Genomic DNA, 114,128 nt, shown 5'->3' on the forward strand with positions numbered 1-114,128 from the left:
GTAATCGTCCCGTTCGCCAGCACCGTGTCGTCCGCCGCGGCGCGAACGGAGACGTCGACGGTCGTGTTCGCCTCGATCGGCGGCTCGAGTTCGAGCGTCTCGTCGGTGACGGTCGTGTTCGCCTCGAACACCTCGCTGTCGACCCGCTGGCCGTCGTACTCGGCCGAAATGACGTACGGAACGGACGCGCTCGCCGCGTCGACCGCGAGCGTCTCGCCGTCGCCCGTCTGGTTGTCGACCGAGAGCGAACCCTCGGGCCCTTCGGTCTCCTCGTCAGCGACGGTGTACGCGATCGTCTCGTTCGCGAGCGTCGCACTGTCGGCTGCTGCGACGACCGCCACCTCGAGCGTCGCGTTTTCGGTGAGCGGTGGCTCCAGCTCGATCGTCTCGTTTTCGACCGTCTCATCGGCCACGATCGGCTCGGTCGCCGCGAGCTGCGTGTCGTTCTCGTGCGTGACGGTGAGCGCGTAGTCGACGGTCGCGTTCGCCTCGTCGACCGTCAGACTCGAGCCGTTCCCCGTCTGGTTCGACACCGACAGCGACGCGTTGGGTCCCTCGTCCGGTCCGGTCGGCTCGTCGGGTCCAGCCGCGACGGTGTACTCGATCGTCTCGTCTGCGAGCGTCGAACCGTCTTCGCTGACGACAGAAACGGCGACTGTCGCGTTCTCGGAGAGCGGCGGCTCGAGCTCGAGCGAGAGGTTCGTCACCGGCTCGCCGGCCGCGAACGTCTCGCTCTCGACCGTCTCGCCGTCGTAGGTCGCGGTCACCGCGTACGGCACGGACGCGTTCGCCTCATCGACCGTCAGACTCGAGCCGTTCCCGGTCTGGTCGGCCACTGACAGCGATCCGGTGGGCTCGTCGGGTGCCTCCGCGACCGTCACGAACGCACCGCCGAGGGCCGGCGCACCGGCACCGGTGACGTACGGCGGATCCGTTTCGCCGTCGGAACCGACGTAGTCGAACGCCTCGTTCCCGTTCGTGTCGTGGTGGGCGACCGCCACGACCGCTCCGCTCTCCGACAGCGGCTCGTCGAGTTCGATCGTGACGTTCTCGTGGGTTCCGGCCTCGAGGTAGCTCGAGACCCCGATCACGCTGTCGGGATCGGTGTCGACGGCGACACCCTCGTAGACGGCCACGAAGCCGCCCTCGGAGAGGGAAACCTCCTCGATCGTGACCCGCTGGCCGCCGGACGTCTGATCGGCGAAGTCGATAGTGGCCGTCCCCTCGAGCCGGTCGACCGTCTCGATCCGCTGGACGACGGTGACCTCGACGCGCTGGCTGATGACCGTTACGTCGTCGGTTCCTTCCTGAACCGCGAAGGCGGTCGCGTCGGCGGCGGTCTCGGCGGTCACCCGCTGGAGCTGCGTAACGCTGATCCGCTGGGTCTGGACGGCATCGGCGGTCTCCGTGGTGGCGAGTCGCGCCGCCGTCTGTATCTGCTCGACCGTCGCCGTCTGCACCTGCGTCAGCGCGCCGCTCGCCCCGCCGCGCGCGAGATACTGGACCTGCGTAATCTCGACCAGTTGCGTCTGGGTCACCGCGCCCTCGCCCGCACCGAAGGCGGCGGCCTGTATCTGTTCGACGGTCACCGACTGCTGCTGGACCGCGGACGTGATCGCGCCTTCCGCGGCCCCGACCGCGGCGTACTGGATCTGCGTGATCGAGACGACCTGGCGCTGGACCAGCACGCCGCTTGCGCTCCCGGTGGCCGCGGCGTGGATCTGCCGGACGGTCGCCTCCTGACTCTGAGAGATCGCGCCTTTCGCCGCGCCGAACGAGGCCTCCTGTATCTGCGTGATCGAGATGCGCTGATACTGCTCGATGCGGACCGACTGGACCTGCTTCAGCGAGCCCCGGCTCGCGCCGCGGGCCGCAGCCTGTGTCTGTCGGACCGACACCCGCTGTTTCTGAACAAGTGCCCCCTTCGCCGCCCCGGCGGCGGCCTTCTGAACCTGCTTGATCGTTACCCGCTGGCGCTGTTCGACCGCGATGCGCTGTTCCTGGCGCACGTCGACTCGCTGTGCTTGACTGACGTTCGCGCGCGTCGCCCCGTCGATCGCCCCGGCGGCGGCTCCCGCAGCCGCGTGCTGGACGTGCTCTATGGTCACCCGCTGGCGCTGTTCGACTGTGATCGACTGATACTGCGTCAGAACCCCGTAAGCCGATCCCTGGGCGGCTTCCTGAATCGTCGGCACCTTGCCGACGTCTTTCGCGCCCGCTTCCTTCGCGGCACCCGCCGCCGCGCCCCTGGTCGCGACCTGGATCTGTTCGCCAGTCACGCGCTGGCTCTGTGCGAGCCCGCCGTGGGCCGCGCCCCAGGTCGCGCTCTGCAACTGGGTCACGTTCGCCGACTGGGACTGCGAGAGTCCACCGCCCGTCGCCCCCGCGACCGCGTGCTGGATCTGAGTGACGTTGACCGACTGTTTCTGGATCAACGCGCCGTGGACGGCCCCCGCCGTCGCCGCCTGCACCTGTTCGGCCTCGACGGTCTGGTACTGGGTCGCCGCCGCGCGTGCGCCCTCGAGCGCCGCCGCTCGCTGTTCCTGCGTCACGTTGATTCCCTGGGTCTGGACGAGTTCGACGCCCTCCGCGACGCCGGCCTCGACGGCGGTCTCGTTGGTTTCTTGTGCGGTCTGCTCTGCTCCGCCGTCGGCCGCCGTCTCTTGGTCGAACGTCACCAGTTCGAACTCGGCGTCTGCGGCGGCTTGTGAGCCGTTCTGTGCGATGGCTCCCTCGAGTGCGGCCGTTTCGTCGGCCGCCTCGGCAGTCGTCTCGCCGCCGGCGACTCGCCCGGCGCTACCACCGAGCAGCGGCAGCGCGACGGCGCTTCCGACCAGCGCGGCCGCCAGCAGGACGACGGCCGCGGTCGTTCGACGCCCCCTCATCTGCCGATCCCTCCTGCAACAGCGTCTGCGAACGCCGTTTCGCTCCTCCACCGATCTCCCCCCGATTTCGCTTCGTCTCGCCCCTGAACGCCGGCCGCTGGACTACCGGTACCCATTTTCCCATCACGGGGCCAAACGATCGCATAAGACCGCCGGTCGTTTCGGTTAGCGGACCGAGACAATTCGGTATTACCGCGGCCCATTGGTCGACCGGCTGTCGCAGACGACCGATCGACACCCGTGTGTACCGTCTCCGACGGGTCGGGACTCGAGCGAAACCGTCACCGAAACTGAGAGGAAGCGTTCTGTTTCGTCTCGGCCTCGAGCGAGAACGGAGCCGAAGCCCGTCGAAGCGACATGTCGTTTCACTTACTTTATATCTCGGAAACCGAAGTTTTGATCCCGGTTTACGGGAGAGCGAGAGTATGGCAACAGAAGAGAGTTCGATCGATCGCGTAGACGACGTCGTCGTCCGACAGTTCGCTCGAGCGGCAGTCCTCGCGGCGCTGATCGGTGCGTCAGTGCTGGTCACGATCCCGGTTCCCATCGCCGGCGCACCGCCGATCACGCTGCAGGTGCTGTTCGTCTTCCTGGCCGGGCTCGTTCTGGGTCCCGTCTGGGGGGCCGCGTCGCTCGTCCTGTATCTCGTGGCGGGCGGAGTCGGCGTTCCGGTGTTCGCCGGTATGAACAGCGGACTCGGCGTCCTGATCGGGTACTCCGGCGGCTACCTGTGGTCGTACCCGGTCGCCGCGGCGCTGATCGGCGCCATCGTCCACCGTGGGACGACGCTGCGCGATCTACGCGACGTATCGCTCCCGGTCATCGTCAGTGCACTCGTCGTGGCCACGCTCGTCATCTACAGCATGGGTGCGGCGTACATGGCCTGGGTTCTCGATATGGGGGCGTGGGAAGCCGTCACTGCCGGCGTGCTCCCGTTCATCCCGGGCGAGATCCTCAAGATGGCCGCCGCGGTCGCCATCGTCCGATCCGGTCGTATCACACCGGTGCGATCGTGACGACGGGACGATGATCGAGTTTCGGTCGGTCTCACACGCGTTCGACGACGTTCCCGTCCTCGAGGACGTCTCGCTGTCGATCGACGACGGCGAATTCGTCCTGCTAGCCGGGGCAAACGGCAGCGGGAAGACCACGCTGCTGCGCCACTGCAACGGCCTCCTCGAGCCCGATTCCGGTGACGTGTTCGTCGACGGAACGCCGGTCGCCGAGGACCTGATCGCCGCCCGCTCGAACGTCGGCATGGTCTTCCAGCACCCGCGCGATCAGTTCGTCGCCGCGACCGTCGGTGCGGACGTCGCCTTCGGCCCCGAAAACCTCGGACTGGCACGCGAGGAGATCGACCGCCGCGTCGCGGCCGCGCTCGAGGCGGTCAACATGGTCGGTCGGGACGACGAGCGGATCGACGCCCTTTCGGGTGGTGAACAGTCCCGCGTCGCCATCGCGGGCGCGCTCGCGATGGAGCCGACCCACCTCGTCCTCGACGAACCGTTCACCGGACTGGACGACCCCGCGCGCCGGTCGGTCCTCGAACGCCTCGAGGCGCTGGCGGCCGACGGAACGGGCGTCCTGCTCGCGACGCACGACCTACGGGACGTGCTGGGGCTGGCCGACCGGGTGATCGCCATGCGCGATGGCCGCGTCGCCGTCGACGGCCCGCCCGCGGACGCACTGGACGCACTCGGGGGGCTCGAGGTGCGAGTGCCCGACGCCACACGATGCTGACCTACGAACCCGGCGAGAGCCTCGCCCACCGGCTCGATCCGCGGTCCAAGCTGGCGGTCCAGATGGGCTTCGCCGCCACCGCGCTGGCGCATCCGACGCCGCGTGCACTCCTCGCGCTCTCGGGCCTCGCGGTTGTCGCGATGGCTGTGGCGCGGGTATCTTTCCGTCGGACCCTCGTCGCGTACCGGGTCGCCCTGTTCGTCCTCGCGATCGCACCGCTGCTCGCCGGCATCACGCTCGGGGCGCCCTGGTTCGATCGGTCGGCTGCCGTCGCCTCCGGGCTGGCGAGCTACCGGGTGCTGCTCATCCTCCTCGTCAGCGCCGCCTACGTTCGATCGACCCCGGTGCGGGACTCTCGAGCGGCGATTCAGCGGACGATCCCCGGCAAGCCGGGGCAGCTCCTCGGCGTCGGAGTCGGGCTCGTCTTCCGCTTTCTTCCCGTGCTCCGCGGCGATTTACGGACGATCCGCGACGCGATGGCCGCCCGATTGGGCACCGAACGCGGCGCCGTCGACCGCGCCAGCACGATAGGGATCCTCGGGATCACGCGCACGTTCGATCGGGCCGATCGGCTCTCGCTCGCGCTCCAGGCGCGGTGTTTCGCGTGGAATCCCACGCTCCCGTCGCTCTCGTTTTCCCGCATCGACTATCCCGTTCTCGCCCTCGCCGTCGCCCTCGCGCTCTCCGCGTTCTACTAGTCGGTCTCGAACTCGACCGTCTCGATCTCTGCGATCTGATTTTCGATCGACTCCTCGACTGGTTCGACGCGCTCGACGTCCCCGATCTCGCTGACGATTTCGATGGCAGCCGGAATCGCCCGGAAGTCGACGATTTGCGCGCCGGATCGCTCCTCTTCTGCTCGATCGTGACGGCGGCTCTCGACTGCCTCGAGTCGCGCGATACCCTCCCCGTCGACCGCGAAGCGGAACTGCGGCGCACCGTAGGTGACCCGCTTTTTGCCCACGTTCGTCTCGTGGGTCGTTTCGTAGCTCAGTCGGAGGTCGACGTGCTCGAGTCGGCCCGCGTGATCGTACGACGCCGACACGTCGTCGACCGTCACTGTCAGTTCCCGCGAGGTCATGTCACCTACACGATCCGGTGCGGTTAAAATAGTTAGCACGTCACGAACACCGATCCGCTAGTCGGGATCGGTTACGACGCCGGTCCAAATTTATTTGGGGCCACTGCTATGCCCACCGAGTGCTTTCGAACGAGTACGGCAGGAAGCCATATCATCACCTGCGCCATACACGCACGGTCCTGCCGTCGTACCCCCCACTTCCCCTTTCGTGCCGGCTCCGACTGTCTTCAGCCGTTGCCATCCGCCGAATCACTTCGTATCAGCGGTTCGAACCCGTTTCTGTAGCGATCTCAGTTCGTATCGCTCTCAGCGATCGATCGACCAGCATGGGGTCCCGCTTCGTCCGATTTGCTATCGTACTATGTAGTTTATGTCGCCTCGGGGGCGACGAACCTGCACCGATGGCTGCCCGACGGAAAGCGACCGAAACCGCTCGAAAGCACCGCTCTGGACGGTGTGTGGCCGATCTCTCGCCAGAAGAGGACACGCCAGTAATCGCCCGTGGTCTGGCCTTCGATGGAGGACTGCGAAAGCGCCGGGGTTCGGTCAGTCAGAGCGGTCTGCCTCCGAACCCTCGGGGACCGTCTATCGGAACGGTCTGCCTTCTCTGGCGTACGCGGCCGCGGACTGATAGAGGTTGGTCGACATCAGGCTCGCCTCGGCCGCTGCGCGTTCCTCGTACAGTTCGGCGGCCGCTTCTCGGACGGTTTCGTCCGCCGGAGCGGCCTCCAACGCGTAATCGACGAGATGCGTCGCCCGGCGATAGTCCCCGTCCGAGATCAGTTCCTCGGCGCGCTCGAGCAACGCGTCCGGACCACCAGCCAGCGCCGCGATCTCCTCGGCCTGGCCATCGCGGGTGGCGGGCTTCAGGTCGCTCGGTCGCCCGTTCCACCAGCCGCCGTAGCGTCGGATCAGGTTCCGGACGATGAACTCGCTCTCGTCGTAGATCTCCTCGAGCCAGGGCGACTCCGTGTCGGGCGCGTCGACCGCGTGAACGATGTCAGTGTGGGGCGGCGAGCCGTCGTTGAGCGCCTCGATCGTCTGATCGACGATCGACTCCAAGTAGGCGGCCGTCTCCTCGAGGCGCGTCCGAATCGCCGCGGAATCGTCGACGACGGCGCTCCCGTGTCCGGGGCAGAGGTGGGTCGGCTCGAGGACAGCGATCTCGCGCAGCGTTTCGGCCCACTCCTCCGGATACCGCTGGACCTTCTGGGGGTTGCCGGCGTTCGGCGACATCGAGATGAAGAAGTCGCCGGTACAGACGACGTCCCGATCGGGGCAGTACACCCAACTGTGATCGTCGGTCTCCCCGCGGCCGTGGCGGATCTCGAAGGCCGTGTCGCCGACCTCGATCGTGAGTTCGTCGTCGTAGAACGTGTCCGGTGTGAGATCCGGCGCCCGGAAGTTCGTATCCTCCTCGTACCACTCGTCGGCCGCCGAAACGGCACCGCCGAACTGTCGGGCGTTGATCGCCTCGTTGTGGCCGGTGGTCCGCTCGTATCGCGCCCAGCGTTCGGGCATCGCCTCGTGGGCGATGATCCGCGGCCGGTCCTGGTCGTCGGTGAGGAAGTGTCGTAACCCGTGGACGTGGTCGGCGTGTCCGTGCGTGAATATCGCCGTGTGGACCGGCCGGTCGGTGAACTCGCGGAGCGAATCGTTCAGTTTCGGACCGAGTTCGCCGAGTCCCGAGTCGACCAGCACGAGGCCGTCGGCGGTCTCGAACGCGGTTACGGCGCTGAATTGCGAGATGAAGTACGTGCGCTCGGTTATCTCGGTCGGCTCGTCGACCCAGCCGATATCGCGGTAATCCGTGGCATCATCGGACATAGCTCAGCACTACTGACGTATCGTCAAATAGCTTCGGTGTGAGTTGACGTATCGCGGAAAGGGCTCGTCGCTCCCGTGGTGTGCTCGTTCATCGCCTCCGTCACCACTCGAGCGCGGTCGTCGCTCCCGGATTTGCTCGTAGCGACCGACAGCGGTGGAGGGATCTGAACCGCGATCGCAGCGAAGCTGCTCCCTGATTCAAATCCGCCACGGCTTGCTTCGCTCCTCACGTGGTGTTCGTCGCAGAAGACAAGCCGGTGGAGGGATTTGAACCCTCGACCTAATCCTTACGAAGGATTCGCTCTGCCAGTCTGAGCTACACCGGCACTTCGCGTTTATTCGTAGGACCGATACCAGCCATAAGGGTTGCGAATCGATCCAGTCGTGGGATGGGATTACGCGCCTCGAGACGGTCCGCGGATCACCGCTCGAGTCGCACGTCCAGACAGACGTTCAGCTCGTGGGGCGCGTAGGATCGAACGGTGTGGCGGGTTTCGACGGTGACCTCGTATTCCGGCTCGGCGGCCGCGCGGATCGCACGCTCGCCCGGGCCGAAGGGGTCGTCCTCGTGCTGGATGTCGTAGTAGTGGATGACGCAGTCGTCCCCGGCCAACGTGACGGCCGACTCGAGGAACTCGTCGGCGCTGTGGGGGAGGTTCATCACGATGCGGTCGGCCCAGCCGTCGTAGTCGGCGGCCACGTCGCGCACGTCGCCACAGATCGCGGTCACGCTGTCCGCGACCCCGTTTCGTCGAGCGTTCTCGCGCAGGTAGTCGATGGCCTCGGCGTTGATGTCGACGCCGACGCAGTCCGCGCCGCGTTTCGCGAACGGGACGACGAACGGGCCGACCCCGGCGAACATGTCGAACGCGCGTTCGTCGGCCGCGACCTGCTGAGCGACGCGATGGCGCTCGGTCGCGAGCCGCGGCGAGAAGTAGACGGTCGCGAGATCCAGCAGAAACTCGCAGCCGTACTCGCGGTGGACGACCTCCGTGTCCTCGCCGGCGAGCAACTCCCAGTCGCGCACGCGCGTCTCGCCTTTGACCTTCGAGGCCTTGTTCAGCACCGTCTCCACGGGGAGATCCGACTCGAGAACGGCGTCGGCGATCTCGCGCGCGCGATCGGGGTCGTCTTCGTCGACGAGCGCGGCTCTGCCGAGCCGTTCGTAGGAGGGCTCGAACGGGAGGAGATCCGCGGGGGTCGTCTGCGTCTCGCGTTCGTCGACCGTGCGGCTGACGATCGCGGCGTCCTCGAGCGCCGCTCGGGCCGCGTCGGCGTCGGATACCGGGATGTAGAGCCAGCCGTCCTCGACCGCGATCTCGTACGCGTCGTCGATCAGGTCCGCCTCGGCGAGCCTCGTGCGCGTCGCTTCCCCGGCCTCGCGCGCGACGCGGACGCACGGCACTTCCATACGCGAACTGGCCGGTGGGCCGCCGTAACGCTGACGTTTTCGCTGGCGTGCTCGAGGCCGAACATCGTGAATAAACCGTAAGATGATATATCGAATCTGCCTGATGGAGACGACGCCGTCGCCGACGGTCTTCGATAGACGGGGCGGATGGTCGGTTCTCGAGCGGACTGAGACGACGCTCACGGGGTCGCGCTGCGTAGACAGTACGGATTCAACGGAACGAGGGAGGGGTTGCCCCGTCGATCAGTCGTCGCTGATACGACCTCGAGCACGATCGGCTGTCGTTCGAACGCCGAGTACTCGCCATCGACGGATCCCGGTGGGGAGAGCCTGCGCGCCCGGGACAAACACGATGACCCTCGGTGAGGTACGTTTCGCATGACAGACGACGGCGAATCGACCGCGTCCGTTCCGTTACAGCGCCGCGGCACGATCGACTACATGCGAATGGCCGGGAAGCGAAGCGACGTTCACGGACTCGTCGAGTGTGACGTGACCAATGTCAGACGGCGCATCGATGAACGAACGGAGAACACGGGGGTACGACTGTCGTTCACAGCGTTTCTCGTGCATTGTCTGGCTCAAGCTCTCGACGATCACCCGCACGTCCACGCATACACCGACTGGCGGGGACGCAGCGTCCGGTTCGACGACGTGGACGTGAACGTGCTGATCGAACGGGAACTCGAGGGAACCCGCATCGCCGTTCCGCACGTCATCAGAGCGGCGAATCGGCGGTCTCTCCTGTCGATTCACGACGAGATTCGAACCGCCCAGACGGATCCGGACGAGGGCAGACAAACGCGAGCGAGTTCCGTCGGCCTTCGACTCCCCGGATTCCTTCGGCGGCAGCTGTGGCGACTGCCGCAGGTGTTTCCCCGGCGCTGGAAGCGCATGGCGGGCACCGTCGCTATCACCTCCGTCGGAATGTTTGGGACGGGCGGCGGCTGGGGAATCAGCCCGACGAACTACACGCTTCAGCTGACGGTCGGCGGGATCGATCGGAAACCGGGACTCGTCGACGGTGAGATCGAGCCTCGAGACTACCTCTGCCTCACGGTGACGTTCGATCACGATGTCGTCGACGGAGCCCCCGCAGCGCGGTTCGTCCAGCAGTTGACGGAACTCGTCGAAGGAGCACACGGGCTGGAGTGAACGGTAGTGAGTGCGTCTCTCAGCCCGTTCGATAGTCTGCCCGTCGATGGACGTATCTTCCCGGTCGTCCTCGAGCCGCCCGATTCAAGTCTTCGGTAGCGTTTACTCCAGAAAGTATCAACGGTTAGCCAGTTTATATACTGCCGGCTCGTTGCCCGGATGCAGCATGGACGAATACACGCTCGAGGTTCCGGACATGACGTGCGAAGGCTATGAAATAGTGATCACCGGCGCGGTACGGCCGATCGAGGGCGTCGGCACGGTCGACGCCGACGCGGCTGTCGGGCGGGTGACGATCCACGGGGATCCGTCGGCGAAAGCCGAGGCTCGTGACGAAATCGAGCGAGCGGGGTACGACGTGCTCGAATAGTGACGGTCGGTTTCCCCCTATCGAGCAGTCGAAATTCGACGGTTGCTCCGATCCAACTGCTCTTGCCGATTCGTCGTCCGGGGTCGCGGGTGATCGTTCGATGAGCGTCTCGCTCCGATCCAGGCTCGAGGGCGCGACGGACGGGCTGTCGGTCGATCTCGACCGGACGACCGCCGTCGTCGCCGCGATGCTCGGCATCGACGCGGTCTGGTGGCTGCTGCTGTACGGCGGCCACGTCCCGATGCCGGGGATGCGGTGGCTGATGATGACTGCCGAAATCCCGATGCCCGCGCCCGGCGCGATGGAGCGTGCGGTCTTCCACGTCGGGACGCTCGAGGCGGTCGTCGGCTACGCCGTCATGTGGGGCGTGATGATGTGGGCGATGATGCAGCCGGCGATGACGCGGTTCACTCGTGAGTACACCGCTGCGTATCGGGGGTCGGCTGCCGGCGCGGCGCGGGCACTGGTCGCTTTCCTCGGCGGGTACTACGTCGTCTGGCTGGCCTCGGCCTGCGTGCCGTTGCTGTACGACGTCGTGCTGCCGGGGGGTATCTACGGGCTCACCCGCGAGCACACTCCGTTCGTCATCGGCGGCGTCCTCCTACTGACGGGAATCTACCAGCTCTCGCGGTTCAAGCGGTCGCGCCTGCGGACGTGCTGTGCCGCCGTCGAACCCCACTCGGACGGCGCGCTGGGGGCGATTCGAATCGGGGTACACCACGGCGTCCAGTGCGTCCTCACGTGTTTCGGCGTCTTCTTCCTCGCGATGATCTTCTTCGGCGAGATGAACCTCGTCTGGATGGTCGCACTGACGGCCGTCGTAACGATCGAGCGCCTCCCGACCTGGGGCGAAGAACTGGCAGTCGGAACCGGTGTCCTCTCGCTCGTCGCGGGTCTTCTCGTGCTCCTGATGCGACCTGACCTTCCGATTGCGTTCGCGCTCTGAGACGCCAGGTCCGGCGACGCCCCTCGTCGGGAGCGTTTTCCGTTCGACGCGTATACTATCGGCCGGCAATGAGCGAGCGAACGCGACTCACGACCGTCGAGACGGTCCACGAGGATCGGTCGTGGCTGTTCACCTTCGAAGACGAGTACGGCGAGGAAGACGAAGCCATCCTCGTTCCCTGCGACGACGGCGTCGAAGCGTGGATCAACCGCTGTACGCACGAGGCCCAGCGGTTCGATACGGGCCGCGGCGCGGCGATGCGCGACGGACAGATCATCTGTCCGAAACACGGCTCGATGTTCGACACCTGTTCCGGTTACTGCGACAACGGCGAGGCGGCCGATACGACGCTTCCCGCTGTCGACGTCGCCGTCACCGACGGCGTCGTCTATCTCACCGACGACGATGCGACGTTCCTCCACGAGGGTGGGACCGACGAGGGAGACGATGACGACGGTCCCACATCGACCTCCCACATCGGGTTCTGATCGCGCTTCGATGTGCCATCCACGGGCATCTCGAAAGCGTATTCCCCCCGCTGGGAGTACGACCGCCCATGCTCACCTTCATCGGCCTCGGCCTCTACGACGAGCGGTCGATCACCGTCGAGGGCCGCGACGCCCTGCGGGCGGCTGACCGCGTCTACGCCGAATTCTACACCAGCAGGCTGATCGGGACGACGATCGAGGATCTCGAGTCCGCCCACGACATCGACATCGACGTCCGGGATCGAGCAGGCGTCGAACAGCACCCCGAGGACATGCTCGAGGCGGCCGCAAGCGAGGACGTGGCCTTCCTGACGGCGGGCGATACGATGATCTCGACGACCCACGTCGACCTCCGCTTGCGGGCCCACGACCGCGGGATCGAGACGCGAGTGATCCACGGCGTCACGGCCCAGACGGCGACCAGTTCCCTGACCGGGCTCCAGAACTACCGGTTCGGGAAAGCGACCACGCTGCCGTTTCCCTACGCCCACGGAGCCGACGGCCTCCCCGCGAGCGTGACCGAGACGATCGACGCGAACCGCGCCGACGGGCTTCACACGGTCGTCTATCTGGATATCAAGGTCGGACAGGGCCCGACCAGCAGTCAGAACGCGGAGCGTTCTGACGACAAAGCCGAACGTGAGGAGTACATGACCGCCGACGCGGGTGCCGAACTCCTCGCCGAGGCGTATCCCGACCTCGTGGGCGTCGTCGTCGCCCGCGCCGGAAGCCCGGACCCGCTCGTCGAGGCCGGGACGATGTCGGAACTCGCGGAGCGAGAGTTCGGCGACCCCCTCCATCTGCTCGTCGTGCCGGGCGAGTGTCACCTGCTCGAGGCCGACGCGCTGGTCGAACTCGCGGGCGCCGACCGGGAGGCGCTCGATATCGCGTAACTACTCGAGAGCCGTCTCGAGGCAGTCCGTTCCGACGGTTCGGCGTTCGTCCAGTCGAACCGGCCGTCGGGCCCGTCAGTCGTCCGCAGCGACGCCGTCGGGGGACCGCCGCCCGGAGCGGCGGCGGAGCGTCCCGCCGATGAGGGCGGCGACCGCGGCACAGGCGGCGACGAAGACGAACAGCGCCGTCGACGTCGATCGCGTCAGGATGAGGCCGGCCAGCGACGACCCGAGTGCACCGACGCCGAAGATCGCCGTGTAGGAGTAGCCGAAGGAGAGCCCCCTCGCGCCGGCCGGGGTGTACGCCGAGATCGCCTCCTGATTGATCGGCGCGATCGTGAAGGCGAGAAAGCCGAGCAGCCCGGCGACGACCAGCAGCGGCGCGAGCCCCGCGTTCGCCGCCGGAACGAACGCGAGCGCGATCGCCGAAAGCGCCGCGTAACCGCCGAGCAGGGCGGTCTCGATCTGGACGCGATCGGCGACGAGCCCCCCAACGTACTGGCCGAGGCCGCCGACGAGCAGCAGTCCGGAGTAGACGTACTGACTCGGCTCGAACGACCGCCCTGCCAGCGCCACCGGCTCGAACAGCGGCAGCCCCGCCAGAATATCGGGCAAGAACGTGAACGTCCCCCGGTAGTACAGTCCGTAGAGGATGCCGGTCGCGAACACCAGCGCGAACCCGCCGGTGAAGAGCAGCCGCGAACTGGCGACGAACGCCGCGAGGCTCTCGGGCTGCTCTCTGCGGGCTTCGTCGCCCGCATCGCGAGCGTCGGCGCCGGCGGTTTCGTCGAACTCGAGGCGCGCGCCGACGACCGCCGCCGCGAGGACCGGCACGAGGAGCAGGGCGGCGACGGTCCGCCAGCCGACGAACGCGAGCAGGATCGCCGCGAGCAGCGGGCCGGTCGCGACGCCGACGTTGCCCGCCGCGCCGTGGTACGCGAAGGCGGCCCCCCGCTCTTTCGCGCCGCGACTGAGCAGGGCCAGTCCGGCCGGGTGGTAGAGGCTCGCCGCTGCACCCCACAGCAACAGCCCGACCGCGAGCACCGCGAGCGTCGGCGCGACACTGATCAGCGCGAACGAGCCGGCCATCCCGAGCAGGCAGGCTACCACGAGTCGCTTCGACCCCACCCGATCGGCGAGCAGGCCGCTCGGCAGCGCGCCGATCCCCACCAGCGCGTAGCTCGCGCCGACGACCGCACCGAGAAACGCCGGCGTCGTCGAAAACGCCTCGAGCCAGACGACGACGAAGATCGGGATCACCAGCTCGTAGGTGTGAAAGGTCGCGTGGCCGAGCATGGCGAACGCGGTTATCGCCCTGTCGTTTCGGTCCATTCGAAAACGGTTGATGCGTCGATTGCGGTCTGCGAGTCGCTACAGCCGGTCGATGACCGCTTCAGTCATGTCCTCGGTCGAGGCGTCACCGCCCAGATCGGGCGTGCGCGGTCCGTCTTCGAGCGTCGCCTCGACGGCCGCGTTGACGTCGTCGGCCTGCTCGTCGTAGCCGAGGTACTCGAGCAGCATGGCGGCCGAGATGATCGTCGCGGCCGGGTTCGCGACGCCCTCGCCGGCGATGTCGGGCGCGGTGCCGTGGACGGGCTCGAACAGCGCGCGGTCGGGGCCGATGTTGGCCGAGGGGAGCAGGCCGAGCCCGCCGACGAGGCCGGCGGCCAGATCCGAGAGCACGTCGCCCGCGAGGTTCGGACAGACGATCACGTCGAACTGCTCGGGGTCGAGACAGACTCGCGTCGCGAAGGCGTCCATCAGCACCTGATCGGTCTCGACGCCGTGGTCGTCGGCGACGCGCTTGACCGTATCGCGGAAGAGGCCGTCCGTCTCGCGCATGACGTTTGCCTTGTGGACGATCGAGAAGCCGTCGTGTTCGTCCCCGGCGACGTAGTCGCAGGCGAACTCCGCGAGGCGTTCGGAGGCTGATTCGGTGACGACCCGCGTCAGCGTCGAGACGTCCTCGGTCAGCCGATCCTCGTGGCCCGCATAGACGCCCTCGGTGTTCTCGCGGAGGAAAACCAGGTCCGTCTCGGGGCGGACGGCGTCGATCCCCGGGTACGCCTTCGCCGGCCGGACGTTGACGAACGAGTCGACAGCCTCTCGGAGCGGCAGGATCACGTCCGCGGCCGAGTCGCCGGCCGCGCCGAACAGCGTCGCGTCGGCCGACGCCGCGAGGTCGTACGTTTCCTGGGGGAGCGCCTCGCCCGTCTCTGCTTCGACCGCGTCGCCTGCCTCGCCCTCGACGAACTCGAAGTCGATGTCCAGCGACTCGAGGACATCGATGGCGGCCGGCGTCACTTCCTGCCCGATCCCGTCGCCCGGGATGACGGCGATTTCGTGAGTCATGCCCGAACATCGACGGGGGGCCGAAAAGAGCGTATCGATACCGGTAGCGGCGATCGGCCGAGGACATCGTCGAAGCGCGTCCTCGAGACCGGCGTCTGGCGAACGCGATTCGTCGTCGCTTCGGTCGGTTCCGCGCGGACGTCCTCGCGTTCGAGGGCTAGTACCGGGATACTCGACCCCCGATTCGAGGCCCCGCCGTCTTTTCCGTCGTTACACGCAATCGGACAGTGTCCCACGAGAAGAAACGATGACGGCGAGTCCGTCTTCGGTTTCGGCTCGGCGACGAGGGACGCATCCTCTCGGAGTGCGTCGCCGAGAATCTCCGGATCTGCGGCGAAACTACCGGGCGAGGAGTGGCGTGAGTGTCGCGGTGGGTCAGCGGCGAGCGGACAGGCTGTCAGGGGCTGCCGACGCCGCTCGAGAACCCGACCGCATCGGCGATCGCGTGGCGCTTGAGCAGGACGAAGCCGACGGCGACCAGCGCGAACCCGCCGACCGTCAGCGCGCCGATCGACTCGTCGAGCAGGACGACGCTGGCGACCGTCGCCACGATCGGCACTAGATACCCGATCAGCGCCGCCTCGAACGCGCCGTGTTTCTCGAGGACCCGGAAGTAGATCGTGAACGCGACCGCGGTGGCGAAGACGCCGAGATAGAGCAGGGCGGCCAGCGAGACGGGGCCGACGACGTCGGCGCTGGGAAACTCGCCCGCAGCGAGGCTGACGGTGTGCAAGACGAGGCCGCCGACGAGCATCGACCAGCCGACCAGTGGCAGCTGCTCGAGGGTCGGCCCGGCCCGCTGGATCAGGACGCCGCCGAGCGAGACGCTACAGACCTGCCCGACGATGAGCAGTCGCGCGGCGGTGTCGCCGGCCAACAGGTTCCCCGGATCGGGCTGGACGATGAGGCCGACGCCCAGGAAGCCGGCCGCGGCGCCGACGGCACCGAGCCCCGAAAGCCGCTCGCCCAGCAGCGGGATCGCCCAGAGCGCGGTGATGATTGGGACGAGTCCCTGCAAGATCGCGGCGACGCCGCTCGGCACCGTCTGCTGGCCGAGAAAGAGCAGGCCGTTACCGCCGATCAGAAAGACGCCGCCACCCGCGACGGCCGCCAGATCGTTCCGCGCCGTCGGTCGCCACCGCTCGACCCGGACGACGGCCGCGGTCAGCAACAGGACCGCGGCGATGTCGTAGCGAGCGGCGGCAAAGAGCAACGGCGGGAGCGACTCGAGGCCGATCGAGATCGCGGGGAACGAGAAGCCCCAGAGAACGGCGAGTAACAGGAAAAGCGGTACGTCAAGAGAACGAGACATATCCGTCATTCGGGACAATCTCGGAAGTATCTCGCGATGCCGGTTCGAGCCTGCCGCTTCCGGTGTGATAGCACTGGGCGAGTTGGGGCTCGAGTCGGCTCCCTCGCTCGAGCAGTCGGTGTCGGAACGAACGAGTGCGATAGCCAGGAAAACGAGTCGCGAGCGACTGGGGACGCCGTTATTCGGCGTCGGGAATCGCCGCGGCGTCGACGTAGGGCAGTTCCCGCGCCTTTTCTCGAACAGCGCCGGCGTTGGACTTCATCAGCGCCGTCGTGTCCCAGACGCCCTCGACTAAGGCCTTTCGCTGGGCGTCGTCGACGGTGACGTCGATCGTCCGATCGCCGTAGGTGACTTCCTCTGCCTCGACGTCGATCTCGATCTCACCGTCGGGGTTCGCGTCGACCCAGTCCTGCAGATCCTGGATCGTCTCGCTGTCGGCGGTCACGGTCGGAATGCCGAGCGCCAGGCAGTTACCCGCGAAGATTTCGGCGAAGCTCTCGCCGATGATCGCGTCGATTCCCCAGCGCATCAGCGCCTGAGGCGCGTGTTCGCGCGAGGAGCCACAGCCGAAGTTCGAGTTGACGACCATCACCGACGAGTCCTGGAACCGCTCCTCGTTGAACGGATGGTCCTTCTGGTTGTCGTCGTCGTCGAACCGCAGGTCGAAGAACGCGAACTCGCCGAGGCCGTCGAAGGTGACGACCTTCATGAATCGCGCGGGGATGATCTGGTCCGTGTCGATGTCGTTGCCGCGGATCGGGACGCCCGAGCCAGAGACGTAGTCGACTTCGGGGATTTCGACCTCGTCACTGCCACTCATGCCAGATTCACCTCCTTCAGGTCGCGCACGTCAGAGACCTCGCCGGTGATCGCCGCCGCAGCGACCATTCGGGGACTCATCAGGACGGTCCGGCCGTCCTTCGAGCCCTGCCGGCCGACGAAGTTCCGGTTCGAGGAGGAGGCGCAGGCCTCGTCGCCCTCGAGTTGGTCTTCGTTCATGCCGAGACACATCGAACAGCCGGCGTTGCGCCACTCGAAACCGGCTTCCTCGAAGATGTCTTTCAGGCCTTCTTCCTCGGCGGCCCGCTGGACGCGCTGGCTGCCGGGGACGACCATCGCGCGCACGTCGTCGTCGACTTGCCGGCCCTCGACGATCCGGGCGGCGCGTCGCAGGTCCGGCAAGCGGGCGTTCGTACAGGAGCCGAGGAAGGCGACGTCGATGTCGTAGCCCTCCATCGTGTCGCCGGGCTCGACGCGCATGTGTTCCTGCGCGCGCCGGGCCGTGTCCTGTTTGTCCGCCGGCAGATCCTCAGGTGCTGGAATCGGCTCCGTGACGCCGACGCCCTGACCGGGCGTGGTGCCCCACGTGACGACCGGCTCGAGTTCGTTCGCGTCGATGTGGACGACGTCGTCGTACTCGGCGTCCGCGTCGGATCGAATGGACTCCCAGTACGGCTTGAGTTCGTCGAACTTGGAGGGGTTGTCCTGGAAGTAGTCCGTTTCCTGGAGCCACTCGTAGGTGGTCTCGTCGGGGTTGACGTAGCCCGCGCGGGCGCCGCCCTCGATGGACATGTTACAGATAGACATCCGACCCTCCATGCCCAGATTCTCGATGGCCTCGCCGGCGTACTCGTAGACGTAGCCGACGCCGCCCTCGGTGCCGAGCCGGCGGATGATCTCGAGAATGATGTCCTTCGCTTCGACGCCCTCGCCGAGCTCGCCGTCGACCTGGATCTTGCGGACCTTCTGTTTCTCCATGGCGACGGTGCCCGTCGCGAGCACGTCGCGGATCTGGGAGGTCCCGATGCCGAACGCGAGCGCGCCGAAGGCACCGTGGGTCGAGGTATGCGAGTCGCCGCAGACGATCGTCTTGCCGGGCTGGGTCAGCCCCTGCTCCGGGCCGATGACGTGGACGATCCCCTGATCGCCCGTCGTCGGATCCGAAAAGTCGATGCCGGCCTCGCGGACGTTCTCCTCGAGTTCGGACATCATCTCCTCGGCCGTGTCCTCGGCGTAGGGCCGGGACTGGTCGGCCGTCGGAACGATGTGGTCGACCGTCGCGTGGGTCAGTTCCGGGAAGGCGACCTCGAGGTCGCGCTCGCGGAGCATCCCGAACGCCTGCGGGCTGGTCACCTCGTGAATGAGGTGGAGGCCGACGAACAGCTGATCCTGTCCCGTCGGCAGCGTCGTTACCTTGTGGCGATCCCAGACCTTGTCGTACAGCGTGCCCTCGCTCATTCCTCGTCCTCTACGGCGGTGTTGTCGTGCCGCTCGTGTTCGGTCCCGCGCTCGAAGACGCGGTTCGCGTCGTCGGCCTCGTTCGGCGGCGTGTGATCGACGTCCGCCATCGTGTCGGTCGGTTCGTCGTCTGTGCGTCCGTTCGAATCGGTCGCGGTCCGTTCGCTACGGTCCGTTCCCCCGTCGGCTGCGACGGTCGGGCCGCGATCGAACAGTCGGCCAGCCGTCTCCCCGGTGTGGGGATTGGTGTGGCTGACGTCGGCCATCGTGTCTGTCGTATCGTTGTCGCTCATTGTCGTTGTCGGTCTCAGTCGTCCGCCTGAACCTGGACGGACTCGTCTTCGTTCTCGCTCTCCTCGTCTTCCGCCCACGCGAACAGGTCGCGCAGTCGCGCGCCGACCTGCTCGATCTCGTGGTTCTTCTCGGCCTCCCGAAGCTGGTTGTAACTCGGGCGACCGGCCTGGTTCTCGAGGATCCACTCGCGGGTGAACTCGCCGTTCTGGATCTCCTCGAGCGTCTCCTCCATGTTCTCGCGGACGGTCTCGTCGACGATGCGGTCGCCGCGCGAGAGGCCGCCGTACTCGGCCGTGTCGGAGACGGAATCCCACATCTCGGCGTGGCCGCCCTCGTACATCAGGTCGACGATCAGTTTGAGCTCGTTGAGACACTCGAAGTAGGCGATCTCCGGCGAGTAGCCCGCGTCGACGAGCGTCTCGTAGCCGTGTTTGACCAGCGAGGTGACGCCGCCACAGAGGACGGCTTGCTCGCCGAAGAGGTCGGACTCGACCTCTTCCTGGAACGTCGTCTCGATGACGCCAGCGCGGGTACAGCCGATCCCCTTCGCGTACGCGAGGGCGCGTTCCTCGGCGTCACCCGTCGCGTCCTGGTAGACCGCCAGCAGTCCGGGGGTCCCCTCGTCGTTCTCGTAGTTCCGGCGGACGAGGTGGCCCGGGCTCTTCGGCGCGACCATCGTCACGTCGACGCCCTCCGGGGGCTCGATCTGGTTGTAGTGGATGTTCAGCCCGTGGGCGAACTGCAGCGTGTCGCCCGCCTCGAGGTTGGGCTCGATGGCGTTCTCGTAGACGTCAGCCTGGACGGTGTCGGGCACGAGTACGGAGACGTAGGATGCCTGTGCAACCGCGTCGGCGGGCGTCTCGACGGTCAGCCCGTCGGCCTCGGCGGCGTCTCGCGAGGACGAACTCTCGCGCAGGCCGACGATCACGTCGACCCCGCTCTCCGAAAGGTTCAGCGCGTGGGCGTGGCCCTGGCTCCCGTAGCCGAGCACGGCCACGGTCTCGTCGTCGAGCGTCGATACGTCAGCGTCGTCGTCGTAGTAGATGTCGGTGGTGAATTCGTCAGTCATCGTCAGCTGTCTCTGTGTATGTTTCCTGGTTCGCCCCGTCGGCGGGCTGTGCGGCTTCGGGCGCTGCGGTCTGGTCGGTCCCTCGGGCCAGCGCCGTCGTCCCGGTCCGTGAAATCTCTCGAATGCCGAACTGACTGAAGGTGTCGATCGCGGCCTCGATCTTCTGGCGCGCGCCCGTCACCTCGATCGTCGCCGTCTCCGGGCTCGAGTCGACGGTCTCCCCGTCGTACATGTCCGCGACGGCGGCGACCTCGGCGGGCCGGTCGGCGTTGACCTTGATCAAGGCGAGTTCCCGACGCATCGCGTCGGGCTCGAGTTCGCGCACGGAGATGACCGGCACGAGTTTGCGCAGCTGTTTCTCGACCTGGTCGATACCGGGATCGGGCTCCTCGACGACGATCGTGATCCGTGCGAGGTCCTCGTCCTCGGTCGGGCCGACGGTCAGGCTCTCGATGTTGAACTGCCGCCGGGAGAACAGCCCGGAGACGTCCGAGAGGACGCCGGGCTCGTGTTCGACCAGCGCCGAGATGACGGTGCGCCGGGGTTCGTGGGTGGCTTCGACCTCGGGGTCGATGCGGATGCCCTGTTTGTTGCGTCGACCCCGCGGGGTCGGTCGCTCCTCCGGAGCCGGGCCCTCGAGTCCGCGTTTCATAGCTGATCCTCCGTCAGTGCGAACTGGCCGTTGTCGCCGCCGCTTGGCACCATCGGGTAGACGTTGGCGTCGGGATCGATGTGGACGTCGATCACCGACGGGCCGTCGTAGGAGACCGCTTCCTCGATCGTCTCCGCGACGTCGTCGTAGTCGTCGATCCGGAAGCCCTTCGCGCCGAAGGCCTCGGCGAGCTTGTCGAACTCGGGCATCCAGTGGTAGTCCGAGGCGGAGTGACGGCCCTCGAAGAAGGCGTCCTGCCACTGTCGGACCATGCCGATGTACTCGTTGTTGAGCACGGCGACCGTGATGTCCAGGTTCTCCCGGACGGCGACCGACAGGCCCTGCAGCGTCATCAGGAACGAGCCGTCGCCGTCGATGCAGACGACCTCCTGATCGTCGTCGGCCGCGAGTCGGGCGCCGATCGCCGACGGCAGTCCGTACCCCATCGCGCCGAGGCCGTGGCTCGAGACCCAGGTGCGGGGCTCGGTGTAGGTCCAGTACTGGCAGGCCCACATCTGGTGTTGGCCGACGCCGGTGGTGACGATCGCGCGGTCGCTCGTGGCCTCGTCTAGCGCCTCGACGACGAACTCCGGCTGGACCGGCTCGTCCTCGGGGGCCTCGTAGGCCATCGAATAGTCGGACTTCCACTGCTGGCACTGGGCGCGCCACTTCTTGGCTTCCGGCGAGGAGTCGACGGCGTCGGCCAGCTGTTCGACGACCGTTTCCGCGTCGCCGACCAGCGGGTAGTCCGCGTGGATGTTCTTCGAGATCTCCGCGGGATCGATATCGACGTGGATGAGCTCCGCGTCGGGCGCGAAGGTCTCGATGCCGCCGGTCAGGCGGTCGTCGAACCGGGTGCCGATCCCGATCAGCGTGTCACAGTGCGTGATCGCCATGTTGGCGTAGCCGGTGCCGTGCATCCCGGCCATCTCGAGCGAGAGTTCGTGATCCTCGGGGAAGGCGCCGAGGCCGGGCATCGTGGTGATGACCGGGATCTCGTGTTCGATGGCGAACTCGCGGCAGGCTTCGCTTGCTTCGCCCTTGATGACGCCGCCGCCCAGCAGCATGACGGGCTTGTTCGAGTTCTCGATGCGCTCGGCCGCGGCGTCGACGATCTCGGGGTCGGCCCGCTCCTGCACGTGGTAGGTATCGGGCACTTCCGGCGCGTCGGGTTCGCGGTCGGTCTCGCCTTTGGTGATGTCCTTGGGGAGGTCGACCAGCGTCGGCCCCGGTCGTCCCTCGCGGGCGAGCGCGAACGCCTCGCTGACGTCGCTGCCGACGCGGTCCGGGTCGCTCGAGAAGGTGTTGTCCTTCGTGATCGGCGTCGTGACGCCGGTGGTGTCGGTCTCCTGGAACGCGTCGTTGCCGACGAACTCCGTCGGGACCTGGCCGGTCAGGGCGACCATCGGGTCCGAGTCCATGTCGGCGTCCGCGATGCCGGTGACGAGGTTGGTCGCGCCGGGCCCCGAGGTCGCCAGACAGACGCCCGGCTCGCCCGAGACGATGCCGTAGGCGTCGGCCGCGTGGGCCGCGCCCTGCTCGTGGGCCATCGTCACGTGGTAGATGTCCGAGTCGTAGAGCGCGTCGTAGACGGGCATGATCGCCCCGCCCTGCACGCCGAAGGCGTACTCGACGCCCGCGTTCTCGAGGGCACGGACGACTGCCTCGGCACCCGACGTGACGGGTTCGGTCGTCGTCTCGGTCTCGGCCGCCGATTCCGTCTCGGTGGCCGCGTCGGGCGCGGCGCTATCCGTGATCTGGTCGTCGTCCTGTTCGTCGTCCGGTGTAATCTTTGCTGCGCGTTCGCTCATCGATTGCCTCCTGCCGGTGTGCGGCGATCGGGTGGTGTAGGGTGGTGTGTCATCTGCTGGATTGCTGATCGCTCGGAGAACGATACGGATTCCGGTCCGAAGCTACGAGGTACTGAAGATGGGGCTAGAACGCCCCTACAATACGAATCGGAGCGAGCGCGCCGTTGCCGACCGTGCGAACGCGAGCCGACAGAGGAGCGCTGACCGTCATTACTGATAACGTAGCTCCCCCGAGGGTCATAATGCTTACGAGTCCAGTCGTTCGAGCGCGACAGCAGGGGCTCGCGGCCGGTGGCAAACGGGGAGGACATTCCTCAGGCGCGCACCTCCTCGTGCTCCTGCTGGCGTTCGACGCCAGCCTCTTCGGCGAAGCGCTCGAGGACGTCGACCGTCACGCGGCGCTTCTCGGCCCCGTAGTCTTTGACGCGGCGGGTGACCGCTTTGACCTGCTCGTCGGTGGGTTCGAACCCGCGCTCGACGAGTCGCTCCCGGACCGAGTGGGTACCGGTGTGCTTGCCCATGACGAGCTTGCGCTCGGCGCCGACCATCTCCGGGGTCATGACGCCCGGTTCGAAGGTGTCGGAGTTCTCGATGACGCCGGCGGCGTGGATGCCGCTCTCGTGGGAGAAGGCGTTGTCGCCGACGATGGGCTTGTTGCCCGGCGTCGCCATCCCGCTCTTCTCTTCGACGATCTCCGACAGTTCGGTGATGCGCGTCGTGTCGATCCCCGTATCGGTCTGGTAGAGGGACTCGACGGCCATCACGTACTCCTCGTAGGCGGCGTTGCCGGCCCGCTCCCCGATGGAGTTGACCGACACCTGGGCCTGGGACGCGCCGGCTTCGATGCCGGCCAGCGCGTTGGCGGTGGCCAGCCCGAAGTCGTCGTGGGTGTGGACGTCGATCCGCGCGTCGGTGCGGGCACAGACCTTCTCGATCATGGCCTTGAACCGGGTCGGCGTGGCGACGCCACAGGTGTCCGGAATGTTGATCCAGTCGGTACCGGCCTCGGAGACCGCCTCGATGACCTCCATCAGGTATTCCTCGTCAGTTCGGGTCGCATCCATCGGCGAGAACATGCAGGTCACGCCCGCCTCTTTGATGCGCTCGACCGACTCGACTGCGCGTTCGACGACCTCCTCCCGGGTGGCGTGCATCGAATCCTCGATCTGGACGTCGCTGGTGGACACGAACGTGTGCACCATCTCGACGCCGGAATCGAGCGCCGCTTCGATGTCCTGATCGACGACGCGGGCTAGGCCGGCGGTCGTCGAACTGGTGGACGAAGCGATATCACGAACGGCCTCGAACTCGGCGTCCGAGTTAACGGGGAACCCGGCCTCGATGACGTGGGTTCCCATCTCGTCCAGAACGGACGCGATCTGGCGTTTATCGTCGTAGGAGAACGAAGTGCCGGGCGACTGCTCGCCGTCCCGGAGGGTCGTATCGAAGACACGTGCTGACTCTATTTCGTCAGTGGAATCTAACGTGCCCTGGAAGAACTCGACCCCCCTGACTGTTGTCAGAGGATGGGCTGTCTTGTGAAGACATTGTATCTGAATCCGAGGTGCGACGAGATATATAAAGCTAACGCTGTCTTCACCGCAGACCGGATTACGAGACTATCACGATCGTTCGTGGGTGTCGGAAAACCGCATGAGGGAAGCGCCCTATTAGTCAGGTATACGTCCTAATACAGTATTGATCAACGACCCCGTCTACGGTAGTCTCCCGGCAGCGATAGCGCTATTGCCCCCAGTTTGGCCCTCGTTCGGTCGCTCGAGCGCTGGCGCGCGCTCCGCGGTGGTCGTTCGGTCGGTATCGGCGTTTCAAACGCGACTTAACCTCCAATCCGTCCACTCGAATTCGAAAAACGAGTCGGATGGTCGCTTATCGCGCCCCGATCTCGAGGGTCGCAACCGCGACGGCTGTGTGCGGAATCGACTCGAGATGCACGAAACGCGGGGCGGGTCTCGACGCATTCGCACGTGTCAGGATTTTATGCCAGGTCGTGATAGGACGGCGCGCATGACGACCGATGAGATCACAGAGCTGCTGACCGGAGCGTACATCGACGAATTCGAGACCGTGATGAACTACCAGACGAACGCAATCGTACTGGACGGGATCCACGCCGAGGAGGTCAAAGAGAGCCTCGAGGAGGACATCCAGGAGGAGCTCGATCACGCGCGGATACTCGGTGAGCGGCTGAAGCAACTCGACGAATCGCCGCCGGGATCGGAGTCGTTCGAGGCCAACCAGCACAGCCTCCAGCCGCCCGAGGACACCACCGACGTTCAGTCGGTCATCGAGGGCGTCCTCGAGGCCGAGGAGGACGCCATCGATACCTACCGGTCGCTGATCGAGGCCGCGACCGAGGCGAACGATCCCGTCACGGAGGACGTTGCAGTGACGATCCTCGCAGACGAGGAGGCCCACCGCACGGAGTTCCGGGGCTTCAAGAAGGAGTTCCCGATGGACTGATCGCCCCGTGTCGGCAGTGCTCACGAAACGCACGTTCAGTCTCCGCGAGCGAACGCAGTGAGCGAGCGGGCCGACGACCGATGTGAAGAGCGCGGCGCGTAGCGCCGCGGATAGGTGAACGGCGAAGCCGTGAGCCGAACGACGCGTAGCGAGCCGAAACGGAGGGAGGAGTGCTTTTGATCGACCTCTTACCGAGCGAACGACCGGCGGGAGTGAACGCAGCGTAAAAGGTCGATGGCGAACGTTTTTCTAATCCCGGTTCGAGCCACCCCGTATGAGCGATTTCGACCTCGACCTTCGGGCCGTCGAGGAACACATCGACGACGAACTCGAGCTCGAGGGCAGCATCGTCCTCGGCGTTCTCGACGGGGAGACGCCGGCCGAAGAGTGGCTCGAGGCGATCTCGAAGGGGAACGTGCTCGTCCTGAACGTCGACGGCGACGTCAACGAACTGGCCTCGGGCTTCGCGCGCGATATCAAAGAGTCGGGCGGCAACCTCGTCCACTTCCGAGGCTTCCTGCTCGTGACGCCGCCGGGCGTCGACGTGAGCACCGAACGGCTGTAGGCCGACGGGTGACCGCGAGGGGATGCTCATCGTTCCCTCCGATAGACCGGCGAGCGGAGGCCGACGCCGCGAGCCCGGAGGAACCACCCCAGTTCGATCGCTCCCCAGAGTAGACCCGTACAGAGCGCGACGATCACCGGCCCGATGTCGGACGGCCCCAGCCACGTCGGGCTGGCGTGAATCAGCGCGTTGACGATGCGGGACGGGACGAGATCCCGGACGCCGTCGACGAGCGGCTCGAAGAGGCCGAGGTCGATGTCTCGGCCACCCGGATCGTCCGCGCTGCTCGTCCGTGACTCGAGGCCGAGCGCGGCCGCGCTTCGCCCGCCGGCGCTCTCGTCGCCGGTCTCGAGCCGTTCGGCGTCGTAGGGATGTTTGAATCGGGCCTGCCAGACGATCGCGCCGGAGTCGTTCACCTCGAGCACGCGCTCGCCGCCGGTGTCGGTGACGAGCGTGTTGCCGCCGGGCAGTCGGTCGGCGTCGCGGGGCCACTGCAGCCGCGCGTCGGACCAGGTCCAGGTCCGGTTCCACGCGCCGTTTTCGCGCTGGAACTCCTGGACGCGTCCGTTTTCCGAGTCTGCGACGACGACGGCGGGCCCGCCACGCGTTCCAGAAATATAGTCCGGGTTGTGCTGCTCGTTCAGGATCGAGTAGTCGTCCTCCGCGCCGAGCGTCCGGTTGCCGAGCATACCGGTTTCGGGGTCGATGAAGACGACCTGATCCTGATTCCGGAGACTTACCATGACCCGACCCTCCATTCGCCCCGTCTCGATGTACTCCACGTCGTTGAGATGGACCCAGTTGCCGGGGTAGGAGCCGCCGCCGGAGACGGGGAACTCGCTCTGGGCGTCCCAGGTCCACTCGATCATCTCGGTTTCCGTGTCGACCACGAACACCTGATCGGCGGCGATGTCGGCGACGACGAAGTGACGGTCGTCGATCCGATCGGCGTCGTGCCACTCCCCGGCGGTTTCCCGGTAGACGTACTGGCTATAGACCTGCGTCACCTCGCCCGTCGAGAGGTTCGCCCGCTCGATAACGTTCCGTGCACAGGGCGGATCCTGACACCGGGGACTCTTCGCGTACAGCGTGTCCGTCGCGGCGTACTCGACGGTCATCGACGCGTTCGCCACGGGATCGACGTCGTAGTACTTCGTGTGGGTGTCGTTGGAATAGATGCGGCTCCCGTTCGGCGCGTACGCGACGATATTCCCGATTCGCCCCGACTGCGTGACGACCGTGTGGTTCTCGGCCGGCGGGACGGTGCGGACGGTGCCCGTGTTCTCGGCCGCGGAGTCGGCAACCGCGCTGTAGACGATCCCCGCACCGCTCACGACGAGTATAGTCAGAAACAAGATACGCACTCGCCGTCGCGTTATCCGCACTGCTCTCGACCCGGGTATCACACGTGCCATCTCGCAGTTGCCGTCTCTCCACTCGGACGATAATAGGGTTTCAGGGTACCCTCTCTCCACGAATACTGTCTCGTCGTCCCGTCGGTCGGAGCCGACGGCTGCCGTCCGGCGGGACTCGAGACGGAAACGGGGCTTCGCGATTCGCCGCCGATCGGCCGCGTCTACGGCGACGTAAACGTCAGGAAGTGGCCGTCCGGGTCGCGAACGACGACCTCGTCGTCCGTCTCCCGGTCGACGGCTCGCACGCGATCGGCTACCGCCTCGAGCGCGGCCGCCGGCGCGTCGGTCTCGAAGCCGAGGTCGACGTGGACGCCGCCGCGGGCGTCGGCGATGCCGAGATGGGGCTCCCAGAGCTCGAGGGCCATTGGCCCGTGGAGTCGCACCCGCTTGCGGTCGTCGCCCTCGTCGACGGTCTCGAAGCCCAGATCCTCGTAGAAAGACTGCGCGCGATCGAGGTCCTCGACCTCGAGCACCACCTCGAAGATTCCGTCGATCCCCGGCCCGGCTACGTTCTGCTGACCGAGTTCGACGCAGTTGCCGTCGGGGTCGTAGAGGTACAGCGACCGCGCGGGGCCGAACTGCGCCTCCTCGAGGTCGTAATCCTCGGCGAGTCGAGCCCACCAGTCGTCGTACTCGGCCTCGGGGATCGAGAACGCGTAGTGCGTGTGGAGCCCCCCGCGGGGAAAGCCGACGGGGCGGCGGAGGACCAGATCGGTGTCGCCCGCCGCGAAGACGAGTTCGTCGTCCCCGCGCTCGCGGACGGTCAGTCCCAGCCGCTCTTCGTAAAATTCCGCCGCCGGCTCGAGGTACTTGGCCTCGAGTGCCAGCCAGGAAAGCCCTGCCAACATACGCGGCCCTACGTCGGGTAGGGGCAAAGAAGCGTCGCCGTCGGTCGTCACAGGGGCGACACCCCTGCAGCAAACCGACGGAGTTCCGGATCCGTACTCCGACACAACGGCCGTTCGGTGAGGCGGGGTTTACCTACGTTTATGCCCTGAGAAGCCATAGCACATCGATATGAGCTTCCGCGCCGACGAGCGAGCGACCGACTTCCGGGAGATCGACCGGTTCGACGGCGGCGTCGGCTGGATCGCCCATCCCGACGAACGGATGCAACGCGCCAGCCACGCCCTCGCGGTCGACGGCGAGGTCTGGGTGATCGACCCCGTCGACGCCGACGGGCTCGACGACCTGTTCGCCGAGTTCGGCGACGTGGCCGGCGTCGTCGTCACGCTCGACCGGCACAAGCGCGACGCCGCGGCAATCGCCGACCGCCACGACGTCCCCGTCTACCTCCCCGAATTCTTCGAGGGCGTCACTGAAGAGATCGACGCCGCGGTCGCCCGGTTCGACGACGAACTCTCGGACACCGGGATTCGGTCCCTGAAAGTGGTCGACAACCGCTTCTGGCAGGAGGTCGCCCTCTACAATCCCGCCGACGGCACCCTCATGGTCCCCGAGGCGGTCGGGACCGTCGACTACTTCCTGGCCGGCGACGAGGTCCTCGGCGTCCATCCGGCGCTGCGACTGACGCCGCCACAGACGGCGCTGCGCGAGGTCGCCCCCGAACGCGTCCTCGTCGGCCACGGTGCCGGCGTGATGGACGACGCCGCGCGCACCCTCGAGGACGCACTCGCGCGCTCCCGGCGGGGCGCACCCAGACTCTACGCGTCGACCGCGCTCGACATGCTCCCGATCTAACGGGGGCACTGCCCCGGAACCGACGCGGTGGCATCCCGCGCACGTGGCATAGATTGAACTACCGTGCGCCCGAAGCAGTCGTGTGGTCTACGTAACCCGCGGGCTCGTCGACGTCCTGCTGGATCTGGCCAGCGACGCCGATCCGTCGCCCCTGACGACCGGCGTTTCCGTCACCGCCGCGAGCGAACTCGAGGACGCGAGCGAACTGCCGCCCGAGACCCCGGTCTTTACCGACTTTTTCCTGCCGAATTCCGACAACCCGGTCAACGCCGTCTTCGGCGTCGACCTCTCGACGCCCGCCCGCCAGGCCCAGGGCCGGTTCGTCTCCCATCCGGTCGGCGAACTCGAGGTGACGCGACGGGACGATCTGGCCCAGATCATCTTCGTCGCCGTCCCACCGTGGGAGGACGACGAGCGGTCGTTCGCCGCCTTCGACCGCAGCGGCGAGCGCCAGCCCCTCGAGATCGTCGACGCCACACCGCCGGGGCAGTCGTTGACGGACTGAGCACGTCGGCTCGCGCTCAAGGTACAGCCGACGCTTGCCATCGTCGTGTCGCGTCTGGCTCGGCCGAAAAAACCTCGAGTCGGGCGTCAGCCCCCGGAGGACACCGGGAACTCGTCGTCGCCGATAATTCGGTCGATGATGCCTCCCGGGCTCCGATCACGCCCGTCGTCGTTGCGGTCGTTGGACGGGAAATTCGGAATGTGAGGCACGTGTGTCGACCCTCCACATGGAGCTAACTGGCTCGAGACTCAAAAGCGCTGGCCTCACGTTTCTCGACGATCCAGCCGGGCAAGCGACCCATCGATCGACGCTGTCGGTACGTGAAGCCGGTGCTGTGTCACTCGAGGTAGCCCAGCCCTCGGAGCTGTTCGGTGATCTCCTCGAACTCCGCTTCGGTGAGCTCACCCTCCTTCTGGTGCTGGATGACGATACTGCGCAGGAGGAACCGGACGAGATCGCTGGTGCTCTGGAAGCTCGTCCCCTCGATCGTCTCCTCGACGCGGTCGGCGAGATCTTTCGGGATCGACACCGTGGTGTATTCGGTCATACGCCATACTCCGTCGCGGCCCCCAAAGGCGTGTCGACGGACGGCGGTCATCCGGGGTCGTCGTCCGCCGTTCACCCCTATATCCGTTGGCGATACCCGTCCCCTCGTCGTTCGTCTCCGCAGGCGTTTTTATATTTGACTGCGTACCGAAGGGCACAGGCATGGGAGTCCGGCCACCATCGAGCGGAGACGACGAGGAACCCGACAGTATCGAGTTCGGCATCGCCGCCGTCGACGCCCAGCTCAGAAAATCCGACCTCTCCTTTCCGGCCACGAAAGACGAGGTGAAGGGAGAACTCGGCCACGAGCGCATCCCCTACGACGTTCACGGCAACACCGTCGCGTTGGGCGAGATGCTCGACCGCGTCCCGACGGCCCGGTTCGACTCCCGGCAGGAACTACTGAACCAGCTCCACCAGCCGTTCGAGGAGTACCGACGGAACCGCTCGAGCGGCGTCGTCGCGCAAGTCCGCTCGCTACTGCCGTTCTGACCTGCTCTCGATTCCGCGTTCGCTGCCGCTCGGCCGTCGTTCTGTTAGCACGACCGTATCCAACAGCGTATCGACTCGCGTCAGCCGAGGGCACCCGAATCGCGAGGCTCGACCGCGCTACTTGTCGCGCGCCTCACGCGCGATCCGCTCGAGCCGCTGTCGCTGCTCGCGGTGGAGGGTAACGAGCATATCCGAGAGGACGCCGAACATGAGCAACTGGACACCCAGTAGGATGGCAGCGGCCGAGGCAACCGCCATCACCTCGTGGCTCTGCGTGTACTGGACCCACTCCCAGAGGACGTAGATCGCGATGAGGGTGCCCGAGATAATTCCGGCGACGCCGAGGCTGCCGAAGTAAAAGAGGGGGTTGTTGGTCTTGGCCAGCGAGTACAGCGCCAGCAGGATCGTCCCGCCGTCTTTGATCGGGTGGAGGTTGGTCTCGGACTCGTCGGGGCGCGCGCGGTAGCTGATCGGGACGACCGTCGTCTCGACCCCGTGTTTGACGCACTCGACGGCCAGCTCGGTCTCGATCGTGAAGCCGTCGGAGTCGAGCGAGAGCCGCTCGAACGAGTCGACGGTAAACGCCCGGTAGCCCGAGAGGATGTCCTCGTAGTTGGCCCCGTGGACGAAGCCGAACGCGCGGTTGATCATCCGGTTGCCGAAGCCGTTCAGCGCGCGCATCGCGTCGTCGTCCATGTCCGCGAAGCGGTTGCCGATCACGTGCTCGTAGCCCCGCTCGAGTGGCTCGATCATCTTGTCCGCGTCGGCCGGGTCGTAGGTGCCGTCGCCGTCGAGCATCAGGACGTACGGCACCGTCACGTACTCGAGGGCCTCGCGGACGGCCTGGCCCTTGCCCTCGCCCGACTGGACGAACACCTCCGCGCCGTGCTCGCGAGCGATCTCGCGGGTGTCGTCCGTCGAGTCGCCGTCGACGACGACGACGTTCGTGTACCCCTCGTCGTAGAAGCCCTCGATCACGTCGCCGATCGTGGCCGCCTCGTCGAGCGTCGGGATGAGCACGCAGACCTCGTCCGGCGTGATCTCGTCGCTCTCCTCGCTGACGGCGACCGTCTCGCCGCCGTCCGAGAGGACGCTCGAGTCCGCACGAACCGCATCGTCTTCCATCGGGACGTACTCCCCCGCCGACCCGCAAAAGGCTACTGATCGGCACTCTCGGAATGGAGAGATTACAATTCTCCGTGATCGATACGATCGCCGTCAGACATACGTATCCCCTATACGTACGAGGGACACGATGGACGATTTCGGTTCGTGGGCCGACTCGGGCCTGCAGGAGGCCGTTGACGAGTACCGCGAGGAGTTCCACAGGGAGTTCGAGACGCGCATCGAGAACCGGCCTTGATCGACAATCGGTACGCGTGCGTCCTATCGATCGCCACGAGCCACTCGAACGTCCCCTTTCTCGATCGACCGATTCACCAGGTCAACCCTTCGTAGACCTCGAGGGCGTCCGCGTCGACGTCGATCCGCCGCCCGTCGACGACGACTCGCCGGGCCATCCCGGTAAACGAGAGGTCGCCGAACTCGGGCCAGTCGGTCGCGACGACGGCCCCGTCCGCACCCGCGAGCGCGTCCTCGGCCGAGTCGGCGTACTCGATCTCCGGATAGTCGGGTCGGACGTTCTCGACCGCGACCGGATCGTAGGCGACGACCGTCGCGCCGCGTGCGCGGAGGTGGTCGATCACGTCCAGCGCGCGCGACTTGCGCACGTCGTCGGTGCCGGGCTTGAACGAGAGCCCGAGGACCGCGATACGGGCCCCCTCGAGGGCGACGTGATCAGCGAGCAACTCGACCAGCCGCCGGGGCTGGTCGTCGTTGACGTCGACGACCGCGTCGAGTAACTCGGGCTCGTATCCTTGCTCGCGCGCGCCGGCCCGCAGGGCGTTGACGTCCTTCGGGAAACAGGAGCCGCCCCAGCCCAGCCCCGAGCGCATGAAGCGGTCGGAGATCCGGTCGTCGAGACCGACCGCCTCGAGGACCTCGTAGGCGTCCGCGTCGTACTCCGTCGCGATGTTACCCAGTTCGTTGACCAGCGAGACCTTGGCCGCGAGGAAGGCATTGTTCGCGTACTTGATGAGCTCGGCCTCGCGGATGTCGGTCTCGACGAGAGCCGTCTCGTCTCGTTCTAAGATGGGGGCGTACAGTTCGCGCAGGGTCGCGGCCGCCTCGTCGCTCGCCGTGCCGAGGACGACCTTGTCCGGCTCGAGGAAGTCCTGTACCGCGGTCCCCATCCGGAGGAACTCGGGGTTCATCGCGACCTCGATCCCCTCGCCGATCGGGGTGCCCGATTCGGCCGCGAGGATCGGCGCGACCACGTCTTCGGTTGTTCCGGGGAGGACCGTACTCTTGACGACCACGAGGTGGTCGTCGGCTTTGTCCGCGAGCGCGCGGCCGAGTGACTCCGCGCCGGCGCGCATGATCGCGAGGTCGAGACTGCCGTCCTCGGTCTGGGGCGTGGGGAGACAGAGAAACGTGACGTCGGTGTCGCGGATTTCGTCGTAGTCCGTCGTCGCACGGAGGGCGGTGCCCGCGTGGGCAGCGATGCGTTCCTCGAGGCCCGACTCGTGGATCGGCGCCTCGCCGGCGTTGATGCTGTCGACGATGTCCTCATCGATTTCGACGTTGATGACGGTGTGGCCGAGGTCGGCGAGACAGGCGGCGATCGTGGTGCCGACGTAGCCGCTGCCGACGATGGAGACGGTCATGCACCTCGCATGGGTGGGGGTGCGTTAGTCGCTTTTGGATTTCGCGAGGGCGGACGCGGCGTCGGCCGCCGCTGGTTTGGCGGTCCAGCTCCGCGCGCCCGGCGTGCCGCAGGCGGCACAGACGACCGCGTCGGTGCCTGTGTCTCGCTCGCTGACGAGGTGCCCTTCGTCGCAGAAGCTGCACGCCGTCCCCTCGAGGCGAGCCAACAGAGTCGCGGACTGATCGCGGTGGGCAGGCATCGTCCGGACGAGCGTAGCCGTCCGTCTTAATCATTCGGGCGAGCACGACGTTCCGGCCGCCGGTACGGTTACTTCGTCGGATAGGTAGCGACCTCGCGTTCGCGCTGTAGGGGGACACACACTCGTAGTTCCGCTGGATGCGCTCGCGAGCCGGCACCAGCGGCGGGCGCTGTAGCGCCAACCGGGACGCCACCCGGAGTACGACTCGCTGTGCTAGATCGGCCCTCGTTGCGGGTCGTTGACGCGGTGAGTGTACTCGCTGCCGTTTCGGATTGATCGGTCGGCCGTCGGACCCGGGGCTACCGCCGTCGCGCTGATCGGCTGCCCAAAAGAACGAGTAACTGTGTCGGCGCTGGCCACGACTTGGACCCGGACGGGAGATGTTTTCCACGGTCCCTACGGCCGTGCCGGCGTGACCCGGGTTCGCGAATCGCGGTCACCCGCGATCCGGTACTTGGCCTTCACACGCCGCTGCCATGGCAGCGACGTTTCGGACCGCTGCGGTCCTCCTTCGGGGCGTTCATCTCGCGTCCCTCTTACAGGACCTTTGATTGTGTCCCGAGCCGCTATCAGGCCGTTCAATTGAACGGACCGACGACGGTCGTCCGATGTATCCTCGTGGCCGCGCCACAGTATGTGGTACGGTACCACACAACATAAACATTTTCTCACGATCGATGGAACGATGACGGCGGCCCGGCCGTGGGGCGGCTCTCTGTGGGGCGAGCGGGCGTGTCCCGTCCGAACCGGCCCGATTCCACGGCCTGACGGCCCGACGCGAAACTCCGAGGGCAGTCGGGCTCCAGGTGGCGGTCGGGCGTTATCTCGTCAGCGGGCGACGAGGAGCCTATCGCCGGCGGTCGTCAACCGCCGCGATGGACCAGTGATCAGCCAATGCCCCCAAGTGAAATCGATCGTCCGAGACGCGGTCGTGAGCGCCGCGCCGAGTACCTCCCTGGCCGACATCGCACAGCTGATGGCCGACGAAACCGTCGGCAGCGTCGTGATCGTCGACGGCGAGCGCCCGCAGGGGATCGTCACGGACCGCGATATCGCGCTCGCGACGGCCGCACACGGAACCGACCCCGAGTCGGCGACCGCGGCGGACGTCATGAGCGACGATATCGTGACGGTCGACGCCGACAGCGGGATCTTCGAGGTGCTCCGCGCGATGACCGAGGCGAACGTCCGCCGGATTCCGGCGACCGACGCGGACGGCGATCTCGCCGGGATCGTCACCTTCGACGACTTCGTCGTCTTGCTCGGCCGCGAACTCAAGTTGCTCGGTGAGGTCGTCGAGGCCGAAATCCCGCTCTACGAGCACACGTGAACTACCCTACCCTACTCGCTCGCTTGCGCTCGCTCCGTGAGGGTGGGGCTTCCTGCTTCGATGACGCGCTTTGCAGGAACCGAAGTGGTTCCCATAGGGAGCGCAGTCTCCACAAGCGGTGATTCGGAGCGTCCCGCTCCTAACTGCTTGATACCGCGAGAAAGAATGTTCCACGCTGCGTTCCAGTCCCTGTCCGCCGTGAAACCGCACGACGGACACGAGTGTTCGCGGACCCACAATGGCTTGTCGGTTGAGACACCGCACGCCGCACACTCTTTGGTCGTTCCGGCTGGATCGACCGCGGCAAAATGCGTGCCTTCGCGTTCGCACTTGTACTCGAGCATTCGGAGGAACGTTCCCCACGCCGCTCCGGCACGGTTCCGAGAGTTGCCGTCAAGTTCGACCAATCCCTTCGCATTGAGATCTTCGACCGCCACGAGGTCATACTCTCGAGCGTAGTACGCCGAGAGTTTGTGAAGGAAATCGCGGCGCTTGTTCTTCAGATCGGCGTGGCATTCGGCCACGCGACGGCGTTGTTTCTCGTAGTTGCTCGACCCATGCTCTTTGCGTGAAAGCTTCCGTTGCTCTCGCTCGAGTCGGTCGCGTTCGTCCGAGAGGTCGGCCGATTCGATCGCGTGGCCGTCGGTGTCGTGGGCGTACTTCAGAATACCCACGTCGATCCCGACGACGGTCTTCGGACGGTCGGGCTTCTCCGGTGGCTCTCGGTCAACTTCGACACCGAACGTAGCGAACCACTCGCCCGTCGGTTCCTTCTTGAGCGTGACCTGCTTGAGTGCGGCGTTGTCGGGGAGTTCTCGATGGAGCCGGATCGGTATGTCCGCGAGTTTCGAGAGTGACAGTACAGTCTGACCGCCCTTCTTGTCGAGCTTGAAGCCAGACTGATTGTACGTGAAACTGCGGAACTCGCGCGGTGGCTTCCACTTGAGCATCCCGACGCCGTAGCCGTTCTGCCTGAGCGCAGAAAGGCTACTGAGATTGTTAAACAACCGTTCGACGACGGTTTGGAGAACTTTCGAGTACACGTCCGAGAGTCCGTCCCACCACGTCTTGAGGTCGGGTAGCTCCGATCGAAGTGTGGTCATGGACGGCAGTTCGCCGTGGTTCTCTCGGTACTCGTTGAGGCGGTAGCGGGTATGGTTGTACAGTTGCCTACAGATATCCCGATGTCGGTCCAACTCCTCGCGGTGGGCGTTGGACGGCTCGAGACGATACTTGTAGGCGTAGTACATCAGCTCTCGCGTTCCTCAATGAGTTCGTCGAGTTGACCACGGACGAACGACGAGAGGTTCAGGTGGTTCTCCTCAACCCACTCGGCTTGGTCCTCTCGAATGGTGATATTCTTCCGTCTCACGACATACGCATTATGCGCATGGGTGCGCATAAGTCCTGCAGAACGTGGGCCTGCCGTAGTAGAGTGTATGAAAACGAGCGGCGCTGTATCCCCTCCCTGCTTGCTTCGCTCGCTGAGGAAGGGGGCTTAGCACCTCGATTCAGCTAACCCCGCGTCACCCGCTGGGGAGCAGAACGGCTTCAGAAAGTGAAGACGTGATCGGCGGCGACCTCGGTGAGGACGGTCGCTGCCCCCGCGAACGTCGTGGTGACCGCGTCGTCGATCGCTGCTTCGCCTAGTCGAGCATGTAGACGGACCCGTTCGGTCGGTGACCACCGACAGGCCATCCACCGGTCGGCCGGCCACGCTACGCGCACAGACCTACCCCCGCTCGTGGCCGACGCGTGGCGATCTACGCGCGGGCGAGTACGGTCGCCGATCAGGACTCTGCGATGAGTATATCGTCGCCCTCGTCGGCGTCCCGCTCGACGGCGTCGATCGCGTCGTCGACCTCTGCCTGGGTCGCTTCGGTCGGCGACACCTCCGGGTCGGCTCGCTCGTCCGCCATATGACCCCCGTTCGTGTGCAGCCAAGAAAAAGATTCCTCTTTGAACAGTCCAATCAAATTTTATAATTTGTGCAGAATATATCGACTGGTTATCGGTGACAGTGTGCCCACAGCTTTCGGCTGGGCGGGGGTTCTCAGGTGTCGCTCCCTCCAGTCGCCCGACGGTCTTCCCGGCCACACGCCAGTCGGACCATCCTCCTCGAGGGCCGATTTGATGTCCCACATCTCATAACCGTGCGAATGGCTCTCACTGTTCGGGAATCGAACTCGTAGCTAAGAGCGACTGGGGCGTACCTACCTCATGAAGGAGGAAGTAATCCACGAACTCCGAGACGGCGACTCCGCCACGGTCGAAGTGGCGCGAGCCGTCGCGGCGGCCGAGGATACGCCTCTCGAGGACCTCCCACCGCTCTATGAGACGATCGAGGCCGACGCGCTCGATGCTCTCATCGAGCGCGGGGAAGATATCATGGTCCGCTTCGTGTACGAAGGCTTCGACGTCCTCGTGACACCGACTGAAGTCCGTCTCGGCGCCCGGTGACGGTCATTGCGCCCCGTGGGGGTAGTCGGCACCGGCGGGTGTCCGCCGCCGGCCGTGTCCCACGCCCCCCGCCACGTGTCGCACGAGTTTGGCTGCGATTGCCGTCACTTGCTCGGGCGGTGGCGCTGTCACCTTCGCGAAGGGTATCCTGGCCGCGGACCATCGTGCGTTGGCGCGAGGGCTTTTGCTACGTGTGTCGTCCACTGTGCACGCGTTATAGCCCCAGGCTCGCCCACGGCCGCCTGTGCGCGAGCGCAGCCGGGTCGCCGATGCCATCGAGGCGAAACCGGCCGGGTGAGCGGTGCGACCGCATGAGGGACTGAAGAGAACCTAATGTATTAATAGAAGACGGACGGTCACCAAGACAGATATGAGAGCGGAGTCCCCTCTCCTCCCGATCCCGCCGTTCGGCTGTACTATGCGTCACCTGCGTCCGATCAGACTCTCGCTGTCGCCGGCTCGACCGCGCGGCTCCCCGTCGCCCGCGTATGGCCCGACCGAGATGCGCGAGGGCCCGCGATGATCGTCCCGGCGCTGATCGTCGCCGGGGCAGTCGTCATGGGCGGGTCGCTCCTCTACACGCGGACCCTGTTGGGGCGCCTCGAGGAGACCGCCTATCGGCGCCGGTGGCAGGGCCTCTTCGGCCTGATGGCGCTGTTTTTCGTGGGTTACGTCGCTGCCTTCTGGGTGACGGTGAACGGGTATACGGCGATATTCCGGCTTCTCACGGGGTTCGTCTTCCTCTTCGGGGCGGTGTTCGTCGTACTGGTGGTCAACACCGGACTCCGGACGATCGACGAGCTGCAGACCAAGCGGGCATCGCTGCAGACGAAAATGGAGGAAGCAGAGGAGGCGCGGCGCGAGGCCGTTCGACTCCGCGAGGCGGCCGACGAAACCAACCGACAGCTGGTGCAGACGGCCGACGAGTACGCGGCCGTGATGCGGGCGTGTGCCGCCGGTGATCTGACCCAACGGATGGATCCTGAGAACGCGATCGACGCGATGGAGGCGATCGCGCTCGCGTTCAACGAGATGATCGCCGACCTCGAGTCGACCACCGCGTACCTCACGCAGTTCGCGACGGACGTCGCGACCGCCTCCGGGGACGTCACGGCGAGCGCCGACGAGGTTCGGACGGCCTCCGCGCAGGTGACGACGTCGATTCAGGACATCTCCGACGGCGCAGAACGCCAGCACGCGCACCTCGAGTCGGTCGACGCCGAGATGAGCGGGCTCTCGAGCACGATCGAAGAGATCGCCTCCGCGTCGACCCAGGTGGCGGACATCGCCGCGCGCACTGCTAAAACGAGTACGAGGGGGCGTGACGCCGCCCAGACCGCGCTCGACGGATTGGACGACATCGACGCCGAGTCCGACCGGGCCGTTGCGGAAATCGAGGCCCTCCAGGCCGAGATCGACCGGATCGACGAGCTGGTCGAGTCCATCTCGCGGGTCGCCGATCAGACGAACATGCTCGCGCTCAACGCCAGTATCGAAGCGTCCCGGTCGGCCGACGCCGGCGGCGGGGGCTTCAGTACGGTCGCCGACGAGGTCAAGGACCTCGCTGCAGAGACCAAAGCTGCCGCTGCTGACATCGATGACCTCATCGCGGCGATCAAATCTCAGACCGACCGGACGGTCGAGACGGTCCGGGCGACCAGCGCAGAGGTCGGCAGCCACCGTGAGGGGGTCGAGACCGCTGCGGCCGCACTCGAGGAAATCGCCACCTATGCCCAGGAGACGAACGACGGCGTTCAGGAAATCTCGACCACGACCGAACATCAAGCCGCCGCGACCCAGCAGGTCGTCGCCATGGTCGACGAGGCGACTGCCATCTCGGAGGAGACCGTCGCGGAAGCCGAAACCGTCGCCGCCGCGGCCGAAGCGCAGACGAGCGCGCTCTCGGAGGTCTCGGGCGCTATCACGGGGCTGGCCGACCAGGCGTCGCACCTCGCCGCAGCTCTCGACACGTTCGAGACCGATGCGGCCGGCCGGCCGCCGGCGGTCCCCGCCAGCGAAGGGGCCGGCGATGCCGCCGCGCCTCCGGCGACGGGGCTCCTCGAGGATTCGTCGGGCCACCGCGCTGAGCGCGACTGAGGCGTGCCCGTCACTCCCGCGTCGGGCGGGCTGGGACCTATAGTAGCCATTGAAAATCACTGCACACCCGATCGCACGAGGGCTGTGCGATCGGTGTGTAAATCGGTTCAGTTGTTACTGTCGCTTCCCAGAAGGGATCGGCGACTGGCGTGAGAAGCAAACAATTGTCTAGTTCTAGATCACAAACGAGGACGTTCACAAAGCATTTGCCGGGTGGATGATCAGCACATCCTGATAGTAACGTATGCCAGTATTTGACGCTCTGCTGACTTTCATCGGGCGATCACCGACGGCCCGCCGGTCGTCGGTCCACCACGAGTGTCGCCGCTGTGGCACCACGCTCTCGCACGACCGCTCTGCCTGCCCGACGTGTGGCTCGAGCGAGATCGCGACCATCCCGCTCTAGGTGCGCGCTTGTTGGCCCGGACGGCCGGGCGACCGCAGCGAGCCAGGATGTGTTCGCTCGGCGCCAGCCGCCACGGGCGGGGCTTCGCGAGCAGGTCGTGTGTCCGTGTGGAAGCGATGGTGAGAGGTGCTAGACTACTAGGTTCAGGCCCGCAACGTGTCGCGCAGGGGTGGCTGCCCACGCCGTGGGCGGCGGTCGCAGGCGCGGTAGCTCACACTCCGACCGCGAGTACGAGCACCACCACGCCCGCGAGACCGACCCCGGTTTCGGGACGCCGACCGAGGGTATGGGTACGCCCGGCACCTCACCGATCACGACCGACGTGCGGAGAACGGACCGCTTGCGAGCGGTTTAGGCAGCGGATTACTACCCGGGATCGCGGCGATGATCTGCGTACGGAAGGGTCGCTCAGCGGCAGAGCACCGTGGTCCCATCGGGAACTGCGGCGGCACTTGTGCCTCGTGGCGTTCGAATCCCACCCCTTCCGCTTTCTGTGGCCGATCGCGTAGTGATCCCTGGCTCCGTGGTCCGAGCCACGCCTCTGGTCGGCTCCCGGTCGCGGCCAGTGGCCGCGGCCTGATCTTCGTCGCAATCGGCGGCCAGTCGGCCAGCTGGCGGCGAGCAGGTAGACAACCGGGAGTACACGGGCGGCCATACGCCACAGAGGCAAGTGGGCGGACGAGCGCAGACGAACGGGCTCACCGTCACAGGACAGCCGGCACCGATGGGGGAGGCCGCGTGCCGGCAGGTGCCTATGACCTGCGAGCGCGCTCCGCGCTCCCATCCAGCGGTCTGACTACGTACTCGGGGGATATCACGCACAGACGGACGTGACTGCGGGCTCCCGGGCACCGCCCAAAACCAGGCCGGCCACCAGCAACAGGCAACTCGCAGCGACTCTCGACAGGGGGAGTCCCCGACACGGGCCCTGCGGTGGGACACTACCACAGAGTGGGGGCCGGTGCCCACGGCGATCGCGAGCACATGGCGCGCCTGTCGCCCGGCGATACCGGCGGCGCGCCGTGTGGCGGCTGCCGGGTACAGGGATGCGACCACCTCCGCCCCAGCGGGGCGGTAGCAGTCCGCGGCCACGCGCGACGCAGACGCCACCCCGGCCAGTCGATTGCCGCCGGCCGCGGCGACTGCAAGCAGGGCTGTTCGTCCCTCCAGTACGTTCAGAGCCCTAACTCGCCGCCGGGTGATGGCAGCCAGCACCGCGGCATCCCTCCCTATGGCACCTGCAATCGTCCACTTCCTCGTCGGGGCCACGCTCCTGCTCGTGCTCGCGATCCTCGTCGGCCTCCGCTCGCCACTGCCCGTCTGGGGGCCGCTGTGGCTCGTCGCGATCGGCGGGCTCTGGGGGCTCGGGCCGGACTTCCACCACTTCGAGCCGCTGGTCGGCGGCCCGGTCCACGCGCTGTACGACGCCCCCTGGGCCGACTGCTGGGCGTTGCATTACACGCTCGATCGCCCGCTCGTCCGCGCGAACACTATCCGGCGAGCGTCGCCGGCGCGATCGCCCGCTTTCTCGGCGCCGTCGGCGCGTTCACGCTGGCCGTCTGGCTGGGGGCCCGGCCGGCTGGGCCCGCCCCGGTCGTCCACCGGCTGGCAGGCGCCCTCGCGGGGCTCGTGGTCGTGGGCCTCGTGACCGCGACGGCGGGACACCTCCTCGCCTAGACGGCCGGTCCGAGTGAGCAGTAGTGAGCTCGCGTCGTGGCCCTAGAGACGCGATGGGTGGGGGAGCCGGGGAGCCCGCCTCGGTGTGAGACTAGGTATGCCGCTGGCGGCCGACCACCCGGAGGCGGCGGCCAGTCGCCCGTCGGTTGGCTTGCCTCCGGGCTTGCTATCCCTTACCGGTGCAGCGTCGGAGTGTAATTGGCGTTCGCGACTCCCATACCGCGGTTCTCAGTGGCTCGAGCGCCAGCGTCCGGTTCACGACGGCGCCTATCCACGGCAGCATTTTGATATTACAGGTCGTGTTACTCCGTATGAGTCAGACGACCCGAATCACCGAGAAGGGCCAGGCGACGATTCCGAAGGCGTTGCGCGAGAAATACGACCTCGAGCCCGGCGACGAAGTGCTCTGGCTCGATACGGACGAGGGGATCGTCGTCAAAAAGCGAACGCGCACCGGCGGACGCGGTCTGCTCGTCCCCGACGAGACGCCGACCGAGACGCGCGCGGCAATCGGGCGCGAACTCGCTAAGCGACTGCGGACGCGCCGCGACCACGACTACTAGGCGGAGTAAGCGTAGCCACCTATCTTTAGACAGCGAGAGAGTCCCGGCGTTTACGCCGGGGAGGATGTCACACGGCCGATACGGTGGCACTGCTCGTCTATCTCGTCGACGGGCATCCTGAGCGAGTCGATCGGGTATTCGCCGAAGCCAGCGAGACAGTCATCCAGGCTCCGAGTACGGCACTGGCGGAGGTCCTCTACGCGGTCTCGCGGGACAAGGACGTTCGTGGCATCCAGTTGACCGGCACGCCCGACGCCGTGCGGCAGGCACTGCTCACGAATAGGCCGGTGTCGTTGGCTCCCGTCGGCGACGCGGAACTCAGCGTCTACGCACAGCTCGTCGACGACTACAGCCCCCACGACGGTCTAATCGTCGCAAGCCACCGCGCGCGGGAGACCGACGCCGTGCTCACGACCGACAGCGTCATTCGCGAGATGGACATCCCCACGATCTGGGAGTGAGCGGTGGCCTACTGAACGGGTGACGCGACTGTCGACCAGTGTGCTCATGTCCGCCGGCCACAAGCCGGCCCGGTGAGCCTGTATCGGAGGGTGCCCCTGGCGACACGTGTGGGCTTGGCTGGCCGTTTTGCGCCGGCCCCCACTCGCGATCGGCTGACTGCCGGGTCGGTGCGCGGTCTGTGGTCCGGCACTGGCCCGGCAGGGGTGGCCGCTGGCGCTGGGCCCTTAACCACAGCGCGGGAAAGCGATCACTGAGCCGCCGCCAGCGAGCCCGTCGCCTGCTGGGTGGATGGCCTCGCCGGTTACATAGGTGGGTCCGCTGACTGCGCAACGGAGCGGTCGTGCCGGGGGCACGCCTTGTCTCAGTGATCGTCATAGAGCGTGAGCATGCGCCACGCGATGCCCCATATCGTGAACTGTCATCCCGCCTGGGATGTCTCGCGGTCGCAGCCACGGACAGCCGACCGGCGACTCGGCCTACCTGGGGTGCAGTGGCGCGGCCAGCGGTCCCCTGACTGTCAGTATTATGACCTCGTGTGGGGAAGTATCAGGGGAAATGAAGGGGATTCGCTGTCCGAACTGCACGGAACACGCCGGCAGAGAGACCGGTGGTGAGTTGCTCGGGCCCGAAGTGAACCGGAGCTTTGAATGTCGCAATTGTGACCATCAATGGAACGTGGTGATCTGAGAACACGACGTCGGAATCGGCAGGAGCGGGCCTGTCCGGACCAGCTGGTGGGGCGCCTCGTCCGGACCCAGCGACCGCGCTTCTAGTAAACAGGCCACAGATACAGCCGACCCCTTATCCCGCGCGGCGGCCGATCCCGACCTGCGCCGCTTCGGCGCCGTATCCAGACTCGTGTCTGGCATCCGGGCTCGCACCCCGATATCACTGCCCGCTAGTGCGACACTGCCGGTGGCGCGGCGACCGCGCGCGTCATGCCCTCTATCGGTCGTTTTGACAGCCCTGGCGAGATCTCCGTCGGTCATCGCATGGCGGTACGCCTCGAGCAGTGAGATAATAAAAGAGCACCCGCATAGCGTCACCACGGTTGACTGCTGCTGCTGCCGACGCAAGACCGACGAGGGGCGGCCGCACTTCGAAATGTCCGTTCTCGAGAACGGCGAGCGCCGACCGACCCACTCTGCGCCGGTGCGATGGTGTGTCACGACCCGTGGCGCCGTCTCGACGCGTCTCGGCACGCCGTGGACTGACGCACAGATCGGCGATCTCAATCGGTTGGCGCGTTTCTGACTGACCGCTCCCCGGCTGTGGGGGACGATGCATGGCGCGACGGGGGTGCGTCGGGTGTCGCGTCCCGCCAGTGGACAGGTGGCTCATCGCGGCCCAGGAGGTGGCCGTGTGCGGCCACGTCGATCCCCGCGGGCATCCGCCGATCGACTTCGCGGAGGAGATCCTGGAGGAACGGCCAGACGTCGTCTCGCCGCAGGATGTCGAACCGCGGCTCGCGGTGACACGAGCCGACGACGTCGCGCACCGCCCGGCGGATCGACGGCCGATCGACGACTTGCGACTCGTCCGTGAAGAGGCTCAGCAGGTAGGTGAGCTCGCCTTTCAGGTAGTGACAGCCGATCCCGGTGTCGTAGTCGGAGTCGATCTCGTCGGCGCGCCCGGTCGCCAGCCGCCAGTAGTAGCGCGGGAAGTCGGCCCCCATCTGCACGTTCGCCGCCAGCGAGGTCCACATGCGCGGGTTGATCTCCGTGAGGTAGAACTCGCCCGTCTCCGGGTGGCGCATGTACTCGATACAGGCGAGGCCGTGCCACTCGAGTTCGCCGAGGAGGTCGTGGGCGGCGGCTTCGAGTTCGGGCTCGGCGACGGACCGCCGATAGACGCCGCCCCCGCCGGTATAGGACGGCGCCCGGCGCTGCTCGTGTTGAAAGGTGGCGACCGGCTCGCCGTGGTCGTAGAGGGCCCCGACCATGTACTCGTCGTCGATCGGGACGAACTCCTGGACGATCGGCTCGTGCCCGAAGGCGTCACGGAGCGCCTCCGTATCGGGATCGGCCCCCGGCGGCAGATGTTCGACCGTCTTCGGGCGGGCAACATCGCCCGTCACCTCGCCGTCGGCGAGCTCGTCGGTGACGAGGTTGTAGCGCGATTTGACGATCGCCGGCTCGTCGCGCGGCGTGGCCGCCGCGAGGGGTTCGGTCTGCGGCACCGCCACCCCCGCTGCCTCGGCGGCGTCGGCGAGGCGGACGCGATCGGTGACGCGCTCGAGCGTCTCGACGGCGGGCCAGGGCGTCGCGATGTGGTCGGCGAACGCCTCGCGATACTGGGCGAGGACGTGGATGTCCGCTTCCCGACACGGGATGATCGTCCGCACGTCCGGGCGCCGGGCGAGTGCGAGCAGGGCGTCCGCGTACCGCTCGAGGTCCGTCTCGGGGTCCGGCACCACCACCGCCTCGTCGCAGGAGTTCGACGAGAACGTCTTCGCCGTTCGGTCGGCGGCGATGACGATGGTGTGTACGCCGGCGTCGGCTAACGACCGGACACAGCTGTCGGAACTGGGTACGGGCACTGCTGGGACGACGACCGCCTCCGCGTCGGCTGTGGATGGACACATGAACAGGAGTGTAGGGACTGGGCAGCGACCCAGACACGCGGGCCGTCGCCGACGCGCGCCGTAGTAATAGAGGTGCTAGCGCCCGTAGTGGGCCAGTACAGACAGTCAGGAAGTGAGACGGGTCCGCCACGAGTGACCGAGGTTGCCCGCGGCGGGGAGCAGCGAGACCGCTGGGCGCCCGCCGACTCAGACGGCCAGCGTTCGGCGCTGGACGCAGTTCGGACACCAGTCGTCGCCGTTTGTGCGTGCGTACAGTCGTTCGCCGCAGTCCGGACAGCGCCCCTCGGGATAGTGAACCATACCGTATTGGAGACAAAAGGTCTACTATAGATGTTGCGCTCTCTGCGCGATCGACGAAGAGAGGGTGACGATCCTACCCAGTTCGCTCCCATCTACTGGAGAATTTGTCGAAACTACACGTGATGGCGTGCCGGTTAGCGCGTCACGGTCGCGGTGATGTTACCGGTGGCCGTTTTGGCCTCCAGTTCGTGGCTGCCGTATAGCGGCACGACCCAGAGTCTGCCGTCGGCACCGGTCTGCCCGACTTCGACGCCGTCAAGCGTGATGGTGGCGTCCACGGGTTCGCCGGTCGCGTTCTCGGTGACGGTGATCTCGATCGGGCCGACTGCCGGCGTTCGGTTCATCGTCATTTCGAACTCGTCATCATCGTCGTTCCAGCCCGGCCCGAGTTTGGTTGCGGGGAGCGACGGCGCGCTGAGCTCCTGGACCTCGCGGTAGACCTCGCCGGTGCCGGCATCGAGATAGACTTCCGTCCGGCCCTGATCGTGGACGAACTCTGTCCAGTAGTGATCGGGACTGTTATCTTGGAAGTACGGTTTGCCGTGTTCCTCCGTCCAGGGGTAGAGTTGTAGCGTGTGATCGAACGCCTCTCGATCCTCGAACTGGTCAGGTGCGGTTTGATCGCGGTTATCGAAGCGCGTCGTCTCGACGAGATATTGATCGCCTTCGATCAGCGAGAGACTGTACCCGGTCTGTGAGGTCGAGACGGCGATCTCCACATGTAGCTGGTTGCTCGGTGCCGTAGCGAGACCGCTCAGCCGTGTACGAGGAGCTGTTCGATGCGACTCGAAGATTTTTTTCGTGGTTCGGACAGACGACAGCGAATAGCCTGGGACCTGCACCGCTCGGTCCTTTAAATAATTGAGCTGCTCTACAAGGACCCCTGCTTCGTTGTAGTTCCGTAACAGCGTCTGCAGGAGTTGGGCCGTCGAGAGGTCTCCGGCGGCATGGGCGCGCACTGCCTGGCTTTCGCGCTGCTCGAGTGTGGCGGCCCGTTGCCGGAGGCGGTCGTACGCTGCTTGGATCATCGCGGCCCGTTCGTCAGCAGTGGCGCTGGCGAACTCGTGGTCGACGATGGCATACTGGTCCTGGTCGACCCGGAGTTCGCTGTCAGCGTTTGCGAGTGCCAGGCCGAGATCGGAGCGGTACGCGGTGTACTCGCTGCGCACCTCGCCGGTGACCTGCAGGCGGTTCGTCGTGTTGGCGACCTCGGCTTGCATCGGACGGGTGACGATGGTGGGCTGTACTGGTTCTGCGACATCTTGTTGGAGACCTGCGTTGGCTCCGTCGGCCGTCTCGCCAGCTGGCACCGCGGCCACGCCGGTCATCGCCGGCAGCGAGAGGACGAGAAGGAGCGCGAGGAGGGCAGGGGTCGCCTTGGTCATCGCACCACCGTACTCACTCCTGATATAAAAAACGGACCGTCTGACGATGTACCCGTATAACGCGCCGGTAATAGTATCTTACCGTAAGACTGTCACCCTCGACAGAAAGAGCAGCACGCCGCCTACGGCTGTCCGCCAGCCTTGTCGTTATACCACTGTGAGTTAACTGGCTTATACGGTACTCTACAAGAGAGTGTCGTTCCGAAGAGGGAGCCGAGCGAGAGCAATGATCACGGCGTCTCGGGTGCCGGCGATCAGTCGTTCGTGACTGGGAACAGTCGAAGGTGGCAGTGACCTACGTGCGCATCAACGCTTCACTCGGTCCGGCCGCGTCGGTAGGCTGATCGACGTGATAGCTCGTCACTGTCCCGGCGTGGACTAGCGCGCTTACAGAAATGCCGGGCTATCGATGTGAGTGGGGCGTCGCCCACATCTTGTCCCTTCGTGTCGTACCGCTTCCACAGCATTGCCGAGTACCAAGCCATGGCGTTCGGTGGCCGGTCGAACGCCACGGTACTACCGGTGACGAGCTCCGTCGGCGGCCTGGCCGGCCGATCGGTATCGGGACATCGATCGGCTCGCTTCCGGTTTACTCTCGGACCGACCCAACCCGGGCCGACGGGCAGGCCCGCTCGCCGCCATGTCGCTCGGCGGCGCCACGGCCGGCACGGCCGATCGCTCGCCCGCCCCGCCAGCGTCGGCGACCGTCACCGCCCCTATCTTTTGTACGGGGTGGCGTCGAACGAGCATCTAATGCCGATCACTCCGACGCAGGCCGTGCTGGCGGGGACGGTCCTCGTCGCGCTGGGGGTCGTCTGGTATACGGCGGGGCGGGGGCGCTGGCGAGCGCTCGCCGCGGACCGCTTCGTCGCCGGCGTGCCGTGGGGCACTGGCGTTACAGTCGCGATTGTCGTCGCGTTCTACGTGGTGGTCCAGAGCGACGTCCAGCACGTGACCGACCCGGTGACGCTGCCGTTCATCTCGTGGTCGTACTTCTACCCACTGGGGCTGGTCACGGCGGGGATCGCCCACGGCTCGCTCGACCACCTCGCAGCCAATATGGCCGGCACGCTCGCGTTCGCGCCGCTCGTCGAGTACGCGTGGGGGCACTACCCGCCGGCGGCGCGCACCAGCGATGGCGGCTCGGGCCCACGGGCGCCCGACGGCGCTGGCGGTAGGGGGCTCGCCCGGCCGCTGGCACGCGCGGTGCTCGTGTTTCCGAGCGCCCTGCTCGGGGCCGCGGTCCTGACGTCGGTCTTCGCGATCGGCGCCGGCCTGGGCTTTTCCGGCGCCGTATTCGCGATCGTCGGCGTCGCCGTCGTGACGTATCCGCTGCCGGCGCTCGTCGCGTCGATCGCCGCGAGCGCGATGCAGACGCTGTCTCTGGCGCTGCGCGAGCCGATCGTCCGGGAGACGGTGGCGCCGGCGGCGCCCGGCCCGCCAGCGTGGGCGGGCATCGGCTTCCAGGCCCACCTGCTCGGGTTTCTGGTGGGCGTGCTCTGCGGGGTGGTGCTGGTGCGGCGGCGGGGCCGCCGACCGGCGACCGCGCGCCTGTTCTTCGCGACGCTCGCGCTCGGCCTGGTGCAGGCGCTCTGGCTCCTTGTCTGGATCGGCGACGACGTGTTCGTCCTCTACCGCGGCGCCGGCGTCGTCCTCGTCGTCGGCCTGGCGCTGTTGGTCACCGTGGCGATCACGGGCAGTACGCGGCCGCTGCCGCGGCCGCTCTCGGTCTTTCCCGCCGCACCGACGCGCCGCCAGCTCGCGATCGGCTGGCTCGCCCTGCTCGCGATCGCGCTCGTGGCGGCCACCGTCGTGGCGGTCACCGGTGGGGCGACGCCACTCGGCCTGACGCTCGGACTGCTGCTCGGTGGCGGCCTCGTGCTCGCCCTCCCGGCGCTCCCGGCGGTCGTCCCCGATCTCATCTACGCGGGCCCACTGACGTATCGGGGGGTCGCGATCGTGCTGCTGGTCGGCCTGACGGTGCTGGTCGCGCTCCCGAGCGTCCCGCTCAATCTGGTCGTCGTCGAGGCCGACGCCGTCCCGGGTGACGGCGGCGTCGCCGTCGGGGACTATACGGTGACCTACGCGGAGAACGCGACGCCCGGCCACCAACTCATCACCGAGCCGGAGCCCGACGCCGTCGATGCGGAGGCCGTCCCCCTCGAGAGCCGCCAGAGCGGGCTGCTCGTCGTCAACGAGGAGCGCGAGATCTGGACCGTCGTGGAACGCACAGCGGTCCTCGCACACGAGGGGAACGCGACGGTCGAAGTCGGCGGCCTTGACTGGCGCGAGTCGGTCCACGCGAACCGCACCGGCTGGGACGTCGTCGGGAACGGGAGCGCCTACGTCGTCGATCTCACCGTCAACGGCGAGACGACGCGCGCGTTCGTGTCGGCGCCCGTCCAGTCGAGCGCGACGATCGACGGGCGGGCGATCGCGGTCGCGCCGACCGCCGACGCGTTCGTGCTCCGCGTCCTGACTGACGGCGCCGTGCTCGGTGAGGCCGCCATTCCTGACGTGAACGAGACGACGACGGTCGGTGCCGTCGACTTTGTGACGGAGGTCGTCGAGCGCGACGAGAGCCCCGGGAACAACGACGACCGCGTGCGAGTGGTTGCGTCGGTTGACGACACCGAGATCCCCGTCGCACAACGGGAAACGTACGCCGACGCGACGGCGTGAGCGCCCGCCGACGGGTCGGTACCGTCGCCAGTCATCATGAACGCGAGTGCGTCGAGACGCTGGGCGAGCCGCCATCCTGACACGTGGCTGTCGACTCGGACTCAGACGCGCGGGGGAGAACCACCAGCAGGACGGCGAGCATGAGACACGGAACGGCCCCCAGTCGGTGGGGTGCCGCCAGCCCGAGGTGGGCGACGACGAACGCAGTGGCGGTCACGATCGGGCGTCGGGGGCGCCCAGCGTGCGGTCAGCCGTGAGGCGACCGGCCGGGATCTGCATCCCTCGCGCCCGTCGCCGCCGACTGGCCGGGTGCTGGCACTCGCGGGGTGCAGTCGCGTACCCTGCCACCGGCGGAGCGACGGTCGGGCCGGGCCAGTTACTGGACGAACTCGCCGCCGCAGTCGTACTGCTGGAACATGATTTCGCTGGTGGGTTCGGTCTCGTTGTACGGCTGCGAGGGCTGGCGCACGTAGTAGAGCTCGAGCTCCTCGAGTTCGGTGTCGTGGGTGCGGTTCCACCGCTCACAGAGGTAGTGGCTCAGATACGACCGGTGGTTCTCGTTGTCGGCGTACCGGACGTTCGAGAGATACTTGCGCCAGCGAGCGGTTGGGTAGACGGCGTTCCCGCTCGGTGGGGGTTCCCAGCTGACCTCAGAGCCGTACAGGGCATCGACCTCCGAGCCGTTGGCGAGCGTGCCCGGGACGACGTACCAGCCGTCGACCTGGCGCGGCTCGGGGGCGAACATGCGCCAGCTCTGGGTGGTCTGGGTCGCCTCCAGCACCTCGTCTCCGGGCTCGGGCACCTGCGTGTAGCCCACCGCCTGGGCGTTCGAGAGGACCATCAGGACCAGAAACAGCGCCGGCAGCGCCGTCGTGAACAGCGTCCGCCCGTAGGCGAGCCCGGCGGCCAGGCGTTTACGGAGCGCGGATCCGCCGGTGCGGCGCACCGCAAGCGTAGGCCCCGTGGGCACGGCGGCGGCGAGGCGCTCGCCCCAGTGGCGGAGCGGGGCCGCGAGCCCGACGCGGGCCGCCAGTGCGGTGGCGCGGTCCCAGACGGCCGGCGGGTAGAACGGGAGAAAGGCGGCGACGACGATCAGCGGGAAGAGGCCGATCCGCATCGTCAGCAGCATGCCGAGGTGCATGCCGACGAACGCCGACGCGAGGAGGGCGCGCGGGGTGCCGGTGAGGAGGAGCAACAGCGGCGCACAGATGACCAGCGTGATCCACACATACGTCATGGCCGAGAGGAGGCTGTGATAGTCGGCGAGCACGTTGCCAAGCAGGATCGTGAACTGATAGTCGAGGCTGAAGACGTAGACGACCGCCTCGCCGTTCAGCCACAGCTCGCCCTCCGTCTTGTGAAAGGCGTTCGTGATATACATCGCCGTCACCTGGCACAGCAGCGCCATCGTGCCGATGGTCGCGACGGTCGCACGGGCCTGGCGCTGCCGGGGTGCATCGAGCGCCCACCGCTCGCCCAGCGGGAGGAACATCCCCCAGAAGAGCAGCATACTAAAAAGGACGTCTCCACCGTTGAGCACCATTGGATTGCGAAACTGTAGGGAAAGGAGCAAGAGCCACGAGACGATCGTCGCCAGCCGGGTGTGGTAGCCGACGAGCAGCGCGACGGCGACCGCTGCGGCGACGGCGAACAGGAGCCCGATCGCCCACGGCTCGCCGGAGATTGCATGTAGTGAGAAGACGGTCCCATAATCCGCGAACAGGGCCGCACGTGGGAGAACGCCCGCGTCCGTATAGAACGCCTCGAGGTTCCGGGCGCGAAGCGCAAGGTCGGCGAAGAGCAGTAAGCCGAGCGCGATCCGAAACACCGCGAGCGCGCGGGTATCCACGGTGACTCGCCGAGTGAGCGCCGCGCCGAGCCAGTCGAGACCGGCTGCCAGGCGGTCGTTCGACGGGAGGGAGGGGCGTCGTTGACTCATCGGGTGGGCTAGATATCATCGGACTCGCCAGCCGTTCGTCATAAGCTTAGTGGTTGGAGGGCGGCCGCGGCCGGCGGAGACCGTCTGCGGAGGGACGTCAGGTTCGCGTGCCCTCCTGGTGTGGCCCCGAGGGAGTCGATAGCCGAGACACGCATCGCTCCTGTCGCGTCTCCCTCATTGCGCGACGGCTGCTTCCGGTCGTCCTCGTCCGGCGTCGGTCGTTGCACCCCGCCGGCCACGACGCCTCTCCTCGCGAGAGAGCCCGTAGACGACCGGAGTAGCCGTCGGTCCTAACGAGGCGGGTAGCGGTGCAATCGATCGACCGATATCCCGCACGTAGGCCACCCCCCACCTGCGACAGTCGCCTCGAGTCCCGGGCTGACGATGGCGCCCGCTGAACGCGTGCTAACGCTTATACTTACTCCGTTTGAGTGTCACCTATGCCCGCCGAACGATCACAGCCATCCCTAAAGGACGACGCCATCACGACCGTCCAACTGACGCTGGCGGTATTCCTGGGCCTCGCATTGATCGGGTGGTGGCACGTGATTGTCCGCTCCTATTACGAACAGGGCCCGACTACGTACCATCCGGAGATGGTGCCAGTCCTGCTCGGGGGCGTGGTGGTGCTCTACCTCCTTGCCGTCCTGTATGAGTAGGGAACTTTGTCGCTGCCTGCCAGGCTAGCCAGACACGGCCACTGGGAACGGAGGGCTACCGCCCCCCTCTCCGGGTCCGCTTCGGTCCGTCGATGGCACGACGGCTGGAGGTGGCGACGCAAGCCGGGCTGTCGCACTGGTCGGAGGACTGGGCTCACGAGCGGCGCGTTTCTCTCTAGAGGGCGAACGAACGCGGTTCCGGCGATGAGGAACCCGACCGCAGCCAGCGTCGTGGCTCTGCCGACGAGATATCCAGCCGTCGCTGACCCGATCAGCAGGAGACAGAGTTCGATCACCGTCTTGCCAAAGCCGGCCAGTCCCATACCGCGTTCATTCTTCGACGCCAATATAATATTGCATGCCGGTTTCTCTCGGTCGTCGACCACCTCGACCGCCGGGTCGTGCCGGCTCGGCGGTGTATCGTCGCGGACGATGACGCCGGGCGGACCGTTGATGCGACGCGTTCACGATCGTCCGCGAGGTAACTGAAGCCGTACGTGCGCGCAGTTGCGCACGCGGCGGCGGCGATCGCTGTAGCGCCGCCCACGCTCCTGAGAAGGCCAGCGTCTCGCCACCGGAGCCGGACAGCCACCGCTGTGTCAGTCGGAATCGGCTGGCGCAGAGCGGATGGTGAGCACGGGGACCTCCGAGAGCCGGACCACTTTCTCGGTGACGCTACCGAGGAGATACCGGCCGAGGCCGGTTCGACCGTGGGTCCCCAGCACGATGAGATCGATATCGTGGCTCTCGCTGTACGCGAGGATTTCCTCGTGGGGGGTGCCCGACGTGACGTCGGTGATTGCCGTGGCCCCCTTCGCCTCGGCGCGGTCGGCCACCTCGGCGACAGTCCGTTCTCCCGTCGCCCGCATCGCCTCGAGCGCGTCTTGAATGCCGCCTTCGTCGTTGTGGATCGGCTGGACCACGTAGAGGAGGTGCACGGTCGCGCCCTGTTCGACCGCTAGATCGATGCCGGTCGCCGCTGCCTCGTTCGCCGTCGTGCTGCCGTCCGTCGGGATGAGAATGCGCTCGAACATGTGTGAACCTCTGTCGAGGATCCATATAGTCCCTGACCCTGTGTCTCACGCGTGTGGAAGCAGCGCGTTGCTCGCCCCATTGGGGTAGTGGGGCAGCCAGGTCATCGCTGCAGCAGTCGCCCAACTGTCTTCGACCGACTGCCGTGCACGGCGGCGCTGACTGTGCGCGACCGACCACGCTCCGTGCCCACGTGTTGCTCGGCGTGGCGGTGCGAATGGTCGAATCGGGCGACTGCTCTGTACGGCGAGTAGCACGACGCCGTCACCATCGCCGGGCGCTGGTGGACGGCACAGCGCGCCGGTCACACTGGGAGGTCGCGCGGCGTCCAGTCAGTCGCCGAACGAAGCGAACACGCCAAGGACACGCTAGCTACTGCTGTCGGGCGTAGCGTTCGATAAAAGAAAACCGCGAACGTTGTGGGCCGGCCGAAGGCCGGTGGTTTTACGAGTTAGTCCTGACGGCGCAGGGCCAGCATGGCCGCGCCGAGGAGGGCGACGAGAGCGACGCCGACACCGAAGCCGGGCGTGCCGGAGGAGCCGTCGGTATCGCCATCGTCACCGTCCGAGCTGCTGGAGTCCGAGCTGCTGGAGTCCGAGCTGCTGGAGTCCGAGCTGCTGGAGTCCGAGCTGTCGTCGCCGGTTTCGTTACCGGCCTTCTCAACGGTGACGGTACCGGAGTCGGAGGCACCGCCAGCCGTGACTTCCCACGAGATGTCGCCCGTGGCGCTCGTGTCGAGCGTGTAGCTCTTGGTCCACTCGCCACCGGCTGCGATCGTGACGTTGCCCTTCTCGGAGACGTCCTCGCCGTTGATGAGGACGACGGGGTCGACGGACGCCTCAGCGTCACCGTTGTTGGTGACGGTCACGTCGAGCGTGGCGTCGGCGCCCTTCTCGACGGTCGAGGGGGCGTCGCCGGAGACGTCGATCGTACTCTCGGGCTGGTCGCCAGCCTTGGTGAGGGTGACACCCGTGAGTTCATCGTTGACGTTGCTGTCAACGGTGTCCTCGGCGTAGAGGCTGAAGGTGACACCGGGTTCTTCTTCGCTGAGGTCGAACTCAGCGGCGAACTGGTGGTTCCCGTCCTCGCCGGCGGTAACGACTGCTTCAGCGACCTGGACGAAGCCGCCCTGGTCGTTCGGCGAGTCGGCCTCGGCGCTGAGTTCCGTCCCGGGGGCGACCGTGGTCGTTCCGGTTGCGGTTGCGTCCTCAGCGGCCGGGAGCGAACTGATGTCGTCCCATTCGACCTCGCGGTCTTCAATGGTCAGTTCGGACTGCTTCGTGATTACTTCGCTTTCTTTGGAGACGTAGGCGTTCTCCTGCGTGACGTTGAAGGTGAAGTCGTAGGTCTGACCTGCTTTCAGGCTCGTGGATGCATCGTCGATCACGAAGATGAGGTCACCGCTGTACTCATCGACAGTGATGCCGGTGAGCGCGAGCTGGTTGGTCGCAGACGTGCTCGTGTTCCAAGACGTGGGCTGACCGATCGGCCCAGCACTCTGCTCGCTAATTTCCACGTAGACACCCTCAGCATCGAGTGCTGCGGAGAGGCCGTTAGTGTCAGCATTGTTCGCGATGTCCTCAACGAGACCCTCCGCGCCGAAGTCGTCGACCTTCACGGCGAGGTGGTCCTCTTCAGCGATCGTACTCGTCTGCGTGATCGTGGCGTCCTCGAAGTCCTCGAGGGATTTCAGGGTAGCGTCAGCCGGTGCGGTGTGAGTCGTCACATCACCGATCTCCGTCCGCTCTTGGACGGCCAGACGGCCACGGTCGTGTTCGTCTTGGACGTCATACGACATCTCATTGGCGCTGCTACCGGTTGCGTTCAGGCCCTGCCCGATCGACAGGTCCCAGGTGTACACCGGGAACGCGGCATTGCTACCGAGCTTCGTCGAGACATCGGAGTCACTGAGCGTTGCGGCATCAGTGTCGTTGAGACTCCACGGGGAGCCCGATGCGTCGTGGGTGTCGAACTGAAGGATGAGTTCGTCGTTCTGGATGTCCGTGAGGTTAACGTACGAGTCGTAGCCATCCGCCTTGTCACCGAGGGTGATCACAGCCGAATCGCCACCGGAGACGTCGACGGTGATGTTGGCGACTTCACCCTGTGCAGGCGAGTCGACATCGACGAAGCTGTAGTCGATGCGCTGGTCGGTCACGGTGATCGACGCGTTATCGGACGCGGCGGAGTCCGTCACGTCGAAGGTGAGGTTGTACGTGCCAGCTTCAACATCTGCGTTGTTGAAGTCGGCGGTCAACTCGGCCGATCCATCCGTGACGCCGGAGACGTTCAGCGCAAGGGTGCCATCGTTCGTCTCACTGTTCACACCGGAGAAGACCTTTCCGAGCTGCTCTGCATCAAGGTTCTTCGCGGTGACGTTCACCCACTGGTCTTCGCGTTCGGACTCGAAGTCAACCGTCACTTGACCGTTCGTGCTGACGGAGTCACGCGCGAAGTCAACGTTGAGGTTCTCGGAGTTGACCCAGAACTCAACGTTGTTCCACACGTTGTCGGAGGACTTGATGTGGTAGGCTTCGCCAACTTCGAAGTTGTTTGACGTGATGTCAAAGGTGGCTTCGCCGTTTTCGACTCGGACAGTCGTGACCTGGGCAGGGTCGCTGCTACTGGACAGGCCCTTGTAGATTTCGAACCCAGAACCGTTGATGTAACCGGATCCGTTCGAGCCGGCAGCGGAGCTGTCACCGACGGTGACTTCCTGGCCGATCCAGAGGTCGTCGCCGTTGAGACTGGTTGACGTCGTATACTGTACATCGCTGGTCGCATTTGTTGGCTGCTTTGCCGCTGCCCCGCCTGCGAAGGCTGCGGACATGGCGACAACAGATAGGACCATCAGCGCGGCTAGGACGACTGCACGTCCCTTTTCGCGGTAGGTCGTTTCGCTTGTCATGTGTTATGTGTTAGTATCGGATTTCGCTTGGTTAGCATGCAATTCATCTGGAGCGTGAGCCGACCGCCAGCGTAGACCTCTCGAGCTGACGGAACTCTCACACCGGGTAGGGGTGTTAGTGATATCTTACTACGCCCGGCATAAGTTTTGTGTTCTATTGGTCGAGGATCCTATGAATTAAATAGGTCTTCAACTGCCGTTTCGGCCCGCACATCGACCATTTCGCCGATAGCTATCTGCGTTCTATACGGTCGCTAAAGAATAGGATAAGAAAGCAGAAAACCGGTACTAAGATAATGATAAGACGATTTTACCACCGACGGCTCTCGCTGGTACTGCGTTCTGATCGAGAAAGGCGCTATCTGTTTGGACGACGATTGTCGGAATATCTGGTATTGCACAGTATCGACGCCCCCATTGGGGAGAGCGGACCGACAAGAGGCGTGCGTCTCTTTCGCGGACCAAGCGACAGCGCGCGTATCTCACGTGCCAGAACTAACCACGAAGCAGACAGAGAACGTGCTAGTACGCCGGTACGTCCAGATTGGAGAGGGAGACTACTGAGACTCTCACGCCGTTATTCTAAGACTTCGAGCGAGGGGGCTCGACTCACCCGCCAGCCGGCCACCGCCGCCGCCAGCGTCCCGATCCCGATGGCGATACCGAGCGCACTCCCGTAGATCCAAGGTGCGGTTTGCACGAGGCTGTCGAACCCGACCACAGCCGCGGCGAGCCGATTCAAACCGGCGACGGCCGGCGGCGTCAGGAGGAGTCCGACCCCGCCGCCGAGGAGCCCGATGAGCAGTCCCTGGCCGATGACCGTCAGCAACAGAAGTGGTGGGGCGACTCCCTGCGCGGTGAGGGCGGCGAACGTCGGGCGCTGTTGGTAGATCACCAGGGAGAGCAGCGAGAACGTCAGCGCCACCCCTGCTCCGATCGCGAGGACGATGAGCGTGCCCGCCGCTGCTAGGAGAATAACTTGCTCCTGTAACACGGCCGCTAGCTGCTCCTGATTCGAGCGGATCTCGTAGTCGGGGTATTCTGCCTCCAACTCCTGCTGGACTGTCTCGACGTCGGTACCGTCCGAAGTCGTGATCGTGATGAACGTTGCCGGTGCCGTCTGGGTCTGTCCCGTGATCTCGTGGAGTTCGCTGAGCGGGAGCGTCACTGTGGGGGTCCCGAGCATCCGTTCGAACGTTGGTGAGATGCCGACGACCGTGAACTCGTTGTCGCGAGCGGCCGCCAGCGTCCCACCGATATGGATCGTATCGCCGACGGAGACGTCGAGAGACTGGGCCGTTTCTTGATCGATCAGCACCTCGCGGGTCATCTCGCCCTCGTAGGTCCCGTTGGCGTAGTGGGGATCACCCTGAATCCCACGCCCGTCGGTCACCTGGACGGCCGACCCGCTACCCGGGACGCCCGTTGCGACGAACGTCTGAAACTCACCTTGGTCGGACGGACTCACGTACACCGTCTCGAAGGCCAACGGTGAGGCCAAAGCCACGCCATCGCGGGCTTCCATCTCGGCGGCCATCGTTCGCGAGTGCGACAGCGTGTTGGTGAACCCTCCACCGCCGGCCGCTGTGAGACGGGTTTCGCCGGACGTCACCCAGAGATCGCGGTCGGCCGTCTGGAACCGTTGCTCGCCCGTCTCGAGCACGCCGATACCGGTTCCGGCGAGGAGCGTGATCGCTAGCACGGCGAGTGCCACTCCGATGATCGCGAAGCCGAGATGGAGTTTCTGGTGACGGAACTGCGCCCCAGTGAGCCGCCCGGCGGTCCGGAGTCGGGCGAGCTGTCTGTGTGGCCACTCACGACGTCGCGGACTCACGTTGGCACACCCCCTGTCATGCGGCGTGTGATGACGAGGAGGAGCGGCAACGAGAGCAGGCCGATCACCAGGCCGACCCCGGTGCCGTAGGGGATGAACCACAGATGGGAGACCGCGATCGGCTCGGTCGTGAGCGTTCGCATCGCAACCGTATTGATGAGCCGGATCCCCACCAGGCCGCCGACGGACCCGAGTACGCCGCCGAGGCCGGTCAGCACGAGCGTCTGTGTCCCGACGAGGCAAAGCTGACTCCGGACGGATATCCCCATCGCGGAGAGGAGCGCCAACTGCTGGCGGTCCACGACGAGTTCGAGCCCCGACGTCGTGACGACGAACAGCGTCCCGATGGTCAGCGCCACGACGACGGCGGTCAGCGCGAGCGCCAGCGACAGCGCTGAGTCGCGCGTGCTACTCACTGTCATCGCCCCGCGCGACTGCACGGTCGACTGCGGGTAGAGCCCCGCGATATCGTCCTTGACGGCCGGCGTGGCCGTGCTCACGACGAACTGGTCCGCTTGATCGTACTGTGCGGCACCCGTCACGCGTTGGAGTTCGCTCAACTGGACGAGCGCCGTCGGAACCGTGCCGCCCGTCGTCGAGTGGGTCTCGATACGCGTGACAGTGAACGAGCTGTTGCCGGCGATTGTCACAGACTCATCGGCGGTGACGCCGAACAGGTCAGCCGCCCCGTCCGACAGCACGACTTCGCCGGTCCACGTCCCGTTGTACGCGCCGGCGGCATAGTACGGGTCGTGTGGTGTGAGGGCGGCGGTCTCGAGCCCGGTCACTTGACCGAGCTCGGGTGAGCTGATGACGCCGACGACGAGCACGTATTCGGTACTGTCGTTCGCTTCGACCGGGAGTACCTGTGCTAACACCGGTGTCGCGGCGTCGACACCGTCAAGCTCGGTGATCCGTGCGTTCGTCTCGTGGACGGCGCCAAACTGGGGATCGTCGGTCGCGACCAGCGGCGAGCTGGGGCTGTCCGTGTCGGGGACGACCCAGTAATCGATCTCCTCGTCGGCGACGGTCGTACTCGTCGCGAGGCCGACACCGAGTCCAGTGACCATCACCAACAACGCGATCGCGACGGCCACGCCACCGCAACTGAAGCGGACGCGTTGTTGGGCCGTGGCGGTCGCCCGTGACGCCGTGCGCCGGATCCCGACGGCGATGAATCCGAGCCACCGCGTCAGTCGCTGTCGGAGTCTCATTCTGGGGTCGGCCCCTGTGGCCGGTCGACGATCGCGCCGTCACGGAGCCAGAGCAGCCGATCACAGCACTCGAGCGTCGCTCGGTCGTGGGAGGCAAGCACGACGGTCCGGTTCTCCGCGACGCGTTCGAACTCGCGGAGCACCGTGCGCCCGGCGGCCGTATCCAGTTCACCAGTCGGCTCGTCGGCGATCACGAGCGCGGGATCCGTGGCGAGGGCGCGCGCGATCGCGACGCGCTGTTGTTCCCCGCCGCTGAGTTCGCCCGGACGATGGGTGAGCCGGTCGCCGAGGTCGACCCGTTCGAGCAACGTCGTCGCCCGGCGGCGCCGTTCGCGCTTGGGCACGCCGCGTTCGACCAGCGGCAGAGCCACGTTCGCCTGCGCGGAGAGTGCATCGAGCAAGTGAAAGTGTTGAAAGACGATCCCGACGTGATCGAGTCGGTGGCGGGTGCGTTCACGACGGGACAGCGTGGCGAGATCGGTCCCCTGAAACGAGACGGTGCCGGCCGTCGGTCGTTCTAACCCCGCTAAGAGATGCAACAGCGTCGATTTCCCGCTTCCGCTCGGTCCCGCGAGGCCGACGAGTTCGCCTTCTGTGATCGCGAGCGACACTGAGTCGACCGCCCGGACAGTGGGCGGCTCCGACCGGCCGAGGGCGCGCCCGATCGCTCCCGGCCGGGAGCCTCTGGTATACGTCTTGGTCACGTCGGTCGCCGTGACGACGGTAGGAGAGGCAGTCGTTTCCGTGGACGAAGCGGCGGACCCGGCCATGGTCCGGGAAGGTGGCTACGAACAATTAACTATTTGGTCTGCTCGACAGTCATCGAGTTCGAAACATCCTCGGGGCGAGTAGCGGGTGCACGGGGACTCCTCACTCCCGTTGCTTACTGTGCTAATACCGTCGCTCGAGCGTTCAGGTACTCGATATGGTACTCGGTAATCAAACCCGGTCGAGACGGCAGTCCGCGTTAGTCCTGTTTGCGAGCCAAGACGAGGGCCGCCGACAGGAGGGCCACGAGGGCTACGGACGTGCCAAAGCCGGGGATGGGGAGGAATCCGCCATCGCCATCACCCTTGCCATCGGGGTCGTCAGTGCCGCCGGTGTCGTCCGTGCCGTCACCGTCGCCGGTGCCATCTCCACTGCCCGGATCCGTGCCTTTCTCGACGACCAGAGTTTCCGTTACCGTGTTGGTCACCGCAATCTTGTTCTCGACGGTGAGCTCGACGGTGTACTCGCCTGGTTCGTCGAACCTGGTCGTGACGGTCTCGCCGGTGTAGGATTCGCCGTTGATCGTCCACTCGTAGGAGATGATGTCCCACTTCGAATCGGTCGACTCCGCGCCGGAGATCGTCACATATTCGCCGGCGGTCGGTTGCGCGGGATCGAACGTGATGATCGGCATGGGCTTATCGCCTTTGTCGGGTTCGTCATCGCCCGGCGGCGACGGGCCCGGCCCGATCGGACCGATCCCACCACCACCTTTCTGCTCGTCTTTGAACGAGAGGGTGCCGGTGGCCGTCTGCAGTTGGTCACCATCCTCGCCGACAGCGATGTGGACGTAGCGGTAGGAGGCGTCCGCGTCCCAGTCTTCGCGCGTCCCGACATCTATCGAGGTGTTGCTCTCGTTGGTCACCAGCGCGGTCATGGACGCGTTCAGGACGATTCCCTCGGATGCGCTCTCGTTGACCGTCGCGTTGAGCGTGTCGATGAGCGTCTCGTTAACCGTCCCGTTGTCCTCGAGCCGCATCACGCCGTGGAGATCGCTGATGCCCGGCTCGAGGGAGACGTTCTCCATCGAGAGGTTCTCGTCCGGGCTCGCCGTGAGGTTGAGTCTCGTAATCGGGTCGAGGAACGCGTCTTCGTCGTAGAGGACGATGCCGTGCCCGATCGAGTCCCCATCGATCGTGGTGTTCACCTCGAACGTGACGTTGTTCCCGAGATCGTCACTGTCGAGGTCACTGTCCGTCGGTTCGACCGTTGACGCGGCATCCTGCACATGGAAGCTCTCGAGGCCGACGATCGTCGCATTGCCGTCGACGGTCAGATTGCCGTTTTCGACATCGAGACCGTTGCCGTCCTCGATCGTCGCGAGCATCGCGACGTGCTGCCCAGTGGTGGTCGGTTCATACGGGATCTCTGCAGCGAGTGTTCCGTCCCCTGCCAACGTGGTTGTCGACACGTTCCGGAACGTGGTGTTTTCGTTGAGCGACGAGAGGTCGTTCGTGAACAGTGCCGCTCCGCCGAAGACATCGGCGATCGAACTCGAGTTCGGCTCGGCGACGATGACCCTGACATCATCGCCAGCATATCGACTCGTGTTTGCCCCCGTTACGTTGTCGAACCCGAGGGGCACGGTACTCCCCGTGTCGAATACGCCCACTGTCTCTCGGTTTGCCGGCACGTCAGTGCCGTCCGGTCCTCTCACGAAGATATCGTGAAGCTCGACTGCCGTGCTCGCATCAGTGTAATTGGCACGGAACGGTAACAGCGATCGTTCCCAGATCGAGACGTTTTGGATCCCGGTCTCGTACTCCTGGGCAGCGGTTTCGTCCGTCTGCACGCTTGCTGTGGTCGAGGTCGCACCGACTACCCCGATCATCGGTGCCACCAGCAGAACGAGAACCATTCCGACAGTGACAGTCGTTTTAAACATGTTCATGTGACTGTATCCTGATTAGTTATTTCTTTCTATTGATTAGGTTTGGTCCCGCCGGAGCAGCCGATATCTCGCCCGCGGTCGAACCATCGCGATCGGATTCAAGCGCTAGCTCGGCGAATAGTTGTATGCGGCTTGATGTGTGTTCTGTCTGCCGTGTCCTCTTTTCCAAGCGGTCGGCTGAGCGGTCGCAACACCGATACGTTCACGTGACTGTCTCGGGAAGAGAGAGATAGAATCCGGTGGAACCCCACATCCAGCGGGACACGATTGACCTCACCTATGAGACCACGCTCTCCGACTCGGACTCGTCGAGACCGACTGACGGGCCTCGTCACCGTCGCTTTTGTCGTCTTCGCTAGTATGGTTGTTGCGATGCCCGCGGCTAGTAGTGCTAGTACCGCTGACTCGACCATTTCGGTCCCGGGTGCGATCGATACACCGACGCAGACCGTCACGGTCGACGGCTCCGAATACGAGGTCTCCTCGCTCGCACGCAGCGATCACGGATCCACGCTTTCGGTCGACGTCTCGACGCCCTCGAGTACTGACTTCGACGTCTACCTCTATAACACTGACCAGCAGGTCGAACTCTCCGAGGACGGTACGGGTTCTCAACGCGTCGCGTTTGACACGTCGGCCATCGAGCCGGGTTCGTACGCACTCGGACTCTACATCGACGGAAATTATGTTGATTATCTGCCGGTCGTCGTCGGCGGCTATGACGTGACCACCGCTCACCCGACATCGGTCGACGCGACCGACAGCGCCGTCGATATCGACGTCACGATCACGGCCACCGCCGCGGCGAGCGAGCCCGCCGGCGCCGAAGTCGCCGTCTGGAACGGTGACACCGTCGTCCGTGAACCCGCAACCCACCGCGAGGGCACGACGTACCGCGCCACCATCTCCACGGCTGATCTCACTGCGGGCGAGACGTACGCGGTGTACGCCGTCGCGCAGGGCACCGAACAGGTCGAGGGCGAACCGGAGGCGCTGGGCGTCAGCGACCGCAGCACCCTCGAGGTAACGGCCAGTGGAGATAACGAAGGCGGTGACGGCACGGATGGCGACGATGACGGCACGGGCGGCGACGATGACGGGTCGGATGATGACTCAACCGGGAGCGATGCCGGCAACGAGACCATTGTTGGCAACGAAAGCGACAGTGAGGGAAACGAGACTGCTGGCAACGAAAGTGATAGTGATGGGAACGAGACCGACCGCTCGGTCGGTGCCGACAACGACTCCGATTCGACGGCGCGTGGCGAGAACGCGTCGGACGGCTCCGTACTCCAACCGTCGGCACCCGATTCCGAGGAAGGCGCTGCTGACGACGCATCCGACGCCGTGCCGAGCGGCGCCGTGCCGGGGCTCGCGTGCGTCGTGTTGCTCGGCGGCCTCGCGCGCAGAGTAACACGAGAGTGACATGCTCTTCGGACAGCCGGTCAGACGAGGTGGACCCCGCGATCGGCGGCTGACAAGTAATACCAGTGCGCGCGTGTCCACAGTCTCCCAGCGTCTCGACCGTGGTCGCTCCGCGCAAAGCGCTGCCTCTCCCATCCGCAGGTTTGTTCTCGGGGCAAGCGCCACAGGAGCGACAGCGGCCCGGCACTGGCGGCGGCGACCAATGCCCCGGTCCGATGGGGGCGCTTGCGGCTGTCTTGGCCGAGCGCGCCGGCTACCTGGCCATGACGTCGTCCGGCTCGAAGCCGCCCCTGCATCCAGCCGCCGGCACGGGACCGGGGAGGGAAGTCGGAGTCGGCCGCGGGAGCGGCGCAGAGTCCTGATTCGGGTGGCCCAGAGATCTCGAGAACTCGTTTGCTATAGTTTCAATCGGCCGATACCATTATTACCCGAGCATGCCAACCACTGAGTGGCGAGAGGAGGGATGGATCCGGGTGGCGACCCCTACCCGTTTGCTCCGAGACAGTCCTTGTTGCAGTCGAAATCGGAAGTCCGTGACGCCAATAGCCTGATTATCGCCTCCGATCTCGGTCCGGCCACTGACACACCTGGACAGGGCTTCCCAACACCGGCGCTGTCGGCGGTTTTTGACGAACGGCGCTGCGATTCCAGGAGAGTAACGGCCGGTGCGTCACGGCTCGTCACAGTCGGAGCGGTGGGCTGTGTGTGGCCGACGTTTGCATGCGGATCGAGTCACAGTCGGGGCGAGGCGCGCTTTGCCGATATGCCACTACGACGGCGACTCCCGATCGCAGGGGCACAGACGCCGACCACTGCGCCGACTGCCAGCGTCGCCGCCAACGGCGCGCTCGAGCCGGCGGGACAGCGGCGACCGCGATTTATTGTGGCCTAGGGATTCGTGAGTGCGTTGCCAGAGGGGGGCGCCCTCCGTCGAGAAAAACCGAAATCTGGTTGGATGCCGATTCGTCAGTGCTGCCGGCGGAGCGATAGCATCGCGAACGCGAGGAGCGCGATGAGGGCGACGTTCACACCGAAGCCAGGGATGGCGCTCCCTCCGCTGTCGGAGCCGTCTCCCGTTCCGTCAGAGCCGTCGCCAGTTCCATCGGAGTCGTCTCCCGTTCCGTCAGTGTCATCGCCCTTCGGATCTTGTTTCGCCTCGACGGTGACCGTTTCCGTCGCGGTGTCGTTCTCAGCGAAATCGTTCGTGACGGTGAGCTCGACGTCGTAGAGCCCTGCCGAGTCGAACGAGGTGGTGACGGTTTTCCCGGTGTAGGTCTCACCGTCGATCACCCATTCGTAGGCGATGATTTCACGTTCTTCGTCGGTCGACTTCGCCGCCGAGAAGGTGATCTCCTCGCCGACCGTCGCTGGGTCGGGATCGATGGAGATCACCGCCGTCGGCTTGGGGAGAGCGTCCCCAGTATCGTCGTCGTCACCGCCACCTGGCAGACTGCCACCGCCACCTGGCAGATTCCCACCACCGCCGGAGCTGACCTCGACCGAGAGGTCAACGCGTTCCGACGCGCCGGAAGTCCAGGTAAGCGTCTGTTCGTCGGAACGCTCGACGTTGGCGACGGAGACCGTGAACTCGTCACCTTCGTCGAGGCCGCCGACGTTGACGCTGTAGGTGCCGTTTTCGGTGGTGTCGTTGGCGATGACCGTGCCACTCGCGTCGGTGATCTCAACGAGGGCACCGTCAACGGGATTGCCACTGCTGTCTACGACATCTCCGTAGACGCTATGTGGCGGCGCTGGTGGGCCACCGTCTTGAGCGACGGCACCACCGGCAGCGATCACGCTCGTGACCATGAGCACCGCTGCTACGACCACGAGCAGTCTTGCCGGTTTGTCTGAGATTCTATTATTCATATTAGTAAATAATATGTATGGCTAGCCGATCCTACGACTCTGTCAGAATCGGTTCGCGAACCAGATCGGACGGAGCGTGGGTGTAGACCGTGTCGTCCGTGACGAAGACCCAGTACGAGTCACCAGCGCTGAGAGAGTCGACGAGTTCGTACTCGTAGCCCGCGGACTGCCCGTAGACCACGTGGACATCCTCGCTGATCGAGCTCAGTGCGTGGTATACCGGCTGGGGTTCAGTCTGGTAGTGGCCGACCAGGTTCCAGCCTTCGTCGAGTTGCTGCTGGTTCATCAGCGCACCATCAACGTCACCAGTGCTGCTTGCAGGCAGGTTGTGGACGTTGATGTCCAGCGTATCGGCCTTCTTCATCTCGATGATGTACCCCTGGCCACCTTCGAGCGAGGTGAAGTCGCTTTCAGGGTCGTCAGGGTCATACTTCTCCCAGCTCTCGCCAGTGTAGGACCAGATGACGTCGACGTTGCTGGTGTCGACCTCACTGAGGTCCTGTCCACCGGAGATCGCCGGCACGGACACGAAGTTCGTGCCCTTGTTCAGGTCGAGCTTCATCGTGTGGACCGTCACGGGCGTCGTCTGCCCGGCGCTCGAGTCGTTGGTGATCTCCTGGAAGGAGTCTCCAGTGACGGTGACGTTCGGTTCGTCACCCGTCTGGAGCGGCTCGGCGAGGTCCACAACGACGATCCCGCTCTCGCCGTCACTGTACCATTGGTCAACGTGCTCGACGCTGGCGCCTTCGACCGTGACTGCGTCACTATCGACTGCATTCGCATCAATCGGCTCATCGAAGATGACACCAACACGATCGTTGCCCCACTGATCGACTATCGCATCAACGGCCGACGGAGCTGCCGTGTCGACCTCTGTAGTGGCGTACTCCCACGCAGCACCATCGTTCCCAGCGAGATCGGTTGCGGTGAGAAGGTTGGCGTTGTACTGGCCGTCTCGCGGTGCCGTGTAGTTGGCCGTGTAGACGTAGCCGCCGTCAGAGGACTGCAGTTCGAAGTCCTCTGCCGTCAGCGTCTCGGCGATCTCGCTTTCCATGGCGAGGTCGTTCTCGGTGTCGACGCTGACGTCGATCGCGTCGAGTTCTTCGTTGGAGGTGACGGTGTAGGTAATCGTCTCACCGTCAGTGGTTGCCTCCAGATCGACGTCCGGAGCCATCCAGTCTTCGAGCGTGCGGTTCATCGCCGGGGCAACGCTCTCGTTGGCGTCGTAGACCGCGTCCGCGGCGATCCCGAGTTCATCGGTGCCGAGATCGTTTGCGGTGACCGTCGCGTTGAGCGTCACGACGGCCGACGTGGCTCCGGCCGTATGGTCGACGCTTTCGATCCCGCTGGCGCCGCCGTCGTTCGCGTTGGTGTAGACGAAGTCGTCAGCGTCCAGCGCCTGACCGGAGGCGTTCACGACGCCTTCGGAGAACTCGACGGTGACGTTCGCGTTGTTCGCCGACGCATCGAGCCCGGCGAGGTGCGGGTTGTCGTTGTCGTTCAGCTGGGTAGCCGTCCCCTCTGCGGGGTTGCCAGCCGCGTCGGTCGCGGTGGTCGCCGCGATCGTCGCATCACTCGTGTTGATTTCGTTGAATGAGACGGCAGAATAGAGGTCAACACGGTAGGTGTTGTCCTCGTGCTCGACCTGGTCAACGTACTGAATAGTTGCGTCGACGCCGTTCAGATCGAAGTCGTTGGCACCGAGGTACGACATCTCCTCGTCGAACGTGACGTAGATGTCGTCTGTGCCGGCGTTCGCCTGTACGGACTCGACCGAGGGGGACACGGTGTCCTTCTCGACCGTTGTCGTTGCCGTGTCGACGTTTCCACCCTTGTCCGTCACCGTAACGGTAACGGTGATAGTGTCACTGTCATTAAGGTCACTGACGTTTAGGTCGGTGACCGTCGCGGCGTGTTGCTGATTGCTGACGCTGCCGGACGTTTCAGTCGCGCTGTCAGAGACCGTTGCCTCGACGTCGACGACTTCGTTATCGAGGTCGACAGCAACGCTGTAGGTGTCTTCAGTAGCCTGGTTGATCGTCGTTGCAGTGACGTCGGCAGGCGTGACCGTCGGGGCCGTAGTGTCCTGCAGCGCGACCGTCACACCACTGTCGACGTAGCGTGGGTCGTGATCCGCGGTGTCCGGAATCTCTCCCGAACGTGCGTTGATCAGGTCAGTCCCGAGGTCAGCCGCGGAGACTGGGGTGTCCAGCGTGAGGATTGCCGTCGACGCACCTTTCTCGTGGACCACCCTGTCGATCGCGGCTGCGCCATCGCCGCTGACATCCTGGTAGGCGAGGTCAGTGCGGTCGAGTTGGACACCAATGGGTTCGGTGAAGCTGACCGTCACCGTGTCTTCGCCAGCGTTCGCTTCGACGCTGTCGATCTGCGGCGCGTCAGCGTTCACGTCGAGGGTGCCTGCAGACTCAAAGCCGTCATACGTCCATGCAACGCTATCCTCTGCAATGAGATAGACGTTATATTCGGCGTTGTCGTCGATATCTGCGTTACTCAGGTCGAACGTCTGAGTGAGATCAGTACCCGAGTTGTGATCAACCTGCTGAGTGATCCACCCCTCAGGAGTGTAATCGGTGTTGACCTCGTCAAGGATGAGTGTCAGTTCTGTCGCGTTGGTGGCATCGGCGTAGTCGTACGTGACGTCGACCGTGTCACTCGGCGCGACATCGTCAGTCGCATTCAGACTTACGCCAGTCACCTCTGGCCACCTGTCGTCAACGACAACGGGTGCGCCAGCAGTCGTGGTGCTGTTGGTGTTCCCGGCTGCGTCCTCGGCCTCGATTGTCACCGAGTACGCGCCGTCGGCGAGTTCATAGGGCGTCGTCTCGGCCTGCTCGTCGAGATCGAGGGTCACCGACTTCGACGCGCTGCTGATATACCCCTCGTCGTCGATGACGTAGGTGTACGACTGCCCAGCAGCGCGGTAGGTCTGGCCCTCGAGGGTGACGGTGACCGTCTGCGTGTTGTCCTCGATGTACTCGTAGACGATATCGAGGTTGTCTTCGGATTTCACCGTCACGTCCGCCACGTCTCGGAGGTCGAGGGTGACGTTTGCTGGCGTAGCGGCGTCTCGTTCGAACGTGATCGTGTCACTGTTCGTGTTGCCAGCCGTGTCCGTGACATCGAGCGTGACCGTGTAGGTGTTAACGCCAAACTCGGAGATGTCGTACGAGGTGCTGCCCGTGACGTCGATCGTTGTCTCTCCCGTGACCCACGCAGAGCCGTTGTAGTACTCGGTCCCGTTGTTCCGCGAGATCGTCAGCGTGGCTGCGTCGACGCTGGTGTCATCAGTGGCGGTGTACTCGATCGTACTGGCGTTCGTGAGCGCACCGTCATTTGGCGCGTCGATCGTCGCTGTTGGCGCGGTGTCGTCGATCTGGAAGGAGTCAGTCCCGTCTGACGCCGCGTACGTTTGCCCTTCGTCAACAGCGACAGTGACCGTGGTATTATCTGCGAAGGCCACTCCGAGCTCGGTTAAGGCGATCTCAGCAGTGATGTTCCCTGACGTGTTGTCGAGATCGTCACTGCCGTTGTCCGCAATAGTGGTGGTCGCCGTCGCACCACTTGCGTTAGTGAACTGGAACGTCGCGTTTCCAGCGGTACTCTCATTGATCTCCGTCGATACTGTCACCGTTCCATCGGACTGGACAGAGTCCTCCTGAACGCTGAAATTACTCGCTGTCGCGGCTGCTCCCCCGGCAAACGCCACGGCCCCTCCGAAAACGGAGAGAACCACGGCGAGTGCCAGGAATACAGCACGAATCTGCTCTCGTGTGTCTGTCATAGTTGTTGGTATGAGCTCTGTCCGATGGCAGGGTCTGTTCTGCTCCCGGTATCTACCATCGGTACATCCTGCCGGTTGATACCCTCACCATATAATATTGACGGCTGATGATACGTCTTTTCTGAGTGTAAGTATAGATATTTTATATATAATGGACATGCTAACTATTCTCACTTCGGTTTCTGGCCTCCACCCGTTGCGCACTGCTTCCCGGAGAATCGCTCGCCTACCACCGACGCAGTCAGCAGCCAGCTACCACGCGAGGCAGCGTCGCTCGGCTTTACGCGGCCAGAACTACCGTCACCGCTGATTGTGGAACGGATGCGCCCCCGTCCAGAACCCGGCGGCTTTCGGCTGCCGGTGGGCTCCCGTCTTCGAGGAGGGGGTTCCCAGGGGCTCCGTGATCGGATGGGGGAGAGACGGCCGCACGCACGCCGCTTGGAACGCGACGGCGGAGGGGACTGTCCTGGCCGGCCGATTGGCGTGATGGGAACGGCCTCGGCCCTGGCGCTCGAATCTACATATCAACTGACGAAAAGGCGACCGACCCCCAGCGTGGGTGGTCGGGCGAGCCGCACTCGGTGATCTCGAGTGTGTCACCCACAGTGGGGGGCCGACATCAGACTCGAGGAGGCGGTCAGACACGCTCGGCGGAACCGGGATGTGTGTCGGTGGAGTGGCTGGAACCACGCGGTCACTGCGACAGCGATCTCTCGATCGGCGAGTACCAGTGCCGGTGATGGCCCAGTTTCGCAGAAAAATGCAGTGTGGAAACGCCGACAGCGGTCGGCGTGAGCCCCCCAGCCGTCAGGTGGTGTGCCAACCGGGGTGGGATCCGGGATCGGGCGGCAATATGGCTATTGACATCACGGTAGGCTCGATCCCGGTTGCAGCGAGGAGTGTCTCTTGAGGCGGATACTGGTGGGTCGCCGCTGACCCTCCCCCTCGCCGAATAGCCGTTTTTATCGCACATTAATAGTATTTATGGCCAGTATGTATCCTAGGTAGGTTCCAATAGTAATTCTCGGCGCCGTGTCGGTCTCCACGATCCCCTGCGCTCGTTTGCGGAACTGTTCGGGTAGTCAATCGGACAGCTCTGTTCGAAGACCGGCCATGTTCGGAGTTTCAGTAGTGACTACCGGCGGTCGGGCACGAGCAGGCGGTAGAATTAGTCTCGGTTCGACAGTTCTTGTGCGATGAGCGAGTCGAAATCGACAGCGGCCTCGCCGTATCGGTCCTGGAGATCAACGGCTACCCGGCCTTTCTCAGTGATTTGGTAGAGGCCGCTATTCGGAGCAGGGCCGACGGAGCGGATGAGTCCGTAATCCGCTAGTACTGGTAAACGTGTATTGATGTACGACCGATTTTTGTCAATCTCATAGGCAATATTGACAGCATTGTTTCGCTCACCACCGGAGAGCACCTCCAAAATTTGAAAATCTGTCGGGCGCGTTAGCTTCATAGTCGCTAGTACGATACGACCATTATGGTTCTTTCCAAACTTGATATTTGAAGAACAATAGCGTGAACCGAGCGTCGCAGACGGTGATCGCTGGCAGCTAGTTCCGCTCGTTCGACTGCGCGGGTAAATTCTCGAGTGCCGCTTCCAGGTCTTCGATTATTCGTTCGTGGTCTCTGATCGCCTCTTCGATCGTCGTCCGAAGTTCCGTCTCTGCGGTCTCTCGTTCCAGGTGCTGTATTAGTAAATACCGCTCAAGCGCCTGGCCGGATCGCGTATGGGCGTCGAGCAGATTCTTCGTTATCTCCCAGGCGTTCTCTACCGCTGCCCCGCTTTCGTTTTGTGTTTTATAAATGCCCGTTTCCTCTCCCCCCTCCTTTTGATCCATGAAAAGAAATTCACCCGTAGCATACATTATATCTTCTGGCCTTTCCCGCAGCAAGCCGCCTCAAGGGGCGACGTGAATATTGTGGCAGCATATATACTTCTGGTAGCCACCAACAGCAGACCCATTATTTCGAAACAGGTAGTGTTTCATTTTACGTATTCGAGTCGTCCAGACTAGCTACGAGCGCGCGCAGTCGAACAGCGAGCGGATGGCGCGTTTCGCTGGTCGAACGCCGGGCTAGGAGCGGTGCGGTTCGTCTCGCCGAACGAACACCGCGGTGGCGACCCTGCCAATGCCCGTACAAGTGTCTTGTGACCACCGCTGAGGCAGCCGGTCGCTGCGCATCCGACCAGCAGTACAAGATACCCGGCCGCTGTCGTGAGAAACCCGGGCAGTCCCACGGCCTGAAAGTCGCCTCTCGAGATTCTACTAGTGGAGGCTAGTCGGACGCGCCACTCAGAGACGATTCGCTTCTTGGTCTCATCTCCCTAGATAGTACTAGCAAGGAAATGGCCACGGTGCTAGGGAGGGTTCGGGGTGTCGGGCCTGGCAGGATTGGGTGATGTCGCTACCAGCACCACCGCGGAAGCGACGGTCCATTCTCGATTTTACGTCGCAACCGGCGCCTGGAGAGATCACTCTACGCTGCAAGTTTTTGATAATAACTAAAAGCTATTGCCAATATAGCCAACACAACAGCAGATGGATGACCGTTATCAGTCCGGTGTTGAGGAGTTCGTTCTCGACGCAGATCCCGGATCGCATGAGCACGTCTGACGACCGCTTCGCCGTCGCCGCGCCCACGGAGCGCGTCGTCGCCGACAAGGGCGCAGTAGATCCGCTCGCCGACCCGGACGACATTCACGCGCGAGACCCATGAGAGCGCACTTGCGACGCTCCTCTCCGGCGTCCCCGATGGCGGTCTCGATTGACGGCCTGCCGGGGACCGGCAAGACGCTGCCGACGCGGTGGATCTGCTAGAGTTCGCCGCCCGCCAGGACGATATTGCGGTGGAGCACGTGAATCTGAAGGAGTGCCGGACGCTCTTTAGCGCGGCCAACGAGTTCTGCTTCGAACTCACGGGCGAGAAAAAGGGTGCCTACGAAGATTTGGACGGCGTCTTCACCGGGATCTGGACGGCGCTCGCCGACTACCCCGACTGGACCGTGTTGCTGTTGGACGAGATCGATCACGTCCAGCACGACACCAACTATGAGCCCACCAAGTTCGTCTACCGGCTGCTGCGCGGCGAGGGGAACGCGCCCGCGGGATCGATCGCTCGGTCTGGCTCATCAGTAACGACCCCCTCGCGATCGATCTCCGACTGGACAGCCGCGTCGCACGCGCGATGACCGACGAGGCGGTGGTCGTCCCCCAGACGGGCTCGCGGAGTGGCACGACTGCTGGGGCATGCTCACACTGTTGCAGGATCGATTCGGCGCACAATGCCATCGAAGTCGTTGTCGAAACTCATGACGCCATCGAGATCGTGACGCCGACAGAGCGCGACGGACGTTGCATCGGTGAAACTCAGCGCGTGATCGTCATACTGGTCGAAGATGTCGACGGCATCGGCGAACACGGCTGCTGACACGCGGAGCATCTCATATGTCTGTGGATATGATTCGATACCGCGGAGTTTCTCGCCGAGGTGCTGCGCTGGTGCGAACGACCCGCTTCGCTTCAGCGTCAGTGTCACAGCTTCATCGTAGAGATAGTCGCTCACGTAGGGCTGGCCGAAGGTCCCGCTGTAGACCGCCTCGAGCGCGTCGCTCGCAGTGGCATGTCGAGACGCGTCACGATCGTGATCCGCGTACAGCACGCCCGTGTCGATGAGGACCGTCATCCGTACAGCACGTCGTCGATATCGTCTTCAGCAGTCTCGACGCCGGACTGAAAGCGATTGCGACGCATGGCCTCCTTCTCGGCGTCCGAGAGCGGAACCGTCGTCTCCCGGAACGAGTCAATAATGTCGGCGCGCGATTCGTAGGCGTCATCGATGAGGCGCGTGAGGAGGTCCTGTTGGGTGACGCTCACCTCCGTCCGAAGCCGGATCTCCGCCTGGAGCTCCTCGAGTCGTGATTTTGCGTCCTCGTCAACTTTGACCGCCGTTGCCATACGGGCTAGTTACGGGTGAAACCTGGTAACCCTTTCTACCGAGTGACGATGGCGGGCAGCCGCGGACCAGCGGACTGCAGCAACTGAACAGAGCCGCCTATTGGCTGGCAACCACCGGCTCGCATTCGCTGTGAACGTCACCGATGCCCTCCTCGATCGTCAATCGCGGCCGATTGCCACCGAACCGGTCCAGAAGAGATCCTCTCAAATCGGGCTGCGGTGGTCTTCACGCCGTCACGAGGAAGATTCTCGATTATACTAGATATGGTTGTATGAAAGCGTAGTTGGCGTAGCGTGGGAGCCGATACGTTCATTGCTGACACGCGACTACCACGACCACTCCCGATCGTATGAGTAAGTACGACGACCTCTTCGACGCGACCGCGCCCACGGAGCGCGTCTTCGCCAACAAGGGCGCGCTGGATCCACTGGCCAACCCGGACACAATCCACGCCCGCGAGGCCCAGGAACGCGAGCTCGCGACCATCCTGAACGGCGTCCACGACGGCTACCTCCCGCCGACGGTCTCGCTCTACGGCCCGCCGGGGACGGGTAAAACGCTTACGGCGCGTCGGATTTGCGACGAATTCGCGGCCCGCCATGAGGGGGTCGCCGTCGAGTACGTCAATCTGAAGGAGTGTCGGACGCTGTTTAGTGCCGCCAACGAGATCCTCTACGAACTGGCCGGCGAGCGGAAGGGCGCCTACGCCGGCCTCGATGGGGTGTTCGCGGGGATCTGGACGGCCCTCGCGGACTACCCCGACTGGACGATCCTCCTCCTCGACGAAATCGACCACGTCCAGCACGACACGAACTACGAGCCGAACGACTTCTTCTACCGGCTGCTCCGCGGCGAGGGGAAACTTGCGCGGGGGATCGATCTGTCGGTCTGGCTCCTCAGCAACGAACTCCTCGAGGTCGACCTCCGGCTGGACAGCCGCGTCGAAAGCGCGATGAGCGACGAACAGGTTTTCTTCCCGCCGTACGACGCCGCCGACCTCGAGGCGGTGCTCGCCCCCCGGCTCAAGCGAGCATTTCGCGACGAGGCTGTGCCGGACGACGTGTGCGCCTACGGCGTCCGGGAGGCCGCCCGGCGCTGGGGTGACGCCCGGAAGGCGCTCACCCTGTTTCGCCAGGCCGGCGAGACCGCCACCGAGCGCGGGCTCACCCAGCTGACCACCGACTGTCTCGACGTCAATCTCGATGCGACTGAGCGGGAGGCAATGCACGCCAAACTACTCGCACTGCCCGAAAACCACTTCGTCGTCCTGATCGGCATCACGGGCTGGGATCAGGGCACGGAGATCAAACAGCCCGTGACGACCGCCGAGGTCCACGAACTCGTCCAGGGCGATGACCTCCCGGCAGGGTTGCAGCTCGGCGAGCGTGCGATTCGCGAGGTCATTACCGATCTCGAAACGATGGGCCTGGTCACGACCTGGATCGACTCCCGCGGGGCCGAGGGCCGCGTCAAGCAGATCGAGACGACGTTTGATCCCCACTGGGTGCGCGCGGCGATCGAACCGTATGCATCGGAATCGACGTATCTTGCCTCCCTAGACACGGGTTGAACACCAGCGACCGGCGTCGCGGTGGAACACCTATTGTCCTACACCGCATATGTCACCGTGGCACACGAGCAGTCGCCTCTGAGTATGACATCAGAACAAACTCGGCGGACGCAAATCTGGGAGCGCTACGTCCTACGGGGGGAGCCACGCGAGACAGTCGTGGCGGAGGTCGCAGCCGATCTCGACGTCGACGAGGCAACGATCCGCGAGGACCTCGATTCGATACGGACGTGGCTGCCGGACCTCGACGAGTTCCGTGATATCGGCGGCATTGCCCTCGTTGTGGAACTCCGTGCCAACCGCCAACAACTGCACCAACTCGCGGATGAGGCACGGGACGACGAAGATATCACTGAAGAACGGAAGATCCGACAGGAAATCAACCGCTCGATCAACGTCGAACGACAGCTTCACGACACACTGCCAAAGACGAAAGCGACTGGGATGGAAGAGTTCATGAAAGATCCGTTCTAACGGCGGTGTCGGTGTACGCCGTGTAGCAGCTGAGCCAATGGATCCTGGCAAGGCTCGACTGCACTCAGTGTAACTCGTGCGAGCTTTCACTCCGATTTACGGCTGTGAGGAGACGTCCCAAGCGGGCGATCACACCGTTCGGTCTTCGACACAGTGCCGGGTGGCAGCAGGGGTGCCGAGGACCAGCGCGCGCCGAGCCGGTCGGCCGGGCGGGTCTGCCGCCGAGACGGCGACCACGGCGCCCCCCTCGAGTCGGTCACCGACTGCTTGTGGCGCGGTGTGCGCAGCTCGGGCGGGCGGACCTCGGTGTCGCCAGGGGAAGCCCATCCGAGCCGCTGTCCCAGGACTGTGTGCCGCGATGTGCTGATGGAAATCGCGACGCCGTAAGCCACGGGCTGCCACCCTCAGGAACCGGCCACCGTGCCTGGCACTTCGCCCGCACAGTGTTGATTACGGCTGGTCGGGGGCCGTCGCCGGCAGACAGGCGTCGCTGCAGTAGTGGTACTCGAACACGTCGGCGCCGTCGCGGATCCGCCACGTCAGCTGGCGGTCGCGCGCGCCGATCGTGGCCTCGCAGGCGTGGCAGGTCGTCGCCTCTTGGAGCCGGTGGTGCGCCGAGGGCGAGGCCGGCTCGCTGTACTGGTACTCCATAGGCGGACGCCACCGCCCACCGACAAATATGGTCTGGTGATTTTCATCGATTGTTATATTATCACGCCAGACCGATCGCCGGCGGGACTGAGCCGTGGGGGCGGCCTCGCACTCGGCAACCCACCGCTCGACCAGCAGGGCGTCCGCGCCGAACTCGACGGGCTCACGGCCCCCAGCGAGGCGTCCCGCGGGTCGCGTGGCCCCCACGACGCCACGGCGAGCGCCACCCCCGCCGCGCTTGCAGCGAGTGAGGTTGGCTACAGGGGCTACGCCGCCGCTGGGGAAACGGGGGCATCGGTGACGCAGCCGGCCGACGCCTGCGACGTCCGAATACTCGAGACGCTGGACGCGGTGGCGCAAGACCGCTGGAACGGTGTGGTCGCCCACGCCCCGCAGGGGAGCGTCTTCCACCGCTACGAGTGGCTCCACGCGATCGAGACCGGGCTCGGCGCCACCCCCCGCCATCTGCTGGTGACCAAAGACGGCAACCCCATCGGCCTCCTCCCGCACTTCGTTCGGGCCCTGCCAGTGGTCCCCTTCCGGCGGCTCCAGTCGCTGTATCCGGGCTTCGGGGGCCCGGCGATCACGACGGACGCCGCGGCGGTTCTGTCGCGTATGACGGCCACGGTGCCGGCGTGCTGTTCCGGGCGGACGATCGTCCACGAGATCCGGGCGTGCAACACCGACTATCTCCGCTACAGCACACTCTTGCGCGCCCAGGGGTATCGGCTCGCCCGGCTGACCGGCCGGTTCCAGCTGCGGCTCGAGCAGGGGTATGCCCGGATTTGGGACGGGATGAGCACCACCCGCCGCAAGGAGATCCGGCGGGGCCGAGAGCGGGACGCCGACATCGTTGAAGAACCGATTACACGGGCGACGTTGCGGCGCTTCTACCAGGCCTACACCCGCCACATGGCCCAGGTCGGCGGCGATCCCTATCCGTTCGCGTTCTTCGCGGCGCTCCAGGCGATGGCCGACCGGCTCCTGGTGCTCACGCTCCGCATCGACGGCGACTATGCGGGTGGCTTTCTGGAACTTTTGGACGACGATCAGGACACGGTCCACGGGCTGTTCGCGGCGGTCCCCGAGGACGACCGCGACGCCCATGCCTCGGCACTCCTCTACGACCACGTCACCTGCTGGGCGATCGACCACGGCTACGCGACGTACGATTTCGGGGGGAGACGGACGACGTCCGGCGGGGGACGTTCCGCTTTAAGGAGAGTTTCGGGGGCCAGCTCGTCGCGAACTGCTACTGGGAACGCGGCCTGAGCCGGGTGTGGCCGCTGGTGCGCGCGGCCCGGGCGCGGTATCGGCGCCAGACGGCGTGACGGCGATCGCTCGCGACAGACCCGCGCGCGCGGTCTGACCGATGGGGGGCCACCCCTGCAGCGCCTAGTACTAGGCACGAGAATTCTAGCTGCCCGCGATGACAAGAACGTGATAGACATGCGCGAGCGTCGCGTTGCCATCACGTGGCGCACCTCAGAGCGCCATCCGAGAGTCAAGCGGCCTCCTGGCATCCGTGATCGTGGGCCCCACCCCGATTGCCATCCCACGGGAAGAGCGGAGGGGGCTGCCGGCCCTTGGCGGTGGGTGCTTGAGACGCGACTGGACGGCAGGGACCACTCTTGCCGCGTGGTGAGTCGTGTCGCCCCGCACCGTGCTGCACAAGCGGGACCGAGCGTTGCCATCGGGACACGGACCCGACGTGCGACGTGCGCCCTCGCCACCGGCGGTCAGGCGTCGGCGGCGCGTGACGCGCCGAGGTAGGCCCAGATACGCAGCCCGATGAAGACCAGCAGCGCCGTCACGATCAGGCGAAGTTCCGGGTGGGTCCCTGGCTGGCGGTAGAGTTCGAGGAGGCGCACCCAGGGGGCGACGCTGTCGCCCGTATACCGGGGCGCGGCGAGCAGCGGCCAGCCCAGGTAGGTCAGCTCAGCGGAAGCGCCCACACGCAGAGGGGCGAGACTATCGCCGACCAGATGCGACAGATAGCCGATCGCGAACGCCGCCGGGGTGACGGCATACAGGCGTGCGCCCCAGCGGTGCGCAGGATACCGGCGGTGGAGCGCGTGGACGCCCCATGTGACGCAGCCGGCGATGAGGACGGCACTCAGCAGCGAGTGGGCGGCCGACCGGCCGCTTGCGAGGATGCCGTAATACGCCAGTGGTTTATCGACGAGGTCGGGGAACTGACTCCCGACCGCCAGCGGGAGCAGTGCCCAGCGCGCCGGCAACGACCGGCGCGTCAGGGCCGCGTACGCGACGTAGCAGAGATATGCAAAGGCGAGATGGCCGAGCGGAAACACACCGTAGGGTGCGTTATGGGCCCTGATAAAGTCGCATAGTTCGAGGTCGCGGATCGCGATCTCAGTCTTCGCGAGGATCCTCGACAAATTCGTAGAGTCCTCGGGAGACGCGTTTGATCCAGCCGGCATCGCGGAGACTCCGGAGGGAGAACTCAACGTTGCCTTTCTCGAGGTCGGTCTCGTCGATTAACCATCGAGGATTTGCCCGGCCCCATGGATCGTTGCTGTCACGCCCTTGTTTCAGCACGTCCAAGACGAGTTCGTCGTTCTCAGTCGGTTCATATCGCTCATTGACCATATCTTCGGTCGTACTACACGTCCGTCTCCCATAGTAGAATATCCTTCGTAACCCACATTCTTCTACGGTTTGTAATCCACTTTGCTTTACAAAGCTATATGGTGCTGGCTGGTGAAGTTTCTCTTAGAGAAGGGCGGAGAGTCACGGAAAGACAGTGGCTCGGTGCTGGCACACCGAACCGCGCTTCTCGAGGGTGAGAAGCAGTGATAACTACGAATTCGACCAGCAAAAACTATTCCGTAGACGAACTGTGCGATCACGATTGGTGTAACGACCCGACGGGGAATCGACTCCCATATTTCGCGTATGTCACCGCAACGTGCCACCGGGAGGCGAGGCTCGATGCCCAGTGACGACGCCTGTCGGCATGGATCGACAACGAACAGCACCCACGACGATGAGCCCACGGTCATCGCAACTCCGGAGGCGGTGTTGACCGGCCATCCCGTTGGGCCACGCTCGAACGGCGCCGTCTGCATCAGCTGTGGGGAGGCGCTGCACGAGACAGACATCGTGTTCGCGTACGCGTATCGCTGTGCCGAGGCAGCGGACTGGATCGTCTCCCGGCTGTACTGTCTCGAGTGTGCGCCTGGGAGGGTCCGATCGCCGACACTTGGCGTGACGGAGGTGCTTGTCGGGGGTCGCCTCGGGACGATCACGTTACCGACGGCGCGGACCCACCGCCAGTGTCTCACGGAACTGCAGAGCAGAGCGGTCAGTCCACCGACGGACGGGTGTGGGCCATAACACTATAGCTATGAAGCGCACCAACACGTTCGAGGTCCACCCCCGTTCCGACCAGGACCGGGAGATTCTGTTCGAACTGTTGGACGCGTCAGCTCCACTCTGGAACGAAGTCACCTACGAGCGTCGTCAGCAATTCTTTGACGGACACTCAGTCTGGGACACCGCAGACTATCGTGAACGCTACAAGAGCAACCTCGGGTCTGCAACCGCCCAGCAAGTCCTCCGCAAGAACAAGTCCGCATGGAAGTCGTTCTTCTCGTTAAACGAGACATACCACGACGGCGACCGCGATGAAAGGCCTAGTCCGCCAGGGTACTGGGGGAACGAAGATGACGGTCGCGATCTGCGAACGTACATCCGCAACGACCAGTACACGCTTGAGTGGGGTGCCCGCTCTCGTCTCGAAATCCCCATCGGAAGAGACCTCAAAGACGAGTACGGCCTTGGAGACTACGAGCGGTTGCGGCTCGAGGTTGCTGGCGACCCGAACTGGGAGGGCACTGCTGGGCGGTTGGAACTGGTGTACGATGGGGTGAGCGACACGCTCAGAGCACGTCAACCCGTTACTGTCGATGAGTCTCAACGGGATTCACCACTGGCCGAGGAATCGGCCGCTCTGGACATCGGCGCAAACAATCTCGTCGCCTGCACCACCACGACCGACCAGCAGTATCTGTACGAGGGGCGTGACCTGTTCGAGCGTTTCCGTGAAACGACGATGGACATCGCGTCCTACCAGTCGAAGCTAGATGACCAGCGACGGTCAACTGCTCGGATTGCCCGGCTCTATCGGAAGCGAACAGCTCGCCGCAACCACGCACAGGATGCGTTAGTCCGTGACCTCGTCGAACATCTTCATACCGACGGGGTTTCGACCGTGTACGTTGGCGCTCTTGGAGACGTCTTGTCGACGCACTGGAGCGCCGAGGTGAACGAGAAGACGCATCACTTCTGGGCATTCTCTCGGTTCATCGACCGGATAGCATGTGTTTGCGAAGAGTACGAGATTGACGTTGTCGTGACGTCTGAGACGTGGACAACTCAAGAGTGTCCGGAGTGTAGTGAACGAGACCGCACGCACCGAGATGGAGACTACTACCGGTGTGATGCGTGTGGCTTCGAGGGACACGCCGACCTTGCAGCATCGCGCGTGTTCCTCGCCCGTGAGACTGGTGATGAAGGTGGGCCGATGGCGCGGCCCGTGCGCCTCGAGTGGGATAATCACGAGTGGCGGCCGACCACAACCGCCCCGACGTTCCGTCGGACAAACACCAAAGAGGATCGCACAGACCGGAGTACCCATGATGTGGGGAACGTTGCCTCCGTGGATGCAGGCTTGGCCTGACAGCCCACCGGAGGAATCCCACGGCTGAAGCCGTGGGTGGACGTCAAGGCTGGGCTTGATGAGTTAGCGTACGTACTCAGTGATCAAGATCGAGCCGATGCGACGCTTGACCGGCTGCTGGACACGAAGCTGGTCGATCTTGCTAGCTCGACTATTCCCGGCTTCGTGACGGCGAGAAATACCTCTTATGCTCGTTACGCCGGACGTCCCGTGGTCGGCCTATCCGGCGACGACCGACATAGACGATCGACCACGGCCAGGTCGACGGTTATACGGGCGATCGTCCGGTCGAAACGGCGACGAACACGATCACACGGGCCGGGACCCGTTTAAAGTATGGATTCGGGAACTCTGCGTAATACCCGTCGACCCCTCTATAGCAGACGGGGTCCCCAAGAAGGAGCCAACGAAGACCACAGCGGATTCACCCTGTACCTGAGCTTCAATAGCCTCTGGTGGAACCTCTCAGAGTCAATAAAGTAGACCGAGCTAGTAGTAAAAATAGTCCGCCAACGGAGGGATGTCCGCCATAAGTTTCTAATATTAAACACTTCACACGAACACTCAAGTGCTGAGATCGGTCTCGTTGAATTTAATGTTCCAGGCTCGCGCAGCTGCGATGTCCCAACAGGGACAAGCGGCTCAGCCGGTCAGCGTATTTGGGATAGTCGGATGTGTCGTAATTCGGTCGGTCATCACAAGTGTTTACGTGCTTGCTGACACTCGGTGATTGGGACGCTTATATCAGAAGCCCGTTACGTCTACCGGACGGCCAGTTATGCCGATTTCGTCAGGTGTCGGGCCGGGACGAGATCGCGATGACCCGCCCGACAAGGCGACGGAGTAGCGCCAGCCCCGGATAGCCGTCTTGTCGCCAATAGATGAGCGCAAGCGCGGCGAAGCTGACCTGCACGAGGAAGTACGGCTCACCCAGCGACTCTTGGAGGAGGCCGAGAACGGTGGGCGCGCCGCTGGAATCGTAAGGTTCGACGGCGAGCACGGGCCAAAGCAGGAAGTGGGATTCGGTCCCGCCCCACAGTGAGGGGAGCGCATCGACTAAGGAATGTGAGAACGCGCTAATTACGAATGCAATGCCGGCCTCACCGTGGTCGGCGCGGCGGGCAACGAATGTGATCGCGAGCACTAGCGGGAGCACGACTACCAGGGAGTGGGTGAGAGTTCGGCCCGTCGGCAATATGCCCAGATATCACCTCAGCGGTTTGTCGATCAGGTCTGGGAACTGTGTCCCGAGCAGGAGGGTTAGGGCGGGTACGTGAGCGGGTGGGCGCTCGTGATGCACCCGGGTCGCGAGCGTATACACGAGATAGCCGATCGCCGCGTGTCCAAAGGGCCACATCTGGCTGGGTACAAACCACTACGAGCACTATAGCGTTCCTGATTAGTTCTGTTCGGCGGCTACCCTCGCTGATCGCGGGCGTCACGAGGCTCGCGGTCGGTGTCTGCCTCGGCTTCGTCGCACTGGCCAGCATCTAGCCCAACAATGGCCAACTGAGGGATCTAAGGAGCCATGCTGGAGAGATGGCGAGCGATCGCTGCGATACGAGTCACGGGGCCGTGACAATAGAGCGGCGGAGCAGGATGGGGGCTCCCCTAGTCTGTATCAACCACCGGGGCGAAATCGGTCGTTCGGGCCGTCATCAAGTTATGATCGCATCAGCGATGCTGTTACGCTGTACTGCACTTGCGGGTTATTCTATTGCGTCCGGTACCACTTGGCGGTGCGTGCGAGTCCTTCGCGGAACGCGACCGTCGGCTCGTAGTCGAGGTATGCCTCGGCTTTCGAGATGTCCGCCTGCGAGTGCTCGATATCGCCGGGCCGGGGCTCGGTGTGGACAATCTCTGACTCCGTGACCGTGATGTCTTGGACCGCCTCGGCCAATTCGCGGATCGAGATTGCCTCACCGGTCCCGATATTGTACGCTTTGCCGACGGCGTCGGTCGTCGCAGCCCTGAGATTCGCTTGGACGATATCGTCGATGAAGACGAAGTCCCGGGTCTGGGAGCCGTCGCCGTCGACGGTGATTGGCTCGCCTGAAAGCGCTTGGTCGAGGAAGATGCTAATGACGCCGCTGTAATCGCTGGCCACTTGGCCCGGCCCGAAGGCGTTGAAGTAGCGCAGTGCAACCGTCTCCAGTCCATAGAGCTCGTGGTACTGGCGGACGTAGTGATCGATTGTCAGTTTATCGAGGCCGTACGGCGACGTCGGCCCCTTCGGATCGCTCTCCGGGATCGGCACCCGCTCGGGGTGGCCGTAGATGGCGGCGCTCGAGGCGAGCACGACGCGGGCGTCTTCCCGGCGGGCGGCCTCGAGGACGTCGAGGGTGGCGTCGACGTTGATCGCGTGGCTCTGCTGTGGGTCGTCGATCGACTGTTGTACACTGACGAGCGCCGCTTCGTGAAAGACCATATCGACGCCGTCAGTGACGCGAGCGAGGGCATCGGCGTCGCGGCAATCGCCCTCGATGAGCGTCGCCTCGTCGGGCACGTTCGCCCGCTGGCCCGTCGTCAGGTTATCGAGAATACGGACATCGTTGTCAGAAACAAGTGCGGTCGCGAGGTGGCTGCCGATAAACCCTGCCCCACCGGTGATGAGCACCGTCTGATCAGCGGGTCTGTCAGGTGGCATACTGCACGTTCCCACTGCCGAGATATGACCTTTCCGCTTGTAGGATAAAATGTCGCGCTTTCTGTCAGGATTCTCCCTGAATCAGGTCTATAACTGTCCTTACCGCGAAGGATCTGTAAAAAATATAGGTCAGATAGTTAGTGAGTGGAAGTTATATTTCAGCTAATCGTTTTATTTCCTCTGAACTGATCATTCCTATTTGTAGAGAGATTATCGTCCAAATGCCAGAGGAAATTAATATAACTACTAATAGCATACCAATGCTATTTGCGAAATCAACAAGATACACTGTTGCTATCGACATAATTATAGAAGGGAAAAATGCTATTGCTATTCTCTTTATTGTTTTTATTTTATTTATATCGATCTCCGATAGCATGATGGAAATATTTATGCATGCATATATATACGTAGTGAAAACTGTCGCGAAGGATGCGCCAATCACTCCGAAGTAGGGGACTAATACGAAATTCAGACCGACATTTAAAAATGCAGTCCCGACCCTTGAAAGGGATCTCGCTTTGGCTCTTCCAAGAAAATCTAACCCATCGCCTGTTATATGTAATAGTGACTGTGCTATTATATAAAAACTAAAAACTTTCAATATATCGGCTGCAGGAAGGTATTCCTGACCGAAAAGTAATAGAACGGTTGGTTCAGAGATTATTAGCAAACCTGAAGATATCGGCACATAAATATAGATGGAGTTTACAATTGCTTCCTCGTATATTTTCGAGGGAGGTAGTTCAGAGTCTTCTGATGAATAGAGAGGAGATATAGTGAAGCCAAGAGCTTGAGCAGGTAATTCTAAGAATGTTACTATTTGTTTGCCTAGAGTATAGAAACTCACTGCAGCAGGATTTAAAAGATACCCAATTATTATCGTGTCGACCTTTTTATCTAGTGCGTATCCAGTACTTGTTATCGATATTGGTAAGGCATATTTGAGTATTTTCTTCGATATATCCTCTTTTGGTTGATGTTCTGATATAATCCCAAATGATGCTATTTTCAATATATAATATATGCCAGTAATTGAACTAATGAAAAATCCTATAACATATCCAAATAACGCCCCGAGCGCTTCATACCCAAAGAGAACGAGAGAAATAACTGAGAGTAGACGGAGAACTTTATTTGTCACGTTAATTTTTGCGGCATTGGATATTGACTCATAACCCTGTAGAACTGATCTAGAATACTTTAATAAAGTGCTAAAAATAACATATGGGACACCTATCAATATGAGATCCGCAAGATAGGGCTCGCCAAACCACATGGAAATCCTAAACCGTAATAAATATAATAATAAACACATAATGCCTGTGGTTGATAGTGTGAATAAAAGAGACACTTTGATTATATCCGCTTCCAAGGAAATCGCTTCTCCTCTGAATTCAGACAAATATCTAGCAGCTGATTTTCCGATACCTGCCCTGGCGAAAATTTCTGAGAAAGTAAGAAGAGATATGGTCAGAAAGAGAGTTCCATATTCATCCGGTGAGAGAGTGCGAGCTAGAAAGACAAGGAGAAGGCTGCTTGAACCGGTTGCTATAATTCGCCCTATAAATTCGATCCGAATTCTGCTTGTAATTGAGCCAACCATTCAATAAAACTAATTTATGGTTTATTTGTCCCAAGGTATTTCGTATTCACTAGGGTAATCCTCTAAATTAAGATTATCTGAGTAAATATCAGATAAGTCTTGATTGGGCCACTCTGCATCCCAATATTGTTTTTGCACCATCCTGTCTTTTGGATATTTGTTCATCTCTTCTGGAAAAGGGCTTATTTTGAATAATACACTCATAAAATCGGTAAATAAATCCCTCCCAATATTCTCAAACGCTTTCCTCAAAGTGCTATTTTCTTCTATCATCTTCTGTCGCTTTTCGAACCTTCTTCCTACATTATAAGGATCAAAAAACATTCGTTTTAATTGTTTATTTTGCCGTTTCTCTAACTTATGTAGGCATTCATTGACTTCGTCAATATCTCTGTTATATTTGCTCAAGAATTCAGTTATGTAGTCTCCTGAATCCAAGCCGTATTCCCTTAAGTAGTATGCTTGGATTTCCTCTCCAAGATCATCTGGAAAATCCTGTGTTGCAAGGTGAAAAAGATCCCATTCTGGATTATAAACCGCCGGTCGGACAAAGGGCTTCGGCCCCGTAGGAGACCCATCCCAGAACAAATCTTTCGAAAAATCAGAGTAATGGTATACATTTGACCAACCAACTTTCCCTAATAGAAGGATTCCTAAGCTTGTATGAACTGAAGTATGCGGGAGTAAGTCAAAAGTGTTAAATTCAAAGAATTCTAGCTCACTCATTTTTTCAATATCAAACAAAATAAACTGATCCATTAAATTACCGACCCACCATTTTGGACGGCGAAACGCGGGATCCAGTCCGCGAACACCGATATATTTTTCAGAATTATTGACATTCTCCACTAACCTTTTCAATGATTTTTCAGACAAAAACCACGCATCAGCGTGGATATGAACACCGTAATCCACATTTCCAATTAGGCCTTTCGTTGATTTCTTGAAGGTATCCAGAACTCTATTATTTAAATTTATGTTTCTCCTGTCCTCATTCATCTCTGGGGTGTAGTTTATACTATCGCCTGTTTCAAAACGGTCTATATTAAGGTCCTTTAACTGTTCTTCCGCATTTTCGTGGTTGCTACATACTGAGATAAAATATTCATCCTCCCAATTGTTTCGGATGATATCTACTAGAATGCTGAGTTCATCAAATTTATCATATAGTGAAATCGCAATACCAATGTCCATATCCGATATGTGGGTTGACTACTCTTAATCATATATGTTTTGGATTCTGAAGGCTATCTTGTTTGACCTCTTACCGTGTTGAATGATACTGTGATGCTCCCAGAACTTCTCTGTATGTCTGTCTCGCTTTTTCATGGTCAGTGGATCTCGTGGAGTGCTCGAGTCGTGTTGGTCCCGTTCGTTTTCACGTAGCGGTGCGCGGTCGCGACCTGCGCCCATGAAACTCTGCAACGGGATTACATCGAGTACCCGGCCGGCGTGATATCTCGCTGCTGTTGCGCGCAGTGCGTTGAGATAGACGTTGCAGTCGAGATCGGAGAGTTCGGTCGCTTTATCGATCCGCTGATTGATCGCAGTGCCACTCGTCGGCACGCATCCCACTTGTCGAAAAAGTCCTTGATAACCAGCGAGACGCGAGGATGGAAGTCGAACGGGATGTCTCGAAAAGCGTCCTCGGTCTTTGGAACCCACGCCAACTCCTCCGCGACCTCGAACGTCATATCGTCGTTGGGTTCGACCCGCTGTTTCACGCTTTGTCGACAATAACCGCAGATGTCCATCGACTTGCGACCCTTGATGCAGCGTTCGTGTGCCGGGATGCAGATCATGTTTGGATCGAAGTCAACCCACCGCTCGGTAAGGTGCGTGATCTCGCCGCGTCGCATCCCCAGCCGACCAGCGAGATGCAGCACGAACCGAGTTTGCAGCGAGTAATAGTCGTCCATCTGGTGAGCGCCGCGAATCAGTTGCTCGAATTCGTGCTGGTTCAACGCGTCTTCTTTCGAATGGTGGACTTCATGGTAGTTTGATGAGTCCATGGCACCACACCGATCTCAAGAAGCCGCATAATTACGCTGCTTGCAGCGGTGATTTACCTGCCCGATTGGTTCCTCAGAACTTATCACTTTTATACCTCAATATGCTGGGTTTGTCAGGTAACGTTCTTAACTCTCATTTTGTCACCTTGAATCGCAGAATGCGCTGGTCATTGTCCACAAAAATAGCAATAACAACGCCAAAATATAAAATATATGTTAATATACTGTTAAATAACGGAGATAAAACTGCTAGTTCAACGAGCAGTATAGAGTTTACCACTGGGACAATTCCTGACTCGAACTCCCCTTCGAGCATAGAAGAACACCTTTCCGACAGAATATATATCTTTTTGATAACGACTACGCCTATTTTCGGTGACAAAAACGGAGAACAGATAGCTGAATCCCAAAAGCTATCTTGACGACATTACCACTTATAACATATCCCATGAGTTGGCAACAGCATCTGGATGAGTATTTAGACGTCTTTATTTCGATTTGTGCTATTGGCGGGGGCCTTCTCGTTTTTGGGCTTTCGGCCATCCTCGGTCTTGGGCAATACGGCCTCGGCCTAGCGTTTATCATTGGTCCTATAGCATATCTTCTCTATCGCCGCCTTTCCGACGGAAAATCTCCGTCTTCACTACCAACCCGCGTTTTCTATGCCGGGACTGGGCTCTGGACGACTGCAGTTGTGATAGCAACTCTAACTGGATTTCGAGCGGCTCCAGGCCGTCCGCTACTTCACTACTTCGCAGCCACAGTAGCCTTCGCAACGATTCTCATTGATATTCTATACCATAGCCAACTTTCTCCGTCTCGACAGTCGAACTTACGAGCAGTCATCCTCGGAAAGCTGATAACAATCTCCTTGATTTACCGGACAGGCCGTTTTTATAGTGTCAGCACCATCCCGGGGAATGACGTTCACAAACATCTCGAACGCGCTGCGACCATCGCCAATACCGGATTTCCTGCATCGCAGGGCGACCCGACATTCAGCAAATACGTTGCTGCTCCTATTTTCCATATCGCGATTACGACCCTCTCCAAGTTTGGACTGACAGAACAACAAGTAGTATTGGCGCTGGTAGTTCTCTTTGTATTTGTCACAGCGTTAGTGGCCTTTAAACTGGGCCAGGTCTTAGCAACACCAGAAGTTGGCCTATTCGCTGCGTTATTTGTCTCGGGCTCAGATATATTTATTCTCCGTGGTGTTGCGAGCGTCACCCCGTCACTATTGACGGTCATTTTCTTTATGCTGGTGCTCTTACTTCTGTTCCAGCAATCTCTTAACTCAAATTATATTTATTTTTCTGCGTTTAGCTTGATGCTTCTTATCACGCTCACTCATCATCTCTCAATGGTCGTTGCAATGATTATCCTCACCTCGATCTCAGTCGGGATTCTGTTGGCTCAATACGTATCTATTCGAGTTCAGCAAACCAACGGTGTTCGGGCCTCACTAGTATTCACCTTAGTAGGCGTGGTGGTGATGGTTGTTCATTGGACTCTTACGCCATCTGCCGCTGGCACACTTTTTGAACGTGGTATCTATCGTGTTCTAGCAACACTACAATCTCTTGGTGCATCATCCAGTGGGTACGCGTCCGCTTTCTCCAGCGCGGGCTTTGTTTCAAATCTCCTCTATAGCCTCGGCCAATCAACGCTCCTGTGTTTGGGAGTTTTTGGGATCCTTACTTGGTTGCATCGCGACTTCCGTACAGACCGTCGAAGTGGAGCGTTATTTGGAACCTTCGCGCTCTTTGTCGTCATTTATCCTGGAACGCTGGTCGGACTCGACACTTTCCTCCTGCCCCACCGCATTCTCGTGTTTTTGATGGTATTCGTTACGATTCTTGCTGGTGTTGCCTGTTCGGAGTTGATTGCACGTTCGGACAGAGTTCGGGTTCTCACTGTCGTCGTCATTATTGGGTTGCTTTTCGCGTCACTCACTGCCCCTTTTGTTATCGAAGATGATCCCGTATACAATGAAGAGCAGATGCATCGGGCGAGTCTAACTGAATCCGAAATGAATGCGTTTCTTTTCACATCCCGTGTTGCTAATGAAGAGACTGTGTATGTCGACCCGTTGGTGAGACAGCCCCAGATTATTTCAGGTCAAAGACAGGCCGATATACCTCGATTCTTGAATTTTATGATGTACCCACAGAATGAGACCTGGGAGGAGAATTCGTTAGTGGTTGTTCGGGAGGTGTACCGCGAACGGGGCTATAAGTTCGGTGTCCCAGGCACCTTCTCAGCCGGTAGCAGTGGAGCATACAGCCCGAGACCGCTACAGGGCTGCGACAAGACACTGATTTATGAAACGGCCTCAACTGAGGTCTATCGCCTCCCGGATGGCTGCAATCTTTGAAGGTATGAACTCCTTCGAACTGAATGAGATTGTATTGGGCTGAGGCTTTGCTGTTGTCAGCACCGTCCAGTTAGCGCGGTTTGAGAAGCGAGCAGGCGGACGGCGAGGCACCGATCCAGTTGCTGCACAAGACTGTTAGCAATAGATGTTGTGTCAAATGTTCACTACGCGAATCGGAGATCCATGCTTAAACAGCGCGGCCGGGCTGGTTGACGACAGGGTAGCTGGCTAAGTGTGTCGACGGGACCAGCCGGTCGGAAATGATCCTGAGTGAAACAGAGGAGGTCGACCGAACAAATTCACATTAGCGCCATGATGTCTTGAGGTAGTCGCTAGCGAGTCCGTTAGGAAAATCGTCTTTATTCGTGAATCGCCTCTGTCTCCGCTTCGAGGAGATCTTCAATCTCTTCTCGTGTATAGTTTAACAGTTCCGTTGGCCGGATCGCCTTATCATCGACGTAGAACCCGTCATGACCACACCACGGTTTCCCGTAGTGAATCTCGTCGTGTGGTATATCATGTTCTTCCAGCCATTCGAGAAGAGTCTTCGCTGTATCGGCGTTGATCCGCCCAAGGCGCCCTTCGTGTGTGTTCATATTCCGGGCTGTATAGAGTATGATGTAGTAGCCGTTCTCCCTGTACTCCTTGAGTTGATGAACGACTTCTTCGTGCGGTTTTCGGTCGGCGTAGTCGAGTTCTGGGTCTTTCTTACAGATGACACCGTCGATATCGAATACAATCCGTTTATTTGGTGTAGGGTTCATGCTGACTTCTTACGACGGGGGAGTTACAAACTTATTGGTTATTCGAGGAAGGGGGCTGTCTTTTCGATACCCTGTGCAAGCATACACTGCTGTCGGGACGGATTATCTGTATGCAATGGGACCATACTCAGGAAGAGCAACCCCTCGATAAGTTTCGTTGTCTCGAGACTAATTCCGTCATGTGCCTTAAGCAGGGAATCGAAATGTGATTCACGGGCTTTTTGCGCATCCGTAGTATAGATCTCGTAGTCGATCGTTGCGGATACAGGATCATACGAGGCAGAGAATCGGCCGTTGATAAGGTGTTCGTAGTGGCCGACAACACTGTGTCGTAGTTTCGCAACGTCATATCGCGGATCGCCATAGATCGTGAACTCCCCAAATTCTCCGCGAGGATCAATGAGTTTTAAAATTCCATTTCGAGGTTCGTATAATATGTTCGGGAAACAGAGATCGCCATGAATGACAGAGAAATTATTGATATTTAGAAGTCTAGTGGAATAAACAAGGTCCTCTATATGATCGAGAATCGTCGAAACGGAAGGGTATGTGAACCCATTAATTTGGACGGTATTTGTCTCGAACATCTCGTCAACTCGGCCACTATCGTAGAGCGCACTCAGGCGGCGTTGTGTCTTCTTAAGATAAATCGCCTTCAATGACTTTTGAATGGCGGACTGAGAAGCGTCGACCGTGAACTGCCGAAATTCAGTAAGCATATCGAACAGTCGATGAAAAACATTATCCCAGATATGGTCTCCATGAGACCCGTATAACTGCAAATCACTAAGAGACGGATATCCAATGTACTCCATCTTGACGTAGGGATCTCGGGCATCAGTTGACCAATCATAAAGTCTCGGAAGATACGGCTGGAGTTGATTTGGAATTTGATGGTACCAGCTAATTTCGTTGATGAGCGTACTAGTATCATCACTCCGCTTGGTGATAACGTTCTTCGCGTCGACCTTTAGCTCGTTGAATTCTCGGGCATTCAGAAACTCTTTCGTCGCTCGGTGATAAGTATCTAGATGGCCGACGTCTAGCCACGTTTCAGGTTCGTGGAGGGAATACTGCCGATCTGAAAGATAAGATAGCAAACCGCGATAAAATGAATCAGGCCCATCGAAGTCGTTTTCGACGGCAATGTTGAGATTGTCTTCAAAAGACTTCGCATCTGTAATTCCAAATTGTCCGACAAAGGTTGGACAGGTATCGTCATTGACTGAGCTGTATTTCTCTGTAATCTCGTTGATCTCACCGCCGGCAATATCGAAGGTCGTCCATCGATAAGATTTATTCTCTTTGGTATAGGACACGTAATCACGGCCCGAAACATTTGGGACCGGTTCGATGAACGTGTCTGCGAAATTGATATAGAGGTTTGAATTAGATATTGTATCGCTCGATAAACTTTCGAGGCACCGAAGGATAGTTTCGCCGATGCTGTCTGTTTCGCCAACATCGACAACAGTCCATTCGTGGGAACTTCGATCAATATATTCCCGAATGAGATCTCCCGATTCGGCGACTGCGACAACTTTTGCCACGCCGATCGATTCATATACGTCTGCGATCCGCTCAAGGATCGGCCGTCCTTGCAGCGGAATCATCCCTGTCGGGATTGAGCCGACATCGAGACGCAGTTCATCGGGGACCAATACTGCGGATGGGACGAGTAGGATATCTGTAATGGATTGGCCAGTCATAGTATTCTTCAATAGTCTTTAGGATCGAAGTCGGAATCGAACTTGTGAAGGTCGTCTGGTGTCCCGAGGACATGAACGCTTTTGCTGTCAATTTGATGGGGTTGTACTTTGCGGCCGGCTTTAATCAGATGATTGTACAGCGGCGCTACGTACGTTTCACCGTACTCCGATTCAACGCTCGAGGCTGTTGTCTCGTATGCGTCGACGAAAAATGACCATTCTCCAAAATAATAAAACCCGACTGTCGCTTGATCTGAGATCTTCTCCTTCTCAGAGACCTCAATCACATTCCCGTCTTCATCTTTGCGCACAAAACTCCAACGTTCTCCTAGTGTCTCGAAAATAGGAATAAACCCATCACCAGTAATATCGTCGGGTGTGATCTGTCCTTCCTCAACATATGTATCGATATTATAGATTATGACAGATTCGGAATCGTTGATCAAGTGATTGGCAGCAAACGCTGTAGCCGCTTGACCGCTGGTATACTTATCTAGTGATACCTCTTGGAATGATGAGATACCAAGCCGATCACACGCCTCTTCAAGAAAGGATGTAGTAGAGTGTCTAGATTGTGTTACGAAAATAAATTCTGAGTCGAAAAACGGCTTTAAACTCTGCATTGCCCAGTCGAACATAGGTTGTTCTTTAACGAGAATTTCATGCTTTGGAACTGATATTCCAATGTCTTGAAATCGGCTTCCTTTACCAGCCATCGTAATTAGAATCTTCATGGAGATGAAACTCTTTCGATCCTACTTATACCTGTCCATTCATATGTCTAGTGATCAATATCGACTGGTAAACTCTTTCTTCTTTAAGAGTGATAGCGAGATTGAATCTATGTCAAAATTGAGAGAGGTGCAAAAGAGGGAGAGCGGTTCTCAATGGATCATGGCGATAACGTCCGCATCTGTAGATATTCTGAGTATATTGAGTCGAAATTTGAAATACAAGAGCGGATACCGATCTAATAGCATCTAGAATTCAATTTCACAGAGTATCAATTCTGAATTCCGTCCCAGAAATTAAAGGGGAAGGCGTCTAACAGCCACAAAAAGGGACAGAATTAGGATCAGACAACTCGGGGCTATTATCATATTTCAGGGTGGCCAACCAGTGAGCATACACCAACTATCAAGCAATTTGTACCCCATCACAATAATCAGAGATTAAAATTAGCAACCCAATGGAAAGATCCCTGTGGTACGAATTCTCCAATGCTATCTCCCAAAAGAACAGGGTCTGATTTTCTATATATTATATTAAAATTTTTTATTGTCTATTAACTATGGATAGGGATCTTTCAACCATGAACTTAGTAGTATCTATCTTGTTAGATAGGAGTCTTTCTCTTCTTTCATCGAATTTATCCAAAGACTGATTTTCAAGTATTGTCTCTGCTTTTACGACACCATTTTCCTGCCTATTCGGCCCGGAGCAATTATAAACTAAACCATATTTATTATCTAATTCATCTAGATAACCGATCCGGATTGTGGATACAAAGATCGCTGGAGTCCCTAGAATCGCCGCTTCTGAACTCATGGTCCCACTTTCTCCTATGTAGAGATCAGAGTAATATAGGAGATCATGGATCTTATGAGGAGGTATATTCACCTCATATTCACTTAAATTACTATCTAACTCACCTTCTGATGACAATAATACTCTTGCACCAGTACTTTCTAGTCGGTCGATAGCGTCATATATATCAGTTAATCCGGACTGGCCAACATCGTGCGCGGCCTCCCATGAAACGAGTCGCATTAAGACGAATAAGTCATCAGGTTCGACAGGAAGTTTATCAAGTACTGAGGGATCAGGTTCAAATCTATTCGGGTGGAGATATGCAAGCTCATGGTAGCCCGGATAACGCACATGACGGTCTCCGAAATCTTTCCAAAAGTATTCGTTCGTATAGATCCGAGTCGCAAAAGGCACCGAGAGCCGATTGGAAAGTGTAGCATGTTCGTTATTCGGGAAAATAATAGATTCCGATCCAGTTAATTTAGCTGCATGAGCGGTCGCAAATCCACTTTTAGAGGTGATAAGATCTGGCTCGAATTTCCGAGCATATTTGCAGGTATTTATAACTCGAGTCAATTGTTCATCAATGTCGATTGGGAGGAGAGTCGTATTTCGACGGGAGGATATAATTTCATATTCGAACCCATACTTCTCTAGAAGGTCCGTAGTAATATCTTTTTCAGTAACAATTATCCTAACTTCATTTCCTTTCTGATTCATCTCCCAAATGTAATTTTTGTAGAAGTGAACATCCGCAGGGTGGGGAATGTGTACTAATACCTTCATATGATTAGTTTAAGTATCCTAAATCTTCAAGTCGTTCACGAACTTCGTCGTCCTCCTGTGCCTCCGTGTCACCGTGAGGTGACGGGATGGGAGAGCGTTCTTCAAGCGTACCGTCGAAGATCGGCTGTGGTTCGCCGTCCATATCGGTCGGGACAGCGCAGTCCATTAGTCCAAGGATCGTCGGTGCAATATCTGAGATTTTCATTTGACCTAAATCGCCTGTTTCCGTAATATCTGGGCCAGTTGCTGCAAAAATGCCCGGTGGAATATTCTCCGCCTCCCACCGACCAGTGTCATGATGAATCCCATCGACGCCCGTCGCTTCGCTCATATGGATCCCGTCCGTCTGATGAGCGACCAGATCCGGTGCCTTGTTAAGGTGGTCACCGTCGTAAAGTTCCTCGTAGGTATGCATCTGTTCAACTACGGGGATTCCTTCGGGGGTTTTGAGTCCTTCAAGTCCGCCTTTGATCTCTGCTCGAAACTCGTCGTACTGCGGATCGTCGCGGTCGACGGTCAGGTACACCAGACCTTGCGTATTCGCGACTGCGACAGTTTCGTCCCAGTCAATCTTCTCGAACGTCCGTTGTCCGCGGACGCCTTCCTCCCACGGGACCAACGTCTGAATTCGGTCGGGAACGGCTTTCGCCAGGAAGTCCGTGAGACCGAATGTTTTGGCGATACGAAGCACCCGTTCTTTCGTGAGTCCAGTATTCCGCAGTACATCGTCGACAGAAGTTTGGAGTGCCAAATACCCGTTTTCGATGAGCCAGTTGTTGATGTAGACAAGGTTATCAATGTCAACACAGCCGTGGTCGCTCATCATGACGACGTTCGTATCCTCGAGTTCGAGGAACCGACCGATGTGTTCGTCGAAGATCTGCCAGGCTTCGTAGACGGGATCCTCCTGCCAGAAGAAATGCTGGAGTGTGTTCGAGTAGAAACTAGTGACGTGAAGGAAGTCGACCTCTTTCTCCTCAAGAAGATCGTACGCCACCTGAAATCGAAGGTTGATCAATCGGTGAATCGCGTCGACTTCCTCGCCGCGCTCGTCATTCGACGAGATTAGCGGCTTTGGGTGAATATCGTAGTCGTACTCTTCCTCAAGCGTCTCTTGCAGCGATTCCGGATGTGTGTACGTGTCTTCCAGCATCCGGTACTCGCTTTGACGAGCGTCGGGCCCTCCACAGATCATGAACCCATCAATCTCTCGTGGAGGATACGTCGTCGGCATGTTGACGACGCCGGTCGTATACCCCTCATCGTTAAGGTAATCCCAGAGTTCTGCCGAATCGAAATCGTATGAGTGATGGAACACATACTCGTGCTCCTTGACATCGAGGTGATCGAACCGGTAGACGCCCAGCTTACCCGGGTTTTTGCCGGTCGAGTAACATTTCCAATTAGGAACCGTTACTGGAGGAATGTAACTGTGACTCTCGCCGTGAACGCCGCTTTCCAACAGAGTTTTGACATTCGGCAGATCACCTTGCTCGAGCCACGGCCCGATAAGATCCCAATTTGCTCCATCTAAGCCGATTACAACTGTTCGTGTCATTTGTTAATATGAGTGATATCGTATTCGTACTGTTTGGCGACGGTATAACAATCCGTCAACCGATCATCTGGCATACTATTCAGCAGTTTCCGTACCCGGCGTTCCGCAGTTTTTCCTTTGAATGCCCAGTACATTGGACGACGTTTCATGTTTCCGACCTTCGGGAACGACGCACGGGCGATGTCAATGGGGTGGAAATAAAACACGGAGTCGCCGCGTTCGAGACTCTGTTCCACCCCTGCCTGAACGACACGGCGACCGAATAGCCGAATCAGAGGTCCGCCCGCGGTCGGAATCTCGCCGAGCAAGAACTTGTAGTACGGCCACGGCAGTTCGACAATATCACGATCGTAGTCGGGAGCCGGGTCGAGGGATCCTTGAGACGGGATGTATGGTGTCGTTCCGACCTGATCGAGTTTCTGATCAGTTTTGTTGTAGAGTGAACTCCGTGCAACCGACGAATCGTACTCGAACCCGAGCTCTTCGAGGACGTCGAGTACCCACCCGCTCACGTATGCATTCGGTGCGCGAAAGCCGACGACCTCTTGACCAGTGGCATCTTCGAGTTTACGCTTTGCAGTCTTGATCTGTTTCCGGTACTCGTCCCGCGTAAATCGCGGCTCTTTGGTGTCAGGGTCGATCGCACACTCGTGATGTAACCCGTGACATCCGATCTCATGTCCGCGGGCGGCAATCTCCTCGACGAGTCCAGGATAGTTATCGACGACGTCGGCGACGACGAAGAACGTCGCTGTGATGTCCAAATCATCGAACAGATCTAACGTGCGGTGGGTGGGTTCGGTCAGGTAGTCGTACTCGTCGTCCCACTCGTCAAAGAACTCGTGAACGTCCTCATATTCGGAAAACGAGGAGCCAGTGACGGCGGGCACGTGATACCAGTCTTCGACATCGACCGAGACCGCGAGCGCACTTTCGTCGGAGGGAACCGTTTCCGCTTCGTACTCGAGTTCGACACCAGCACTCGGTGTCTGGGACTCGAGGTCAGCGCTATAGGTAGATGAATCCTGATACTTGAGTTTACTACCGCCACTCCGTTCCGACGATTCGGAGTCGTCACTCGTCGATTCCTGTGCATCGAACTCCGCCTCAGTCACGGATCTGCACCTCCTGCGCCTCGTTGACCTGCATGTCGAACAGCATCGCGAACATGAGGAACATACTTCCCATGGTGAACAGCATGAGACTCGAGGCCCCACGGACGAACAGCGGATCGCCGAGAGCGACCTTCGCGTACACTGACCACAGTCCGGCAAGCACGCCGAACACTGCCGTCATCGCGCCGAAGGTATAGAACAGTGCAAGCGGGTGGAAGTCCAATACGAGGTACTTCACTTTGAGCCGCCACAGGAAGTTCTGGAGCAGCATCCGCGACACTCGACGAATGTACGACCCGTAGCTGATCGACGACTCTTCGTCACCGTAGATGGCGGGCATTGCGACGTCGGCCACGCGCATCCCCTTGGCGTTCAGCTTCACCAGGAGATCGTTGCAGTAGCCGTAGTACTCGTACATGTCCTCGATGCCGACATTGTCGAGCGCGTAGTACGAGATCGCGGCATAGCCGTTCTGCGGGTCCATCGTCTTCCAGTAGCCCGACGAAATCTTCGTCAGGAACGTCAGAATCGAGTTCCCGAAGAAACGCCACTTCGACATTCCTTCTCTGTAGTCCTTGTACAGCAATCGATTGCCTTTCGTGTAGTCGGCCTCGTCCTCGACGATCGGATCCAGGAACTTGTAGAGGATATCCGGATCCATCTGGCCGTCGCCGCCCATCACCGCCGTGATATCGATCTCGTCCTCGAGTGCCCGCTGGTAGCCGGTCTTGATCGCGCCACCGACCCCGCGGTTCTCCTCGTGCTGAATCGGGACAACACGCTGATTGAAGTCAGCGCTCGCCACAGCACCACCGTCAGTAACGACCGTTGCAGCGTCCTCTTTCACATCTGTCTCATCGTACGCGACCAATACGGACTCCTGATTCACCGTCTCGGCATGGCGTTGAATCTCGTCCCACGTGCCGTCAGTCGACTGATCGTCAATGACGTATATCCGGTCGACGTACTCCGGCATCGTGTCGATCACCTCACCGACGAACCCTTCTTCATTGTACGCCGGCACCACCACTCCGATTGTATGTTCCCGATACATCAATTGTACCCGCCACCGATCGTGTATCGGCGAACCTCGAGTTCTTCGTTCACGAGCGTCTGTCGGCCGTCGATTACTACCGATAGGTTATCACTGTTGCGATGAATATCAGTCCAGTTTATCTCATCGAACTCGTCGTGTGGGGTGACCATAACGATCGCGTCCGGGTCGAAATCAGAGAGTGCCTCGAGGTCGATCTGCTCGAGTGCGAACTCGTCGACCGACTCCAGCATCGGATCGATGCCATACACGTCAGCACCGAGTTCGGTCAACTGCTTGGAAATCGGGATCGATGGTGAGGCGCGAATCTCCTCGACGCCGGGGCGATAGGTCAGTCCGAGCACCACGACCGTCGCCTCCGTAATCCCCTTCCCATCTTCTGCTAGCCCGTCGCGAACCTTTTCGACGGTAAACGCCGGCATTGCATCGTTTACCTCCCGGGCCATCTCCAGCAGCCGCGAGTCGGTCTCGAATGGCTTGATCATGAAGTAGGGGTAGTACGGGATGCAGTGGCCCCCGACACCCGGCCCCGGCTCGTGAATGTCACAGAACGGCTGGGTGTTCGCCGTCTCGATCGCTTCGTTCACATTGATCCCGAGTTCGTCGGTAAACGTCGCAAGCTCGTTGGCCAGCGCGATGTTGACGTCGCGATACAGCCCTTCGAACACTTTGACGGCCTCCGCGGTCGTCGCGTCCGTGACTGGCAGCACACCTTCGCTGTTCAGCGACTCGTACACGACTGTCGCGGCGCGCGTACTCTCGGCGTCAGCGCCGCCGACGACTTTCGGATAGGCGCCCCGGATATCCTCGAGTGCGCGCCCGGATGAGGTGCGCTCGGGGCAGAACGCCAGTCCGAACTCGCCGAGTTCTAGTCCCGAGGCCTCCTCGAGGGCAGGCAACACTCGCTCTTCAGTCGTCTGTGGTGGCACTGTACATTCCACGATCACCAGATCGCCTTTCTCAAGGCCAGTGCCGATATCCTCGATGACGGCATCCAGGATTGCGAGATCCGGTTCTTTGGCGTCCGTGATCGGGGTCGGTACAATGACAACGTGAATCGAGCCACGTTCTGCAGCCTCACGAGGCTCGGTTGTCGCAGAAAATGCACCATCGGAAACGAGGTCGGAAACGAGCTCTAGCAGCCCTGGTTCGCGCTTGACGTGACAGCCGCCGTCGTTGATCGTCTCGACAACATCGGGATCGATGTCAGCGCCGAGCACGTTGCCGCTCGTCTCGGCGAACACCGACGCGAGCGGGAGTCCCATCTTGCCAAGTCCGTACACCGAGACCGGCACATTACCGTTCGTGAAGGCCGCCCGTTGTGTCTCTTCGTCGGCCGAGACGCCGTACAGCGATGACACTTGTTCCCCGACCGACTCAGTCATCGGCGATCACCTCGGGACTGTCGACCCCAAGCGCCTTCGCCTCGATTTCGAGGGCTACCGACAGCGCAGCAATTCCATCTTTGACGGTGACTTCCGGCACACCGTGTGCCTCGACAACGTCCACGAAGGAGGCGAGTTCTTTCTGGAGTGGTTCCGCGTTCGTGATAGTCGGACGCTCGACGATGCTCTCGTGTTTGAATCGAACATCGCCGTCTTGCTCGATGTACTCGGGTACCGAATTGCGGTGGATTTCGATCGACTGGTTGATATAATCGAGTTCGATGAGACATTCCTCGGCTGTAATCTCGAGTGTACGAACCTTTTTCTGGGTCTTTCGACTGGCGGTCAGCGATGCCATCGTGCCACCTTCGAACTCGAGCAGCGCTGACGCGTGACGGTTGCCGTCGACACCAGCACTGGTGACCGAAACAGGGTCGTCATCAAGAAGCGACAACACAATGTCGATATCGTGGATCATCAGATCGAGAACGGCGCTGTCCTCGATTTCGCGATCGGGTGCCGGGCCGAGACGTTGCGCACGAACACTGACAATCGTCAGGTCATCGATGAGCTGTTCCAGCGTGGTCACAGCTGGGTTGAAACGCTCGATATGACCGACCTGAACGGGAACGTCCGCTCGTTCGACGCGTGACTGCAGCGCATCTGCCTGCTCGAGGTCATCAAGGACCGGCTTTTCGACGAACGTTGCGACGTTCGCATCGAGACACTGCGTCACTACGTCGTAGTGGAATTGCGTCGGGACGACAACCGAGACAGCATCAACGGCCTCGAGCAACGACTCTCGGTCCAGTGCCTCGACACCGTGTTTGGCCGCGGTTTCCTCGGCTTGTGTCTCGTCGACGTCCGTGACACCCACAAGGTTTGCATTCGGCAACTCGTCATAGATGCGGGCGTGATGTTGACCCATCGAGCCAACGCCGATTACCCCGACGTCAATCAGACCCTCATTACGCGGCATAGTCATTGATCACCTCCACGATGTGGTCGATATCGTCTGCAGTAACATTCGGATGGACGGGCAGCGAGAGAACCTCACTGGCAGCAACCTCCGATTCCGGAGCCGTACAGTCGACATCGTCGTACGCCGGCTGATTGTGGATACACGTCGGGTAGTAGACGCCGGCTCCGATGTCGTTCGCCTCAAGGTGGTCTAGCAGTGCGTCCCGGTCGTCGGTCCGGATCGTATACTGATGATAAACGTGCGTCGTCTCTTCCGGTTCGACAGGACAGCTGACGGCATCGTTGGTGATGCCCTCGGTCAACTGTGCTGCGTTCGACCGCCGTTGCTTGATATAGGTGGGTAATCGCTCGAGTTGGCCCCGACCGATCGCCGCTGCGATGGACGTCATCCGGAAGTTGTGTCCGACGGTCGCGTGGGCGTAGGAATCGGTTCGGCCGTGATTGATAAACTGAGCGACGTCGTCCGCGAGGTCCTCACGATCTGTGACGATCATACCACCTTCGCCAGTGGTCATGTTCTTCGTTGGGTAAAACGAGAAACAGCCAACGTCGCCGATCGCCCCGACTCGGTTGTCCTGATACGTCGCGCCGTGGGCCTGCGCGGCGTCCTCGATCAGCGGGACGTCGAGGTCGTCCGCGAGGTCCGCCAATGGCCCCAAGTCCGCAGGCAGCCCGTAGAGGTGCACGGCGACGATTGCATCGATGGCCACCTCTCGGGCTGTCTTGCGGGCAGCGGCGGGATCGAGGTTATACGTCACCGGATCAATATCGGCGAAGATTGGCTCGGCGCCGGCATGTCGGATCGCGTTGGCCGTTGCGATAAACGAAAACGGCGTCGTCAACACTCGATCGCCGGCTCCGATGCCGACTGCCTCGAGCGCGGCGTGAAGTGCAGTTGTCCCGTTCGATGTCGCCACGCCGTGGGCCGCTCCGCAGTAGTCGGCGAACTCCGCTTCGAACTCCCGGACTTCCGGTCCGTCCGCGAGCATTCCGCTGTCGAGCACCTGCTCGACGCGCTCTTTCTCTCCCTCTCCGAGTTCTGGATCTGCAATTGGAATCATTAAATATTGTTGGCACCTCGAAGTTCCGCTGGGAGGTCCCTGTGGGTCGCTGGCGCACCAACGGCGAGCGTCGCTGGGGGGACGTCCTCGGTGACGACCGCGCCGGCGGCGACGAACGCCCCTTCCCCGACCGTAACGCCTGGGAGGACGGTCGCGTTGGCGCCGATCGAGACGCCATCCGCAAGCGTCGGCCCCGCGAGGTCGACCTCCTGGCGAATCGGATACGGATCGTTCGTGAGCACCGCGTGCGGTCCACAAAAGACGTTGTCGCCGATTTCGGTATGCGAGGGCACGTAGACGCCGGTCTGGAGACTGACGTGCGAGCCAATCGTCGTCCGGCCATCGATCACCGCGTTGGTGCCGACGAGTACGTCGTCGCCGAGTTCGGTCAGTTCGCGAACAAGGGCGTGGTGGCCAGTCGCAAAGCCGTCGCCGATTACAACATCGTCATAGATGATCGTCCCTGCCCGGATCGTCCCCTCGCCACCAATCACGGGCGGGGTCGACTCATCGGAATAACTGTAGCCCACAACAGCTGTTTCATCCGCGGTCCATCTCTCCAAAGCCGTTCCGTCAGTTGTGTCATCACCCATTCGACTTATACACCATATATTATATTTCAGTTGTTAACCACTATCGAGACTGATTACATAAGTTTACTGGCCGATACCGCTGCCTGCTTGCGATTCGTTAGCGAAACGGTTCCAGCTAGAGATGGACGACAGCCAGTAACTCAGTGTATTCCGAATTCGAAACAGGTACCTATGTGAGATGGTACTGGTTAGCCGTGACAGCCTGAATGTCGGCAGGTTGCCTATCACCGCCTCTTTATCGGCTCAGTTGTGGCTGATACGTATCTATCATAGAGGTGAATACGCTGACCACTTGTGACTAGGCTATTGAGGCGACATACTGCTCCGCGACTCGACGCCGGCCGCGTTGGCAATTCGCAGTGGCGCTCGGCGATCATTGTGCGTTGAACCGATAGGTGCATTCTCGTGACCCGCTGGGCGGCTGCCTTTGCCTGCTAGTACTAGACGATCCCACCAGCGTTCTAGTTGGATACTTGCGTTGGGACGCGGGGCCTCCTACCCAGTGGCCTATACAGCCGTGCCTACGACGGCAACCGGTGGCGAACTATCTTTCGAGTTATAGTCGTAATTGTATCAAAGTTCAGATCAGAGTCATACCACTGGCAGTCGCCAGTAAGGATATGAATCTAAAATGAGTAGTGCCAGCAATCAATGCAGTCAACTACCCCGGACACTCAACAGCACGACTTTTTCAAAGTCCTGACAGGATAACCGTGTACCTTCCGCGACGATGGCCAACTCACTGCAGGGACGTACAAGGGCAACACAGCGATGTGCTGCGAAGCGTGCGGGACGCCTGCCGTCCAACTGTGGTAATCGGAGTGGCCACGCGGTGCGCACAGCGCGCCATCGCTCGCTAGTACTCCCGTCCTGGTCGGCAATGATCGCACGCAGCCAGCGGACCGTGCTGGCGACGGGTCGGTGGCCAGACACAGCACTCGAACTACCCGAGCCATCCCTGGACGGGTGCCACTCGGTGTAGGCCACGTGGCGCCCCTCCGGTAATGGCTCGGCACTCCATATCCGACGCACCGGGTGTAGGTGACACCTTCAAAAACGTAGGCGGTGCATACTGCCGTGCGTGACACGACTCTCGCGGACCTGCCGCAGCGGGCTCGTCCTCGGCGCCATCGGGCACCTCTGTGCGGGCATCCTTGCGGCCGTGGCGAGCGCCGGCGCGAGGATGGGCCTACCGAAACCGGGCCGATAGCCGACAGCCAGAGTCGGCAACAATCGCGGTTCGGGGCCAGCACCACGATCTGCGCATGGCGGTAGTGCGCCTCGAGGAGCCATCGCCCTCATAACCGGCGTCGGCAGCGACTACTGACTCAGGAATACAGCGTGCAGCCGACCGCAGCACTGATCCCCATCGCTGGCAACCCCCTAGCCGATGTGGCCCTGGGGACACCTCGCCGTCGCCTATCTCGTCTACACCATGTATTGCCACGCCCGCGACGGCCGGCCGCCGCGCGGGCTACCCGCCCTTGCCCTCGCGTTCGGCTCACAGCTCCCGGATCTGATCGACAAACCGCTGGCGTGGTCGCTCGGCGTCCTCCCCGGCGGGCGGACGCTGGCCCACTCGGTGGTCGGTGCCGCGCTGGTACTGTCAGTTGTCGTGGTGGCGGTCCGCCGCACTGGCCACCGCGCTGTCGGCCCGGCGGTCGCGATCGGCTACGGCGTCCACCTCTTGACTGATCTCCCGCCGGCCGTTCTTACCGGCGACCTGCGCGAGGCGACCTTTCTGGCCTGGCCGCTGCTCACGCCGCCAGACTACGAGACGCCTGCGAGTCTCGCCGCCGGTTTCCTGCGGTACTCGATGGGCACTGCAGAGTGGATCCAGCTCGGGCTAGTCGCCGTTGCCCTCGGTATCTGGCTCCGCGACGGCCATCCCGGACTTGGGACCGTCCGCCGTGGTCTCGCTCGAATCGGTGTCTCGCGTGACATACGCGGGCGGTGATGCCGTGAGCCTCACCAGTGAACTGGTCTGGTACAGCAGTCTCGAGTGTAGCGGGAGCGTGGAGACCGTGACCAGCAACAGCAGAGGCGAAGCAGATGCTGGCGGTGATCGCACAGCTGTGGCCACTCCTCACTGCAACGGTAGTGCTCGTGCGGTGTCCAGGCTACGGAACGGGTGGATCCTCGCCCGAAACTGTGAGAGCCATCCCACCACGAGGCGAGCTACGGTACATGTCCTTTCCGACGAGGTCGTGACCACTACCGGGCTGCGTACTCTCCCCAGTCGCTGGGAGAGTAGCTCAGCCTCTCTGCGACCACAACCAAGCGACTACGGGCCCGTCACGGCAGCGTTCGGCGTAAAGCAGTGCGACGAGCAGGTAGACGGCGACCGCGACGGCGGCCAGTCGGCTCGAGTCGCGCGGGTCGGCCCGATCGAGCAGCGAATGCAGCCAGAAGACGTTGCTCAGCGCCGAATTACTGAGTGTATGGACCGGCCCCTGATAGAGCGGGAGGACGCGCCAGAGGTCCGGCATCAACGCCCAGCCGCCACTCGCGATGATGATCGGCACATCGTAGCGCGTACGCACGGGGAGGTACGTCAAGAGGAGAGTTGCCCCAGTCGCGCCGACTGCGAAGTGGGTGAGAGCGATGCTCATTATGAGGCAGTTCCTGACCCACCCACTCGAGTATGAAGCCCTTGACCGGAAATGAGTGGCCGACCCGGGGAGGATGTCACCCTCACCATCATGATCAAGGTCGCCAAAGCCCACAAGAGCCATGGGAGACACACGCAATCGGCAGTGGCTGCTCACGGAGCGACCGACCGGTGAACCGGCAGCCGACAATTTCGAACTGACCGACGACCCGATCCCCGAACCGGGACCGAAGGAGGTGCTCGTCCGGACCGAGTACCTCTCCGTCGATCCGTATATGCGCGGGCGGATGCGCGACAGCGAGTCCTATGCCGACCCCTGGCCCGTCGGCGAGCCGATGCGGGCCCGGGCCGTCGGCACGGTCGTCGAGTCAAACCACGCTGCGTTCGCGGCCGGCGACACCGTCACGGGCAATCTCTACTGGGCCGAGTACGCGGTCGTCGACGGCACCGCCCTCGAGCCAGTCGACACGGGGTCGGCGCCGGTCTCGACGGCGCTGCACGTCCTCGGAATGCCCGGCCGGACCGCCTACGTCGGCACCGTCGACGTCGGCGCGGTCGAACCCGGCGATACGGTCGTCGTCTCCGCTGCGGCCGGCGCCGTCGGCTCCGTCGCCGGCCAGATCGCGCGCATTGCTGGCTGCCGCGTGATCGGGATCACGGGCCGGGACGAGAAAGCCGACTGGCTTACCGACGATCTGGGCTTCGACGCGGCGATCAACTACCGCACGACCGACGACCTCTCGGCGGCGGTCGCCGACGCCTGCCCGCGCGGCGTCGACTGCTACTTCGAGAACGTCGGCGGCGAGGTGAGCGATGCCGTCATGGACCACCTCGTCGACCACTCGCGCGTGGCCGTCTGTGGGAAGATCGCCCTCTACAACGCGGAGGAAGGCGACGACCAACTGTATGGTCCGCGACGCCTCCACCAGCGGACCCGAACTCGCGTCGAGGGGTTTATCGTCAGCGATCACGCCGATCGCTTCGACCACATCAATGCGCGGCTCCGGCGGTGGGTCGAGGATGACCACCTCCAGTATCGCGAGACAGTCACCGACGGCATCGAGACCGCTGCCGACGCGTTCCTCGGGCTGTTCGACGGGACGAACGTGGGGAAACAACTCGTCCGGATCGGCGAAGACTGATCCCGCTAGGGCCCTCACTCGAGCGAACACGCACTGGCCTCGCGTCGAGCACAGTCTCGTGGGACGCGGCTTTCTCGAGTGCGGTCGTAATACGAGGGTGACGTCGCCGCCGAGCTAGGGTGCGTCTCCGCTGACGCGGCCACTGGCGACACCAGGGTTGGACGGGTGACGTCCCGAAGATGCACCGCTCGAGCGAGAAACTCGATGCGCTCGGGTAGGCACCCGAGCACGAAAGCGACAGGGCGGTCCGCAACGCGACGCGGGAGCTATGTGCGGAACTCCAGGAGTAGCCCGCCACAGTCGAGTCGCGGACAACGACTCGCGCATGCACCCCGAGATATCCTCGGTCGATGCTGCCAACATGGCCACCCTGGCTTTCTCATCAGCAGTTCACCCCCTGCGGCCCAGTCGTCACGACACACCTTCGGTGGTCGAGAGCCGCGCGACGAGCGTTCCCACGGCCGTGTATACGGTACACTGGACTGGTCCAGCCCTGGTCGTCGACTGGGGCCATCGCCTCGAGACGGGCCGCGCCCGCCCTCACAGACTGGGTAGTTGCTATCACTACCTTAGACGGAAGTAGGCCGAACGCGCGCTCCCCCGCCGGAGGGGCCCCCTTTCAGACGTTCCGATCTCGACGAGGGGCAGTATCTGACGTCTAAGGAAGAAAAGTTTTGGGGATCCACCCCGAAGCAGCCCTATGAGCCAGAACTCGTCGAGCGGTCGCGGTCCGCATGCAACTGACGAGGACATTCTGTCGGTGCTGCGGACGACCAACGACCCGGTCCTGTCGACGGCTGAAATCGCCGACCAACTCCCGATCAAACGCCGGGCGACGCTCGATCGCCTCCGTGCACTCGAGGACACAGGCCTCGTCGAGAGTAAACGAATCGGGGGACGGAATACGGTCTGGTGGCTGTCGGCCGCGGGCAGTGGCGACGGGGCAATCCCCGCCGATGATCCGTTCTTCGCTGAAGGGGCCCTCTTCGCGTCCGAGGACCCTGCCGACGAGGACGAGATCGATGACATCGTCTACGGCGAACTCGAGGGCTGAGCTGTGGCCGACTCGGGGATAACGCCGTTGTTCGTCGATACTGGCGCCTTCTATGCATATTTCGATGCAAACGCATCGCGGCATGATCGGGCGAGTGCTGTGTTCGACGCGATCGCGAGGGGCGCCATCAACTACCGGCCGCTGTACACGACGACACACGTGCTGGCCGAACTGTCGACGCTGTTACTGCGTAAACGAGACCATGCCGCTGCCGTTCGGGGACTCACCCGGATTCGGAACTCGCCCGCGTTCACGGTCGTCCAGCCGACGGATGATGAGTTCGCGGCTGCATGCCGGCAGTTCGACCGCTACGATGACCAGCAGATTACACTGGTTGACCATCTGACTGCAGCCCTGGCCGCTGAACGCAGCACCGACCACGTCTTTGCCTTTGACAGTGACTTTCGGACACTCGGACTCACGCTCGTTCCTGACGAGATCCACGTTCCCGACGCTGACAGTGAGTGACGATCCCTCTTGGCGGCCCGCGGCTGCGTGGCGCCGTGATCCCTGATTTCATCGAGAAGTTGCACGAGAAGCCGGAGACGCTCACCATCCGCGGTGATGGCCGCCAGGAGAAGTCCTATCTGCATATCGGTGACTGCCTCGATGCGATGCTCACGGTCTGTGACCGCGCCGACGGCCCGCTGGCCACCGACACCCGTGAGACCCGGACGACGACCTCGGTGACTCGCATCGCCGACATTGTCGCCGATGAACTGGGCCTCGAGCCAGAGTAGGAGTACACCGGCGGCGACCGCGGCTGGACCGGCGACGTCCCGCAGGTGCGCCTCTCGATCGAAAAGCTCGACGCGCTCGGGTGGACACCCGACTACGAAAGCGACGCGGCGGTTCGCGACGCGAAATCTGCTTGCAGAGTACCGCGACTCTTGTTTCCATCCGCCTTCCTGCTGATACCTGTAGATAACTGTCAAGTAATAGTAGATAATCCCACACCATGTGTGGTATCGCCACACGGGAGGTAGACGATGGAAATCCGACAGATAGTGCTACTCTTGGCGATTGGCGGCCTCCTCCTCGGTGGAGTGGGGATGGCACAGGCAGATGAACGCCCGGACTGCGCGGATCGGTGGACGCCGGCCGATCCTGGCCCGGACGATACCGTCGGGACGATTTACGACGGGACTGATAACTGCGCCCATACGTGGCAAAGCGCGACAGCGAAACAGACCGGGAACGCCCCGGCAACCACGGGAGGCACTCCGTAACACGGACCGAGTAGCATCGTTTTTTGCGGTGATGTGGCCAGACGGACTGTAGTTCGACTCGCTATGCCGATCCCGCGGTGGCGTCCGAACCCGGTCGCGGCAATGACGGTGTGGCCGCCGAACGCGTCCACGAACTAGTCGCCGACAACGCCTGCCGCGCCCGTGACGAGGACACCGTGACCGCTGCCGCGGCACTGCGTGGCAGCGATGATGCAGTGGTCGTGACGGACTGGGACGCAGTGGCCGCCCGCGACGCCGCAGTCGACGCGATGGCGACCCCCCGCGTCGACGGCCGGCGGAGCGTCGAGCGCCGCGAGGGGATTACTTACGAAGGTCTCACCTGGAAGCCGGGTGGGTTACACGGTGATCCCAGCGCCCCATCACAAAACTAGCTTTGGCGCTAGTACTAGCCGTGCTCCGGGAGGTGAGGCGGGTCGCATGACATACGCGGGCGGTGATACCGTGAGACCCACCCGCAAGCCGGTCTGGAACAGTCGCTTGGGTGTAGCGGGAGCGGGGAGAACGTGAACAGCGACAGTAGATGCGAAGCAGGCGCTGGCGGTGATCACACAGCCGTGGCCACGACCCATTGCGATGGTAGTGATCGAGCGGTGCCCCGACTACCGAACGATTGGATCCTCACCCGAGACTGTGAGTGCAGCCTCACCCCGAGTCGTAGCGTGTGTCCGATCTCCGACGAGGATGTGATCGCCGACCGGCCGCGTGGCTCACCCCGGCGCTGGATGATGCAGGTCAATCTCCTTGCGCCCCCATCCAAGCGACCACAGGCCCGTCACGGCGACGTTCGGCGTAAAGCAGCGCGACAAGCAGGTAGACGCCGACCGCGACGGCGGCCAATCGGCTCGAGTCGCGTAGGTCGGCCCGATCGAGCACCGAATGCAGCCAGAAGACGTTACTCAATGCTGAGTTGCTAAGTGCACGGATCGTCCCGCGATAGAGCGGGAGGACACGCCAGACGTCCGGCACCAGCGCCCAGCCGCCACTCGCGATGATGAGTGGCGCATCGTATCGTGTTTGCACAGGGAGATACGCTAGCAGGAGGGTCGCCCCGGTCGCGCCGACAGCGAAGTGGGTGAGAGCGATACTCATTGCGAGGCCGTTCCTGATCCACGCACTCGAGTATGCAGCCCTTGACTGGAAATAAGCGGCCGACTGCGGGGCTAGCAGCGCGATAGTAGCCAGTTTGCGCCACTATTATGGCCCACCGGCGGGCCGTGTATCGGTGGTGGTTGAATTCGGTCGGTGGAGCAAGCGGAACCAGCCGAGCTGCGATGGCGACTCGAGCATGGCTGCAGCCTCAAGACCTGCTTAGGTCCTGCGCCGTACGATGGACCGAAAACTGCGTGTCACGCCCCCTAGTTGCTCCTATCCTCACCATCATGAGCGCGGCCGCTGAAGCCCACAAGAGTCATGGGAGACCCACGCAATCAGCAGTGGTTGCTCACGGAGCGACCGACCGGTGAACCGACAGCCGACAATTTCGAACTGACCGACGACCCGATCCCCGAACCGGGACCGAAGGAGGTGCTCGTCCGGACCGAGTACCTCTCCGTCGATCCGTACATGCGCGGGCGGATGCGCGACAGCGAGTCCTACGCCGACCCGTGGCCCGTCGGCGAGCCGATGCGAGCCCGGGCCGTCGGCACGGTCGTCGAGTCGAACCACGCTGCGTTCGCGGCCGGCGACACCGTCACGGGCAACCTGTACTGGGCCGAGTACGCGGTCGTCGACGGCACCGCCCTCGAGCCGGTCGACACGGGGACGGCCTCGGTCTCGACGGCGCTACACGTCCTCGGGATGCCCGGCCGGACCGCCTACGTCGGCACCGTCGACATTGGTAGGATCGAACCCGGCGATACGGTCGTCGTCTCCGCTGCGGCCGGTGCGGTCGGCTCCGTCGCCGGCCAGATCGCGCAGATAGCTGGCTGCCGCGTCGTCGGCATCACGGGCCGGGACGAGAAGGCCGACTGGCTCACCGACGATCTGGGCTTCGACGCGGCGCTCAACTATCGCACGACCGACGACCTCTCGGCGGCGGTCGCCGACGCCTGCCCGCGCGGCGTCGACTGCTACTTCGAGAACGTCGGCGGCGAGGTGAGCGATGCCGTCATGGACCACCTCGTCGACCACTCGCGCGTGGCCGTCTGCGGGAAGATCGCTCTCTATAACGCGGAAGCAGGCGACGATCGACTCTCCGGGCCGCGGCGCCTCCACCAACGGACCCGCACCCGCGTAGAGGGGTTTATCGTCAGCGATCACGCCGATCGGTTCGACCATATCAATGCACGGCTCCGGCGGTGGGTCGAGGATGACCACCTCCAGTATCGCGAGACGGTCACCGACGGCATCGAGACCGCTGCCGACGCGTTCCTCGGGCTGTTCGACGGGACAAACGTGGGGAAACAACTCGTCCGGCTCAACGAAGACTGAGCCCGCTGGGACGCCCCTCGAGGAGCGCGCACTGGCCGCGCGTCGAACACCGTCTCGTGGGATGTGGCTCTCGAGTGCGGTCGTGATACGAGGGTGGCGTCGCCGACGAGAATCACATCCACGCCGAATTCGGCGAGGTGGTCGCAGTATGCTCTACGAGAAGAGACTCGGTACAGAACTGCCTATCGCGTCCACCAGCGAGGCCCTGACTGGCCAACTCCTGTAAGCCGATCGCCATCCGCGTATCGATCGAGCGGACACGAGTCGCCCGTCAGTCGGCAACGGAACCGCCGACGATAGGTCAATGGCCCAGTTTCGTGGCCGAATAGTAGTCGTTTCAGCACGGTTTCCAACCCGTACACGTTCAGACATCCCTCTATCGACGTGAGCAGGCTGCCACGGGACGGTACTACAGACAGCCATACCCAGTGTCACAGCGCGGACAGTGGATCGCGGCGGTCCGTCAAGTCGCCCACAGACCCACCGTCAGCTGGGCAATAGCCTTGTATACGGGCCAGTATACCGGCAACTATGAGCAAGAGTATCCGCGTCGCCGATGACACCTACGCCGCGTTGGCCGCGCTGAAATGTGAAGACGAAACGTTCGACGAATTACTCTCTCGGCTCGTCCGCGAGCGCCGTGAGAGCATCCAGGCCGGGGCGGGTCTCTGGGCCGACAGCGATGCAGCCGCGAAGGCGCGGGAAGCGCGCAGCGAATTCAAACGAGACGTCGGGCGGCGATAACGCTCTACAGATGAGCAAGCCGAGCGCCTCGGGGCTTGACCCCGAGGGTGAAGCCGACACTCAAACGTGTTCTGTTTGTTCGATATTCTGTTCAGCCGTCTCGCTTAAAACTGTCTCCGCTGTTCCGATGTAGTACAACCGCTCCCAGAATCCACCATCCCACAGGTACACATCCAAGTACGGCTCGTGTCGTTCTCACATTTCTCGTGCCGTGATACTCTTGACCGTCCGTACAATCTCGCTCGACGCACTGTTTCAGTATTGCCAGCCGACAGCAAAAATACAGCTACCGGCCCGCTTACTCTCCCTCGGCAAGATAATCGCGAATGCGCCGCCCTTGGGGATAGGTGAACGTGACCGTCCCGTGGAGGATCGACGGCGTCGAGAGCGGTTCCGTCGGGGCGAACTGTTGCATCCGCGAGTCCTCGGGAAAGTCGAAGTCGATACGGTCGACCTCGGCCTCGTAGAGTTCGCTGACGAACGGAATCGGGAACTCGACGAGCTCGCTGACTTGGGCGCGCCCGCCGGTCGGCTCCGGGAGCTGCCGGTGGGCGTAGTAGTGGAGGTGGCCGGTGAGCGTGTCGATTTGGTCGTCGCCGACGGTCGCCGCCGCCTCGATCACCGGCTCGCCGTCGACCGAGAGCGTCGAGACTAACTCGCCGTCGTCTTCCGCCCACTCACACGAGCCGGCTTGACTCGGAATCCCGCCGCCCTCTCGAGCGAACGCCTGCATCTGCGGCGAGTCGTTCCAGTAGCCGACCCAGAACCGGCCGGGCACCGACATCTCGCCCTGTGCCTCGCTGATCGCGGTGCTATCGCGGTCGGCGACCTCCACGGTCAGGTAGGTGAGCGTGTACGGCTCGAGGTGGCTCGTCTGCGTTGCCGACGGCACCCGATACATGTTCATCTGCACGAGGTTGTTCGGATGGGGGTCGAGGCCCGGTGGGAGCGCCGCCTCAAGCACCTCGGGATCGGCCTCGTAGCCGACGATGAGCATGCGCGCGTTCTTGATGAGCTGTGGCGCCGGGACCTGCGTCCCGTCTGGCATGCCGGTGTACGTCTCGGGACTGAACTGGTTGGTGGTCATGGGTCTGGAACGCTATTTGTTTGCATCGACATCGAAGTCCTCGGGCGCGAAGACCTCGGGAACGGGCTCGTCTCGGACGCCGCGGATATCGTCGAGCACGGGCTTCAGATAGGCCCGGAAGAGCTCCGGGCGCTCGCTCATCGGGAAGTGGCCGGTCGCCTTCATCTCGTGGGCGGTCGCGCCGTCGCCGATGGCCGCGGCGGCCTCGCGTGCATCGTCGGGGTTGGTCAGGTAATCGTACTCGCCGTTCATCAGGTACATCCGGACCTGCGTGGCGTCGATCTCGTCGGCGGAGTCGCTGTAGTCGTGTTCGACGGAGTAGTAGTGGAGGTCGCCTTTGAGGACGCCGTTGGCCCCCTGTTCGTACAGGTACAGCGTCTCCCGGCGCGCCCACTCCGGCCCGTGAGGCGCCATCAGGCCCCACGTCGCATAGGAGTTCACGTCGTTCGCGTTGACGTGCGGGTGGTCGAGCCACTGGATGTAAAATCCCGGCGTGAACAGGCCCGCCTCGAGGCCGATGAGCGCCTGGAACCGGTCGGGGTACCAGTCCGCTAACTCGAGCGTGATCGTCCCGCCCATACTCGAGCCGATGAACACGGGGTCCTCGAACTCGAGCGCATCGGCGATGGAGACGATGGTGTCCGTAAACCGTTCGGCGGTGAGATCGTACTGATCGGCCCACCACGATTCGCTCGACGGCGGGACCGACTTCCCGTGTCGCGGCAGATCGTAGGCGATCACGCGGAAGTGCTCGGTGATCTCCGGGTCGTTGAGCACGTGGCGCCATTGCTGGTTGTTGCAGCCCGCGGTATGTTGACAGAGCATCGGAATGCCGTCTTCCGGGCCCGCCGCCTCGTAGTAGATGCGATGATCGACGCCGTCGAGATCGACAGTGACGTACTGTCCGGTAATCGGTTCGTCTGTCGGTTCGGACGGCCGATTGGTGCCCTCGGTACGCGGTTCGTCACCGGTGTGGGTCGTCCGCATGAGATCGAGGGCTCGCTGGAACGATCGGAAGTTCTGGAAGATCTTCTCGTGATTGCCGATGAGGTCGAAATACCCCTCTTCCCCCTTTACCGCGGTGCGGTAGAAAGACGCGAACACCTCGTTGTGGTGGGGCGCCGGCACCTCGCTCACGAATTCCTCCCACGCGTCGCGCGGTCCGACGACGCCGAACGACCACGCGTCGTCTAACCCCGGCGTTCGGACGTCCTGTACCGCGCCGTCCTGTATCTCGATGAGGAAGTGCTCCTCTCCGATACCGACGACGAAGTTCTCGTCGAACGCGTCCCGACCGTGCAGTTCCATCTCCGGGTCGGAATTAACGACGTCTTGATACTCGGTCCACCATTCCTCGCTGGCCAGTGTTTTCTCTGTCATAAGTGCGTCACCTTCCCTCCTCCGCTCGAGTAGCGTGAACGCTACCGACGGTACTGAGGAACGGTATCATACCACACATAGTAGAATAAATCTATCGGAGAACAGCAACGGCAAAGAGACGGGTCTCAGATGTCCGCAGACGGACCACGGAGTCACTCTTGGCCGCTGTTCCGACGACGACATTCGACCGAGTGACGAGACATCCGTGCGGACAGCCTGCGCGAGATTGCGAGCGACAGCGCGGGTTCTGGGACCGCCGAGGCGACCGATCTGATTATCCGTCGCGGCGTTCGGTCGCGATCTCGGCGCCCTCGACGAGCGCCTCGAGTTTTGCCCACGCGATCTCGGGGTCAACCATGCCGAGGCCGGCCTGCGTGCCGAAGCCGCAGTCGGGCGCGGCGACCAGCGTCGTCGAGTCGTCGACCGCGTCGGCGACGCGGTCGAGGCGGTCGGCGATCGTCTCCGGGTGATCGATGATGTTCGTTTTCACGTCGACGACGCCCGGTATCAGGGTCCACCCGTCCGGAAGCGGCTGCTCGGCGAACGCGCGGTATTCGTGCTGGTGGCGGGGGTTGGCTTGCTCGACGCTTAGCCCCGAGATGTCGGCCTCGTAGATCAGCGGCAGCAACTCGACGAGATCGGTATCGAGGTGATGTGGCCCCTCGTAGCTCCCCCAGCAGGTGTGCAGGCGAACCTGCTCTGCGGGAATGTTCGTGAGGGCCTTGTTGAGCGCCTCGACGTGGAGGCGCGTGACCTCTTTGACCTCCTCGAGGGGTTCGTCCGCGAAGGCCGCCGTGTGGCCGGCTGTGAGCAGTTCCGGCGCGTCGATCTGAAGGGTCATTCCAGTCTCGGCCACGAGCTCGTACTCTTGGGCCATCGCGTCTGCGACGGTGAAGAGGAACTCCTCGTAGGAGTCGTAGTACTCGTTGACATGCGTGGCCGTGACGATGCTCGGCGACGCTGCGGTCATAAACGTTCCCTCGACGTCGGTCTCGACAGCGTCGAGAGCCTCGCGGAATCCCTCGAGTTCGGCTTTGGCCTCGTCGGCACCGGTGTACTCGACGGACCCCGTGACGACAGGGTGCATTGAGAGGTCGATGACGTCCGTCTTGAACGTCTTCTCAGCGTATTCTGGGAATTCTTGGAGGTCCGCCCAGAGCTCCTGTTCGCGCGTCCCGTCGATCCCGCTCAATCGGTCAGCGACGTACCAGTTGAACGAAACCCGCGACTGCTCACCATTGTTGACGATGTCGAGTCCGGCGTCGGCCTGCCGCTTGAGGACGGTCCTCGTGGCATCCGCGACGGTCGTGGTCCACTTGTCTTCGTCGACGTCTACACCTTCCTGGCGGTTTTTGAGCAGTTTCAGTAGCTCCGGTGGTCGAGGGAGGCTCCCGATGTGCGTCGTGC

The 114,128-nt window shown here is 62.4% G+C and carries 103 protein-coding genes, 2 tRNA genes and 5 pseudogenes (2 of these 110 only partly in view); 43 read left to right on the forward strand and 67 right to left on the reverse strand.

Annotated features, from left to right (window positions below):
• Positions 1-2,885: the 5' portion of a CARDB domain-containing protein gene (locus NDO75_RS11630; RefSeq protein WP_310906445.1), read on the reverse strand. 1,837 nt of this gene lie to the left of the window's left edge; the window shows 2,885 of its 4,722 coding nt (coding positions 1-2,885); it begins with the start codon at positions 2,883-2,885; the stop codon falls past the left edge of the window.
• A 425-nt stretch (positions 2,886-3,310) separates the two neighbouring features.
• On the opposite strand from NDO75_RS11630, the gene NDO75_RS11635 reads away from it, so the two are divergent.
• The 3 genes from NDO75_RS11635 to NDO75_RS11645 are packed head-to-tail and all read left to right on the forward strand — an operon-like array spanning position 3,311 to position 5,323.
• Positions 3,311-3,901, forward strand: coding sequence for a biotin transporter BioY (locus NDO75_RS11635; protein WP_310906446.1), 591 nt, complete (start codon positions 3,311-3,313; stop codon positions 3,899-3,901).
• A 10-nt stretch (positions 3,902-3,911) separates the two neighbouring features.
• Positions 3,912-4,625 carry an ABC transporter ATP-binding protein gene (locus NDO75_RS11640; RefSeq protein ID WP_310906447.1) on the forward strand — a complete coding sequence of 238 codons (714 nt, stop codon included), beginning with the start codon at positions 3,912-3,914 and terminating at the stop codon, positions 4,623-4,625.
• A complete protein-coding gene (locus NDO75_RS11645; protein WP_310906448.1) occupies positions 4,619-5,323 on the forward strand; it encodes an energy-coupling factor transporter transmembrane component T in 705 nt (234 codons plus the stop codon). Before NDO75_RS11640 ends, NDO75_RS11645 begins: the two co-directional genes overlap by 7 nt.
• On the opposite strand, the gene NDO75_RS11650 is transcribed toward NDO75_RS11645, so the two are convergent.
• The 4 genes from NDO75_RS11650 to NDO75_RS11665 form a co-directional block, all read right to left on the reverse strand.
• On the reverse strand, positions 5,320-5,706 hold the full coding sequence (locus tag NDO75_RS11650; RefSeq protein ID WP_310906449.1) for a hypothetical protein: 387 nt from the start codon (positions 5,704-5,706) through the stop codon (positions 5,320-5,322). The genes NDO75_RS11645 and NDO75_RS11650 overlap by 4 nt on opposite strands.
• Positions 5,707-6,291: 585 nt before the next feature.
• Positions 6,292-7,533, reverse strand: coding sequence for an alkyl sulfatase dimerization domain-containing protein (locus NDO75_RS11655; RefSeq protein WP_310906450.1), 1,242 nt, complete (start codon positions 7,531-7,533; stop codon positions 6,292-6,294).
• Positions 7,534-7,785: 252 nt separating this feature from the next.
• Positions 7,786-7,859, reverse strand: a tRNA-Thr gene (locus NDO75_RS11660).
• 95 nt (positions 7,860-7,954) lie between these two features.
• Entirely contained in the window at positions 7,955-8,944 is a 990-nt protein-coding gene (locus NDO75_RS11665; protein ID WP_310906451.1) for a class I SAM-dependent methyltransferase family protein, read from the reverse strand.
• A 378-nt stretch (positions 8,945-9,322) separates the two neighbouring features.
• Between NDO75_RS11665 and NDO75_RS11670 the strand changes: the two genes are divergently transcribed.
• The 5 genes from NDO75_RS11670 to dph5 all read left to right on the forward strand — a co-directional run bounded on the left by NDO75_RS11670 (position 9,323) and on the right by dph5 (position 12,796).
• On the forward strand, positions 9,323-10,099 hold the full coding sequence (locus NDO75_RS11670; protein ID WP_310906452.1) for a 2-oxo acid dehydrogenase subunit E2: 777 nt from the start codon (positions 9,323-9,325) through the stop codon (positions 10,097-10,099).
• A gap of 166 nt (positions 10,100-10,265) precedes the next feature.
• A complete protein-coding gene (locus NDO75_RS11675) occupies positions 10,266-10,469 on the forward strand; it encodes a heavy metal-associated domain-containing protein (RefSeq protein ID WP_310906453.1) in 204 nt (67 codons plus the stop codon).
• A 100-nt stretch (positions 10,470-10,569) separates the two neighbouring features.
• The gene (locus NDO75_RS11680; protein WP_310906454.1) at positions 10,570-11,415 is read left to right on the forward strand and encodes a DUF2182 domain-containing protein; all 846 of its coding nucleotides are present in this window, start codon (positions 10,570-10,572) and stop codon (positions 11,413-11,415) included.
• A gap of 68 nt (positions 11,416-11,483) precedes the next feature.
• Positions 11,484-11,903, forward strand: coding sequence for a Rieske 2Fe-2S domain-containing protein (locus NDO75_RS11685; protein ID WP_310906455.1), 420 nt, complete (start codon positions 11,484-11,486; stop codon positions 11,901-11,903).
• Between the two features lie 68 nt (positions 11,904-11,971).
• Complete coding sequence (dph5, locus tag NDO75_RS11690; RefSeq protein ID WP_310906456.1) at positions 11,972-12,796, forward strand: diphthine synthase; 825 nt, start codon at positions 11,972-11,974, stop codon at positions 12,794-12,796.
• A 75-nt stretch (positions 12,797-12,871) separates the two neighbouring features.
• On the opposite strand, the gene NDO75_RS11695 is transcribed toward dph5, so the two are convergent.
• The 10 genes from NDO75_RS11695 to NDO75_RS11740 all read right to left on the reverse strand — a co-directional run bounded on the left by NDO75_RS11695 (position 12,872) and on the right by NDO75_RS11740 (position 24,047).
• On the reverse strand, positions 12,872-14,128 hold the full coding sequence (locus NDO75_RS11695) for an MFS transporter (RefSeq protein ID WP_310906457.1): 1,257 nt from the start codon (positions 14,126-14,128) through the stop codon (positions 12,872-12,874).
• Between the two features lie 39 nt (positions 14,129-14,167).
• On the reverse strand, positions 14,168-15,148 hold the full coding sequence (gene leuB, locus NDO75_RS11700; protein WP_310906459.1) for a 3-isopropylmalate dehydrogenase: 981 nt from the start codon (positions 15,146-15,148) through the stop codon (positions 14,168-14,170).
• 397 nt (positions 15,149-15,545) lie between these two features.
• Positions 15,546-16,460 carry an EamA family transporter gene (locus NDO75_RS11705; protein ID WP_310906460.1) on the reverse strand — a complete coding sequence of 305 codons (915 nt, stop codon included), beginning with the start codon at positions 16,458-16,460 and terminating at the stop codon, positions 15,546-15,548.
• A gap of 178 nt (positions 16,461-16,638) precedes the next feature.
• Positions 16,639-17,280 carry a 3-isopropylmalate dehydratase small subunit gene (gene leuD, locus NDO75_RS11710; protein WP_310906461.1) on the reverse strand — a complete coding sequence of 214 codons (642 nt, stop codon included), beginning with the start codon at positions 17,278-17,280 and terminating at the stop codon, positions 16,639-16,641.
• Positions 17,277-18,698, reverse strand: coding sequence for a 3-isopropylmalate dehydratase large subunit (gene leuC, locus NDO75_RS11715; protein WP_310906462.1), 1,422 nt, complete (start codon positions 18,696-18,698; stop codon positions 17,277-17,279). The genes leuD and leuC overlap by 4 nt, the downstream gene beginning before the upstream one ends.
• The gene (locus tag NDO75_RS11720) at positions 18,695-18,991 is read right to left on the reverse strand and encodes a hypothetical protein (protein ID WP_310906463.1); all 297 of its coding nucleotides are present in this window, start codon (positions 18,989-18,991) and stop codon (positions 18,695-18,697) included. The genes leuC and NDO75_RS11720 overlap by 4 nt, the downstream gene beginning before the upstream one ends.
• A 14-nt stretch (positions 18,992-19,005) precedes the next feature.
• Complete coding sequence (ilvC, locus tag NDO75_RS11725) at positions 19,006-20,061, reverse strand: ketol-acid reductoisomerase (protein WP_310906464.1); 1,056 nt, start codon at positions 20,059-20,061, stop codon at positions 19,006-19,008.
• On the reverse strand, positions 20,054-20,713 hold the full coding sequence (gene ilvN / locus NDO75_RS11730; protein ID WP_310906465.1) for an acetolactate synthase small subunit: 660 nt from the start codon (positions 20,711-20,713) through the stop codon (positions 20,054-20,056). The genes ilvC and ilvN overlap by 8 nt, the downstream gene beginning before the upstream one ends.
• Positions 20,710-22,524: a biosynthetic-type acetolactate synthase large subunit gene (gene ilvB / locus NDO75_RS11735; protein WP_310906466.1), complete on the reverse strand. Its 1,815-nt coding sequence runs from the start codon at positions 22,522-22,524 to the stop codon at positions 20,710-20,712. The genes ilvN and ilvB overlap by 4 nt, the downstream gene beginning before the upstream one ends.
• 314 nt (positions 22,525-22,838) lie before the next feature.
• Entirely contained in the window at positions 22,839-24,047 is a 1,209-nt protein-coding gene (locus NDO75_RS11740; protein ID WP_310906785.1) for a 2-isopropylmalate synthase, read from the reverse strand.
• Positions 24,048-24,549: 502 nt separating this feature from the next.
• Here NDO75_RS11740 and NDO75_RS11745 point away from each other — a divergent pair.
• Together NDO75_RS11745 and NDO75_RS11750 are read left to right on the forward strand one after the other, a co-directional pair.
• The gene (locus NDO75_RS11745; RefSeq protein ID WP_310906467.1) at positions 24,550-25,005 is read left to right on the forward strand and encodes a ferritin-like domain-containing protein; all 456 of its coding nucleotides are present in this window, start codon (positions 24,550-24,552) and stop codon (positions 25,003-25,005) included.
• A gap of 274 nt (positions 25,006-25,279) precedes the next feature.
• Positions 25,280-25,570, forward strand: coding sequence for a DUF5779 family protein (locus tag NDO75_RS11750; protein WP_254761542.1), 291 nt, complete (start codon positions 25,280-25,282; stop codon positions 25,568-25,570).
• Positions 25,571-25,596: 26 nt separating this feature from the next.
• Here the strand turns inward: NDO75_RS11750 and NDO75_RS11755 are convergent, their stop codons facing one another.
• On the reverse strand, positions 25,597-26,985 hold the full coding sequence (locus NDO75_RS11755; RefSeq protein WP_310906468.1) for an arylsulfotransferase family protein: 1,389 nt from the start codon (positions 26,983-26,985) through the stop codon (positions 25,597-25,599).
• 161 nt (positions 26,986-27,146) lie between these two features.
• Positions 27,147-27,833 (reverse strand): VOC family protein, encoded by a 687-nt coding sequence (locus NDO75_RS11760; protein WP_310906470.1) that lies wholly within the window; start codon positions 27,831-27,833, stop codon positions 27,147-27,149.
• 169 nt (positions 27,834-28,002) lie between these two features.
• Between NDO75_RS11760 and NDO75_RS11765 the strand changes: the two genes are divergently transcribed.
• Together NDO75_RS11765 and NDO75_RS11770 are read left to right on the forward strand one after the other, a co-directional pair.
• The gene (locus NDO75_RS11765; protein ID WP_310906471.1) at positions 28,003-28,686 is read left to right on the forward strand and encodes a hypothetical protein; all 684 of its coding nucleotides are present in this window, start codon (positions 28,003-28,005) and stop codon (positions 28,684-28,686) included.
• A gap of 82 nt (positions 28,687-28,768) precedes the next feature.
• Complete coding sequence (locus tag NDO75_RS11770; RefSeq protein WP_310906472.1) at positions 28,769-29,191, forward strand: hypothetical protein; 423 nt, start codon at positions 28,769-28,771, stop codon at positions 29,189-29,191.
• A 337-nt stretch (positions 29,192-29,528) separates the two neighbouring features.
• On the opposite strand, the gene NDO75_RS11775 is transcribed toward NDO75_RS11770, so the two are convergent.
• Positions 29,529-29,738, reverse strand: a complete 210-nt coding sequence (locus tag NDO75_RS11775) for a ribbon-helix-helix domain-containing protein (RefSeq protein ID WP_006186097.1) — start codon at positions 29,736-29,738, stop codon at positions 29,529-29,531.
• A gap of 161 nt (positions 29,739-29,899) precedes the next feature.
• Here NDO75_RS11775 and NDO75_RS11780 point away from each other — a divergent pair, with 161 nt between their 5' ends.
• Entirely contained in the window at positions 29,900-30,229 is a 330-nt protein-coding gene (locus NDO75_RS11780; protein WP_310906477.1) for a hypothetical protein, read from the forward strand.
• Between the two features lie 117 nt (positions 30,230-30,346).
• On the opposite strand, the gene aglJ is transcribed toward NDO75_RS11780, so the two are convergent.
• The 3 genes from aglJ to NDO75_RS11795 form a co-directional block, all read right to left on the reverse strand.
• Positions 30,347-31,354: an S-layer glycoprotein N-glycosyltransferase AglJ gene (gene aglJ, locus NDO75_RS11785; protein WP_310906478.1), complete on the reverse strand. Its 1,008-nt coding sequence runs from the start codon at positions 31,352-31,354 to the stop codon at positions 30,347-30,349.
• Positions 31,355-31,665: 311 nt separating this feature from the next.
• Complete coding sequence (gene aglM, locus NDO75_RS11790; RefSeq protein WP_310906479.1) at positions 31,666-32,955, reverse strand: UDP-glucose 6-dehydrogenase AglM; 1,290 nt, start codon at positions 32,953-32,955, stop codon at positions 31,666-31,668.
• A 24-nt stretch (positions 32,956-32,979) separates the two neighbouring features.
• On the reverse strand, positions 32,980-33,195 hold the full coding sequence (locus NDO75_RS11795) for a hypothetical protein (protein ID WP_310906480.1): 216 nt from the start codon (positions 33,193-33,195) through the stop codon (positions 32,980-32,982).
• Positions 33,196-34,099: 904 nt separating this feature from the next.
• Here NDO75_RS11795 and NDO75_RS11800 point away from each other — a divergent pair.
• A complete protein-coding gene (locus NDO75_RS11800) occupies positions 34,100-34,525 on the forward strand; it encodes a CBS domain-containing protein (RefSeq protein WP_310906787.1) in 426 nt (141 codons plus the stop codon).
• 11 nt (positions 34,526-34,536) lie between these two features.
• On the opposite strand, the gene NDO75_RS11805 is transcribed toward NDO75_RS11800, so the two are convergent.
• The 4 genes from NDO75_RS11805 to NDO75_RS11820 form a co-directional block, all read right to left on the reverse strand.
• Positions 34,537-35,775, reverse strand: a complete 1,239-nt coding sequence (locus NDO75_RS11805) for a transposase (protein WP_310906482.1) — start codon at positions 35,773-35,775, stop codon at positions 34,537-34,539.
• Entirely contained in the window at positions 35,775-35,897 is a 123-nt protein-coding gene (locus tag NDO75_RS11810) for a hypothetical protein (RefSeq protein WP_255542762.1), read from the reverse strand. The genes NDO75_RS11805 and NDO75_RS11810 overlap by 1 nt, the downstream gene beginning before the upstream one ends.
• Before the next feature lie 179 nt (positions 35,898-36,076).
• Positions 36,077-36,253, reverse strand: coding sequence for a hypothetical protein (locus NDO75_RS11815; protein ID WP_310906483.1), 177 nt, complete (start codon positions 36,251-36,253; stop codon positions 36,077-36,079).
• A gap of 62 nt (positions 36,254-36,315) precedes the next feature.
• Positions 36,316-36,444 (reverse strand): hypothetical protein, encoded by a 129-nt coding sequence (locus NDO75_RS11820; protein ID WP_310906484.1) that lies wholly within the window; start codon positions 36,442-36,444, stop codon positions 36,316-36,318.
• Between the two features lie 301 nt (positions 36,445-36,745).
• On the opposite strand from NDO75_RS11820, the gene NDO75_RS11825 reads away from it, so the two are divergent.
• From NDO75_RS11825 to NDO75_RS11855, 7 genes are all read left to right on the forward strand, one after another.
• Positions 36,746-36,985 (forward strand): HalOD1 output domain-containing protein, encoded by a 240-nt coding sequence (locus NDO75_RS11825; RefSeq protein WP_310906485.1) that lies wholly within the window; start codon positions 36,746-36,748, stop codon positions 36,983-36,985.
• Between the two features lie 519 nt (positions 36,986-37,504).
• The gene (locus tag NDO75_RS11830) at positions 37,505-39,082 is read left to right on the forward strand and encodes a methyl-accepting chemotaxis protein (RefSeq protein ID WP_310906486.1); all 1,578 of its coding nucleotides are present in this window, start codon (positions 37,505-37,507) and stop codon (positions 39,080-39,082) included.
• 244 nt (positions 39,083-39,326) lie between these two features.
• Positions 39,327-39,488: a hypothetical protein gene (locus NDO75_RS11835; RefSeq protein ID WP_310906487.1), complete on the forward strand. Its 162-nt coding sequence runs from the start codon at positions 39,327-39,329 to the stop codon at positions 39,486-39,488.
• Between the two features lie 397 nt (positions 39,489-39,885).
• Positions 39,886-39,975, forward strand: a tRNA-OTHER gene (locus tag NDO75_RS11840).
• Positions 39,976-40,719: 744 nt separating this feature from the next.
• Entirely contained in the window at positions 40,720-41,136 is a 417-nt protein-coding gene (locus NDO75_RS11845; RefSeq protein WP_310906489.1) for a hypothetical protein, read from the forward strand.
• A 340-nt stretch (positions 41,137-41,476) separates the two neighbouring features.
• The gene (locus NDO75_RS11850; protein WP_310906490.1) at positions 41,477-41,728 is read left to right on the forward strand and encodes an AbrB/MazE/SpoVT family DNA-binding domain-containing protein; all 252 of its coding nucleotides are present in this window, start codon (positions 41,477-41,479) and stop codon (positions 41,726-41,728) included.
• An 83-nt stretch (positions 41,729-41,811) separates the two neighbouring features.
• The gene (locus NDO75_RS11855; protein WP_310906492.1) at positions 41,812-42,189 is read left to right on the forward strand and encodes a PIN domain-containing protein; all 378 of its coding nucleotides are present in this window, start codon (positions 41,812-41,814) and stop codon (positions 42,187-42,189) included.
• A 1,232-nt stretch (positions 42,190-43,421) separates the two neighbouring features.
• Here NDO75_RS11855 and NDO75_RS11860 read toward each other — a convergent pair.
• Positions 43,422-44,774, reverse strand: a complete 1,353-nt coding sequence (locus NDO75_RS11860) for a carboxylate--amine ligase (protein WP_310906493.1) — start codon at positions 44,772-44,774, stop codon at positions 43,422-43,424.
• A gap of 434 nt (positions 44,775-45,208) precedes the next feature.
• Positions 45,209-46,459 (reverse strand): hypothetical protein, encoded by a 1,251-nt coding sequence (locus NDO75_RS11865; RefSeq protein ID WP_310906494.1) that lies wholly within the window; start codon positions 46,457-46,459, stop codon positions 45,209-45,211.
• A 753-nt stretch (positions 46,460-47,212) separates the two neighbouring features.
• On the opposite strand from NDO75_RS11865, the gene NDO75_RS11870 reads away from it, so the two are divergent.
• Entirely contained in the window at positions 47,213-49,141 is a 1,929-nt protein-coding gene (locus NDO75_RS11870) for a rhomboid family intramembrane serine protease (protein ID WP_310906496.1), read from the forward strand.
• 34 nt (positions 49,142-49,175) lie between these two features.
• Here NDO75_RS11870 and NDO75_RS11875 read toward each other — a convergent pair whose 3' ends face one another.
• Entirely contained in the window at positions 49,176-49,358 is a 183-nt protein-coding gene (locus tag NDO75_RS11875) for a hypothetical protein (RefSeq protein WP_310906498.1), read from the reverse strand.
• A gap of 159 nt (positions 49,359-49,517) precedes the next feature.
• A complete protein-coding gene (locus NDO75_RS11880) occupies positions 49,518-51,080 on the reverse strand; it encodes an HTTM domain-containing protein (protein ID WP_310906499.1) in 1,563 nt (520 codons plus the stop codon).
• A gap of 440 nt (positions 51,081-51,520) precedes the next feature.
• On the opposite strand from NDO75_RS11880, the gene NDO75_RS11885 reads away from it, so the two are divergent.
• Positions 51,521-51,739 carry a hypothetical protein gene (locus tag NDO75_RS11885; RefSeq protein ID WP_310906500.1) on the forward strand — a complete coding sequence of 73 codons (219 nt, stop codon included), beginning with the start codon at positions 51,521-51,523 and terminating at the stop codon, positions 51,737-51,739.
• Here NDO75_RS11885 and NDO75_RS11890 read toward each other — a convergent pair.
• From NDO75_RS11890 to NDO75_RS11920, 7 genes are all read right to left on the reverse strand, one after another.
• The gene (locus NDO75_RS11890; protein ID WP_310906501.1) at positions 51,712-52,062 is read right to left on the reverse strand and encodes a hypothetical protein; all 351 of its coding nucleotides are present in this window, start codon (positions 52,060-52,062) and stop codon (positions 51,712-51,714) included. The two genes, NDO75_RS11885 and NDO75_RS11890, sit on opposite strands and share 28 nt — an antisense overlap.
• A 276-nt stretch (positions 52,063-52,338) precedes the next feature.
• The gene (locus tag NDO75_RS11895; protein WP_310906503.1) at positions 52,339-52,773 is read right to left on the reverse strand and encodes a universal stress protein; all 435 of its coding nucleotides are present in this window, start codon (positions 52,771-52,773) and stop codon (positions 52,339-52,341) included.
• A 449-nt stretch (positions 52,774-53,222) separates the two neighbouring features.
• Positions 53,223-55,679 (reverse strand): BGTF surface domain-containing protein, encoded by a 2,457-nt coding sequence (locus NDO75_RS11900; RefSeq protein WP_310906504.1) that lies wholly within the window; start codon positions 55,677-55,679, stop codon positions 53,223-53,225.
• A 577-nt stretch (positions 55,680-56,256) separates the two neighbouring features.
• On the reverse strand, positions 56,257-57,513 hold the full coding sequence (locus NDO75_RS11905; protein ID WP_310906505.1) for an ABC transporter permease: 1,257 nt from the start codon (positions 57,511-57,513) through the stop codon (positions 56,257-56,259).
• A complete protein-coding gene (locus tag NDO75_RS11910; protein ID WP_310906506.1) occupies positions 57,510-58,727 on the reverse strand; it encodes an FtsX-like permease family protein in 1,218 nt (405 codons plus the stop codon). Before NDO75_RS11910 ends, NDO75_RS11905 begins: the two co-directional genes overlap by 4 nt.
• Positions 58,724-59,497, reverse strand: a complete 774-nt coding sequence (locus tag NDO75_RS11915) for an ABC transporter ATP-binding protein (RefSeq protein WP_310906507.1) — start codon at positions 59,495-59,497, stop codon at positions 58,724-58,726. The genes NDO75_RS11910 and NDO75_RS11915 overlap by 4 nt, the downstream gene beginning before the upstream one ends.
• Positions 59,498-59,694: 197 nt before the next feature.
• Positions 59,695-61,380, reverse strand: a complete 1,686-nt coding sequence (locus NDO75_RS11920) for a PKD domain-containing protein (RefSeq protein WP_310906510.1) — start codon at positions 61,378-61,380, stop codon at positions 59,695-59,697.
• 378 nt (positions 61,381-61,758) lie between these two features.
• On the opposite strand from NDO75_RS11920, the gene NDO75_RS11925 reads away from it, so the two are divergent.
• Both NDO75_RS11925 and NDO75_RS11930 read left to right on the forward strand, forming a co-directional pair.
• Complete coding sequence (locus NDO75_RS11925; RefSeq protein WP_310906511.1) at positions 61,759-62,811, forward strand: hypothetical protein; 1,053 nt, start codon at positions 61,759-61,761, stop codon at positions 62,809-62,811.
• Between the two features lie 763 nt (positions 62,812-63,574).
• On the forward strand, positions 63,575-63,703 hold the full coding sequence (locus NDO75_RS11930) for a hypothetical protein (RefSeq protein ID WP_310906512.1): 129 nt from the start codon (positions 63,575-63,577) through the stop codon (positions 63,701-63,703).
• Positions 63,704-63,777: 74 nt separating this feature from the next.
• Here NDO75_RS11930 and NDO75_RS11935 read toward each other — a convergent pair whose 3' ends face one another.
• The 4 genes from NDO75_RS11935 to NDO75_RS11950 form a co-directional block, all read right to left on the reverse strand.
• Positions 63,778-64,641 carry a PKD domain-containing protein gene (locus tag NDO75_RS11935; RefSeq protein ID WP_310906513.1) on the reverse strand — a complete coding sequence of 288 codons (864 nt, stop codon included), beginning with the start codon at positions 64,639-64,641 and terminating at the stop codon, positions 63,778-63,780.
• A gap of 70 nt (positions 64,642-64,711) precedes the next feature.
• A complete protein-coding gene (locus tag NDO75_RS11940; RefSeq protein WP_310906514.1) occupies positions 64,712-68,482 on the reverse strand; it encodes a surface glycoprotein in 3,771 nt (1,256 codons plus the stop codon).
• Positions 68,483-69,650: 1,168 nt separating this feature from the next.
• Positions 69,651-69,944 (reverse strand): ArsR family transcriptional regulator, encoded by a 294-nt coding sequence (locus NDO75_RS11945; RefSeq protein WP_310906516.1) that lies wholly within the window; start codon positions 69,942-69,944, stop codon positions 69,651-69,653.
• Positions 69,945-70,041: 97 nt separating this feature from the next.
• Positions 70,042-70,329: a hypothetical protein gene (locus NDO75_RS11950; protein WP_310906518.1), complete on the reverse strand. Its 288-nt coding sequence runs from the start codon at positions 70,327-70,329 to the stop codon at positions 70,042-70,044.
• A 763-nt stretch (positions 70,330-71,092) separates the two neighbouring features.
• On the opposite strand from NDO75_RS11950, the pseudogene NDO75_RS27760 reads away from it, so the two are divergent.
• Positions 71,093-71,695 (forward strand): annotated as a pseudogene (locus NDO75_RS27760) (cell division protein); the annotation flags it as partial.
• A gap of 48 nt (positions 71,696-71,743) precedes the next feature.
• Here NDO75_RS27760 and NDO75_RS11960 read toward each other — a convergent pair.
• On the reverse strand, positions 71,744-72,175 hold the full coding sequence (locus NDO75_RS11960) for a type II toxin-antitoxin system VapC family toxin (protein ID WP_310906520.1): 432 nt from the start codon (positions 72,173-72,175) through the stop codon (positions 71,744-71,746).
• Entirely contained in the window at positions 72,172-72,447 is a 276-nt protein-coding gene (locus NDO75_RS11965; RefSeq protein ID WP_310906522.1) for a hypothetical protein, read from the reverse strand. The genes NDO75_RS11960 and NDO75_RS11965 overlap by 4 nt, the downstream gene beginning before the upstream one ends.
• Positions 72,448-72,797: 350 nt before the next feature.
• Between NDO75_RS11965 and NDO75_RS11970 the strand changes: the two genes are divergently transcribed.
• Together NDO75_RS11970 and NDO75_RS11975 are read left to right on the forward strand one after the other, a co-directional pair.
• Positions 72,798-74,018 carry an AAA family ATPase gene (locus NDO75_RS11970; RefSeq protein ID WP_310906523.1) on the forward strand — a complete coding sequence of 407 codons (1,221 nt, stop codon included), beginning with the start codon at positions 72,798-72,800 and terminating at the stop codon, positions 74,016-74,018.
• Positions 74,019-74,102: 84 nt separating this feature from the next.
• Positions 74,103-74,492, forward strand: coding sequence for a hypothetical protein (locus NDO75_RS11975; RefSeq protein ID WP_310906525.1), 390 nt, complete (start codon positions 74,103-74,105; stop codon positions 74,490-74,492).
• 450 nt (positions 74,493-74,942) lie between these two features.
• On the opposite strand, the gene NDO75_RS11980 is transcribed toward NDO75_RS11975, so the two are convergent.
• Complete coding sequence (locus NDO75_RS11980; protein ID WP_310906526.1) at positions 74,943-75,143, reverse strand: hypothetical protein; 201 nt, start codon at positions 75,141-75,143, stop codon at positions 74,943-74,945.
• A gap of 36 nt (positions 75,144-75,179) precedes the next feature.
• Between NDO75_RS11980 and NDO75_RS11985 the strand changes: the two genes are divergently transcribed.
• Positions 75,180-76,415: a GNAT family N-acetyltransferase gene (locus NDO75_RS11985; protein ID WP_310906528.1), complete on the forward strand. Its 1,236-nt coding sequence runs from the start codon at positions 75,180-75,182 to the stop codon at positions 76,413-76,415.
• Between the two features lie 467 nt (positions 76,416-76,882).
• Here the strand turns inward: NDO75_RS11985 and NDO75_RS11990 are convergent, their stop codons facing one another.
• Complete coding sequence (locus NDO75_RS11990; RefSeq protein WP_310906529.1) at positions 76,883-77,542, reverse strand: metal-dependent hydrolase; 660 nt, start codon at positions 77,540-77,542, stop codon at positions 76,883-76,885.
• Positions 77,517-77,753 carry a type IV toxin-antitoxin system AbiEi family antitoxin domain-containing protein gene (locus NDO75_RS11995; protein ID WP_310906530.1) on the reverse strand — a complete coding sequence of 79 codons (237 nt, stop codon included), beginning with the start codon at positions 77,751-77,753 and terminating at the stop codon, positions 77,517-77,519. The genes NDO75_RS11990 and NDO75_RS11995 overlap by 26 nt, the downstream gene beginning before the upstream one ends.
• 342 nt (positions 77,754-78,095) lie before the next feature.
• Here NDO75_RS11995 and NDO75_RS12000 point away from each other — a divergent pair, with 342 nt between their 5' ends.
• Both NDO75_RS12000 and NDO75_RS12005 read left to right on the forward strand, forming a co-directional pair.
• The gene (locus NDO75_RS12000; protein ID WP_310906532.1) at positions 78,096-78,500 is read left to right on the forward strand and encodes a hypothetical protein; all 405 of its coding nucleotides are present in this window, start codon (positions 78,096-78,098) and stop codon (positions 78,498-78,500) included.
• 10 nt (positions 78,501-78,510) lie between these two features.
• Complete coding sequence (locus tag NDO75_RS12005; protein ID WP_310906533.1) at positions 78,511-79,845, forward strand: transposase; 1,335 nt, start codon at positions 78,511-78,513, stop codon at positions 79,843-79,845.
• Between the two features lie 790 nt (positions 79,846-80,635).
• Here the strand turns inward: NDO75_RS12005 and NDO75_RS12010 are convergent.
• The 4 genes from NDO75_RS12010 to NDO75_RS12025 form a co-directional block, all read right to left on the reverse strand.
• Positions 80,636-81,040: a metal-dependent hydrolase gene (locus NDO75_RS12010; protein ID WP_345784900.1), complete on the reverse strand. Its 405-nt coding sequence runs from the start codon at positions 81,038-81,040 to the stop codon at positions 80,636-80,638.
• A 519-nt stretch (positions 81,041-81,559) separates the two neighbouring features.
• On the reverse strand, positions 81,560-82,492 hold the full coding sequence (locus NDO75_RS12015; RefSeq protein WP_310906535.1) for an NAD-dependent epimerase/dehydratase family protein: 933 nt from the start codon (positions 82,490-82,492) through the stop codon (positions 81,560-81,562).
• Between the two features lie 151 nt (positions 82,493-82,643).
• Entirely contained in the window at positions 82,644-84,098 is a 1,455-nt protein-coding gene (locus NDO75_RS12020; RefSeq protein WP_310906536.1) for a flippase, read from the reverse strand.
• Positions 84,099-84,119: 21 nt separating this feature from the next.
• Positions 84,120-85,292, reverse strand: coding sequence for a hypothetical protein (locus NDO75_RS12025; protein WP_310906537.1), 1,173 nt, complete (start codon positions 85,290-85,292; stop codon positions 84,120-84,122).
• 419 nt (positions 85,293-85,711) lie between these two features.
• Here NDO75_RS12025 and NDO75_RS12030 point away from each other — a divergent pair, with 419 nt between their 5' ends.
• Positions 85,712-86,101 carry a hypothetical protein gene (locus NDO75_RS12030; protein ID WP_310906538.1) on the forward strand — a complete coding sequence of 130 codons (390 nt, stop codon included), beginning with the start codon at positions 85,712-85,714 and terminating at the stop codon, positions 86,099-86,101.
• A 142-nt stretch (positions 86,102-86,243) separates the two neighbouring features.
• Here NDO75_RS12030 and NDO75_RS12035 read toward each other — a convergent pair whose 3' ends face one another.
• Positions 86,244-86,426, reverse strand: coding sequence for a hypothetical protein (locus tag NDO75_RS12035; protein WP_310906539.1), 183 nt, complete (start codon positions 86,424-86,426; stop codon positions 86,244-86,246).
• Positions 86,427-86,558: 132 nt separating this feature from the next.
• Here NDO75_RS12035 and NDO75_RS12040 point away from each other — a divergent pair, with 132 nt between their 5' ends.
• Entirely contained in the window at positions 86,559-88,487 is a 1,929-nt protein-coding gene (locus NDO75_RS12040) for a hypothetical protein (protein WP_310906540.1), read from the forward strand.
• 359 nt (positions 88,488-88,846) lie between these two features.
• On the opposite strand, the gene NDO75_RS12045 is transcribed toward NDO75_RS12040, so the two are convergent.
• From NDO75_RS12045 to NDO75_RS12095, 11 genes are all read right to left on the reverse strand, one after another.
• Complete coding sequence (locus NDO75_RS12045; protein ID WP_310906541.1) at positions 88,847-89,251, reverse strand: hypothetical protein; 405 nt, start codon at positions 89,249-89,251, stop codon at positions 88,847-88,849.
• A 38-nt stretch (positions 89,252-89,289) separates the two neighbouring features.
• Positions 89,290-90,960: a hypothetical protein gene (locus tag NDO75_RS12050; protein ID WP_310906542.1), complete on the reverse strand. Its 1,671-nt coding sequence runs from the start codon at positions 90,958-90,960 to the stop codon at positions 89,290-89,292.
• 8 nt (positions 90,961-90,968) lie between these two features.
• A complete protein-coding gene (locus NDO75_RS12055) occupies positions 90,969-91,694 on the reverse strand; it encodes a glycosyltransferase family 2 protein (protein ID WP_310906544.1) in 726 nt (241 codons plus the stop codon).
• Between the two features lie 541 nt (positions 91,695-92,235).
• Positions 92,236-93,276: a DUF354 domain-containing protein gene (locus NDO75_RS12060; RefSeq protein WP_310906546.1), complete on the reverse strand. Its 1,041-nt coding sequence runs from the start codon at positions 93,274-93,276 to the stop codon at positions 92,236-92,238.
• Between the two features lie 4 nt (positions 93,277-93,280).
• Positions 93,281-94,834: an alkaline phosphatase family protein gene (locus NDO75_RS12065; protein ID WP_310906547.1), complete on the reverse strand. Its 1,554-nt coding sequence runs from the start codon at positions 94,832-94,834 to the stop codon at positions 93,281-93,283.
• Positions 94,831-95,949, reverse strand: coding sequence for a polysaccharide deacetylase family protein (locus NDO75_RS12070; RefSeq protein ID WP_310906548.1), 1,119 nt, complete (start codon positions 95,947-95,949; stop codon positions 94,831-94,833). Before NDO75_RS12070 ends, NDO75_RS12065 begins: the two co-directional genes overlap by 4 nt.
• On the reverse strand, positions 95,942-97,003 hold the full coding sequence (locus NDO75_RS12075) for a glycosyltransferase family 2 protein (RefSeq protein WP_310906549.1): 1,062 nt from the start codon (positions 97,001-97,003) through the stop codon (positions 95,942-95,944). The genes NDO75_RS12070 and NDO75_RS12075 overlap by 8 nt, the downstream gene beginning before the upstream one ends.
• Positions 97,003-98,388 (reverse strand): nucleotide sugar dehydrogenase, encoded by a 1,386-nt coding sequence (locus NDO75_RS12080; protein WP_310906551.1) that lies wholly within the window; start codon positions 98,386-98,388, stop codon positions 97,003-97,005. Before NDO75_RS12080 ends, NDO75_RS12075 begins: the two co-directional genes overlap by 1 nt.
• Positions 98,381-99,367 carry a Gfo/Idh/MocA family oxidoreductase gene (locus tag NDO75_RS12085; RefSeq protein ID WP_345784904.1) on the reverse strand — a complete coding sequence of 329 codons (987 nt, stop codon included), beginning with the start codon at positions 99,365-99,367 and terminating at the stop codon, positions 98,381-98,383. Before NDO75_RS12085 ends, NDO75_RS12080 begins: the two co-directional genes overlap by 8 nt.
• Positions 99,357-100,430, reverse strand: coding sequence for a DegT/DnrJ/EryC1/StrS family aminotransferase (locus NDO75_RS12090; protein ID WP_310906554.1), 1,074 nt, complete (start codon positions 100,428-100,430; stop codon positions 99,357-99,359). The genes NDO75_RS12085 and NDO75_RS12090 overlap by 11 nt, the downstream gene beginning before the upstream one ends.
• Positions 100,430-101,023 carry an acyltransferase gene (locus NDO75_RS12095; protein ID WP_310906556.1) on the reverse strand — a complete coding sequence of 198 codons (594 nt, stop codon included), beginning with the start codon at positions 101,021-101,023 and terminating at the stop codon, positions 100,430-100,432. Before NDO75_RS12095 ends, NDO75_RS12090 begins: the two co-directional genes overlap by 1 nt.
• Positions 101,024-102,413: 1,390 nt before the next feature.
• On the opposite strand from NDO75_RS12095, the gene NDO75_RS12100 reads away from it, so the two are divergent.
• Positions 102,414-102,980: a metal-dependent hydrolase gene (locus tag NDO75_RS12100; RefSeq protein ID WP_310906557.1), complete on the forward strand. Its 567-nt coding sequence runs from the start codon at positions 102,414-102,416 to the stop codon at positions 102,978-102,980.
• Positions 102,981-103,278: 298 nt separating this feature from the next.
• Here NDO75_RS12100 and NDO75_RS12105 read toward each other — a convergent pair whose 3' ends face one another.
• Positions 103,279-103,635 (reverse strand): hypothetical protein, encoded by a 357-nt coding sequence (locus NDO75_RS12105; RefSeq protein ID WP_310906558.1) that lies wholly within the window; start codon positions 103,633-103,635, stop codon positions 103,279-103,281.
• Between the two features lie 121 nt (positions 103,636-103,756).
• Here NDO75_RS12105 and NDO75_RS12110 point away from each other — a divergent pair, with 121 nt between their 5' ends.
• From NDO75_RS12110 to NDO75_RS12140, 7 genes and pseudogenes are all read left to right on the forward strand, one after another.
• Complete coding sequence (locus NDO75_RS12110) at positions 103,757-104,776, forward strand: NADP-dependent oxidoreductase (protein ID WP_310906560.1); 1,020 nt, start codon at positions 103,757-103,759, stop codon at positions 104,774-104,776.
• A 141-nt stretch (positions 104,777-104,917) separates the two neighbouring features.
• A pseudogene (locus tag NDO75_RS12115) lies at positions 104,918-105,066 on the forward strand (UDP-glucose 4-epimerase); the annotation flags it as partial.
• Positions 105,067-105,476: 410 nt separating this feature from the next.
• On the forward strand, positions 105,477-105,830 hold the full coding sequence (locus tag NDO75_RS12120; protein ID WP_310906561.1) for a winged helix-turn-helix domain-containing protein: 354 nt from the start codon (positions 105,477-105,479) through the stop codon (positions 105,828-105,830).
• A gap of 3 nt (positions 105,831-105,833) precedes the next feature.
• On the forward strand, positions 105,834-106,298 hold the full coding sequence (locus tag NDO75_RS12125) for a PIN domain-containing protein (RefSeq protein WP_310906562.1): 465 nt from the start codon (positions 105,834-105,836) through the stop codon (positions 106,296-106,298).
• A 14-nt stretch (positions 106,299-106,312) separates the two neighbouring features.
• Positions 106,313-106,693: pseudogene (locus NDO75_RS12130) on the forward strand (NAD-dependent epimerase/dehydratase family protein); the annotation flags it as partial.
• Positions 106,694-106,819: 126 nt separating this feature from the next.
• Complete coding sequence (locus NDO75_RS12135) at positions 106,820-107,059, forward strand: hypothetical protein (protein ID WP_310906564.1); 240 nt, start codon at positions 106,820-106,822, stop codon at positions 107,057-107,059.
• A 179-nt stretch (positions 107,060-107,238) separates the two neighbouring features.
• Positions 107,239-107,451 (forward strand): annotated as a pseudogene (locus NDO75_RS12140) (hypothetical protein); the annotation flags it as partial.
• 361 nt (positions 107,452-107,812) lie between these two features.
• Here NDO75_RS12140 and NDO75_RS12145 read toward each other — a convergent pair.
• The gene (locus tag NDO75_RS12145) at positions 107,813-108,169 is read right to left on the reverse strand and encodes a hypothetical protein (protein ID WP_310906567.1); all 357 of its coding nucleotides are present in this window, start codon (positions 108,167-108,169) and stop codon (positions 107,813-107,815) included.
• 321 nt (positions 108,170-108,490) lie between these two features.
• Here NDO75_RS12145 and NDO75_RS12150 point away from each other — a divergent pair, with 321 nt between their 5' ends.
• Positions 108,491-109,510, forward strand: coding sequence for an NADP-dependent oxidoreductase (locus NDO75_RS12150; RefSeq protein WP_310906568.1), 1,020 nt, complete (start codon positions 108,491-108,493; stop codon positions 109,508-109,510).
• A 531-nt stretch (positions 109,511-110,041) separates the two neighbouring features.
• A complete protein-coding gene (locus NDO75_RS12155; protein ID WP_310906569.1) occupies positions 110,042-110,254 on the forward strand; it encodes an antitoxin VapB family protein in 213 nt (70 codons plus the stop codon).
• 60 nt (positions 110,255-110,314) lie between these two features.
• On the opposite strand, the pseudogene NDO75_RS12160 reads toward NDO75_RS12155, so the two are convergent.
• The 4 genes and pseudogenes from NDO75_RS12160 to NDO75_RS12175 all read right to left on the reverse strand — a co-directional run.
• A pseudogene (locus NDO75_RS12160) lies at positions 110,315-110,503 on the reverse strand (transposase); the annotation flags it as partial.
• A gap of 49 nt (positions 110,504-110,552) precedes the next feature.
• A complete protein-coding gene (locus tag NDO75_RS12165) occupies positions 110,553-111,341 on the reverse strand; it encodes an acetoacetate decarboxylase family protein (protein WP_310906570.1) in 789 nt (262 codons plus the stop codon).
• Between the two features lie 12 nt (positions 111,342-111,353).
• Positions 111,354-112,721: an alpha/beta hydrolase gene (locus NDO75_RS12170; protein WP_310906571.1), complete on the reverse strand. Its 1,368-nt coding sequence runs from the start codon at positions 112,719-112,721 to the stop codon at positions 111,354-111,356.
• Between the two features lie 274 nt (positions 112,722-112,995).
• A protein-coding gene (locus NDO75_RS12175) for a cobalamin-independent methionine synthase II family protein (RefSeq protein WP_310906572.1) crosses the window boundary here: on the reverse strand, positions 112,996-114,128 show its 3' portion. The gene runs 25 nt beyond the window's last position; the window shows 1,133 of its 1,158 coding nt (coding positions 26-1,158); its start codon lies off the right edge, out of view; it ends in the stop codon at positions 112,996-112,998.

The sequence above is a fragment of the Natrinema sp. 1APR25-10V2 genome, from assembly GCF_031626495.1.
Classification (GTDB): domain Archaea; phylum Halobacteriota; class Halobacteria; order Halobacteriales; family Natrialbaceae; genus Natrinema.

Bases quoted from the DNA above. Each gene is read 5' to 3' on its own strand.
- NDO75_RS11635 (WP_310906446.1), top strand. From the start codon at position 3,311: ATGGCAACAGAAGAGAGTTCGATCGATCGCGTAGACGACGTCGTCGTC.
- NDO75_RS11640 (WP_310906447.1), top strand. From the start codon at position 3,912: ATGATCGAGTTTCGGTCGGTCTCACACGCGTTCGACGACGTTCCCGTC.
- NDO75_RS11645 (WP_310906448.1), top strand. From the start codon at position 4,619: ATGCTGACCTACGAACCCGGCGAGAGCCTCGCCCACCGGCTCGATCCG.
- NDO75_RS11650 (WP_310906449.1), bottom strand. From the start codon at position 5,706: ATGACCTCGCGGGAACTGACAGTGACGGTCGACGACGTGTCGGCGTCG.
- NDO75_RS11655 (WP_310906450.1), bottom strand. From the start codon at position 7,533: ATGTCCGATGATGCCACGGATTACCGCGATATCGGCTGGGTCGACGAG.
- NDO75_RS11665 (WP_310906451.1), bottom strand. From the start codon at position 8,944: ATGGAAGTGCCGTGCGTCCGCGTCGCGCGCGAGGCCGGGGAAGCGACG.
- NDO75_RS11670 (WP_310906452.1), top strand. From the start codon at position 9,323: ATGACAGACGACGGCGAATCGACCGCGTCCGTTCCGTTACAGCGCCGC.
- NDO75_RS11675 (WP_310906453.1), top strand. From the start codon at position 10,266: ATGGACGAATACACGCTCGAGGTTCCGGACATGACGTGCGAAGGCTAT.
- NDO75_RS11680 (WP_310906454.1), top strand. From the start codon at position 10,570: ATGAGCGTCTCGCTCCGATCCAGGCTCGAGGGCGCGACGGACGGGCTG.
- NDO75_RS11685 (WP_310906455.1), top strand. From the start codon at position 11,484: ATGAGCGAGCGAACGCGACTCACGACCGTCGAGACGGTCCACGAGGAT.
- dph5 (WP_310906456.1), top strand. From the start codon at position 11,972: ATGCTCACCTTCATCGGCCTCGGCCTCTACGACGAGCGGTCGATCACC.
- NDO75_RS11695 (WP_310906457.1), bottom strand. From the start codon at position 14,128: ATGGACCGAAACGACAGGGCGATAACCGCGTTCGCCATGCTCGGCCAC.
- leuB (WP_310906459.1), bottom strand. From the start codon at position 15,148: ATGACTCACGAAATCGCCGTCATCCCGGGCGACGGGATCGGGCAGGAA.
- NDO75_RS11705 (WP_310906460.1), bottom strand. From the start codon at position 16,460: ATGTCTCGTTCTCTTGACGTACCGCTTTTCCTGTTACTCGCCGTTCTC.
- leuD (WP_310906461.1), bottom strand. From the start codon at position 17,280: ATGAGTGGCAGTGACGAGGTCGAAATCCCCGAAGTCGACTACGTCTCT.
- leuC (WP_310906462.1), bottom strand. From the start codon at position 18,698: ATGAGCGAGGGCACGCTGTACGACAAGGTCTGGGATCGCCACAAGGTA.
- NDO75_RS11720 (WP_310906463.1), bottom strand. From the start codon at position 18,991: ATGAGCGACAACGATACGACAGACACGATGGCCGACGTCAGCCACACC.
- ilvC (WP_310906464.1), bottom strand. From the start codon at position 20,061: ATGACTGACGAATTCACCACCGACATCTACTACGACGACGACGCTGAC.
- ilvN (WP_310906465.1), bottom strand. From the start codon at position 20,713: ATGAAACGCGGACTCGAGGGCCCGGCTCCGGAGGAGCGACCGACCCCG.
- ilvB (WP_310906466.1), bottom strand. From the start codon at position 22,524: ATGAGCGAACGCGCAGCAAAGATTACACCGGACGACGAACAGGACGAC.
- NDO75_RS11745 (WP_310906467.1), top strand. From the start codon at position 24,550: ATGACGACCGATGAGATCACAGAGCTGCTGACCGGAGCGTACATCGAC.
- NDO75_RS11750 (WP_254761542.1), top strand. From the start codon at position 25,280: ATGAGCGATTTCGACCTCGACCTTCGGGCCGTCGAGGAACACATCGAC.
- NDO75_RS11755 (WP_310906468.1), bottom strand. From the start codon at position 26,985: ATGGCACGTGTGATACCCGGGTCGAGAGCAGTGCGGATAACGCGACGG.
- NDO75_RS11760 (WP_310906470.1), bottom strand. From the start codon at position 27,833: ATGTTGGCAGGGCTTTCCTGGCTGGCACTCGAGGCCAAGTACCTCGAG.
- NDO75_RS11765 (WP_310906471.1), top strand. From the start codon at position 28,003: ATGAGCTTCCGCGCCGACGAGCGAGCGACCGACTTCCGGGAGATCGAC.
- NDO75_RS11775 (WP_006186097.1), bottom strand. From the start codon at position 29,738: ATGACCGAATACACCACGGTGTCGATCCCGAAAGATCTCGCCGACCGC.
- NDO75_RS11780 (WP_310906477.1), top strand. From the start codon at position 29,900: ATGGGAGTCCGGCCACCATCGAGCGGAGACGACGAGGAACCCGACAGT.
- aglJ (WP_310906478.1), bottom strand. From the start codon at position 31,354: ATGGAAGACGATGCGGTTCGTGCGGACTCGAGCGTCCTCTCGGACGGC.
- aglM (WP_310906479.1), bottom strand. From the start codon at position 32,955: ATGACCGTCTCCATCGTCGGCAGCGGCTACGTCGGCACCACGATCGCC.
- NDO75_RS11795 (WP_310906480.1), bottom strand. From the start codon at position 33,195: ATGCCTGCCCACCGCGATCAGTCCGCGACTCTGTTGGCTCGCCTCGAG.
- NDO75_RS11805 (WP_310906482.1), bottom strand. From the start codon at position 35,775: ATGTACTACGCCTACAAGTATCGTCTCGAGCCGTCCAACGCCCACCGC.
- NDO75_RS11820 (WP_310906484.1), bottom strand. From the start codon at position 36,444: ATGGCGGACGAGCGAGCCGACCCGGAGGTGTCGCCGACCGAAGCGACC.
- NDO75_RS11825 (WP_310906485.1), top strand. From the start codon at position 36,746: ATGAAGGAGGAAGTAATCCACGAACTCCGAGACGGCGACTCCGCCACG.
- NDO75_RS11830 (WP_310906486.1), top strand. From the start codon at position 37,505: ATGATCGTCCCGGCGCTGATCGTCGCCGGGGCAGTCGTCATGGGCGGG.
- NDO75_RS11835 (WP_310906487.1), top strand. From the start codon at position 39,327: ATGCCAGTATTTGACGCTCTGCTGACTTTCATCGGGCGATCACCGACG.
- NDO75_RS11845 (WP_310906489.1), top strand. From the start codon at position 40,720: ATGGCACCTGCAATCGTCCACTTCCTCGTCGGGGCCACGCTCCTGCTC.
- NDO75_RS11850 (WP_310906490.1), top strand. From the start codon at position 41,477: ATGAGTCAGACGACCCGAATCACCGAGAAGGGCCAGGCGACGATTCCG.
- NDO75_RS11860 (WP_310906493.1), bottom strand. From the start codon at position 44,774: ATGTGTCCATCCACAGCCGACGCGGAGGCGGTCGTCGTCCCAGCAGTG.
- NDO75_RS11865 (WP_310906494.1), bottom strand. From the start codon at position 46,459: ATGACCAAGGCGACCCCTGCCCTCCTCGCGCTCCTTCTCGTCCTCTCG.
- NDO75_RS11870 (WP_310906496.1), top strand. From the start codon at position 47,213: ATGCCGATCACTCCGACGCAGGCCGTGCTGGCGGGGACGGTCCTCGTC.
- NDO75_RS11880 (WP_310906499.1), bottom strand. From the start codon at position 51,080: ATGAGTCAACGACGCCCCTCCCTCCCGTCGAACGACCGCCTGGCAGCC.
- NDO75_RS11885 (WP_310906500.1), top strand. From the start codon at position 51,521: ATGCCCGCCGAACGATCACAGCCATCCCTAAAGGACGACGCCATCACG.
- NDO75_RS11890 (WP_310906501.1), bottom strand. From the start codon at position 52,062: ATGGGACTGGCCGGCTTTGGCAAGACGGTGATCGAACTCTGTCTCCTG.
- NDO75_RS11895 (WP_310906503.1), bottom strand. From the start codon at position 52,773: ATGTTCGAGCGCATTCTCATCCCGACGGACGGCAGCACGACGGCGAAC.
- NDO75_RS11900 (WP_310906504.1), bottom strand. From the start codon at position 55,679: ATGACAAGCGAAACGACCTACCGCGAAAAGGGACGTGCAGTCGTCCTA.
- NDO75_RS11910 (WP_310906506.1), bottom strand. From the start codon at position 58,727: ATGAGACTCCGACAGCGACTGACGCGGTGGCTCGGATTCATCGCCGTC.
- NDO75_RS11915 (WP_310906507.1), bottom strand. From the start codon at position 59,497: ATGGCCGGGTCCGCCGCTTCGTCCACGGAAACGACTGCCTCTCCTACC.
- NDO75_RS11920 (WP_310906510.1), bottom strand. From the start codon at position 61,380: ATGTTTAAAACGACTGTCACTGTCGGAATGGTTCTCGTTCTGCTGGTG.
- NDO75_RS11925 (WP_310906511.1), top strand. From the start codon at position 61,759: ATGCCCGCGGCTAGTAGTGCTAGTACCGCTGACTCGACCATTTCGGTC.
- NDO75_RS11930 (WP_310906512.1), top strand. From the start codon at position 63,575: ATGCCACTACGACGGCGACTCCCGATCGCAGGGGCACAGACGCCGACC.
- NDO75_RS11940 (WP_310906514.1), bottom strand. From the start codon at position 68,482: ATGACAGACACACGAGAGCAGATTCGTGCTGTATTCCTGGCACTCGCC.
- NDO75_RS11945 (WP_310906516.1), bottom strand. From the start codon at position 69,944: ATGAAGCTAACGCGCCCGACAGATTTTCAAATTTTGGAGGTGCTCTCC.
- NDO75_RS11950 (WP_310906518.1), bottom strand. From the start codon at position 70,329: ATGGATCAAAAGGAGGGGGGAGAGGAAACGGGCATTTATAAAACACAA.
- NDO75_RS11960 (WP_310906520.1), bottom strand. From the start codon at position 72,175: ATGACGGTCCTCATCGACACGGGCGTGCTGTACGCGGATCACGATCGT.
- NDO75_RS11965 (WP_310906522.1), bottom strand. From the start codon at position 72,447: ATGGCAACGGCGGTCAAAGTTGACGAGGACGCAAAATCACGACTCGAG.
- NDO75_RS11970 (WP_310906523.1), top strand. From the start codon at position 72,798: ATGAGTAAGTACGACGACCTCTTCGACGCGACCGCGCCCACGGAGCGC.
- NDO75_RS11975 (WP_310906525.1), top strand. From the start codon at position 74,103: ATGACATCAGAACAAACTCGGCGGACGCAAATCTGGGAGCGCTACGTC.
- NDO75_RS11980 (WP_310906526.1), bottom strand. From the start codon at position 75,143: ATGGAGTACCAGTACAGCGAGCCGGCCTCGCCCTCGGCGCACCACCGG.
- NDO75_RS11995 (WP_310906530.1), bottom strand. From the start codon at position 77,753: ATGGTCAATGAGCGATATGAACCGACTGAGAACGACGAACTCGTCTTG.
- NDO75_RS12000 (WP_310906532.1), top strand. From the start codon at position 78,096: ATGCCCAGTGACGACGCCTGTCGGCATGGATCGACAACGAACAGCACC.
- NDO75_RS12005 (WP_310906533.1), top strand. From the start codon at position 78,511: ATGAAGCGCACCAACACGTTCGAGGTCCACCCCCGTTCCGACCAGGAC.
- NDO75_RS12015 (WP_310906535.1), bottom strand. From the start codon at position 82,492: ATGCCACCTGACAGACCCGCTGATCAGACGGTGCTCATCACCGGTGGG.
- NDO75_RS12020 (WP_310906536.1), bottom strand. From the start codon at position 84,098: ATGGTTGGCTCAATTACAAGCAGAATTCGGATCGAATTTATAGGGCGA.
- NDO75_RS12025 (WP_310906537.1), bottom strand. From the start codon at position 85,292: ATGGACATTGGTATTGCGATTTCACTATATGATAAATTTGATGAACTC.
- NDO75_RS12030 (WP_310906538.1), top strand. From the start codon at position 85,712: ATGGAAGTCGAACGGGATGTCTCGAAAAGCGTCCTCGGTCTTTGGAAC.
- NDO75_RS12035 (WP_310906539.1), bottom strand. From the start codon at position 86,426: ATGCTCGAAGGGGAGTTCGAGTCAGGAATTGTCCCAGTGGTAAACTCT.
- NDO75_RS12040 (WP_310906540.1), top strand. From the start codon at position 86,559: ATGAGTTGGCAACAGCATCTGGATGAGTATTTAGACGTCTTTATTTCG.
- NDO75_RS12045 (WP_310906541.1), bottom strand. From the start codon at position 89,251: ATGAACCCTACACCAAATAAACGGATTGTATTCGATATCGACGGTGTC.
- NDO75_RS12050 (WP_310906542.1), bottom strand. From the start codon at position 90,960: ATGACTGGCCAATCCATTACAGATATCCTACTCGTCCCATCCGCAGTA.
- NDO75_RS12055 (WP_310906544.1), bottom strand. From the start codon at position 91,694: ATGAAGATTCTAATTACGATGGCTGGTAAAGGAAGCCGATTTCAAGAC.
- NDO75_RS12060 (WP_310906546.1), bottom strand. From the start codon at position 93,276: ATGAAGGTATTAGTACACATTCCCCACCCTGCGGATGTTCACTTCTAC.
- NDO75_RS12065 (WP_310906547.1), bottom strand. From the start codon at position 94,834: ATGACACGAACAGTTGTAATCGGCTTAGATGGAGCAAATTGGGATCTT.
- NDO75_RS12075 (WP_310906549.1), bottom strand. From the start codon at position 97,003: ATGTATCGGGAACATACAATCGGAGTGGTGGTGCCGGCGTACAATGAA.
- NDO75_RS12080 (WP_310906551.1), bottom strand. From the start codon at position 98,388: ATGACTGAGTCGGTCGGGGAACAAGTGTCATCGCTGTACGGCGTCTCG.
- NDO75_RS12085 (WP_345784904.1), bottom strand. From the start codon at position 99,367: ATGCCGCGTAATGAGGGTCTGATTGACGTCGGGGTAATCGGCGTTGGC.
- NDO75_RS12090 (WP_310906554.1), bottom strand. From the start codon at position 100,430: ATGATTCCAATTGCAGATCCAGAACTCGGAGAGGGAGAGAAAGAGCGC.
- NDO75_RS12095 (WP_310906556.1), bottom strand. From the start codon at position 101,023: ATGGGTGATGACACAACTGACGGAACGGCTTTGGAGAGATGGACCGCG.
- NDO75_RS12100 (WP_310906557.1), top strand. From the start codon at position 102,414: ATGTGGCCCTGGGGACACCTCGCCGTCGCCTATCTCGTCTACACCATG.
- NDO75_RS12105 (WP_310906558.1), bottom strand. From the start codon at position 103,635: ATGAGCATCGCTCTCACCCACTTCGCAGTCGGCGCGACTGGGGCAACT.
- NDO75_RS12110 (WP_310906560.1), top strand. From the start codon at position 103,757: ATGGGAGACACACGCAATCGGCAGTGGCTGCTCACGGAGCGACCGACC.
- NDO75_RS12120 (WP_310906561.1), top strand. From the start codon at position 105,477: ATGAGCCAGAACTCGTCGAGCGGTCGCGGTCCGCATGCAACTGACGAG.
- NDO75_RS12135 (WP_310906564.1), top strand. From the start codon at position 106,820: ATGGAAATCCGACAGATAGTGCTACTCTTGGCGATTGGCGGCCTCCTC.
- NDO75_RS12145 (WP_310906567.1), bottom strand. From the start codon at position 108,169: ATGAGTATCGCTCTCACCCACTTCGCTGTCGGCGCGACCGGGGCGACC.
- NDO75_RS12150 (WP_310906568.1), top strand. From the start codon at position 108,491: ATGGGAGACCCACGCAATCAGCAGTGGTTGCTCACGGAGCGACCGACC.
- NDO75_RS12155 (WP_310906569.1), top strand. From the start codon at position 110,042: ATGAGCAAGAGTATCCGCGTCGCCGATGACACCTACGCCGCGTTGGCC.
- NDO75_RS12165 (WP_310906570.1), bottom strand. From the start codon at position 111,341: ATGACCACCAACCAGTTCAGTCCCGAGACGTACACCGGCATGCCAGAC.
- NDO75_RS12170 (WP_310906571.1), bottom strand. From the start codon at position 112,721: ATGACAGAGAAAACACTGGCCAGCGAGGAATGGTGGACCGAGTATCAA.